Origin of the sequence: Reinekea sp. G2M2-21, assembly GCF_015687175.1 — a bacterium.
In the GTDB taxonomy this organism is placed as follows: Bacteria; Pseudomonadota; Gammaproteobacteria; order Pseudomonadales; family Natronospirillaceae; genus Reinekea.
Map to the genome: position 1 here is coordinate 403,044 of NZ_JADPQG010000001.1, position 115,343 is coordinate 518,386.

Genomic DNA, 115,343 nt, shown 5'->3' on the forward strand with positions numbered 1-115,343 from the left:
AACCCGTATTGCGATTGGACAAAACCGTTCTGGTAGGCACGTGTTGCGACGTGTCTGAGTTTGACATCTTTCGGCAATGGACCGCCAAACAACGACACGCCTTCGCCAAGCAGAATTGGCACTGTGGTGATGGTGATGTCGGTCAATAGCCCAGCGGCAATAAAATCCTGAATAACACGCGAACCGTCAACATATAGGTGGCTGTCACCTTCCGCTTCGAGCAACTGAACCACATCCTGGGCACTGCCATTGAACAACTGAACATTGTCACCCAGTGATTCCGGAATGGTTTTTAGCGTACTGGACATCACGATGGCGCGTTGTGTCTGGTAAGGCCATTCAGGAAAGGTCAGGATGCGTTGGAAGGTTTTCCGACCCATGACAACGCAGGTAACTGACGACACGAAAGCCTCATAACCGTAGTCTTCGGTTGCATCTGAACTGGCGTCTTCTAACCAGTCGATTGAGTTGTCGGCTCTGGAAATGTAACCGTCTAGTGATGTAGCAATGAATGCAGAGGCATGCATCATGGAGGACTCCTTATTATTGTTGTCAGTCCACAGAGCATAGACATGTTTTTTTCGTTTGAATATTGAGGCAGGTCAGCTGTTGAACCGACAGTGGTATTCAACTGCTGCTGTTACCTGCCTGTGAGATCTATTACTGGAACGTCTTCAATGATTCCTGGTTACTGAACACAAAGTCATTCGCCAGTGCAATGGTGTGGCACCCGGCGCAAAACTGATCATCGGTTTTGGCCTCTTTTTGATAGCCTCGGGACCAAGCCCAGTTTTCCGCCGGATTGGCAGCCGTATCGCTGACTTTTACCATGATCGTCAGGCCAGGTTTGTGTTGCTGCTCAAGCTGTTCCAGCGTTTTGTACTGCTCTTTGACCACCACTGTGCCAACAGGATAACGATAAGGAGCGTTACCCGAGCTCGCGGCTATCCCGATATCGTTGACGTATATTTGCCGAAACCCTGTCGCACCCTCGTGCAGGTTGCCAATAAATCCGGTGTGGTCGCCCGTGATCGGCTTGTTATTGATTTTGGTCCATTGCTGATAATCCGCCCAGCGAGGGTCTGCGTCAGCCGTCGAAAGTACGGCGCAACTGCTGAACAGTAAAGGCGCACAAAGCAAACCTAATTTGAATGTTTTCTGTGTGAGTGTCTTTAGTGGAGTGCTCATCCGTTTTCCTTAGCGATGTGGGTGAGCGTTAAGACCATGAGATGGCCAATAAGTTTTCGAAAGGTTAAAAAAAAGCCGCAAAAGCGGCTTTAGGGATAAATGACACTGCCTATTCAGCTGATTTCTTTCGCCGCAATTTTCGCCGCCCACTGTTTTGGACCGGTGCGATGTACAGACTCACCGTTGGTATCAACTGCAACGGTGACTGGCATTTCATCCAGTTCAAATTCGTAAATGGCTTCCATACCTAGGTCTTCAAACGCAACAACCTTGGCACTGCGAATGGCTTTAGACACCAGATAAGCGGCACCACCGACGGCCATTAAGTAGGCCGCCTTGTGTTTCTGAATGGCGTCAATTGCCACTGGGCCACGCTCTGCCTTGCCGACCATAGCAATCAGACCGGTATGCTCTAGAACGGTGTCGGTGAACTTATCCATGCGGGTGGCCGTAGTTGGTCCGGCAGGACCTACCGCTTCCTCGCGCACGGGGTCAACAGGACCGACGTAATAGATGACTTTGTTGGTTAAATCGACGGGCAGTTTTTCACCCTTATTTATCATATCGACCATGCGTTTGTGCGCGGCATCGCGACCCGTGTACATTTTGCCTGATAACAGTAGTGTTTCACCGGGTTTCCAGTCGAGCATGTCCTCTTTTTTCAGCGTGTCCAGGTTCACCTTACGGGCCGATGGGCCGGCTTCCCAGACAATGTTGGGCCAGTCGGATAATTTAGGCGTCGGTAATTCAGCAACGCCAGTTCCGTCCAGCTCAAAATGCACGTGGCGCGTGGCCGCACAATTCGGGATCACCGCAACAGGTTTGTTGGCGGCATGCGTGGGAGCTTCCATTACTTTAACGTCCAAAACGGTGGTCAGACCACCCAGTCCCTGCGCACCAATGCCCAGTTTGTTAACCTTTTCCATGATTTCCAGCCGCAACTCTTCGCCTCGGTTGGACGCGCCTCGGGCCTGAAGTTCCTGGATATTGATGGGTTCCATCAGGCTTTCTTTCGCCATAATCATGGCTTTTTCCGCTGTGCCGCCGATACCGATACCGAGCATGCCCGGTGGGCACCAACCCGCGCCCATTTCAGGAACCACTTTGAGAATCCAGTCGACAATGGAGTCACTGGGGTTCAGCATGGCAAATTTGGTTTTTGCTTCGGAACCGCCCCCTTTGGCTGCTACCTGGACATCAACCTTGTTGCCTGGGACCAAACGGGTATGAATCACCGCAGGTGTGTTGTCGCCGGTATTTTTTCTTGCGCCATCCGGGTCGGCCAAAATTGAAGCACGCAGAACATTGTCTGGATGCAGGTAAGCGCGTCGAACGCCTTCATTGATCATATCTTCAACGCTCATGGTGGCGTCACTGAACCTTACGTCCATACCAATATTGATAAATACCGTCACGATGCCGGTGTCCTGACAGATTGGCCGATGACCTTCCGCACACATGCGGCTGTTGATCAGAATCTGCGCCATGGCGTCTTTTGCTGCCGGAGATTCTTCGCGCTGGTACGCTTCGTGTACAGCGTCGATAAAGTCTTTTGGGTGGTAATAGGAAATATACTGCAAAGCGTCGGCTACACTTTGAACCAAGTCTTCCTGCTTAATGTCGGTCATTGTTCTCTCCATTTGGCCAGCAGATTGATGGACACCTGCATTGTTGTTTTATGACAATAATGGGCGCGCATTGTACATGAAAAAGGGGGACGGGCGGTCATAATCCAATGGTCGCAGTCGTGCCTGATGATAGTGAACTGCTTGCAAAATTCAAACGCTCGTTTAAATTATTCGGGCAAATAATAAAATTTAAGGTTATTCAATGTCTGAAATAGAAACCCGGCTCGACAATGGTGTTCTGGAAGTTCAGTTCAATCGCCCTGAAAAGAAAAATGCCATCACCGAACAGATGTACAAGGATCTGGCACAAGCGTTTGTCAGCGCGCGGGTGAACGATGACATACGCGTTGTACTCATATCCGGTCACAAATCCTGTTTTACAGCAGGAAACGACTTAAAAGATTTTCTTGAGAACCCGCCGGAAGACGATGACTCGCCGGTATTCCGTTTTCTGCAGACTGTCGCCGATTTCCCAAAGCCTATTGTGGCTGCTGTGAATGGTCCGGCCATTGGTATTGGAACTACCTTGCTGTTGCATTGTGATCTGGTGTTTTCCGGTGAGGGAGCAAAATTTCAGTTGCCGTTTGTGAACCTGGGGTTGGTGCCGGAATTTGCCTCCTCTTATCTACTGCCTCTGCGGGTCGGCCATGCCAAGGCCTCTGAATGGCTGTTAACTGGCAAAATGTTTGATGCCCATGAAGCCAAATCGGCAGGGCTTATCAATGAAGTCTATAAAGATGAGCAGTTCTTCAGTGCCGCTTTGCATCACGCACAGAAGCTGGCGCAATTGCCAAATGAGTCGGTCATGATCAGCAAGCGCCTGATGAAGCAGACTTATATGTCTCACACCTTGCAGATTATGGACGAAGAGGGGGCGTTGTTTCGTCGTCGTTTGGCCAGCGATGACTTCAAAAAAGCGGTCGATGCCTTTTTAAGTCGCTAACTACTGTCCTGAGTCGGAAGTTCGTATCGTTTCAGAGCTAATGGGAAGCGCTGGTAAAAGGCGCTCTGACTAGAGAATATCGAGATCTTTTCAAGAAGAGCATCGCCGTAGTAGTGTTTTCCATTAGCTCCCTTCGGGCGCGACATTCAAGCTCTCTAGCGTCGTTCTGTCTCTTGTCAATGGAATAACCATTGACTGCGAGACACGCCTGGGGCAACTCTCATTAATTCAAATCACCACAGTCCTATCAGATCGATAGGATGAGCGAGGCGTGTGTTGCAGGGAATGGCGAGTCCTTTTTAAAACACACAACAATGCTCAGTCATCGACCAGAAGGACCCGGAGGGCGGGGCTGAAATGGCAAATTTCGTTGTTAAGTCCTTTGCCAAGATGATGAATATTGCCTGCAGTACTTGCCTCGAATTTTGCGCATTTCTTCACCCGCTGAGGTAGGGAGCAATTATTCAGAGTTGCCCTAGCTTTAGAACTTGAATGGCATGCATGAATACATGCGAACTTCTAATTCAGAGCACTAATTTGTCGCGACTCGATCATCTCTGCGTTCAGGCTGTTGAAAAAGATACCAGTCTGGGCGCTTCCACGAACCAATAAACGCTTCCTTAGTCGATTGAAACGCCACGCCATCTTTCTCATTGCTGTCGATAAACATCACCAGCTCTATCTTCTGGTCGGGTGTTCCTACCGTTTCATCGTACCAACGGGCAATTTCGCTGGGGGTCAGCATCTTATTTCCCACCGCACGATAAAGCGGGAATTCCAATCCGCTTTGATTAGCACTGGGTTGGTAGGCTTTGTAAATCAGTTCACTGCAGACCAGGGCATTGTCGCTGTCGAAATCGAAATGGAAGTCATAAGGCTGCCCTGTATACAGGAAAGACGCGTAGATGGCCTTGGCCTTTTCAAGACGACTGACCATAGGGCGGAATACAGCAGCCCCGTCAGCGTCTAATGAGGTTTCAATGGAATTGAATATCACACCCGCATCAAGCGCTTCAATGACGCGGATGTCGCCACCATCGTCGTAGCCCGGGTGTTCATCGTAAATCCGGCTGGTTTGCCTGAGCAGGTCTTCATACGATTCGGCGCCCATGCTGGACACCCAAGCGTTAATCTCTGGCGTGTTAAAGTAGAGCGCACGCTCGGTCGGCGTTCCAATAAACATGGCCGAATGAGTCCAGAATCCGGGAATCCCAACGTTGGTTAAACGCCATTCTTTTCGGGTCAGGTAAAAGTCTCCAGGCTCGAAATTACGGCTGAAAGCCAATGCCTGCTCTGGGGTGATAAGGGTTTTTCCAATACGCCACACTTTTACCTTGCCCATGCCTCGCGCAATGCCTTTCTGCATCGGGTAGTAGGTGTTGTACAGCGACCGTTTTAATAAACCCGCGCTGTTGGAGGCCAACAGATGCAGCCGGTTGATCCTTGCGATTGACCTGCGGTCTTCCTCGATGAATGCGTCGATATCGTTTTGAGGGGTAGATACGTAGCTCAGGCTGAAATCGTCAAACTGATCGGTGGCAAAATCACTGAGCATCTGGTTGCTGAAACGCCGGTAAAAACTGCCCGGTAAGCCTGCTTCAGCGTGTTCGAGGTTGTACCATTTCACCAATTCAGCGTCCTGTTTTACCCGGCTGATAAATTCCAACCCAAAACGGTAGTGGGCGATAAATGCCAAGGCGTGCAACTGATTACGCAGATCAGGGTTTGACGTAACCAAGCGGGAGGTTCTAGTGTGATCTGACAGCAAGTTAAGCGTGCTCATGTAATCAAGGTACAGCTGCCAAGTATCCAGCGCGATTTGTTTTTGCTGGCGGTTCAATAAGGTATCTGTGTTTGGCTCGCGGTCAAAGATCTCTGGCGTGCGATCCATGAACTGAATCAGGTTGGTCAGCCCTTGTCGCTGCATTTGAATGGCATCCAGCGTTTGTTGGACTGCAAAGGTATTGCTGATCAGCAAAAAACAAATCATCACTAGGCGCAGCTGGGTTAAATACATAGAGAATCGTTTCACTTAAAATAAATCCAGTTGGTTGGTGAGGTCTTTTTCATCGGTTTCCGATTGTAGGTCCGTTATTGTTTCCGGTGTAGAGTTTGACCCCAAGTCCGGTAAATGGTTCTCCGTTTTGGTTGATCTGGACGTTTCAGGCGCGTTCTCAAACCAGCGTTCGAGCAGGCTGCTGAGGTACTTGCGGGTGTCACTCAAGGCGTCCGATGGTGCTTCCTTGATCAATTCGTCAATTTTCAGTAATGCTTGCTGCACAGTCAATGACTGACCGCTGTTTGTATTGGATAAAATGGCTTTTCGCTGCTGTTTCCAGGCGGATAGCTGCTCATTTGTCATAATTTCAGGAAAATTACGCGCCAGAACATTCTCGATCAGGGGCGGGAGACGGTCGTCATGTAACGCATGAGCCTCATCCAACCAACGGTCTTTTTTGATTTTATCCGCAACCATACGATTCAGGATATTCCGGTCGTGATCGTCGATAAAACCCGCGTACAGGGCATGTTCAGGATCGTCCGGTGTGGCTCGTTCGTGGCCGTCGGTAAAGACGTCCAAGGCCAGTTCGCGCAAAACAGGGTGTTGTTCAACAAATTGTTGATGTTTCAGCAAAAGCTTGCGGTCGAGATTCAGTCTTTGGGCTGTATCGTCATTGAGCAGGGCCATGGGGGCGATCATCGGGCTGCGGTTTAAGTGGATGGTTTTCAGGGGCGGTCGACGGGCTCCCTCTGGCAAATCCTCTGTTTTACTGTACAACCATTGTCGGATCGTGTCGGCGTCATGGTCCAGCAACCAGGAAGGGTCTTCACGAATATCGATGACAATGGCTTCGTTATTGCGATCAGGGTGCATCATCAACGGGACTTCGACGCCCAGGCAATGCTCAACTGCAGGTATTTTGCCGCTGAAGTGCAAATGTGGTGTTCGCTTTTCAACATCGATGTGTTTGCGGACCTCATGTTTTGAACGAAGCTTAAAAGCGTAATCAAACAGTTTGGGTTGTTTTTCTTTTATTAATTTTGCCAATGCGATGGTGGCGAGCACGTCGCTTACCGCGTCATGGGCGTTGTCATGTGATAAACCATTTGCTGCGGTAAGCTGTTCCAGTTTGAACGATGGGCTGCCGTCCTCATGGGTTGGCCACTCAATGCCTTCTGGCCGCAAGGCTTTGGTCATGCGCACGACATCCAGCAAATCCCAACGGCTGTTTCCGTTCTTCCATTCCCGCGCGTACGGGTCCAACAGGTTGCGGTAGAACAGGTAGCGAGTGCACTCATCGTCAAAGCGGATGCTGTTGTAGCCCACCGAACAAGTGCCTGCGACCGACATGTGTTGGTGAATTTGCTGTGCAAAATTCCATTCCAGAAGCCCTTGCTCGGCTAGCAAAATAGGGGATAAACCAGTAATGCGTACAGAGTCTGGATCGATCACCGTATCGATGGCTGGTTTGCACAACAGGTTAATCGGCTCGGCTATCGGGTTCAGATCCATGTCTGTACGTACCGCCGCAAACTGCGCCAGACGGTCTTTTTGAGGGTTCGCACCCCAAGTCTCATAGTCGTACCAGAGGAATGTTGTTTGGGTGGTGTCTTTGTGCCACATGACTGGTTCCGCACGCTGTCAGATCGGGGTATGCTAACGCGTCGCCGAGCAATAGGGTACCTCTGGGCTACAGGGGAGTGACCTTCGGCCTATTCCGGTGTGTCTAACACTCAGTCGCTCTGGCGCACCAGGTTTGTTATTTAAGGAATTTGGAATGCTTAAAAAACTGTTTTCCCGTAAGAAAAATGACGTCAACACCAAACCCGCAAGTGTCCCGGCGCAGCCAGTGGTCGTCACAGAACCTCAAACTGCCGAGCAATGGGCACAACAGCTGAACAACGCAACCGGCAAAGCACAAACTCAACTCTTCAACAAACTGGTGGCAGCCCTTGCAGAAAATAAATTAGCCAGCGCAGACATACAGGGCCTATTACGAGAACCTTTGACCGCGATGTTAGCAGTGCAGATAGATGCCGATACTGCGAGCATATCAGTTGAGCAGTGGAAACGGATGGTAACGGACGGATTTACCGCAAAAATCCGCAATGCAGCCGCACAACACATGACCGATGAAGCCGATATAAGTGAACTGGTTAAGCTCAGTAAAGGCAAAGACAAAGCTGTCTACCGGATCTTGCACGACAAATTAGAAACCTTGAATGCGCAGAAGAAACAGCAACAAGAATGGCGCGCTAAGAAAGGAGCTGTATTAGACAGCATGCAAAAACTTGCTGAGTCATCGCTTGAGCCTATGTATGAAGCAAAGTTCAAAGGACTGCTGGAACAATGGCGTGAATTGTCGGTGAGCGATGCCGCTGACGAGCAAAACTTCAACACCGCGAAAGACGCTGCGCAACAGAAAATAGACGCCGCGCGGACGCAGGAGCAACAGCAACGTGCACAGGCTGAATCGGTAACGATGGCGGATACCAATCGTCAACAGCTGGTCACTGCGATTGTTAGCAAAATGCGTCAACGCCTGTCAGCGCTGGACTTCAGCGACGCTGCTATTGCAGAAGATCAGCATTTTCTCTCTGATGTACAGCATCAGTGGCGAGACATCGAGCAGCACAGTAAAGCCGGTAAAGAAGAAATCCGCGCCTTCCAGAAAGCCAGTACGGCGTTTGAGTTGGGGCTGAGCCATCTGAAGAATTTGTTGGATAAATATGGCGATGTTGATGTTATCGAAAGCCAGCTAAACAACACCGAAGCGGATAACGAACAGTTACTGCACGACATAGACGACTGGATGCATGAGGTGGATTTTGTCTTGTCGGATGACATGCCGGCCCCGATTCAACGACTGCAGAAGGCGCTGAATCAATACCAGAAAAGTCTTGCAGAACATCATCAGCAGGAAATTGATCGCATTCGGTCTATCCGTGGTCAGTTGCGCCGTTGTATGAGCGCTGTTGAAGAGGGATCACTGCGGCGCGCATCAGGCTTGTACCACGGCATTGAAGAAAAGTTGGAAGGCTTTGATTTATCGCATCACGCTGGTATCCGCAAACAGTTGGAAGAAACCACCGCTGCACTGGAAAAGTTGCGCGATTGGCAAAGCTTTGCCGTATTACCGAAAAAAGAAGCACTAATCAAACGCATGTCGGCTCTTGTTGATCAGTCAATGGACCCGGAATATCGGGCACAGAGCATTCGTGATATGCAGGATGAATGGAAACTGCTCAGTCGGGGCTTGCAGAACCGACAGCAAGATTTGTGGGAGACGTTCCACGAACTGGCGCAAAAAGCCTATGAGCCGTGCCGGGAATATTTTTCTGAGCAGCGAAATCTGCGCGACATCAACCTGGACCGGCGCAAGGAAGTCGTGATGCAACTGAAGAAGTACGGTGAGATTATTGATTGGGAAAAAGCCGATATCAAAGAGATCGATCGTGTATTGCAGCTGGCCCGGAACGATTGGCGTCGCTATTCGCCAGTGGATCGGGTGCAGAACAAACCGATACAAGCCGAATTCGACCGGCTGCATAAGTCGCTCTTTGATCGGTTACGGGAAGGTCAAAACGAATTTAAACAGAACAAATTGCAGATCATCGAGCAGGCGAAAGCGCTGCTGGAGCTGGAGGATGTTAAAGACGCGACCGAGCAGGCCAAAGGTTTGCAACGAAAGTGGAAGGACGCCGGTGTTGTAGCCCGTAAAGACGAACAACAACTGTGGTCTGAATTTCGCGCTGTCTGCGATCAGCTGTTTGCCAAACGCGAGCAGCAGATTAACGAATTTAAAGCGGAATTGGATACCAATAAAGAGCAGGCAGAGCAACTGATCGGCAGCCTTGCGTCGCTCAGCATATCCTCCGACGTTTTGGCTGAACAGTCGGTTTTTGAAAATCTGAAATCGCAGTTCGAGTCATTAGGTACCTTGCCTAAAGCACATCACCAGAAGTTGATGAAGCAATATAAAGACGCTTGTTATTCATTTGAGTCTGCCTGTAAAGCCGCCAGATTAGCGGCGAAAGACCAGCATTGGGTCGATTTGATTGACTGGGTGAAACAAGTTCGCTTCTCAATTGACGAACAGGATGTCCTGAAAGCACAATGGCAGAACATGAAGGTTCCGGCGCCCGCGCAGGAGTTAATCGGCTGTTTAGACAGTTGGCGTCAGCCAGCTGATGAGTTGAATCAGGCTGCCATGCATGAAAAAACCATTGAGTTGGAAATCCTGACGGGTGTAGCGAGTCCGGAAGCCGACAGCCAAATCCGAATGAACCTGCAGGTACAGGCTTTATCAGAAGGCATTGGTGGCAGCACGAGCGATGCAGATGTTGACCAGATGGTCGTACAATGGCTGGCTCTGGGGCCGGTGGAGGCGCCGGTTTACGACGAATTTGAAGCCCGGATGAAAGCAGCCAGAAAGCATTGGATGAAATAAAAAGTCAAATAAATCAAAAAGTTAGTTGACACCTCAGTTTGGATCAGTAATATACGCATCCGTTGACAGGCACTGAGCACGAACAAGCACAGGGTCTGATCAGAACGAGTTGATGCGGGGTGGAGCAGCCTGGTAGCTCGTCGGGCTCATAACCCGAAGGTCGTCGGTTCAAATCCGGCCCCCGCTACCAAATTAAAAAAGCCAGCTAAATAGCTGGCTTTTTTATTGCGCGTAATAAAGTTTTCGTCGATCGGATTCCATCCGGTAGACCCGTCGCACCGCCGCCACCAAATTAAGAAAGCCAGCTATTTAGCTGGCTTTTTTGTTGCCTGGAATGCATCCGCTCCAATCCTTGCACCGCACCGCGACCAATTAACATTCCTATGTTGCCGACTATATTCGTCTCACCGTTGTTCCGTTCTGCATACTCCACAGTTTTGTTTAGGAGGAAAAACGAACACAGTGCTGCGATGACGATGTTGGCTGTAAAGCCAAGGTCCGGTTCTATGAAAATTCATCCCACAACCGCTCGAATTCGACACAGAACCGCTCAATAATCGACTCATCCTCGAGTATCAGTACGTTTTCATGGTTGAATTGGCTGGCGCTCCGGGTCCAGTTGAAGCTACCGGTGGCCAATCGTTTCCGGTCCGCTATGGCAAATTTATGATGCATGTGGTGCCTGGTTGTATCTTCCCGAACCGGGATGCCAGAGGCGTTAAGGTCATCGATATCGCTTCCGATGTCGTCTGTTTTGTCATTGTCAGTGATAATGCGAAGGGTAACACCGCGCCGATGCGCCTTGAATAACGCGTCTCGAAGTTGGTTGTCCGAGATTGTGAAAACACAGATATCCAGGCTTTGCACAGCGGCATCAATTAAATTCAGCAGCGCGGATAAGCATTCATCTCCTGGACTGAAGTAAACCCCGGTGTAGGTTGTTTTTGGCATGCTGTTGTCCAGGCTTTTCAAAACTTGCTCGAGCCACTTGAAGGGAGGTTCACTTTGCGCTGTACGTGAATGGCGTTTCATGATATCGAAAGCCTGATTGCGAACAAATGCGCGCTGTTCACTTGACAGTGGTTTGAATGTCTCGAAAAGGGTGGCCTTTTCCAGTGCGTCAATGCGTTGGTCCTCAAAGGTGTCGCTGAGCAACTGCGTCAGCTCTGTAGTCCAGTTCATATTTAATGAATTTCCTTATGGTTTGTCTTTTGACTCGGTTCGCTGGTTAAGCACATTTGTATTGAACATACAGCGTTTTTCTTAATTGTGCAGTGGCAATGTACTAAATCGATAGCGATCTAGGAAATCGAATATTGGTATTTGAGATATCGTGTTTGCTGACACTTTCCAGACATATCTTTCACACTTAATTGACTTATGTCATCTACGCTACTATCACTTTCTTTACATAGGGATAAACTAAAGCGGTATCGAATTTATCCGTAACTCTCTAATAACAACAGAAAATGGAGTAACTGCTATGAAGAAAAGTATTTTTCTGACTGTCTTCAGCGTGTTGCTGGCCAGTGCACTGAGTACTCTGAGCTTTGCAGAAATGCGCGACATAAAAATCCCCTTTTACGATGCTTGGGTGAACTCACCTCACGGCGATATTACCTCTGAAGCCTTTGTACATTGGGAAGAAGAAGATGACAAGATGGTTCCAGAACGTTGTGCTGCCTGTCACTCAACAACAGGTCATCTGGACTTCTTAGGTGTTGACGGTTCAGAAATGGGTAAGGTTGATGCGAAAGCACCTGGATTAGAAGGTGTTCAGTGTACCGCGTGCCATAACAAAGTGGCGGGAAATATGGTTGAAGTTACCTTCCCGTCCGGTATGGTCGTTGAACGTGAAGAAGCCGATGCCCGCTGTATGGATTGTCACCAGGGTCGAGCCTCCGGCAAAGCCGTCAATGACATGATCGCGAAAGCCGGTGTGGAAGACGATTCCGTTCATAAAGATATAAAATTCCTTAACGTGCACTATAGCGCGGCCGCTGCTACCCGTTTTGGTAGTGAAGCAGGTGGCGGTTACGAGTACGATGGATTGGACTACATGGGTCTGCACTATCATGACGACTACGCCACTCAATGTAGTGACTGTCACAACCCGCACACCACCGAAGTAAAGGTCGCGGTTTGTACCGAATGTCATGAAAATGTGAAAACAGCTGACGACTTTGCCTTTATTCGTGATGAAGACAATCAGTTCGACTTTGACGGTGATGGCAACAACAGCGAAGGTATCAAAACTGAAGTCGAAGGCTTGCACACGCTTCTTTATGCTGCCATGCAGGACTACGCGAAAACTGTGCTGAATACATCCATTTATTATGACTCACATTCTTACCCATATTTCTTTGCCGATCCAAACAACGATGGCAAGCTGGAAGAAAGTGAAGCAGTGCGAGCGAACGGTTTTGCTAACTGGACACCTCGCTTAGCACAAGCAGCCTACAACTACCAATTTGTAGCAAAAGATCACGGTGCTTGGGTTCACAATGGCAAGTACGTACTGCAGTTGCTAAATGACAGTATTCAGGACTTGGGAGAAAAGGTTAAAGTACCTGCAACCGTTCGAGCTGAAGAATAAGAGACGTCAATTCTATGAAGTCTACCCATACAAAACTGCTGCCCCTGATAGGGCGGCGGTTTTTTTTCGTTTTATGCTTGCTGGGCAATGGAGCCGCATTCGCAGCAACCACTTCGACCGCAGATCACTCGAAATTTGAGGCGCTGCAAGTTCCCTTTGAGAATATCAAAGAGGTCAATCAGGCTTGCGTCAGTTGTCACAACATGGCGGAAAGCCAGTTGCATAAAACCATTCACTGGCAATGGGATTACCCGCTGGAAGGCAAAGATAATGCTGGCAAGCTGAATGTTATTAATGGCTACCATCCCAATGTTGTCTCGAATATAGATACCTGCGATAGCTGTCACATAGGCTTTGGTCTGACAAAAAACACCATCGAATACATTCCCGAAGCGGCGGTTGATTGTCTGGCCTGTCACGACACTAGTGGCGAGTATTTCTATAACCGCTTTCATCAAAGTGGTGCTGAGTGCGCCATGTGTCATGATGATGGCGCCGAAGCAGAAAAAGCGCGGGTTAAAAAAGAAGGCGAGCGCTATACCTTGTCTTTGACTGAGATGGCGCAGCAAGCCGGAGAGACCAGTGTGCAGACCTGCGGCAGCTGTCATTTTTATGATGGCGGCGGCGACGGGGCCAAACATGGAGATCTGGACAGTGCGTTGATTAGTGCAACGTTTGAAATGGATGTGCACATGAGCAAAGATGGGGCAGGGCTTACCTGCAGCAGCTGTCACCAGTCTAATGATCATCAATTGTTTGGCAGTCGTTACGATGCCAGCCTACCTGAAAATAATACGGGCATTAGCGCGTTAGATGGCGCACAGGCGACCTGCGAGTCTTGTCACGGCGATCGGCCTATGTACGATGAGAAGCTGAACGATCACACCGATGTTGTCGCTTGCCAAACCTGTCACATCCCCTCCTATGCCCGAAATGGCGTGGCGACTAAAACGCATTGGGATTGGTCGACCGCTGGGGAGCTGGATCGGAAAAAACGACCGGACGCGAAGTACGATGACGAGGGTCGGGTTATTTATTCCAGCTTCAAAGGTGATTTGCAGTACGGTGCCGACCTGACTCCGGTATATCGATGGTACGACGGTGCGCTGTCCTATACCCAAGTGGGTGCGCAAGCCGTTGATGGTGAAACCGAACTGACCAAAACCACGGTTTCAGCGGGTGATGAAAATGCCAAAATTGCCCCATTTCATGAGTTCAAATCTCTGTTGCCGATTGACAGCGAAAGCCGTCAGTTAATGCCAATGTATCTGGCCGGTTCCAGTCGAGATGCTTACTGGAATGGGTTTGATTGGAAAAAATCATTGAGCAGAGGTGCGAAAGCGGCCGATCTGGACTTTAGCGGCGACTATGAATTCGCACAAACCAGTATGTTATGGTCCCTGAATCATACCGTCGCCCCGAAAGAGCAGGCGCTGACCTGTGTTGACTGTCACAGCAAAGGTGGCGTGTTGGCGGAAGTGACAGATGTCTATATTCCCGGGCGAGCCCAGCATACTTTACTCGACAAGATGGGATTACTGGCGCTGATCGCCGCTGTATTAGGCGTGTTAACACACGGTGCCCTGCGATGGGTGTTTAATCGTCGGAGGAGCCGTTCATGACTCAAAAAACTAAACGCCTTTATATCTTTAAAGCGTACGAACGATTCTGGCATTGGGTGCAGGCTGTACTGATGATTCTCATGGCCATAACCGGCTTTGAAATTCACGGTACTTACCAGTTAATTGGCTTTAATCTGGCCATTGATGTTCATGTTTATTCAGCTTGGTCCTTGATCGTACTGTGGATATTGACCATATTCTGGCACATCACGACAGGAGAGTTTCGGCACTATTTGCCAAGAACGGAAGGCGTGTGGAAGCAGATTGTCTACTACACCCGTGGTATCTTTCTGGGAGAAGATGCACCGTTTCATCCCAGTGATCGAGCGAAGCATAACCCCCTGCAGAGACTGGCGTATCTGTCTCTGAAGGTCTTTATGATTCCGTTGATCTGGTTTTCTGGGCTGTTGTATTTGTTCTATAACGATTGGGCCACGCTTGGTTTAACTAAGTTGGGCTTGACCTTGGAAATGATCGCCATTGTGCATGTGTTGGCCGCCTTCCTGATTCTGCTGTTTCTGGTTGCGCACCTTTATCTCATTACCACGGGGGAAACGATCATGCAGCACATGAAATCCATGATCACCGGTTGGGAAGATGTGCCGGATCACGATGAAAAAACGGAATAGCCTGCCTCGTTCAGCGTCTAAAAAGCCTCAATTCTGAGGCTTTTTTGTTGTCTGTCGTTTTATGTGTTCAGCCGGGTTAAGTTTTGGACTTAGCGTTCATGGTTGTCTTCGGTTGTCGTTGAGTGTTGATATGTTATTATCCGCCGCTCAAGGCGTATTCACGCCCCCTGTTTGTGTACGGTCCTTTGGTAAGGGTAGGCACAAGCGGGAATGATAATCTGACTGTTTATAGTCCAACACGTGGCCTTTGGTAGAGGTCACCACTGAAGGAGAGCAACATGCCTGTTATTACCCTGCCTGACGGTTCGAAACGAGAATTCGATCAACCTGTTTCCATTATGCAAATAGCCGAAGACATCGGCCCGGGTCTCGCAAGAAATACCCTTGCTGGTCGCATTAATGGTGAGCGGGTCGATGCCTGTGATCTTGTCACCGACGACGCCAACATAGAAATTATTACACCGAAGGATGACGATGGTCTGGAAATTATCCGTCACTCCTGTGCGCATTTGTTGGGTCATGCTATTAAGCAGCTGTACCCGGACGTCAAAATGGCGATTGGGCCAACCATAGAAAATGGTTTTTATTACGATCTAGATATGGAACACCGACTCACTGAGGAAGACCTGGCTGAGTTGGAAGTGCGCATGTTGCAGTTGGCGAAAACCGACTACGCCGTGGTGAAAAAGAAGGTTAGATGGCAAGAAGCTTACGACGTCTTCACCGAGCGGGATGAGCCTTACAAAAAAGAAATTCTCGAACAGAACATCACCAAAGACGATCAGCCGGGTCTGTATCATCACGAAGAATATGTGGATATGTGTCGTGGCCCGCACGTACCGAATATGAAGTTCTGCCATCATTTCAAACTGATGCGGATTTCAGGCGCCTATTGGCGTGGGGATAGCGCTAATAAGCAGTTGCAACGTGTCTATGGCACAGCCTGGGCTGACAAAAAGCAGTTGAAACAGCATTTGACCTTTTTGGAAGAAGCTGCCAAGCGTGATCACCGTAAAATCGGCAAGAAACTGGATTTGTTCCACTTGCAGGAAGAAGCGCCGGGCATGGTGTTCTGGCATCCGAATGGTTGGACCATGTATCAGGTTGTCGAACAGTACATGCGTCAGAAGCAGCGCGAGCACGGTTATCAGGAAATTAAAACGCCGATGGTTGTTGACCGTTCCTTGTGGGAGAAATCCGGTCACTGGGACAAGTTCGGCGATGATATGTTCACCACGCACAGCGAATCACGTGATAACGCCATCAAACCGATGAATTGCCCTTGTCACGTGCAGGTCTTTAATCAAGGCTTGAAGAGCTATCGTGATTTACCTTTGCGACTGGCTGAATTTGGTTCTTGCCACCGAAATGAAGCGTCTGGTGCCCTGCACGGTATCATGCGTGTGCGCGGATTTACTCAGGATGATGCCCATATTTTCTGTACAGAGTCACAGATTCAAACTGAGGTTGCTTCTTTTATTAAGATGCTGGAAGAGGTTTATCACGACTTTGGCTACGACGACTACATATTGAAGCTCTCTACCCGACCTGAAAAACGGGTAGGGTCAGATGCGGACTGGGATCGCTCGGAAAAGGCGTTAAGCGATGCGTTGGACGCGACAGGCAAAGAATGGAGCATATTGCCTGGTGAAGGTGCGTTTTATGGGCCGAAGATCGAGTTCACCTTAAAAGACAGTCTCGGTCGTATGTGGCAGTGCGGCACCATCCAGGTCGATTTCTCGATGCCAGGCCGATTAGACGCTCAATATGTTGATGAACATGGCGATCGGCAGACGCCGGTTATGTTGCATCGAGCGATTGTGGGTAGTTTTGAGCGATTTATTGGAATATTGATTGAACAGTATGCCGGTGCTATGCCACCATGGCTCGCGCCAACTCAGGTGATGATATGCAATATCACCGATGCACAGGCCGAAACAGTACAAAAAATTGCCAAAAAGCTCGAAATAGATGGTTTTAGGGCCCAAGCTGACTTGAGAAATGAGAAGATCGGCTTTAAAATCCGCGAGCACACGATTCAGCGCATTCCTTATCTTCTGGTTATTGGTGATAAAGAAGTCGAAAATGGCACCGTTGCCGTTCGGACACGCGATGGTAAGGACTTAGGTGTTATGCCTCTGGCTGAATTCAGTGAACTTTTGCGTAGCGATATCGCTCGAAAAGGTCGTATTAACGAAAATGGGGAATAAGTTATAAAACGTAACGCTAGAGCGGCTAAATCAAATAGCCGACACGTCATTAATGAACAAATTGAAGCATCAGAAGTTCGCTTAATCGCAGCAGATGGTGAGCAATTAGGAATCGTCCCTCTTGAAGAGGCCATTCAGAAAGCGCAGGAAGCGGGTCTGGAGTTGGTACAGATTTCCAATGCTGATCCCGTCGTCGCAAAGATTATGGATCTTGGTAAAAAGCTTTATGAAGAGAAAAAGCAAAAAGCGATAGCCAAGAAGAAGCAATCTCAGGTGCAGGTTAAGGAAATAAAATTCCGACCGAATACTGACATTGGTGACTATAACGTTAAGTTGCGTAACCTGATCCGTTTTCTCGAAGAAGGTAATAAGGCGAAAGTCACATTACGCTTCCGTGGCCGTGAAATGGCGCATCAGGAGCTCGGTATGGAGCTGTTGAAGCGTGTTGAAACGGATCTGCAGGAGTTGGCAACGGTCGAACAGCGTCCAAAAATGGAAGGCCGACAGTTGACCATGGTAATGGCACCTTCTAAGAAAAAGTAATTTACAGCTAAAGGTTCGCCTGGCGCTGTAAACCCGGAGAGTTTCTCCGGTTAAGTGAGCGACCAATCTGTTTGGTCGCTTTTATTTTAAGGCAACCGTCAGCTTCGTGAGTAAATGTAGGGTAACCGAAACGCTTGTTTGTACGAATGCAACGCGGTAATAGAAGTAAATCTGGAGATTGAAAATGCCAAAGATGAAGAGCAATTCTGGTGCTAAAAAGCGCTTTAAGCGCACGGCAAACGGCTTTAAACACAAGCAGTCTTTCCGTAGCCATATCCTGACCAAGAAAAGCAGCAAGCGTATTCGCCAATTGCGCGGAATGTTGCAAGTTGCAGATGCAGATAAAGCGCTTATTAAGCGTATGCTGCCTTACATCTAACCGCTTTTCTTACAGGAGATTAAATTATGGCACGTGTTAAACGCGGTGTGATTGCCCGTCGTCGTCACAAGAAGGTTCTTAAGCAAGCTAAAGGTTACTACGGTGCGCGTTCGCGCGTTTATCGTGTAGCTAAACAAGCGGTTATCAAAGCAGGCCAGTATGCCTATCGTGACCGTCGTCAGCGTAAGCGTCAATTCCGCGCACTGTGGATTGCCCGTATCAATGCTGAAGCTCGCGTAAATGGTTTGTCTTACAGCAAGTTCATCAACGGCTTGAAAAAAGCTGAAGTTGAAATTGACCGTAAAGTTCTTGCCGATATCGCTGTATACGATAAAGCAGCTTTTGCTGCCATCGCAGAACAAGCGAAAGCGTCTCTGGCTTAATTGCCAGTGTCGTTTTAGTCAAAACCCGCACTCGTGCGGGTTTTTTTATGGGGCGCTGTGAAGGTTGGTTAGCGTTCCGCGATTTGTCATGACGCTGAGGTGTCGCGACTTTAGGCAGATGCACGTGAAAAAATCATTTGCTCTGAAAACGTTTTCAAGCCTATCATACCGCTGGGTTTAAATAAGGAGAAATGAAAATGACAGTATTAGTCACAGGTGGGGCAGGCTATATTGGTAGTCATACCTGTTTGGAATTACTGCAAGCAGGCAAGGATGTATTAGTACTTGATAATTTCGCCAACAGTTCAGCCGAATCATTGAAACGGGTTCAAGAGCTTGCAGGCAAGGAATTGAAGTTTGTTGAGGGTGATATTCGGGATCGTGCTTTGCTGGATTCACTATTCAGCGAAAACGACATTGAATCAGTGGTTCATTTTGCTGGTTTAAAAGCGGTTGGTGAAAGCACGGAAATTCCGTTGGACTACTTTGATAACAATGTATCCGGTACCGTCACGTTATTGCAGGCGATGAAGGCAGCTCAAGTCTTCCGCTTTGTGTTCAGTTCGTCGGCAACCGTATACGGCGATCCGCACACCGTCCCGATCCTGGAGTCTTTTCCGCTAAGCGTTACGAATCCATACGGTCGGACCAAGCTGATGGTGGAAGATGTGTGCCGTGATTTGGCTGCCTCAGATGAACGATGGTCAATTGCCTTGTTGCGCTATTTTAATCCCGCAGGTGCGCACCCCAGTGGTCGAATTGGTGAGCAGCCCAACGGTATCCCCAATAATCTTGTTCCCTACATTACCCAGGTGGCCATTGGTCAGCGTGAAGCCCTGAACGTTTTCGGCGACGACTACGACACGCCAGATGGAACTGGTGTTCGTGATTATCTCCACGTTGTGGATTTGGCGATTGGGCATCTCTGTGCGTTGCAGAAAGTCAGCAAGCAAACAGGGTGCGTTGCTTATAATCTGGGTACCGGTACCGGATATTCCGTACTGGATATGGTGAAAGCGTTTGAAAAGGCCTCTGGAAAAGCCATTGCGTATAACATCACTGCTCGGCGACCCGGTGACATCGCTTGCTGTTACGCAGACCCAACGTTCGCAGAAGCAGAATTGGGATGGAAAGCTGAGAAAACATTGGATCAGATGATGGCCGATTCGTGGCGCTGGCAAAGTCAGAACCCGAATGGGTTTGCACCAAGCTGATTCTCATCAGCGCCGATTACGTTGCCTTTGAGCATTCTGCGCAGAGGCAGCGTAGCTCCAGCTGGGATTGTTTTAACACGAAACCTGCTTGTTCCACACTCAGTTTTAACGCCTCAAAAACTTCCTTTTTAATGCCGATTTCTTTGACCTGATGGCAGTTCTCGCAGATCAGAAACTGCGGTACCTCATGCGTGTGACTGCAGGTGCTGTGTGCACAACTGACAAATTTGTTTTCCGAGGTCAGTTTGTGGGCCAGATTGTTCTCAGTCAAAAAATCTAACATGCGATAAACTGACATGGGCGGAATCGATTGCCCATGTTCATTCTTAAATTGCTCGGCTAATTCGTAGGCCGACAGGGGTGTCTGTGACGCCAGCAACAGCGCAAAGATGCTTCTTCGCTTCGGGGTCAGCTTTATCCCGGCTTTTTGAGAGGCAGCATCGGCTTGCATGTTGGCATTGGCAATGACTGACATGAGTGAAAGTCCACAGTTGGTAATATTCCGCTTATTATCCAGATTTGTTGAATAATTGAAATGATATGATATATCATTTCCAAAAATTCAATGAGAATGGTTTAGTGTTAACGAATATCAGAAAAAATATCAGTGCATTAATTTGCGTGTTCGCTGTCCTGATCAGTGGCAGGGTGCTGGCGGACGAGCGGGTGAAAGTTGTTGCCAGTTTCAGCATTTTAGGGGATATCGTGCAGGAAGTTGGTGGAGATCTGGTTGAGGTGACGGTTTTAGTTGGCCCGGACAGCGACGCGCACGTCTACCGGGCGAAGCCAATTGACGCCCGGAAAGTACATGATGCCGATCTGCTGGTCATCAATGGGTTGGGTTTTGAAGGTTGGATGACCCGGTTAGAACAATCCTCCGGGTTTCAAGGGATTAAAGTGGTGGCCTCCGATGGTATTTCCGCAAAGCCCAGTGAAGAGCACGGTCATGAGGATGACGGCGAGGATAATGACGATCATCATGATGGTGATGTAGACCCACATGCTTGGCACAGTATTGGCAACGTTATTCAATATGCGAACAACATTAGTCGTGCTTTGGCACAGTTTCAGCCTGAAAATGCGGCTGTTTTCCAACAGCAGTTCGCGCAATACAAAGCCAAACTTGAAGCGCTAGATGCAGAACTTCGCGCCCAGGTGGCGTTGATACCGGAGCAGCGGAGAACAGTGATAACGTCCCACGATGCGTTCGCGTATCTGGAGCAGGCCTATGATTTCCACTTCTTGTCACCACAAGGGGTTAGTACCGAATCCGAGCCGTCGGCACGCGATGTTGCGCAGTTAATCCGGCAGATCCGGCAGCAAAATGTGAAAGCAGTTTTTTTGGAAAACGTCACCGATGCCAGGTTGATCCAACAGATTGCGAATGAAACCGGCGTGAAGGCCGGAGGCGTTTTGTATTCAGGGGCGTTGTCGTCACTCGAAGGCGCCGCACCGGATTATCTGACTATGATGCGGCACAATGTTGAAACATTAGTGAATGCGTTACGAGAAGAGCTTTGAAGTAGTTTATAAAGCAGTTGGTGACCAGAGATGGGGAGGGTAGGCCTCCCCTTTGTTTGTTTCAGTAACGTCAGACCAGTGCGAGTACGAGATTGTCGTTATCTATTTTGCTGATTTGCACCGTAATTTCCTGCATTAACAGGTAGTTAAAGTCTTCAAATTTCAACATCATGCGCAATGGATCATAGCTGTAATCATCCTTCTTCTTGCGCAAATCCACAAAACCGGTCGCACCATTTTCTGTGATCTGCGCGATCAGTCCGTTGGCATTAATGTGCACAATGGTCGCTTTCCAGATTTGTTTCGGCAGAGTCGCTAACCATTTCAGGCGGAGTCGATTTTCAATGGTTTGAGAAACCTGACGCGACTGATTGCCGCGCGCATTGAAATCATCAATCACTTCAGTTTCGATCACCGGTGTATCACCTGCTAACTTTGCTTTTATGGCGCGGTGAATGAGTAGGTCGCTGTATTTTCGTATGGGTGATGTGGCGTTCGTGTATTGCGTTAAACCCAGGCCGAAGTGAGGCGCAACACGATTGGACCAATAACCTCGGTCGAAGCGTTTGATCAGCACGTTCGACAACGGAAAGTTCTCGACGGTCGCGGCTTCTTTCAGGATTTTGATGAAGTCTGGCAACGAATGTCCATCAAGTTCGGCAACAGCCGGTGCGTAATCCCGTAATAATCCTTTCAGTTCACTTTCCCGATCGGGTTTGAAGCCATCATGTGCCATGAACAGCGCAGCATCGTCCATCAGGAATTTAGCAGCTTCGGCATTGGTGGCTATCATCGCTTCTTCGACGAGATCACGCGCCGAGTTGCGCGATTCCGCGTCAACGGTAGTTACGTCAAAGTTTTCGTCAACACGGATACGGTAATCAATACGATCCTGCATTTGGTTGGCGTGTGTTTTACGCCAAGTCGCCAATGCATCCGTTGCGGATTTGAGTGTCGTTAACGTGTCTGCAAATTCGGAGGGTAGTGTACCCTCGGCAAACCACTCGCTGACTTTCAAATAGTCCAACTTGCCATGGTTCTGAATGTTTGCCAGCGAAATGTCGCACCCGGTCACGTCCCCTTCACTGCTGACGGCCAGATCAAAAATCAACGCTGGACGTATTTCCTTGGCCACCAGGGAGATGGCGTCATCGGCAAGGGCCTCTGGCAACATGGGTAATGTTAGACCGGGTAAGTAGGTTGTCGTCAGGCGCAAGCGAGCCGCCTGATCCAGTAAGCTGCCGGGATTGATAAATGCAGAGGCATCGGCAATCGCAACGGATAACATCCAACCATCGTCTGTCGTCGTCGCGTACAGGGCGTCATCCATGTCTTTGGTGGTTGCCGCATCGATGGTGACAAATGGAGTGGATGTCCGGTCTGCGTATTGCGCGGTTTGTTCACGCATTCGTGCAACGGCCGAATCAACTTCATTAAGTTCCGCGTCGCTGAATGTTTCGGGAATACCTTGTTCCGCCAACGTCATGCTATACCAAGAACGATTGTTGTCAGCACTGCCCAGAGTTTTCACCACTTCGGCTTGCGCTTTACCGGTTTTCCATGGGTGCCGGGTAACTTTGGCGTGCACGATGTCGTTGTGGGCTGCATCGCAGGTCGATTTCGGTGGTACAAACAGCCAGCCGTTAAATGCGTCGTTAAACGGTTCTACACCCTGAGCCCTACCACGAACATAGAAAACCCCTTTAAACTCGGAGAATTCTGAAGCTTCTAGTGTTTCCAATTCCGCCTTCGATTTGCCGTCGTCCTGCTCTACCACGGTAAAGGTGACCCTGTCGCCCGGAAAGACCTTTGCCATTTCATCGGGCGGCAAGAAATATTCGCTACCGTCGTCGCAGACGACAAAGCCAAAGTTTTTACCAGTGCCTTTTATATGACCATTTAAAATTACTTTACTGGCCTTTATTTCGGACTTCAGCGACTGGAGGACTTCAAGTGACTTGGCATCTAACATGAAAAAGGGCTCTGCTTAGTTTGAAAGCCGCTCATTATACGCAGGTCAACTACGCAACCAATGCAAACCTCGGTTTTTTTTGTAAACTGGAGGATAAATCGGAGTACAGGATCCTTACATGAGTGATGTTCGATCACTGGACGCTTTTCGCAAAGCGAAGCAGAAAGCCAAAGCCGCCGGTAATACCTTGTGCAAGAGCGGACGGCACAAATGGCAAGCCGCAAAAGACACGGTGTTCGATTCGAAACAGGGAAAGCTGGTGACTCGCGAAGTGTGTGCGCGTTGTGGGAAAACCCGCGTGAAAGGGACTTAGGGCAACTCTGAATAATTGCTATCTACCTCAGCGGGTGAGGAAATGCGCAAAATTCGAGGCAAGTTTTGCAGGCAATATTCATTATCTTGGCAAAGGACTTAACAACGAAATTTGCCATTTCAGCCCCGCCTTTCGGGTCCTTCAGATCGATGACTGAGCTGTGTTGTGTGTTTTGAAAAGGGCTCGCCATTCCCTGTAGCACACGCCTCGCTCATCCTTCGAGCTGATAGGACTGAGGTGACTTGAATTAATCAGAGTTGCCCTAGCAGACCTTGGCGAAAATAAGGTAGCAAAGCTCGCGCCGAAGCCTTCGTTGGAAAAGTTGAATGTCGTACCAATATGTCTTCGTTTTTGACCTTGCGCTATTGTTATGGCTTTTATTTAACTCATGTCACGCACGGACCATTTGGGCGTCCATATGTGTCGTTGGACTGACCATACAACAGGGATTTGAAATAGTCAGAGTTTGCCTTGCGATTATGGGGAATCTTGCCAGCGTTCCAGATTATTCACGAAGGTTTCAGCCCGTTCCAGCTTCTGAATCACGGTAGCATTGTCCGGAGCCAGAATGAGCGCCTGCTGCCAACGATTAATCGCTTCTTGCAAATACCCCGAATTATAAAGTGTGTTGCCGCTGTTAATGAGCTGGTTTACCCGTTGAACACGGCGTTGATTCAGGTTTTCCTGTAATGCGTCAGTCGACTCAATGCCGATGGCGGTCATTTCATTCAGCACTTTTTGAGCGCCAATAAAGTCGCCAAAGTTGAGTCGTTCGTAAAAGCTTTGTTCCAATTCCGGTTGTTGCTCGCTGATTTTCCGACGCTGTTCGGAGCGGGCCAGGCTACGCTGTTCCCGTTCTGTATTAAGCAGCGTTGCCAGTAATTCGGAACTCAGTTCGTTTTCCGCAGTTTTTATCGATAAGGTTAACGCTTCCCGGGCCTGTACTAACTTGCCCGCTTGCCAATATTGATGCCCCAGTGCATAGAGTTCCCGACTTACTTTTCGTGCCTGTTCCAGAAACTGATTGAACTGTTGTTGAGCAAAAAAACGATTGTCAGCGTTGTAGAGCTTTGACTCCTGATGCGGTGCCGCAGAAATGATGTAATAGGCCTGCGCGATGAGAATAGCCGCTTCATCCATTTTCAGGCGTGCATGCCGTTTTTGTTGATAGAATTCCAGTTGCGCCAACAGTTCTGGAGCATCGGCTGTGATGTCCAAGCCATCTTGAATCGTCTGTTCGGCGTTCACCCAATCCAAGGTGGCTTCATATTGCTGTGCGTCAGACAGAACAGTCTGAATGAACTGTTGTCTCTGTTGTTCAATAATTGGCACCGAATTGTTCAGATAACTATAATCTGGGTGTTCCGGTGACATCGCCGCGATGGTATCCAGGGCGCGATCAAACTGCTGATTATCCAACCAAGCTTCGACTTGCGTTTTCACATCGGCTTGGCGGGCGTACATGGTGGCGCAACCGGTCAGAACACAGCAGAGGATAACGGGAATACAATTTAATTTTTTCAAGATTGTTTATTCTCCAGACTGACCGTTATGTCTTCCACAACCAAGGTGTCGACCGGCTGACTGAAGCCCTTCACGTCCAGTCGCTGGGTTTCATGAGTTCTCAGGTCAGCACGGGGTCCCAGCGATTTCAGAAATTCACGGTCGATCAATATCTCGCCACAGGGCGCTTTATCACACAAACGCGCTGCTAAATTGGCGGCTTCTCCGATAACCGAATAATTCATCCGCTCGGACGATCCGAGCAACCCGGCCAATACCGTACCGCCGGCTAAACCAATGCGAATGTCCAGCCACGGCATTTTGTTGATGCGCCGGTGTGCATTCAGCTCATGAATCCGGTTGCGGATGGCCAGAGCACACTCCAACGCGTGTTCGCGATGCAGCTCGTCGCTGTGAGGGCAACCAAAGACCAACATTGCACAGTCACCAATGTACTTGTCGACGTTGCCATGAAATTGATGGCAGATGACCGAAAATTCGGTGAAATACAGGTTCAGCACTTCGGCGACCGTTTCCGGTGCATGCCGTTCGCTGAAATTGGTGTAGTTCACCAGATCGACAAACATGATGCTGGCTTCAACCCGCTCACCCTGCAGAGACAATTCCGATTCGTTTTTGGACATATAGTGTTGGGCTACCGGGGAGGAAACGAAGCGGGAAATATTTTTTTCCAGCGTCAATTTGTGTTCTAAGCCTTCCGCCATGTTGTTAAAAGCTGATTTAACCTTGGCAAATTCGCCGGTTTGAGGGTTGCGAATACGGTAGGTGTATTGCCCGGACTCGATTGCCTGTGTCGCTGCAATCAATTCGTTGATGGGCTTGCTGAGATTGCGAGATAGACGGATGGCCAGCCAGATAATGGCCAGTACCAGCAACGCAACCGCAGCAATGACACCCGACAACACCAGCATTTGGCTATGGATAATGGGGGCTTTATTGAGCCCAAGCCATACCGTGCCGCCAGAAACGTCTTTAAAGCGGATTGGCTCGTAAAACCAGCTGATGTCATTAACGTCGTTAAAAATCCCGTCGCGGTTAAACGACTCATTATTTTCCATCAAGTTGAGTGGGGGGCGGGGGTACAAGGTGCCGTAGACTTGCAGGTCCTTGTTTATCAGAGTGACGGAAACAACAGACTCTTGCTCCATCGTGTTGTTCACAAAGCGTTGAATGTCGGACTCATTGTCAACGAAAAGCGGCTCTACAGCATTGTAGGCAGCCTGCTGTGCCAGCGTGCGACCCATCGTTTCAAATTGTTCTTCCACCATCGAAAACTGCCGGTATACCAGAGGATACCCGATCAGGGTGGCAGCCAATAGCACCAACGCAATCATGGTGAAGGCCAGCTTGTGGGCATAACTCAGACGCAGCACGATTAAACCCTGTTTTGAGGAGCTTACATTGTACTGTGCGTATTTTTGAAGGGATGTGAAGTAGTCAATATTTTCAATGAATTAGCGTGTATTTATCAGGTAACTTATGAAAAGGCGTAAAACGGCAATAGAGTAGGGTGTCAATTTAAATAGGACCCTAAAAGTCGCGAACCGCAGCGAACGTCTGGTTAATTATTAAAATGTCGTAATCGGAACGCTGTTAGTGTGTTTTTTTAGGTCTGGGTCACGTTTTGTGAGAGTTTTTCACTTGTTATGTGAGTGTGGCTGACGTTAAACTTCGGCCTATGTTAGATGTATCTCATATTCTCAATTATCTCGGGCCTATGCAGTGGATTGTCGCAATCCTCTTTGTGCCTCTCGTTTGCTGGCAATTTTGCAGTAAGCATTCCCTGTTGTGTCGTTGGACGGCACTCATTTCTGGTTATAGCGTTCAAATCGGTTTCTTCCTGTTGCTGGACGATGTTGGCTTTCAAACTAATCTGCTGATTTTGATCGCGTCCGTTGCCGCCTATTTCTGGATTTCAACCACGGTAGGCTTGTGGCCAAAGGCGCGGGCATCCAAACCCCGTGAGGCATCTTTGGTGGACGATAAGACCGAGGCGACTGCCTGATATCCCGGTATGGCGTGGTCGGCCATTGCCAATCACGCCGAAAATTTCTTTCCTCTTAAATAGCCTTCCGTTAGAACATGCCCAATGATGCCGACTTGGTTACTGCGACGGCGCCAATGTAAGCGAAAGTTGCGATGGACAGCCCATAGAAAAGCCATTGACGTTGCACAGACCCCTTTGTTTTTATCACCTGAGTGCCAAGCACCACATAAACGACCAGTGCGATAATTTTTGCCAGTAGCCATGAATGATGCAGTGGATTCGCGTGCAGCGTCCAGGCCAGATAAATCGCTGCCACGAGTAAGAGGGTGTCAACAATGTGTGGCGCAATGCGAATCCAGCGTTGTTTCATGTAAGGATGTTGATTAATCGCCAACACACCCCTTACCATAAAGCCGATGATTGAAATGAGCGCCAGTGTCATGTGCAGGTGTTTGATTGCTAGATACATAGTTACGTTAATTTTCCGAGGTTATTGAGAATGGATTTTATTTCCGGTTTGTCGGACGAATTCAAGAAGCTTATTGAATTTGGAACAGAATATACATGGATAATGCAGGCATTTCTTGTCGTGCTGGCAACCCTGGTGATTAATTATTTCGTCAGGAAAGTGTTCGATCGCCTCGCCAAAGCCGCTGAAGCAACTTCCACCATGTTTGACGATATTTTGATAGAAACAGCGCGGAAGCCGGTGCGGTTTTTTATTTGGATTGCCGGTGTTCTATACGCAGCAGATATTGTTAAGAACGTGTCGCAAGAGCCGATATTCGACATGATCCAACCGGCTCGTGAAGTTTCTTTTATCGCGTTGTTTGCCTGGTTTGCGGTGCGCTTTATCCGGCAGGGGGAAGTCGTTGTTCAACAGGATGGGGTGTTGGAAAACCCCATGGATGCCACAACTGCTTCCGCGTTAGGCAAGTTGCTGCGCCTGTCGGTCATCATCACCACCGCACTGGTCATTCTGCAGACACTTGGCTTCAGTGTGTCGGGTGTGTTGGCTTTTGGGGGGATCGGCGGTATCGCCGTTGGTTTTGCGGCCAAAGATCTGTTGGCCAACTTCTTCGGCGGATTGATGATTTATCTCGACCAGCCCTTCAAAGTAGGCGACTGGATTCGCTCGCCCGATAAAAACATTGAAGGCACCGTCGAACACATCGGTTGGCGGCTGACCCGTATCCGTACTTTTGACAAGCGACCGTTGTACGTGCCCAACGCAACGTTCGCTAGTATCTCAGTGGAAAACCCGTCACGTATGACCAACCGGCGAATATATGAAGCCATCGGTGTGCGCTATGATGACGCCGCTAAAGTGGAAAAAATTGTTGCCGATGTGAAGCAAATGCTGTTGGATCACCCAGAGATAGACACGACTCAAACCTTGATCGTCAATGTGAATGCGTTTGCTGCGTCATCGATAGAGTTCTTTGTTTATACCTTTACCAAAACCACGAACTGGATTGCGTTTCATGAAATCAAACAGGATGTGATGGTGAAGATTATCGACATTGTCGAGCGCAATGGCGCTGAATTCGCATTCCCAACCCAGACATTGCATGTGAAGCACGAGCCAGAAATGGCCGACGCCTGACAAACCAAACCCATAGGGTACCTAAAAGTGCAAAGGGCGTTCTACAAAGAACGCCCTTTTTTATTGGACCGCCGGTTCTTTCAAACTGACGCGTTGTGTGTCAAAGCAGACCTCAACCTGGCAACCGATTGGGACGGTCAACATTGGATGGGTATGGCAGCTGTCGAAGCCATTGACGATAGGCAGTGGTTGCCCGGCTAATACTTCCTGCAATACCGTCAAGGGTGTACGTCCAGTACCACCGTCTTTAAATAATTCGTGTTTTCCGAGCAGAACGGCACTGACTTTATCGAACACGCCGTTTATTTTCAGCAACGCAAAGAGTCGCTCTACCGTGGCAATGTCTTTCAGGCTGTCTTCAATTAACAGCACATCACCCTGTTTAATCGAAGGCATGTAAGGGCTGCCCCAGATAGCTGACATGGTATTGAGGTTACCGCCGATTAAGCGGCCACAATGAGTTCCCTCGCCGAGCCATTGCCATTGATTGACCAGCAGAGATTTAGGTCGGTCCTGTGTTTCCCAATCAACAAACTCCTCACTCCAGTGTGATGGTGGCGAATAGGTGACTGACGGCTGGATAACATGTGTCAGTGACTGGAAGGAGGCAAAGGTGTCATCGACCAACGGAGGCAGCTCACCGAACGAAGCCGTTAATGCGGGGCCGTAAAAGGTGGTCAGACCGGTTTGCGCGTAAATTCCTAATAAAATAGCGGTCACGTCCGAATAGCCGATAAAAATTTTCGGATCTTTGCGAATCGCCTCGTAATCGATATACGGCAATAATGAAGAACTGTTGGCACCGCCGATGGTGGACATAATGCAGCGCACATCCGGGTTACGAATCAATGCGTTCAGTTCATCAGCGCGGGCCTGAATCGACCCTGATCGATAATGATCGTTGTGCCCGGTCAAGTCGCCAGCCACAACCCGATAGCCTTTGCTTTCCAGAAACTTAACCGCGCGCCGAGTGCGATTTGGCGCAAACGCTGTTGCAGGGCTGGATGGGGAGTAAAAGGCGAGGGTGTCGCCCGGCTGGAGTTTGGGTGGTCTAACGCCCGTCATGCAGATTTTTTAGCGTGCCAGAATTCAAATTCGTCCTGCGTCAACGCGCGGGCTTCATCTTCGAGCATCACGGGAATTCCGTCGCGCACTGGGTAGGCCAGTTTCGCAGCGGTAGAAATCAGTTCTTCCTTTTCTTTATCCACTTGCAGTGGTGTTTTGGTAATCGGGCAAACCAGAATAGTCAGCAGTTGTTTATCGATCATCATGATCACAATCCTTATCAGTGTCGTTTTCCAGCGGAACGCCCGGCACCGGGTCAATTCCACCTGCGCAGCCTGGGTGGCAACGAGCAATGCGTTTCACCGCCAACCAGCCACCCTTTACCGCGCCATAATGTCGTAACGCGATCAACGCGTATTCAGAACAGGTAGGGTAATATCGGCAGCGCGGTCCCAACATTGGGCTGATCACCCAACGGTAGAATTGCACGATGCCGATTAGTACCCATTTCATCGCTTAACCTTCGCGGGTCCACTGCGTGCCTTCGCGCGTGTCTTTAATCTGTACACCACGTTCGGCCAGTTGGTCGCGAATGGTATCGGCCAAGGCAAAGTCTTTGTTTTTCTTCGCCGCCACGCGGTCGGCAATCAACGCTTCCACTTCTTCAGCCGAAATCGCATCAGCGCTGGAGGTTCCCTGAAACCATTCCTGCGCATCAAGGTTCAGAATATTCAGGAACTCACAGATGGTGAAAATCTCGGCCTGTGTTGCGGCTTTTTCGTCATCGCTGTCGCTTTTGAAGAACCGGTTCGTCAGTTCGTGCAGGACTGCAAACGCCTTCGGCGTGTTTAAGTCATCCAGCAACATGTCGAAAAATGGCAATTCAGTGATCGGTTTTGCTGGGGCGGCAGGTAAGTCTGCGCCGTCGCGTTTAATGGTGTACAGGCGGTCGAGTAATGAACGGCTCTGATGCAGTAATTGTTCAGACCAATTCATGTTTGATCGATAGTGTGCCGTTAACAACGCCAGACGAACCAACTCATGCGGCTGTTCTGCCAGCAGGTCACGCAAGACAATAAAATTACCTAACGACTTCGACATTTTCTCGCCTTCAATGTCGAGCATCGCGTTGTGCACCCAGTATTTCGCATAGCCACCGCTGTGGTCGGAGCAGCACACACCTTGGGCTAACTCGTTTTCATGGTGCGGGAACAACAGGTCGGTACCGCCGCCGTGAATGTCGATGGTGTCACCCAGATGTTTTTGGATCATCGCTGTACATTCAATATGCCAGCCTGGCCGACCACGCCCCCAAGGGCTGGCCCAACCGGGCAGGTCATCGGTAGAGGGTTTCCATAACACGAAATCCATCGGGTTCTTTTTGTAGCTGGCGACCTCAACGCGAGCGCCGGCGATCATGTCGTCGGTGTTGCGTTTAGACAGCTTGCCGTAGTCGGCCAGAGAGTCGACCGCAAACAGAACGTGACCATCTGATGCATAGGCGTGGCCGCGTTCAATGAGTGTTTCGATGGTGGTGATAATTTCACTGATGTGTTCGGTCGCTTTCGGTACGATCGTCGGCTCAAGGTTACCCAGATTCGCCATGTCTTCATCGTAGGCGGCAATATATTTGTCGGTAATGACTGAGATTTCTACGCCCTGTTCGGCGGCTGCGGCATTAATTTTGTCGTCAACATCGGTAAAGTTACGAGCGTAGGTAACCTTCGGATACAGTGCATTAAGGGTACGGAACATCAGGTCGTAGACTGTGGCTGAACGGCCATTGCCGATGTGAATATAGTTGTACACGGTGGGACCACAAACATACAGCGTTACGTTGCTGGCATCTTGTGGCTGAAAAGGTTCCTTTTTACCGGTCAGGCTGTTGTGCAATTGCAAAGACATTGTGATCCCATGGTTATCGTGAAAGCAGCGCGCGAGTATACCACCGAAAACAGGATCACAGAATAAGTGACGGCGGATCAAGCCGTCGCAATAGCGCCTTTTTGCACGCCTTCAAAGGCTTTTACTTTCCACTGTTCCTGCGGGTGTTCCTTGGCGAGTTGTTCAGCAATGTGCGTGGCAATCAGTTCAACCGTGGTGTCGGTGGTCATCACGTAACACTGTTCCGGTTTTAGCCAAACATCGAAACGCCCCTGTTCCGCGTCATACCCCACGTGAGTCAGGTGGCGCAGTTCAGATTCCAGCTGGTCTTCTTTGGTGATCAGGTAAATATCCGCAAAACGGGAAGCCCACTCGCGTTCGGTTTCGACATCACGTTTCCCATTGCGGAATATTTCGATCCGCGAGCGGTGGCCGTGACAAATGCGCTGGCAGTCACCCTGGTGTTTTTTCAAACCGTGGGAGTAGTGGTAGAAGTCACCGGGGATTTCTTCTGTCCGCAGATTCAGAATAACCTGACGAACATTGGCCGGAACCAGATTGTTCAGATGTTTTTCCAGCAAAGGCCGAGCCGAGTCGATACTCACTTTATCGCTGTCGACAATAAAAACCGCTTCGCGCGGGCTTTGGTAGGCAAACTGCACCACGCCGTCGGCATCGACATATTCAATCGCGATATCTTCATGAATGCCGGATTCGTTTATAGTCAAGCCGGGCAATTGCGCGGGTACCACCAGGGTATGGTCCATGCCTTCGTCGAGTGCTTTTTTCAGCAGTTTTTTCACGTGCCCAAAATCGAACACCATACCTTCATCGTTCAGTTCGCCCAGCAATTCGACGTCCACGATCCAGCTCTCGCCAACCACGCCACGGCGGGGATGAAAGAAGCTGAAATCAATAACGGTAAGGTTGTCGACAAACAAACGATTCATGGTCAGGTCAGGCTCCAAAACAGCAATTGCGCACACCGCCAGTATAGACGGGCGCCGCAGTCTACCAGAAATTTTACGCCGTGTTAGCCACTAAGCGATTAAAGCTGACCGTATGTTCCATTTTTGGCTTCAAAAACAGCCGCCAACGGCACCGCAACAGACAGGCACGCGTGCCAAGGTTGGCGCTGAGCCTGGGCCAGCAGTAAGCGGATGACCCCCGCGTGCGTGACACACACTACGGTGCCGTGGGTGTTTTGCATCTGTTCGCCTATCGCGAATACACGTTGGGCAAAGTCCTGCAAATGCTCGCCACGGGGAAAGTGAAAATCGATGGGGGTCTTCGCCCAGGCATCGAGCTGGGCGCGATCGACTTCTGACCAAGGGCGTGCTTCCCAGTCGCCAAAATTCACTTCTTTGAGTCGCTTATCCAGTGTAATGGTGTGCTGCGGGTAGAGTTCCCGGGCCAGGGTCTGGCAACGCTGGAGCGGACTGGCGAAAACATGGTCAGGGTGCGGTGGTAAGCGTGGCCGGATCCGCTCGGCGGTGTCGCAATAGGGCACAACACTGGGGAAGTCGGTTTGCCCGTAACAGAGCCCGGGTTTACCGACATCGTCGTGCCTGACCAGAAACAGCTGTCTCATCTTAAATTCGCCTCAAACGAGTGCCAACCAGACCAGCAAAAGGCCAAGTTCGTTTAACTGCTGGCTCGCACCCAACGTATCGCCGGTGTAGCCCCCCAACTGTCGTTTCAGGAACTCGTGCCAGAGAAGTGTCATGAGCAGCGACGCTGTTAAAAGGCAGGCAATGGTCAACGGCGGCAACCAAACCAACGTTGGCAGTACAAATAACGCGCTTGCCAACCAACGTCTGACAGACAACTGCGACACCACCGGTTTGGCTTTAGATGGTTCCGCACGAACGTAGTCTAACCACACCATGGCCGACATGGCGGCCCAGCGACTCAACGCATGGGTCACCAATAGCACCAGCCAACCGGCCAGTGGCAGCAACTCTATTAGCGTCACTGTTTTTAACGTGAGCATTGCCCATAACGCGAGGCTGCCGTATGTCCCCAGACGGGAATCGGTCATGATGCGAAGTTTGTCTTCTCGCCTGAAGGCACCACCAAGACCATCGGCGGTATCAGCCCAGCCGTCTTCGTGGAAGCCGCCGGTAATCAGAAAACCGACGGCCAGGGTGATGAGCACTGAAATGGACGTGGAAAAAACCAAATTGACGAGCACGAAGATCAGAGCGAGTAAGCCCCCGACGATCACGCCCACCAACGGAAAATAAATGGCCGAACGTCGCAGAGCGGCGTCCGAAAAGTTGGGGTGATTCGGCACCGGGAGTCGGGTAAAGAACCCCAATGCCAGAAAAAAGTCATGCAACATCAGGCGCTGATGCCTGCATCGGCAAAACTGGCCATGTCATTCAGCATTGCAACGGCATTTTTTACCAACGGGTAAGCCAGGGCGGCACCGGAGCCTTCTCCCAGGCGTAAACCCAGATTCAACAAGGGGGTTGCCGACAGTGCTTCGAGCATGTGCCGGTGTGCCGGTTCCGCTGACTGATGCCCAAATACCCAATTGGCTTTGCTGCCTGGCGCTATCCGCTCAGCACACAGCGCCGCAACGCTGGCGATAAAACCATCGACTAATACTGGTGTATTGAGCGATTTTGCAGCCAGTAAGACACCGGTCATTGCCGCGATTTCAAAACCACCCACTTCGGCCAATATCAGTTGCGCTGAAGCATCACTCAGGCGGGTTAGTGCTTCTTCGATCACCCGTACTTTTAATGCCTGTTGCTCAGCATTGGCGCCGGTACCCGGGCCCACCGTCTGCGACGGTGGTAAACCGGTCAGTGCGCTGAGCAGCGCCGAGGCGCTGGTGGTGTTGCCAATGCCCATTTCACCGATTAACAAAATGTTGTGACCATCCCGTACCGCCTGTTCGGCCAGCTGTTGACCGCATTGAATTGCCTGTTGGCATTGTTCGGCGGTCATAGCCGCCTGATGGCGCAAATTCTGAGTTCCGGCGGCAACCGGGCAATGCAATACGCCCGGCCAACGGGCGTCTTCGTTGACAATACCCATGTTTACAATGGTCAGTGGAATGTCATTGGTGCGACAAAAAACGCTCATCGCAGCTCCACCCGCGGCAAAGTTTGCCAGCATCTGTTCAGTCACCACCTGTGGAAATGGGTTCACACCCTCTGCGCACACGCCGTGGTCTGCACCGAAAATAAACGCGGCGGGTCGGTCAACAGCAGGGGTGGTGGTGTTTTGAATCAGTCCAATCTGTATAGCCAATGTTTCCAGAGCGCCCAGTGAGCCCGGTGGCTTGGTTTTATTGTCGATAATGTTCTGGAGTTGTTGTTGCAACGTGTCTGTCACTTCAGTGGTCATGATGGGTCCTGTGATGAATTGTCAAACTGTCCTTTTAACCACAACGGTAGGCCCGCAATAGTCATGGCAACGTGATCAGCAAGCTGGGCGATGCGCTGATTCAGTAAGCCCTGCTGATCAATAAACTGTCGGGTTAACGCGCTGGCACCAATGACGCCCAAACTGGATTCATTGGAAATAATGACGGTGTCTTGAGTGCGTGCAGCCAGCGCACTGAGTAATGCGTCGGTTCGGGTGTGCAATTGTTCTGGTTGCTCAACCAATACGTTGGTGAGCCACACACCGATGCAATCAACCAGAAGCGGGCGGTTTTGCGAGGCCAGAGTTTCCGGAAGATCGAGAGGGCACTCCAAGCAATGCCAATGATCCGGCCGGTCGGCGACATGCCGCGCTATGCGCTCGCTCATTTCTGCATCGGTATGGCGCGCGGTTGCCAGAAGCAGCGGCTGATCGGTAATAGCCTCCAAACACTGCATACCCAGGCGACTTTTGCCGCTTTTTACGCCACCGAGAACGAAGACTGTTGCGCTCATGCCTTTTCCTGCCGTTGATCGTGTGGCGGCACCTTACGAATAAATTGGCGTTCGTGCAATGCTCGCGCACAGATGTTCTATACTCAAGGCGATAATTTCTGACGAGGCCGCCCATGACGCCCCCAGAACTGATTACCAAACAGGAAGCGCGCCTCATTGCCGCAGGCAAACAGGCTCAGGAATTGCGCCGTCAATTGGCCATAACTTCGCAGGCTTCGTTGCAGATCATCGCAGCCATGCGTGCTTTGCGGGCCGGGATACCGCTGCCGAACAAACGCGCCACGAAGGCTCTGCTGGAATCCCGTTCTTCAAGCGACTAATCGCCACTTTTACCTTTCTTCTGCATTTCTCTATTATGGCGGTTTGCCCAACCCCGAGAGCAGACAGCATGCCGCGCGTTATTGAAGTGATCCCCTACCAGCCCGAATGGGTTGAACAATTTGAGCGTGAAAAAGACCGGATAATGTCCGTACTGAGTGACATAGCAATCGCGGTGCATCATATCGGCAGTACCTCGGTCCCGGGGCTTGCTGCCAAACCCATCATTGATATTCTGCTGGAATGCGAATCTCTGGCCGCCTTGGATGAACGTTCGCCCAAACTGGCGGACATCGGTTATGAAGCCAAAGGCGAATTTGGTATTCCTCGTCGGCGATATTTTCAGAAGGGAGGAGATCAGCGCAGCCACCATATGCACGCTTTCGTGTTTGACGATACAGAAGTGCACCGGCACCTGGCGTTTCGGGATTACCTGCGCGTTCATCCAGAGGTGGCGCAGCAATACGCAGACATAAAACAGCAAGCAGCCGAGTACGCCAACCATGACTCGCAACGGTATTGCGATTTTAAAGACAGCTTTGTGAAACAAACCGAGCAACAGGCCTTGCGATGGAAGGCAGACCAGCATGCTTAGCGGGTTAAACCACATCACACTGACGGTGGTAAATTTACCCCGTGCCACGGAGTTCTATCGGGCTATCGGATTTGACCTGCACGTTCATTGGGCGACGGGTGCCTACCTGACCGCTGGAACCTGTTGGCTTTGCCTGAGTGAGGGCGTCCCGAAGCCATCCATGGACTACAGCCATATCGCGTTTTCCATTTCTGAAAAGAGCATCGCTGAGTTGAAAACCGTACTCGCCCGTTTTGCCGTTTCTCTTTGGCAGGAGAACAGCAGCGAAGGTGATTCAGTCTATTTCTATGACCTGGACGGTCACAAACTGGAAGCACATGTGGGTACGTTGGCCACCCGATTAGCCTCTTTGAAAGAGAACCCCTACCAAGGGTTAACATGGCACAAGTAACTTCCTCAAAAACTCTGTTAATTACCGGCGTATCACGTGGCTTTGGTTTTGCGTTAGCGGCCGAAGCCGTTGCGCAGGGGCACCAAGTTCTCGGCATTGTGCGCAGTGAACAAAGCCGATTGGCAGTTCTTGCTCAGTTGCCAACCGTGCAATTGCTGGTGGCAGACATTACCGCACCCGCCTATGAAAGTTTGCTAACTCAGTTTGTGGCCGGCAAAACCATCGATGTACTTATTAATAACGCGGGCTCGGGCAGCAAAGGAAAAACGTTGGCGACAACCACAGCGGAGCAACTGCAACGGGAGTTCAATACTCATTGTGTGGCCGCAATGTTAAGCGCAAAAGTATGTCAACCAACACTCATCGCGACGAATGGACAGTTAATCAATATATCCAGCCGCCGCGGGTCCATGAACATGCAAGCCGACGGTGCTGCCAAAGGTGCGGGTTGTTCCAATTCGTATCGCATCGGCAAAGCAGCGCAAAATATGTTAACGCTGAGCATGGCCGATGAATTCGACGGTACCGGCGTAACCGTGTGCGCTGTGCACCCGGGACGTCTGTTGACAACACTCGGCGCAAGCGACGCACACATGAGTCCGCAAGAGGCTGCTCAGCGGTTGGTGAGAAAAATAATGAGAAATGAATTGACGCACCGCCAGTTTTGCAATTTGGAAGGCGGCGATTTGCCGTGGTAAATGTTTAAGTGGCGCGGTAAAGCTGCCGACACTTATAAATGTTAAAAATCTTTAGACGTCCATCACAATAAATTCACGCCACGCAAGAAATAAATTGTGTTCAATCCTCACCCAGTGTTTTATACAGTTTGGTTTTTAAGAAAATTCAGGAGGCAAAAAACGGAAAGAAAGTAGCGTAAAACTAAGCGCTACCCAAGAGTGCAGCAACACTCAAGGGCAGCTAACCACAACCGATATCAAGAGTATCAATTATGGCTAAGTTCAATGGTAAGCTAGAGCACCGCTCGTTCCAAGAAAAATTCTCCCCGCAAGGGAAACTAAGCGCAACTAAAAGCGACCTTCAACACCCCGTTGAAGCGAAAAAACCTTGTGACCCCGCAGTAAAACAAGCAATGGCCAACCGGCACCGAAACCCACAGATAGAAACCGACCCCGCGTATTTACGCGCCTTACACTGGTGGCGTTTTCGCATCGCCCTGGCGTTGTACACCGGAGCTTTTCCAAATTCGATGCGGCTAAAGCCGTGTTCTGTGAAATACGTGAGTTATAAACAGCTGTTACGCCTGTACAAAACGCGCGCGTTGTACCCGCGCAAAAAATAACAGCTCAATACTCATATACACAGAACACATTGCTTAGCCGCACATCTTGCCTGCGCCCGCAGGCAAGGTTTCTGATGCTTAATAATTTTTAAACAGAAAACGAATTTAAAAAGCGAGACACACCATGTACAAAAAAATCACCAACATAGACGACGAACTGCTGTTCACCCACGCCCACCAACGTGAACTGGAAAAACCCAACCCCGTATTACTGGACAGCATCGCCCGTGCCGAGCTGTACATCGCCAATACCTTCATCCATTTAAAACACGAAGCCATTCACGCACTCATGCTCAGCACCCGCAGTGTATTGATGGAAAGCAGACCGATTCTCACCGGAAAATTCTCACTCAAAGAACTCACTACCAATCTTCTCATCAGCCACATCATTCAAGCCAGTGCCACCCGGCTTATACTCATTCACCATAACCCGAAAGGAAACTTATCGATCAAAGACAAACACTTGCTGGAAGCTACAAGAATAAAAGACCGCTTATTGGAATACTCTATATGGCTAGACGACTTCTTCCTCATCACCAAGGCTGACTCCAATTCCAACCGAATGAACACCACCTCACTCGCAAGACTGGGTTTGGTGTAATCTCTTTTGTAGGAGCCTTCGGAGCAACGCGGAGAGGCGATATCTGTGTGCGTCGGGCTTTAGCCCGACATTGCTTAACCATATCGTTCGCCCAGAGCGCGTAGCAGTCGAAGGGGCTCTAAATATATAGGTCGGGCTTCAGCCCGATACATTAAAACCTCTGCCCAGTAGCCTTCGGCGCAATGCGGAGACGCACCGATCATGTTGGTTGGTCTTTAGGCCAACAATGGAATGTATTAGGAGCAGGCAGCCATGCAACCACCCCATGGTTCGCGCCTTCTCCCCAATGACAGGAAATCTTTGCCCAGTCATACTAAAAAACGCCACTTTCGCGCCAAAAAAGCCATTGCGCCGCATTTTCCGGAAAATGCCTGATTATCTGTGCGCGCGTCGCAAAACCCAGTCGATAACAGAATGTCCATTTCCCGTTTATTCAACTAGCCCCATGAATAGGGCGTTTCAGGCGCAGTAGTATTTAAAATACTTAGGCATGCGCTCATATGTAATGACAACCAAATTGACAAGGGTGTTTGAAGGCTGCAGTATGACTGGCGGAGAGCGATACTGTGGTTCTTTCAGCTAATTACATATGCGCTCAGGAGAAAATAGGCGGTAGCCTATGAAGAAACTGTTATGCATAAGGAATCACATGGAAATTTTGATTAATCCTTTCGGTGAACCTAGCAATGATTGGAGAGAGGAAGAAAGGAAAGCTAAACAATCTTTGTTACGCAGGCTTGAAGGAAACCCTGATGGAAATATCCCTGCGGAAGTAGCAATAAAGAATATTGGACGGGGTGCTGATTGGCATGTTCTTTCGCTAACAATCCTTTCAACTGCTACTGGTTTATTCTTCGTAATACCTGCTGCTCACAAGAAAGTAAGAGAATCGCTTGAGGAGTGGCGCAGAATTTATAACGAGTTTTCTAGGTTGTTAAGTTGGCTGGCGATCAACTCACCAATCTATTTCCCAGATCATTATCTATTCTTAGTAGCCCTACTTAATCTTGACGAAGATACCGAAGCTTCTGAATTAGAGTATCTTGGTTGCCATCCAATACCAGAAGACAACCCTAGTCTAGAAGGTCTAGAGGCATTGATCTTCAATTTTAAAGATGGTGATGTACTTGAAAGTATTGCAATTTCACGACAGGGAAACGTCATGTGGCACAATTCAACACCATTAGGTGCTGAAAGTGCATAATAATCACAGGCAATGGACGCGGAAAAGATCGCGCTAATGCTGTAAGCGTTATGTGTTTTGAAGAGGTCAAGGTTTTAATGGAATACCAAGCCGAGTGTAGTTGTGGGCAAGTTAAAGTTTCTATCCGCCTCCCTCAACCAATCGAGGAATATCAAGCCCGTGAATGCGACTGTGATTTTTGCGTCAGATATGGACTTGCCTATATTTCAGATGCAAATGGCACAATAAGCTTCGCCCCAATACAATCGATGAATCAACTTAAACAAGGTTCGGGGCAAGCTACATTCTGGCAATGCAGCCATTGCACAGACTTCGTTGCGGTAACACATGATTGTAATGGCGTAGAAAGAGGCGCTGTGGTTAAAGCACTTTTTGCTAATAAGCATAAACTCAAACCCTCTATAACAGTTAGCCCTAGGCAATTGCAACCTAAAGAAAAGCCTATTCGCTGGTCAGCAGTTTGGTCTAGGGTTGTTTTAGAGTAAGGTGTTACACATTACAAACAACTGTAGTCGTTCGCTGGCGCTCACTGGGACAATAACACGCAGGCTCAGTCGCTTCGCTCCAATTTTAGCCTGCGTGTTATTGCCCCTAAGTTGGGCGTAGTAGTACAACCTCATGAGTAAATGGCACATAGTTTATAATAAGGAATTAACTACTACTCCTATTAGCTTTTGGGTGCATGCGAACGTAGATAGCGATACTTGGCATGATGCAAGTAGCTACGACCCACCGTTCCCTAAACGCATTCCCATGAAGGGTTTCCCGTTGTTGGTAGTAGAAAATAAGGGATATTTACTGGAATTTGCCTCTGTATTTGAAGCGGAGCATTTTCTAGAAGTAATTGGGCAAAAAAAAATGCCTTCAACTAATGAACTATCTCGAATAAGGTCGGATGACTATGGTCCAAATAGACATTGGCTAAGTCGCTTACCGTCAAAGCTAAAACCTTGGGCTAAGAGGAAAAAACTTATTTCTGTAGTCGAGGCAGCATTGCAAGAATATAGGAAGGTTTGTCAGTAAAGTGCTACTAACAAACCTGTGAGCCGCAGGCCAGAAATTCTTGCTTAGCAAGCTGGCCTTGGACTCATTTTCGCTGGCGCTCAAAATCGCCGGTTACAGAATTGTTTTACTTCTAGTGAAGAGTTATGGAACCTTTAGACTTAAAAGAATATATATGTAAATTGCTTCGAGCTCATGAGGTACCTTTTCATACAGAAAATGAATGGATAGTCCCGTATGGCGAGCTTCCTGCTATTCGGTCTACTTGGTTTCAAAAAGAAACGAGTGGTGTATTTGAAGTAGAAGTTTTATTAGATGGTGGGCGTATTATAAATGAATGTTTTTCCGGGTTTGGTATCGGTAAAGAAGGTATCCTAAATGGCTTAGAAAATTTTTGTGTCAATTCTTTTCATGTTTTTCTATCCGCATTCTGGAAGAAACACAACCCCGAGCAAGTAGAAATAGAAAACTGGCCAATAAACGGGATAAATTATAAGGCATATATTGGTAACCTGGGAACCCGAGCCACCGAAGGTGTTGAAGCTTCAATTCCTGACGGGTTTTTCGAGGCTATAGAAAAATCGATTAAAGAAGAATCATTAGAATCTGAAGTATCTTGGTTTAGATTTTTCTTCGGCAGTGTGTCAGGTGAGTTTACTCTTGAAGCGTTAAAAGAAAACGAGGTCTGGGAAAAGGGTATTTCAATGTTAGGTGCTCAGTCGTGGGAAAAGCCAGAGGGCTATTATAGTGTTCGAAACTTTATAGTACTTCGTAAAGCATAACAAATTGCTCCATTTGACGCAGCGGTCTACGTTCCTTTTTGTGCATTCGCTGCGCTCATTGTTGCACAAAAATCCAGTACAACCGCCGCGCAAATGAACAACGCGGTAAATACCTAGAGGTAAGCATGGGAGGTAGTAAAAAGTACAAGGGTAAACTTTGTGTCTATTGTTGCAATGAAACTGCATCAACTGCTGACCATGTATTTCCGAGAGAGCTGTTCAAAATAGAAAAAAGAGATGGAATACCTAAAGTTCCTGCATGTAAAAGTTGCAACAATTCAAAGTCAAAGATTGAGCACTACCTAGCCTCAGTTTTGCCATTCGCAGGAAACCACGAGGATTCTGTAGAGACTCTATCGACAGAAGTACCTAAAAGGTTAAGGAAGAACCTTAAACTTCGTCGGGAGTTACAGAGTAAATATACTTATAAAAATATCCTCTATGAAGACGGTGATGTCGAAAATCGTATGCTAATCGAATTCGATTACGATGCTTTAGAACAGTTTATTCAGTACATAGGTAAAGCTTTGTTGTACTACCATTGGGATGTTTACCTGCCTTCTGACTATGATATTTTTGCGTTTTTGCCTGCGAAAGAAGGTATGGACTTCGTTAAGCAACTGTTTGGTCTAAGTTCTAATAAGAAAGTAACATATGCATTAGGGAATGATACAGTCAGGTACATAGGCACCATGAGCGAATCTGAGGACGGTTTATCCGTTTGGGCTATTCAAATATTTAATGGGCTTACTGTTTCAGATGGCAATGTACAGAACGTGGTTGAGCAGAGTTTCATGGTAGTAATTACTGGTCCAAAAAAAACCATTCAAGGGCTTAGGGAAACTTTCGGTACTTAACAAACTCAAGCACCGCCCGTTCCGGGCAATGGACAAAATATCGCTGGCGCTCAATTTTGCCGGTGTTGAAGAACGTTAAGCGACAAAAATGGCAGATTGGAAGTTAGCAATATCTTTTCTAATAGGTTTTCTTGGTCAGCCCCTCGGTTACATCATGGTCTGGGATACCGTCATGGATGGGCCCTGCAGTGGTGTATGGTCTCCAATTGCTTTTCATTGCCATTTAAACGTTGTCTTATGGTGTGTAGCTTGTCTTTTTTTACCAATACTAACGTTTCGAAATTTTAGGGTTGGTTTATGGGTTTGCGCAGGCTTTGGTGCTAGCGCTATTCTTATGGAGCTTTATGGTCATATTCTTGGTTATGGTACTTTCTATTTTGCAAGTAACTTTTACCGACCAGTTATCATGGAAATATGGACAGGTCTTTATAATTTTTTAGTAGTGTTCCTATTTATATTTGTTTGGGTGCTTAAAAAGGGGGCAAAGAATGTCTAACAAGACAATTTTGAGAAACTTCGTGAGCTGCCACCTTGTTTGCGAAAACACGCAAACAAGCCGCCATCTCACTACGCCGCGTAAATTGCGGCGCTATGCCCAGTAATAAGCGTACATAAAGCAATGGAACGATTAAACGACTATGCCAAGAAGTGCTCACACTTAAGAAAAGTGTGTCGAATAAAGTACACTGAGTGGGCTTGGTAGCGTTGCTATAGGCAATGACAGAAAGCCTAGAATTATCGTTAAAATTGTAATTTCTCCGGTAGGTCGAAGATCATCTCAGGAGGTTTAAATTTGTATAAACAAGTCGATAAATCAAAAGAGAATGAAAGCCAAGTCGTTTCTGCTATGGGCTCTCAAATCCAGAACGGTGGTGAGTCTTCTTTTCAGTTTATTGACAACAGACCTGAGGCTGTTGCTCAAAGCAAACTGCAAGAGATGGTGAATAATAGTTCAAAAATTTCACAGCTAAGTGCTTTTCAGGGCTTAGCCACCAATAGCCAAAAGGTGAAACAAACTGCTCAATTTAAATCCATAGATATTTCCAATACAAATAAAGTACAAAGTCAGTCAGCTGGTATTTACTCCAGCAAAGATCAGGATAGTAATGCCCAAATAGTCTTACAACCCAAATGGATTGATGATGGTGACATTCGTTTAAAATGGAGGCCTAAAATCAGCGGCTTCAATTGGTTCTTTGATCAAGGAATGAATAAGTTTATTTACACTTTAGATAGTCCTCACGGATTTGACGAGAACATTGTAAAGCATCAAAAAATACCGCTTTCGGAAGAAGAACTGGATCGATTAGGGTTTGATGAACTGGTTGGGCCAACTGTTGACACCAGTGTTGAACTTACTCCTTTTTCTGAAGGAGCATTCGAATCAGAACAAGCAAGAGCGAAAGCACATCAAGACTATCATGCAGCAAGAGAAAAAGGTGTTGAGCTCTGGATGGAATTGCAAACTGCACTTTCTAAACCGAGTGATACTTCCGCATTAGACCAAAGGTTTGAAGATCATTACTTTACTGATATGGACAGCAGTGAATTTGGTGGCCAGTTTAAAGAGCAAGACTTAAATGATGACCAGTATGTTGCTTGGAGCTGGGGATACCTCGATCCTTCCGAAAAACCCAAACCGCAAGGAGACGATGAAGAGCAAGATGCATACGATGAAAGAGTTGGAGGTCAAGGCAAGGCTCAGTATGAAAATTACTTTGACTTAGGTGAGAATGGCGAGATTGTAGCAGAATCTAACTGGCGAGACGCTGATATAAAATCTGGAGCTAAAGGAAAGTCTATTCCAAATAACATTATGTTGTGGAAACAATATGAGCGTGCTGCAAAAGACAGAGAATCAAGAGGAGGAGGTTCAGAAGCCTCAGCTTATGAAAACCTTAAATTAATTACTAGGCATAATATTGCCAATTCGGAAACCATTAATACAGTTAAAATGGCTTATGGGGCACATGCCCAATGGGACAAATCTGTTGTTCAATTTTTACCCGGCAGTGAACAGTTTTTTGCCATTCTTGGAACACCAAATTGTAAGAGTATCGTTCGTATGTTGAACGAAAGAGTATTAAAACTAAACAAGACTATTGAAGGAGTGGAAGTAATACCAGGCGATATTGGAAGTGTTAGCATTAAAATCTATTTGAAAGACTATCACTAACTCTCTTAATTATATATTTAAGTAATTAGGGCAAGAGAAAAATTAATTAGTTATATGCTGCCCATAACGAAACTAAGAAACCATTGAAACACCTTTTAGTTCAATTGTTACGAAGCTAAAAATAAACATTAAAATTTGAGTCAGACGACTCAAAAACTGGGTGTTTCGTGTGTGTCGAATACCACTGGCCGCACGCTGTTACAATGATCGGTTGAAATGTGGCGTTAGTTACCCTAAGGAAGGATTATGTCGTTTGACTTTCTGCTGACAAAATTTTCAAATTTATACGAATTAGCAGTTTTAGGTTCAACTAGTGAGAGTGGCGCTGAGGATTACTTAGTAAACCTGATAACGAGATGTAGAAAGTCAAATGTTCCTTTTGTTGCTCAAGTGAAATTGAACCGGAAATTCAAATGTGAAGTATGTGGCTTTGAGTGTGGAGACTCTATTTTCCATTTTGAAAATCCAGCTATTCCAAACGAAAGAAATGAAAAGCACTATTTGTGGGGCAACCCCGTTGGTATTTGGACCCAAGTCGAACTTAAGGAAGTTCACTTAGCGCTTGCTCACGGAATTGAGCCTAGTTCGGAGCTACTTAATGTTGTGCAAAGTGTCGACGACTAACAATAAGTACCAACACCGTCCCGTAAGATACGCTGTCGCGGAGAGCTACGATTCACTATCCTTTAAGGCAGTACAACGAGGTTATGTGTAGAGATATGAAGAAGATCTTACCAATAACTTTTGCAATATTTATGTATGGTTGCAGTGGTGTGGAGCAGCCCATGGAACCCATATCCAAAGATGGTCGTTATTCCGTTGCAACTTATAAAACTGAAAATGGCATCATTTTGTTAACAATTAAGGAAAACGGAGGGAAAATTCAATCCATAAACACGGGAGCGTCTGTCTACCAAAAGTTTGCAGTTGGTTGGTTCAAAGAAGAAGCAACATTGGTGCTCTATTCAAGTGATATTGGTGTTCTAGCCTGGTCTGCTAAATCAAATTTCAAGTCTGAGTTGGGCGGCGCAAAATATACGACCTACGGTAACGAACTTTATGAAGCTAAATACGGAAAGAAACACTTAACAAGCGAACGTGATCAATAACTAAAACGCCAATGCCCATAGTGCAGCACCATAAAGATTGCCGTTGATATGTTTACAAGTTTCAGCGCTCAAATAATCGGACTGGAAAATTATTGCCATTTTCAGCCTCAGTCATTCCGCCTTTGAGTGAAAGAACTTAACCATTTCTGATAAGCCCAGCCCCTCAATACCACCTCAAACTGTCGACTGATGCCATTGCTGGTGATAACCCTCTCACAAATTCCGACACGAGTTTCAAACGATAAGGTTTTCATAAGGTTTCAGGCGCTACGGTATGTCGGCAGGGTGGGGTATGTGCTCGCGCCCTCTCAAAGCCGCGTGCTTATTGGTCTAATCCTATGTGCGCGTTAATCGTTTGAAAGAGCAAAAGGAGAAGACTCGTGTTAAAACAAGTTCTCGTCACGGTGAGTTATGTAGCTGTATGTTTAACCACGGCGTGCATGCCGCAAGCAGACAACCTTAACCTGCTGGCGGAAGATCAAAACAGAACGATGATCGAGGATGATGGTTCCGTCATTCTTATGGCCGATGCGCTCACGGTGAAACGGGGCAGCGTCAGTAACCAGGGTTTGTCGGTTGTATCTGAACAGTCCATGTCCGGTACTCAGGATAACTGGAATGATTATCTCGAATTATCGCCAGACTCAACCCGGTTTATTGGGGACTTCACCTTCACGCTCCCGGCGGAAATTCTTTTCTCCGATGTCGAGTCCTTAGCGATCCACACCAACGCCATTGGCGAAGCTAAGTCGGAGCAGCGTTGGCTGTTCAGAATACGGGATCATCTCAACAGTCGTTGGTTCACGGTGGGCGATAACACCGAAGCCGAAAGCTGGGTCTGGCAGGCGCAATCCTTATATATCTCGCTTCCTGCGGAACACTTTATTGATAACCAGAATCAAATTACCGTTCGCGTTCAGTCGAACAATGATTACGACGTGGGTAATCTGGATTATTTGGTGGTTGAAGCGGCGCTCACGACAGGTTCGGATACCGACCCGGGCGACGGTGATGATAGCGGCGACGGCAATGGCGATGGTAATACCCAAACCTGGTGGCAACCCAGTCCGGCGGATGCGTTAACCTGGCAATGGCAATTGCAAGGTAGCATCGACCACAGCTTCAATGTGGATGTTTACGACATCGATCTATTCGATACCAGTGCGGCAGAAATCGCTCAGTTAAAAGATGAAGGCCGGGTTGTCATCTGTTATTTCAGTGCGGGTACGTATGAAGGCTGGCGGGAAGATTGGCGACAATTTTTCAGTTTCATCACGGACGATTCCTACAACGGCAATAAGCCGCCTTTCGCGGGTAAAATGGATGACTGGGATGAGCGATGGCTGGACATTCGCCGCATCGATTTACTCGGCCCTATCATGAATGCGCGTTTAGACCTGGCCAAAGAAAAGGGGTGTGACGCTGTTGAGCCAGACAACATGGACGCTTGGACACCCGATAACGCAAGCGCTGTGAATCTATCGCCTGCACTGACTGGTGAGGACCAAATTCGCTATAACCAATGGTTGGCCGATGAAGCCCACGCACGTGGACTGTCTATCGGTTTGAAGAACGATGTCGACCAGTTGGATGCCTTAGTTGCTCATTACGATTGGGCACTGAATGAACAATGTTTCCAGTACAACGAATGCGAGGGCTATTCAGTGTTTACGCAGGCAAATAAGGCTGTATTCGGTGTTGAGTACCAAGGCGACATCAATACGATATGCACCAAGGCAGATCAGCTCTCGTTGTTCTGGATGAAGAAGAAGTTGTCCTTGCAGGCATGGCGTCAAGGCTGTGAAGACTATTAAGGGCATCTCTAGAAAGTCCTTCTGACTCTGGATTTAAGAATGGGCTTAAGGCGAGGCGAAAATTTGCAAACCTAGCGGGCTAAGTTAAGAATTTTCAACAATGCCATAAGTTCGTTCTTAACTCCCCGCAGGGCGCGGGCTAACAACGCACAACACATCGTTAAACACTTTGAAAAGGACTCGTCATTCCCTTCAGTGTTTGTCTCGTTTTGCACGTTGTTAGTACACGCGCAGAGATTGACGGACTTTTTAGAGATGCCCTTAAGTAAGGGTGCAGCGAAGGGTGTGCGCGTCCGTCAATGAAAAGCGAAGGGATAAGTTCATTAACTGGCTGGCTTCACTCACCAACGCTAAGCCTAAACCGACATGGTCCCGCTGATGGCGGGACTCTCCCTTTCGCCAAAATGGCTGAGTGAAGTGTTCTAAATCGTCCGGTTCTATGTTTTCTACCTTATTTTCAAGCGTGAAGACGAAACCATTTTCAGTTGATGCGAGTGCTATTCGAATGGTGGTGCCTCCGGGTGCGTAGGCTGTTGCATTGCTGATCAGATTCGAAAAAATTATGTGGCATAAGTCAGTATCGAGCATTCGCGTCAATGGAGGTGCAGATTCAAACAGGACCCGCTGATTTCTTTGTGAGATGAACGGCATGTATTGGTCGAGAACGGTTTGAATGAATTGCGGCATGTCGATGCTGACGTCGGTTAGTGGGGGGTGATGACGACCTGACTGGAAACGAGCCAGATGCAGCATGGCATTCACCATGTTTGCCATGGAATGGGAAAGCTGGTTCGCTTGCTGAACGGCGTCGCGCATGCGCTCGTTATTGTCGGGCGTCCGTAACGCCACATCGGTCACCAACCGTAATTCGGCCAACGGCGTTCGCAGTTCATGGGCGGCATCTGCGGTAAAGCGGCGCATGCGTTGAACAGACGCATCAATGCGGGCGAGCAACTGGTTGAGCGTAGTCACTACGGGTTGTATCTCGTCTGGCCAGTCATCCTCCGGTATGGATTCTTCAGTCGTCGCAATTTTCTCTATCTTGTTCGACATGAGCGCGAACGTTTTCATCCCTCGTGTCACGAGGTGATTAACAATGGCCCAACTCAACGCCACCAAGGTTAACCCGATGAGTGCAGTCCAGACGCCCAATTCAAATAATGCATTGTTTAATGAGTCCCGATCTCGCCCCACCATGAGCACGAGTGAGAAGTCCTGTATGTCGTCGGCAACCTCCAAGTCAGGTTGTTGTTCTGCCCAACCCCATTGGGCATCGATGGTTTGTATCACAACGCGGACGGTTTTTTCGCCGACAGTCATATTCGAGAACACCGGTTCTGATGTAACCGTTGGGGTGGGCAGCGGCCATTGCGAATCGGTGCTTTCTATAAACGGAGAGCGATCGATGACGTCTGTTAATTCAATATTCCACGCCTGAAAGTATCGGCTGCCTCCTGCGTTGTACTGGGTGGCAACGTCAAAGTCTAAGTCAATGTAGAAATCGCCATCCGGCCAGATTCGCGCAACACTGCTGATGCTCTGGAATTCCAGCAGTAAGTCTTCATCAAAGTTATGAACCAGAATAGCGCGATTCACCCAATAACTGGCAACACAAAACAGAGTTGTGAGTACGCTGATGCTGGCGACCACAGCCCAAGTGGTTTGCTGACGAATGGAGTAGCTCAAGAAAAATCCTATTGAATTTGGTAACCATGACCACGACGAGTCACGATTCGGGAGGGTTTTTTGGGTTGGTCGATTAATTTTCGCAAACTGGATATGGCAGAGTCGACGACATTGCTTTTCAGTTCAATCGCGTCATCGTAAATTTTCTGTTCAATCATCTCGCGTGAAACAACAGTGCCTTTATGCAGCATCAGGCACTCCAGCAAACAATATTCTCGCGGTGGAATACGCACAATGGTGTTGTCGATCCGCACTTCTTTGGTATTCAGATTCAGTGCAATGCCATTCAGTTCAATGATGTTGCTGGCAAAGCCAGCACGGCGGCGTAACAGTGCTTCGACGCGCGCCAGCAGCTCATCGAAATTAAATGGCTTCGTCAGGTAATCATTGGCGCCGGAACGCAGGCCGAGAACGCGGTCATCCACATCGTCCCGCGCGGTTAGCATCAACACCAGGCTGGAACGAGCGTTGTTGCGTAGCTGTTCCAGCAATTCAAAGCCGTTAAGCTGAGGCAACATGATGTCTAAGATGATGAGATCAAACTCGAACTCCAGCGCGGTCCACAAACCAACCTTGCCATCGGCGGCACCCTGTACCGAGTAACCGGCATCATTCAGTCCGTTGATTAAACTGCTCCGTAGAATGTCTGAATCTTCTATCACCAGTATTTGCATGTGAAAAACTCGATGGGTTAGGGCGATTCGCTGATTCTAACCCCGCTACAGTGGACAAACGTAGACCTGTCTGCAAAATGAGGCAGGTCAAAACATCAGATTGTGACCCGTGTCGAATACTGTTGTGCACAGAACATCACGTTTGCCTCATTGCATGCAGAAAAACCGTTACTATCTCACTGGCTAGTCGCTGAGTTTCGCCAACCAACTCAGAATAGCTTGGGTGGTTTCCTGCGGTTTTTCCTGTTGAATCCAGTGGCCGCAGGCCAAGCTGACAACGTCAACATTGGGGACAAATTCCGGCAGTTGTTCAAAAGGAGGGATCAAGTCGTTTGCGCCGTAAATCATCAACGCAGGTGTATAGATAACCGGGTCGGTATTGGCCAGCAAATGCCAATTGCGGTCGAGGTTGCGGTACCAGTTGATACTGCTGGTGAAGCCGGTGCGCTCAAACGAAGACACAAAAACAGCCAGTTCCGCGTCGCTCATGATTGGCTCACCTTGAGGTGTGTCAGATTCAGCGAGGTTGATCATCATCATGCCGGGTTCTGGGGGCGTTGGAGCAAGGTTTTTGCGGAACAGGTTACGCAGGAATTGCCCGGTGCGTTGGTCCAGAATGGCATCGGCTACACCGGGTTGCTTGTTAAAGTGCACGAAGTAATTATCGTCCCCGAGAAACTGTTCCATCATGGCGAGCCATGGTTGTTCACCCCGAACCTGGTAAGGCAACGCCAGCGCGATAAGACCCTTCATTCGGTTCGGGTGCAACAGCGCCATTGACCACACTATATTCGCGCCCCAGTCGTGGCCAACAAATACCGCATCTGCGTAACCAAAATGGTCCAGCAGGGCGACCAGATCACCGGTTAAATGCTCAATGTCGTAATCGTTGACGTCAGTGGGTTGAGAAGAATGGCCGTAGCCTCGTTGATTGGGCACGATGACATGGTAACCAGCTGCGACAAGCGCCGGTACTTGGTGGCGCCACGAAAACGCATGCTCTGGCCAGCCATGGCACAGCACGATTGGGTTACCTTTATTGTGTTGACCGGCTTCAAACACTTCCAATTCTATTCCGTTCACAGATATCTGTGATGGCGAAGGGAAATCTTGGGTTGCGATTATTGTGTCATTCATGGCTGTATTCACGGTTGTCTCCTTCAAGGTTTCAATGTTGCTTAAACGACGCTCCGCCGTTCTTGCGACGGGGTTGAGTAGACAATAACGCCTATTTAGGACAGTATTCGCCCTAAATGAAATTCCGGGAAAGAAACGTGTATTCTCCAACATTGCGCCAGTTGGCGGTGCTTGAATTGTTGCAAACCTATGGTGCCATGCCTGGGAAAGAATTGGCGGAACGGCTCGAGGTTGATGTGCGTACGGTCCGCCGCTACATCACCGCGCTTCAGGATATGGGCATTCCAGTGGCCGCCGAAAGAGGCCCTTTTGGCGCTTACCGGTTGAAACGAGGCGCGCGTTTGCCACCGCTTATTTATAACGACTCTGAAGCCAGCGCAATCGTGTTGGGGTTAACCGCCATGCGGCAAATGAATTTCCCCATGGACGCTGTTGCCATCGAATCCGCGTTGGCAAAAACGAAACGCGTGTTGCCGGACCGAGTGTTCGACTACGTTAACGAGCTGGAAGACCTGATCAAAGTTCATAACCCTGCCTATCAATCAATCACGCAACTGATGCATAGCGATTTTGTCATGTTGCTGGACCACGCTATCCGCAAACGCAAAACAGCGGTACTCCGCTACGCCTCGAAAGATGGCCAGCAAACCGAGCGGGAAGTGGATCTCTATGGTCTGGTGTTAATCACCGGGCAATGGTATGCCGCTGGTTACTGCCACTTACGCAAGGGCTTGCGAACGTTCCGGTTGGACCGCTTAGTGGCCATTACAATCACCGATCGTCATTTTGAACGCCCACAAAATTTCGACGTTTTAAATTACGTGCTGGAATCGCGAACCCAAGTTCAAAAAAGTTTCGATGTTGAAATAGTGCTGGATATTTCCATTGAGAAAGCACGCAGCCTGCTGCCGTCGGAAATGCACTCTCTGATACCGCTCGACGAAGGGGTGTTGTATCGCCAGTCCACATCTCGGTTGGATTGGCTCGCGTTCACTTTACTGAATTTAAATGTCCCTTTTAGAATTGAAAAGCCGACAGAGCTTTACGGTGTTTTTCAGGACCTGGCGGAAAAAGCAGGCCGCGTTAAGCCTGGGAAGAATAGTTAAGGCAAGGGACGTGATGGGCGGTTAAGTAAAACAGGGTTGCTTAAACTAACCGGTTTGGTACAGGGTTAAATCGTCTCACCATCCAACACCTTAATCGGTAATTCAAACACGTTCTTTTCCATTGGCTCGCCGTTAAAGCGAGCCAGCAATTCTGTGGCGGTTAAACGACTTATCTCTTCCTGGGGCGTGGCGACAGTGGCCAGTTTAGGTACGATCACCTGAGAAAAGTTATGCCCTGGGAAACCAGCAATGGCAACGTTGCCGGGCACCGGTATGTTCTGCCGTTGGCATTCGTAGAGTGCACCAATGGCGATGTTGTCGTTGGCGCACGCAACACTATACAGTCTTTCAATGCTAAAGATCAGCGGTAAGGGTATTTGTTATCAGCATGCCAATCATTCTTGTTGCTGGAACAGACGTTAATTACGCGCCCTGTGGTGTTTTAATAATATTAATAGTTTGAAGGACGGCGTTTGGCGCGCTGAAAACATAGGTAATGTCGCGGATCTAACTGCTGCGATTGAAGGGCAGATAGGCGCTGCTTTTTGTGGGTTTGAGAACATTCCTTCGCATGAGCAGGGGCAGCTGGTATTCAAGGATGAAATACTGAAAATGGCTATGAAGCTACCGAGTGCTGGCATAAACTAAGACTCATGTGTTCAGGGTTCTCAACTAAAATCCGTTGAGCGCCCAACTGGATAGGAGAATTTAGATGTCAGATTGTGGATGTGGGGCAGAACAGGCGGAGAGTTTGGAAAGAAAAACGCTTCTTGTTCTCTTGGCAATTAATGCGTTTATGTTTGTTACTGAGTTTGTGCTGGGTTGGTTCGCTCAATCGACAGGGTTAATCGCAGATTCACTCGATATGTTGGCTGACGCCACCGTTTACGGATTGTCGTTATACGCCGTTGGAAAAGGCATTACCAAGCAGGTTAACGCCGCCCGGTTGAGTGGTTACCTGCAAATTTTATTGGGCGTCGGCGTACTGTTGGAGGTGCTGCGGCGGTTGCTGTTTGGTAGTGAACCCCAAAGTACGCTCATCATGGTTGTTGGAGCCCTCGCACTGGTAGCCAATATTGTATGTCTCGCTCTGATCTCCAAGCATAAAGATGGAGGAGTGCACATGAGGGCTTCCTGGATATTCTCTACTAACGATGTCATTGCCAATATCGGGGTCGTTGTATCGGGTGCTCTTGTTGCGGTTATCGGTAGTCGTTACCCAGACCTGATTGTTGGCACCTTAATATCGGTCGTGGTTATCCGCGGTGGTTTAAAAATATTGCGTGATGCTAAGGAAACTCAAGAGAGCGCTAAGTGCAGCGCATAGTGTGTTTTAAATTGTCTCACCATCCAACACCTTAAACGGTAATTCAAACACGTTCCTTTCCATCGGCTCGCCGTTAAAGCGAGCCAGCAATTCTGTGGCGGCTAAACGACCTATCTCTTCTCGGGGCGTGGCGACAGTGGCCAGTTTAGGTACGATCACCTGAGAAAAGTTATGCCCATGGAAACCTGCAATGGCAATTTTGCCGGGCACCGGTATGTTCTGCCGTTGGCATTCGTAGAGGGCACCAATGGCGATGTCGTCGTTGGTGCACACAACGCCGTCCATGTTTGGGTGTTCTTTCAAGGCTTGGCACAACAGCTCACTGCCAATAGTGAAAGACGAAGGCAATTCGGTGTGTATAACGCGGGCCGTTAATTTGGCGGCATTTATGGCGTATTTGTAGCCCTGAATTTTTTGTTGTGTACGTTCGTCCATGCGTGCAGCCAGGTACACAAGGTTGCGGTAGCCTTTATCAATCATGCGTTGGGTCATGGCGGTTGACGCAGCGGCATTGTCTATACCGACGGCTTGGCTGATCGGTTTGGCAACACTGTCCATTATTTCCACGACGGGGATATCAGCCATATCGAGCATTTTTCGGGTGCGCTCGGTGTGGACACTTTCGGAGAGAATAACGCCGTCTATGTTGTACGAAAGTAGTTTTGCCAGCCGGGCTTCTTCGGCGCTTTTGCTGTAACCGTAATGAGCCAGCATGGTTTGGTAACCTGCGGGGTCGATGACCTCTTCAATACCACGGATCACTTCAGCAAACACCTGGTTGGTCAACGAGGGCACCAACACACCAATGGCGTGGCTTTTCGCGTTGGAAAGTAAGTTGGGCGCTTGGTTGTGAATGTAACCGATGTCTTCCAGTGCTTTGGCGATGCGGGTTTGCAAAGAGGCTGACACGCTTTCCGGGTTACGCAGGAAGCGACTCACGGTCATTTTGGTGATGCCCACTTCATCGGCAACGTGCTGTAGGGTGGGTCGGTTTTTCTTTTTTGCCATGGTGTGTTAACTGCTGAATTGTTGCGTGTAACATACCACGATTCGGGCGCATGTTAATGCGCTAACGTTCCTGTGCACTGCGGTTACTCGCCTGGGAGTTCTCATCATGCAACCTATTGCGCGGTAATTTCACATTACCGGCATTGTTCGAGTGCCGCGCGGGTTAATTCGGTAATGGCAGTCCAATCGCGTTGGCGGATCAAATCTGGGGGCAGCATCCAGGTGCCACCGACACAGGTGACGCAATCCAACGCCAGGTAATCTTTCAGGTTATCGGCTGTCACACCGCCGGTCGGGCATACGGTCACCTGACTGATCGGAGCGGTGAGGGCTTTCAACGCTTTCGCACCGCCGTTTATTTCAGCAGGGAAGAACTTCAAATGGCTGTAACCCGCTTCCAGCGCTTGCATCATGTTCGAGGCATTAGCAACGCCGGGGATTAACGGTACGGGTTTATGGGCGGCGTGTTCGAGTAATGCTGTGGTCAGTCCGGGGCTGATGACAAACGAAGCACCGGCGGCTACGGCATCGTCGTACTGTGCCGTGTTCAGTACGGTACCGGCTCCGACTTTGACTTGCGGAAAGGCATTGGCCAACCGATGCAAAGCCTCCAGTGCGCACGGTGTACGCAGCGTAATTTCGAAAACGGTTAGCCCGCCTTCGAACAAGGCTTGGCCCAGGGGTAAGGCGTCTTCCAGATGCTCTATCACCATGACCGGGATAATCGGTCCGGCGGTGAAGACAGGTTCAACATTAAGTTGCGCGATCATTCGTCGCCTCCCTGAAAAAAGACGCTGGCCCCGGTGTCGGCGGAAGAAACCTGGTTGCGGAACATCTGAAACAGTTCACGCCCTAAACCTTCGTGGTAACTCAATTCGGGTGTTGGCGCGCACGGTCGGTTATCGAGGTCGGCGAAGACCTGCAACTCACCGGTTTCTCCGTTCAGTTCGACATCGTCTTCGTCCTGTATTTTGGCGATTGCACCGCCGGTTTTGGCTTCCGGTGTCACATGAATAACGGCGGGTACTTTGCCGGATGCGCCAGACAATCGTCCGTCGGTCACCAACGCCACCTTAAGACCATCGCTCATCAACTTACCGAGTATGGGCATCAATTTGTGCAGTTCAGGCATGCCGTTCATCGCGGGTCCGTTAAACCGTAACACCACCACGACGTCTCTGTTTAATTCTCCTCGTTCAAAGGCCGTTTGAACCTCCTCTTGGGTGGCAAACACACGCACGGGAGCACGAACAATTTTATTTTCTGGCGCCAGAGCAGAGACCTTCATAATGCCTTTGCCCAGATTACCGTGCATAACTTTGATGCCACCGTTGGTGCTGAATGGCGTTGCGGATCGTGCGATCACCACCGAGGTGTCTGGCACTTTGGCCGGTGTGTAAACCAGTTCGCCGTGGGTATCGAGGGACGGAATGTTTAAATAATCGTGCATCGTGCCATACATAGGTGTGGCGTCCATGTGCAGTAAATCCAGTTCGTGTAAGCGCGTGAGAAAAGCAGGTACGCCACCACTGGCTTGAAACTCGTTTATATCGTCGGGACCATTCGGGTAGATGTTAACGATTAACGGTACTGCGTCGCTGAGCGCGTCGATGTCTTCCCAGGTTACGGTAAATCCGGCTGCTTGTGCGACCGCGAGTAAGTGCAGGGTGTGGTTCGTACTGCCACCTGAGGCCAAAAGGGCCACCAAACCATTGACGATGGCATTTTCGTCCATCACTTGGCTGAGCGGGCGGTACTGGGCACCTTGTCGAGTAATGGTCGTCAGGTGCAGGCTGATTTTGTCCGTCAGTTTTTGGCGCAATTCACTGTTGGGTGGTACAAACGCTGAGCCAGGTAGCATCAGCCCCATGGCTTCAAAAACCAATTGATTGGTATTCGCCGTGCCATAAAACGTGCAGGTACCGGCGCTGTGATACGCGCCGCATTCCATGTTCAGCAACTCAGTTTTACCCGTGCGACCCGCCGCGAACTCTTGGCGCACGCGCGCTTTTTCGGAATTACTGACGCCGGTGCCCATTGGGCCGGAAGGTACAAACGCCGTTGGCAAATGGCCGAACGACAGCGCGCCTATTAGCTGGCCTGGGGCTATTTTGTCGCAAATGCCCAACAAAAGGGTGCCATCGAAGGTGTTATGGCTTAACGATAACGCGGTCGCCATGGCGATGAGGTCGCGTGAAAACAGCGACAATTCCATGCCGTCTTGCCCCTGTGTGATGCCGTCACACATGGCCGGTACACCGCCTGCAACTTGCGCACTGTGCCCGTGCGCAAACAAGAGTTGACGAATCTGTTCAGGGTAGTGTTGATACGGTTGGTGCGCGCTGAGCATGTCGTTATACGCGGTGACGATGCCGATATTGGCGCGTTGTGTGTCAAGCAAAGACTGCTTTTCAGAAGCCGCAAACGGTGCGACCGCGTGAGCGAGATTGCTGCAGCTTAAGTTGCCACGGCTGATGCCCTTGTCCGCTTGCGCTTGCATGCGAGCCAAGTAGGCTTGGCGCCTCTTTGTGCTGCGAGCCACAATGTCCTGTGTCACGCGTTCGATAATGGTGTGCACGGTGTTGTTCCTTCTGTTGCTTAAGAGCGCTACTCTGACAAGGTTCGTTCGTGTTAACAGGCCGTAATTTTCAACGCCGCTGGTTGCTTAAGCGCGTCGACGGCTGTGGCTAACACCTGCGCCACAGGTGCGTTAATGTCGATCACAATCGCTTCGTTGTCTGTCGGTTCAATCAGTGTGGCAAACTGGCTTTTCAACATGGTTTGGCCGTTGAAATAATGGTCTTTGCGCTCGCGCAGTCGGGACCAGATCAGATCGTAATTGCCTTTTAAATAAACAAATTGCAGGTCGTTGATGCCTTCGTGCAGTATCGCCCGGTACGCAGGGGTTAAGGCAGAACAGGCCAACACCATATTTTTGTTGTCTCGCAACAGGGTGTTGAGTGTCAGCAACCAGGTCAGCCGGTCTTCGTCGGTTAACGGAATGCCGGTTTGCATTTTCTGTATGTTAACCGGTGGGTGAAAGTCGTCACCGTCGTAAAACCGGAACCCGAAATGCTGCGCGATTCCCTGGCCGATTAATGACTTTCCGCATCCCGATACACCCATCACGATGACTTTTCTAAACATTGGCGGTACCTGTGTCCTTTTTCGTGACTATTGAGCTGGCATAGCCTAAAAACGGCCATTTAGGCGCGTTCTAGTGCGATGTTACCCGTAACATTGGAGGGGTATGGTAGGAGGAAGCGATGAGTAACTCAACTACTTTTCGCGAACGGGCAGGATGCTACGCTTTTCGGGAGGATCTCCGTTGCTCTGATACCGGCTCTGGTGTAGCTTTGCTGGCTTTCTTGCTGCGCTGTGACGCGCGCTTGTTCCCCTGGAGAGATTTCATGAGTCAACAACAAAAAGCCAAATGGCTCGACCAATTACCGGAAGCGTTTCAGGTGTATCGTGATGGTCGGAAAATCGACGAGGTCGAAAGTATCGTGCCGGACCTCAACGGAATGTCACGGGGCAAGGCGATGCCGTTTAACAAGTTTTCGCCGGAGACTCCGCTGTTTTTGCCGGTGTCCATTTTTTACCAGACGGTTACCGGTGAAGATGTGGATATGGATATCGACAATCAATGGGCTGAAGGCGATATGGTGCTTAAGCCGGATATGTCGACGGCCATGGCGGTGCCATGGGCGAAAACCGCAACTTTGCAGGTAATTAACGACCTGTTCGACTATCAGGGAAATCCGATTCCCTACGCCCCGCGCAATGTTTTAAAACGCGTGATCGAGACCTACCGTGCGCAGGGCTGGCAACCTGTGGTCGCCCCGGAATTGGAATTTTATCTGATCAAGCCCAATGTCGACCCGAACGAACCGATTCTGCCCCCGGTAGGACGAACTGGGCGCCGGGGCTCTAGCCGTCAATCCTATTCCATGGCTGCGGTGGATGATTATGGCCCAGTGATCGACACCATTTATGACTACGCCGAAGACTCCGGTTTGAAAATAGACACCGTGATTCATGAGGACGGCGCCGGACAACTGGAGATTAACCTCAGTCACGGTGACCCGTTATTGCTGGCCGACCAAGTGTTTTATTTCAAACGCATTATTCGCGAAGCGGCGTTAGAGCACGGCATGTTTGCCACTTTTATGGCGAAACCGATGCGCGACGAGCCCGGCAGTGCCATGCACATTCATCAAAGTGTGCTGGACATTAACACCGGTAAAAACATTTTCTCCGATGCAAACGGAGAGGCGACGGATCTGTTCCGTTGGTTTATCGGCGGAACTCAAAAATATTTGTTGGATGTGATGCCGTTCTTTGCCCCGCACGTAAATTCATACAAGCGGTTTGAATCGGACACCAATTCCAGTGCGCCCACCAACATGGCCTGGGGGTACGACAATCGCGCTACCGGGTTGCGCGTACCCAACTCCGGCAGTGCTGACCGACGTCTGGAAAACCGCGTGGTGGGTATTGACTGTAATCCGTACCTGGCACTTGCCGCCAGTTTGGTATGTGGATATTTGGGCATGAAAAATCAGGTGCCGCCCGGCGAGCCCTGTGCGGGTGAATTGGATGAAGATGAAGCCAGTTTACCGACGACGCTCGATCAAGCCTTGGCGATCTTCGATGAAGCCGACGAAGTTAAGGATGTACTGGGGCGTGACTTCTGTGAATTGTACGCTGAAATTAAACGCCAGGAATTGCGGGAGTTTCATCGGGAAATTACCCCTTGGGAACGTCAACACTTATTGTTGAGTGTGTGATTAGTGTGGAGTGAGAACTGATAAGCGATTTGGTGTGGATTTTAGTTGATGTGTTCTCAGATATCTCACCGTTCCTTCGTTCTTCGTTCTTCGGTCATGAAGGGGAATGAAGGAACCCCACTTGTAATAACAGCGCTCTGCAACATACAGGTAAATAAAGAAAAGCAGTAGACGTCACGCAATGAGTATGACAGGCAATTCACTGAACCAACTTTAGAAATGAGTTTTATCTAGGGCGTGTATATAAGCCCTAGGATTTTTTCCAGAGGCTTATTAAACCGTCTGTTGTTATATGTCGACATGACGAAAAACTTCGAAATATGTGTTGGTGGAATTCTGAAAAGATTTGGCTAACCTTTTTAAGGCCATGAACTGAATTGCTGGAGAATAGAAATGAGTCGCATTCTTATTGTCAGTCTGTTAGGCGCTGTAGTGATTTCTGGTTGCGAAACGGCTGGAGACGGTAAAGGAGATGTCACCTTGAATCTGGAAGCCACCCAAGGTGCGCGTTCGTTTTTGAGGACCGCCATCACGGGAGTACCGGTCACGGATTCGAATGGGTTGTCGGCAGGAACAATCGATCTGACGGATGCTTGGGTAGTAGTCAAGGAGATCGAATTCGAACATGAAGATGACGAAGAAACCGCAGACAGTGATCAAAGTAAGCTGGAGTTTATCGGCCCTTACGCGGTCGATCTTCTCACGGGTACAACTTACCCTGCGCTGCCTCAGATAAGCATCGATACGGGTTTATACACTGATATTGAGATAGATATTGAGAAACTTTCAGCGAGTGATGTCGCTGGTATGACTGGATTAGACAGTGCTATTGCAACCAAGTTGGAGAACTACTCTATATATCTTGACGGGACCTATAATGACGGTGTTAATACTATCGACTTTACATTGATGTATGACCAAACCGATGAGTTTGAGTTTTCACCAGCAGGGGTGTCTTCAAATGGTTTCAACATCGATGACGAAGGTATCAATGATATCCTCGTAGCGTTCCGTCTTAATGAATGGTTCCGTTTTGATAATGCAGAAACAAATAATGGTTTAAGCGTTGATTTTTCCGATGCAGTGAGCGGTACTGATCCAATTGTTTTGGATGCAAATACAAACAGTGATGTCATGGACGTTATTGAAGATAATATTGAGGATTCAGCGGAATATGGCGAAGACGACAATGATGATGGAGTCTTGTCGGATGACGAAGATGACAATGATGACTGACTTGTAATGTTTGTTATGATTTGAATTTTCGGTTTGTGAGTGCCGACCGAGGGCTACAGGTATGACTGTGAATGTCGAACCCTCTTAAACGAAAAAAAGTAGCCCTCATCCTGAATCTACTTATGTGTATTGGACCCGATCTCATCTGACACTGCTTCTTCGTTCGCTATATTCCCCAGCATTGTTGCTTGCAAAGCATTCTAAAAACTAGGGCAGGTCTAAAAAATAGCTCAATTTGGGTGATAATAGCCAAATAGTATTTTGATGGGTAGATCCATATGAAGCAGCTCAGTTTCTCAGATGCCGAAGGCCAGGCAAAACGAAAGCAAACACGGCGTGAAATATTTCTTTCTCAAATGAATGAGCTTCTGCCGTGGAAGGAGCTTGGAAAACCGATTGCCCGCTATTATTCAAAATCCCTTCGTGGCCGAAAACCGTATCCATTATCCAGCATGCTTCGTATTCACTGCATGCAATTATTTTATAACCTGAGCGATCCTGCCATGGAAGACAGTTTATACGAAATTGAGTCCATGCGAAGGTTCGCAGGCATCACCATAGATACTGTACCTGATGAAACCACTATCTTGAACTTTCGTCATCTGTTGGAAGAGCACAATCTCGGTGAAAAGCTATTTAACAAGATTAATCGCTATTTGGAAATGAAAGGCTTGTCTTTCAAGGAAGGCACTATCATGGACGCGTCGATCATTGCAGCACCGACATCCACAAAAAATAAAGATGGTAAGCGTGACCCTTAGATGTGTCAGACCAAGAAAGGAAATGAATGGCACTTCGGCATGAAAATGCACATTGGTGTTGATGATGCATTTGGACTCATCCACAGCGTAAAAACGACCTCCGCAAACGTGCATGACATTGTAATGAGTGGACAGCTACTTCACGGCAAGGAAAAACGCGTCAGTGGCGATGCGGGTTACCTTGGGATGGAAAAGCGAAAAGAGCATGAGCGCCGCAAAGTAGACTGGCTAATCAATCAGAGACCGGGCAAGCGAAAAGCCATGTCGAAAGATGAATTAGAGACAGAGACAATTAAGTCGTCATTGAGTACGCAAGTTGAACATAGCTTCGCCAGAATCAAGCAGCAGTTTGGTTACAGCAAAGTTCGCTATCGAGGGTTGAATAAAAACACCAATCGATTGTATTTACTGGCAGCGTTTTGCAATCTATTGAGGGTGAAAACGTTGCTGGCCTAGGGCCAGAGTGCCTGAATTTTGGGTTAATCCCCAAAATCAGGCAAAACAGAGCGGCCAAGTAGGCCGAATGACTAAAAAAGGCGACTTCTTTATAACTTGGAAGTGGCAGCAATCAAAATCAAGTAAAAATCAGAGCTGCCCTAGGTTTATACCTTGTTGGTTTAGACAATGTTAAGAATCATTGGATGGTCCTTTACGATTTCGAAGGCTGGGGTTGGATGATCGGAGGTGATATGGATAAAAAAGCCTGTGACTACTTTGACGATGTCGAATCTGGTGAAGAAGAGTATTTAGAATGGGCGGCAAACCTTCCGTCAGGTAATGCTCTGAGTGTATTTAGGGACGATTTCTTTGAATAAGTTCGCATAATAATGAATTGTTGGTCAAGTCCGCACAAAAACCGTTAAGATGGCGGGCTTTGAAATCGTTTACACTCGCCGCCAATTACAGACTCTAAGGTTTTGTTTATGGATATTTCCGGAATAGAATTTAAGTTTGATGATTTTTTCTGGATGGGATCTGTGGATCTACCATCTTGGCATGGTTATAGGAGCTTCAATGAAAGCTCGGAGCTACTTTCAAGTGACTATCCCCTGATGCTTAGATACGAAGAATGCGAGACTCCACCCGTCCCTAGTAGATTCAGTGAAACTATCGACTGGCTGATTAATAATGCAGAATACCTTCACAACCAGATTTTGGAAAAGATACTTCAGGAATTTGGCAATGAGTCACGCATGTGTGGTTATTCTGCAAAGCTAGATGGTTTAAAAACTCTAAATAATGCTACCGATATTAAGCAATTTGTCATTCCTAATATTGTTTATATCCATGAGGCAAATAATGGTAGTGTTGGGAAAATTGGAATTCGATTTTCTTGTAGATGGGACACAGATCATGAGCTTGGACTGGTTATTGTTGATGGGGAAGTTTCAGCATTTGGCTATGGCAGTCGGGCTTTTGAAGGTTAATCCTAACAATACAATGAACTGTGCGCGTAAACACCGCTATGCGGTACGCGCTGGACTAAGACACGCTGGTTCGCATTTTCGCCAGTTATTTTTGGGTTATGTGTAAATGGATATCGCATTAGGAGTTTTCATGATCTTTCCGGTTGGTGCTGTACTAGTAGGGCTGCTATTCATTCGTCTATTTGTGAAGCTCAAGCAGTTAATCTGTGTGCTTACCGGTATAGCATGGATTGGCTATGCGGTTTATGAGTATCTAATGTATGCGCGAGTATTGTGTACAGGTGAATGTAATATCAGGGTTGATCTTTTGTTTATCTATCCTGCACTCCTGATTCTTTCGGTGTTGTCTTTGATTTTGTATTTCTTTAAGAGCCGAAAAGTGAGGAGTAAAGTGTGAGTTTTCATATCACACTGTTATGGTGTTTATGAATACTGAAGCGCAGATAATTGAACTGGAAAAGCATAGCTTACTTTCGAGGTAGGGCACTCTGAGTTTAAGGTGAGAAAAAGGATTGCACCTGGTTATAAGGAGATTGGAGCTTCTTGGGCATATTTTAGACTTGATAGTATCCTAGAAAGTCTTCCTACAGAGCAATCATGGAATGCTATGATACAGGACTTCAATTTTACACAGCACAGTGAAGAAATCTGCCAGCTGGTCTTTAGAGCCTTTTTTAAGGGTAATGATACAGACGGAGGTACTTTTTCTCTTCGCAGCAGCTTATGGCAAAAATTTGATGAAGGGTGGAAAATTAATAATTCATCAAGGAATGAAGGTGAGCCTTTTGAACTATCACCTTAACAAATGCAGGCTTTTCGATGCGAAAAAGCCTGCGCAACAGCTCCAAAAGTTAGTTTTATGGGTGAAATATTGTGGAAATGTGGAAGTTATTTTTCTTTATACCTGCGTGTTTTGCGCTCAATATGACTCCAGGCCCAAACAATCTACTGTCTATGAACAATGCTCGTTGTTATGGCTTTAATACCGCTTTCATTGCTGGTCTTGGTCGACTTTCAGCATTCGCTATATTGATTGCTTTGGCTGCTTCAGGTTTAGCTGTTATTCTCTATGCATCTGAGACTCTATTTCTAACCATTAAAATTGTAGGTGCAGCTTATTTGTTGTGGATTGCCTTTAATCTTTGGCGTTCGGAAACATATCCCGTCTCTGAATTAAAAAACACTTGCAACCGACTGGGTTTAGCTAAACAAGAATTTTTGTTAGCCGCTGGTAATCCAAAGGCGATCTTAATTTTCACTGCCTTTCTACCACAGTTCGTCGATATTTCGGCTAATGTAGATGAACAGTTCTTCGTTTTAGGGGCTACATTCCTGATATTAGAAATGGGTGCAATATCGATTTATGCCATATTAGGAATATATTTAAGGCAGTGGTTCGCGCAGCCGAAAATGGCAAAGCGCTTCAATAGGGGAGGCGCAACCTTTTTAGCTATGTCTGGAGCAAGCCTGTTATTGAGTCGCCAGCATTAAAACTAACAAACTGGTCAATCGGGATTAGCAACGCGTGGCATTTTCACTATGCGTTGCTTATAGTTTTTCGCTTGATCCCTTATAAACCATCAAACCGTCCGCTTAGTGATGTTTGCAGTCACTTTCATGGTAACCTCAATAGCCGTTTGTTCGCGAGAAAACCGCTTTCAATCGTTTTTTAAGGTCTGTTTTCAAACGTGCATACTTACCCAGTTGTTCAATTCCATTTTGGGGTCTTAACAAATTTTCAGGTTCGCCGTTAATTGCTTGTGCGAAAACGCTCAAGCGTTTTTCACAGCGTGATCATCGGCACGATGGACAGCGCCAGAATGCTGCCCATGCTGATATTGAAGAACCGTTGCTGACGCTGGTTTTTCAATAATTTCTGTAACTGGCTGCCTGCAAACAGCCAGCTCCCAACGCAGACCAAACCAATCACCATGAACGTTAGCGCGATGATCATTACCTGCGGCAACATGGGTTGCTCTTGTACGGTAAAGGCCGGGATCGCGCTCAGGCACATAACCCAGGCTTTCGGGTTAATCCATTGAAACAACGCGCCCTGAACATAGTTCATGGGTTGACTGCGTGAGGCCGTTTCTCCGCTGACTGTGGTACGGGCGATTTTAATGGCCAGGTACAACAGGTACAGGGCACCTAACACTTTCATGATCATAAATGACGCTGGAAATGCGACAAATACCTGCTCTAAACCCAAACCGAGGGTAATCAGCATCACTGGTACACCGGTACAGATACCCAGCCAATGGGGGATTGAACGGCTGATACCAAAGTTTAAACCAGACGATAAGATCATGATGTTATTGGGCCCGGGCGTCCCGGTGGACGCCAGAGCAAACAGGATTAGAGCCAGATTAAGTGTCATGTTCATTACCACAGTTGACGGTTTAACGTGCTGGCAAGGGTTCGCTGATCGCGGTACAGGCCAATGTCTTTCAGCTGTTCGCTTGACAAACTTGCCAGTGCGTTGCGCGTTTGACGTTGTTTGACCCAGGCTTGCACAGCAGCAATCCATGCCAATCCTGGTACACGAATAGTGGGAAGGGTCAGGTTGGTTTGCATGGTTGTCATATCGTGTCCTCGCATCAACAAAAATTAGGGAGCGTTAGCACCACCGGAGGTTGCGCTCAACGTGGACATAGCATAGGCTGCTCATCTGTAGCGGTACAGATCCAGAAAATATGAATGTTGATAGATACAGTTCAAATCTGTACCGCATTTTACATGAAAAACGCGAACAAACTGTGATGGTGGCTTATGGAATCTCTTCTCTACGCGCAATTGGCCGATAATTTAATCGAGCATATTCAAGCCGGGGTGTACAAAGTGGGTGAAAAAATGCCATCGGTTCGGGCCCTGGCCAAGGCGGAGCAGGTGAGTATCGCAACCGTGAATTCCGCCTACGCCATTCTCGAAGATCGGGGTTGGGCCGAAGCGCGGCCTAAATCCGGTTACTTTGTGAAGCGTTCCAGCCAATCGTCGATTGGCTTGCCCTCGCAGATTAAAGTCAAAACAAGGCCGCGCGCGGTCACGACGAAGGAACTCGCGCTCGAAGTGCAACGCGAAGCCTCATCGGTTAAAAACCGGAACTTCAGTTGCGCTATTCCGGATTTGAAATTGTCCATCGCCTCGGTAATTCAGAAAACCTTTACCCGGTTGTCGCGCGCTGGGTCGAATCTCGGGGAGGGTTACGATGCGACAGAAGGGCTGTTTGACCTTCGTCAGCAGGTTGCGCGCCGGGGTATCGACGGCGGTGTGCACATTTCCCCGGAATCGATCATCACCACCGTGGGTGCTCAGAATGCCATATCGCTGGCATTACGAGCGATTACGCAACCGGGCGATATCATCGCGGTTGAATCGCCTTGCTATTTCGGTTTGCTGCAAATGATTGAAGCGTTTGGCTTAAAAGCTATAGAGATTCCCGCGGACTCAGAAACCGGGATGAGCGTTGAAGCGTTAAAGCTGGCGTTACAGCAGTGGCCGATTAAAACCATCCTGTGTATTTCGACGTTCTCGAACCCGCTGGGTTGCACCATTCCGGATGAACACAAAAAAGAAATTCTGGATCTGGTGGTGGAGCACGATATCTGCCTGATCGAAGACGATATTTATGGTGAGCTGCAGTTTGAAGGGCGGCGACCGAAAACCTTTAAGGCATTCGACCCGGATGGGCGGGTACTTTGGTGCTCCTCAGTGTCGAAAACAATGGATCCACAATTGCGGGTGGGTTGGATCGCGCCAGGCCGATACTACGATGAAGTCTTGCGACAGAAGTACACCAACTATTTGGCATCACCAAGTTTACCGCAGGCCGTGACGGCGGATGTCATGTCCAAAGGTCTATATGACCGACATTTGCGACAGGCTCGACTGTTATACAAACAGCGCAGCGAACAACTGCGCGACTTTGCCCGTCTGTATTTTCCGGAAGAAACCCGGGCCAGCTCCCCGAAGGGTGGCTTAGTAACTTGGTTTGAGATGCCAAAGAAAGTCGATGCGACGGCTTTGTATCACCAATGTCGTGAACTGGATATTCGCATCGCACCGGGTGAATTGTTTTCAATTTCTGGGTTGTACAAAAATTATTTTCGTTTGAATTTTGCCAATGAGTGGTCTTCAGAACGTGAAGCCGCGCTGAAAACCATCGGCGAACACTTGAAGCAGGCGATTCATCAAGCGTGAATTATCAGCGTTATCTTAAACCTTATTGTCCGTCAAACACGACGACAGATCCGCGTCCTTCATCGGAAACCATCAGTAAATTGTCATGCACGAATATACCAGTGACATTATCGAAACGATTATCGGCAGGCTCTTCAAGATCATCGGCATCGATGGTCGAGGTGAAATCCGGTTGCCCCAATACGCTGTCTGCTGCAACGCCATTTTCGGTTGGCCAATCATTCCATACCAAAACACGATTATTATCGCTGTCGGCGACAAAGATCTGCCGACCATTGGAGAAAATGCCTTCGTAGTTATCGCATAATGATTCAGCGTTAGCGGCGTCTGAACCCAGGTTACATTCATTACTTGTGAAGTCAGCTTGACCCAGAACGAAATCTGCCGGTTGGTTGTTACTGGTAGGAAAGCTGTTCCAACCCAGTACTCGGTTATTGGAGCCATCCGTTACCAGTAATTTGGTGCCATCGGACCACACGCCAGAAGGATTGTTCATGGCGAATTCGCTTACGCCATCGGCGCAGCTGTCAAAACTCGATTGGCCCAAAACGAGGTCTGGAAGGGTGCCAGACGCCGTTGGAATTGTGTTCCAAATTAACACCCGGTTGTTGGTACTATCTGCTACCAGTAGGCGACCATCGACTGCCATAACGGCTTCTGGCTCATCCATGCGACTGGCCGAGCAGGCGTCTTCTTCGCTGCTCAAGGAGAAATCGGGGTACCCGAGTACAATGCCAAAATTGAGTTGATCGGACGTCGGTATGCTGTCGAAAATATACACAGCACCATCATCGTAGTCTGCGACAAAAAGGCGACTTTTATATACAAATGGCGTCTGGGGTCCATCGAAAACTCTTTGTTCCGGTTCTAGTGTTTCAGTGTTTAAGTAGTCTATGGCCGTAATCACATGGTCCGGTTCGGCATCTCGGCTTTGCGGTAATTCGTTATAAAAGTACAGGGCTTCGGCGCTGTAATCGGCTAGCCAGATGCCATTTTCGTCCATAAATAAATTGCCGTAGTAAGAGCGCTCGGCATCGACGAGTTCACCAAAGACGGTAGACGCTTGTTGATCTATCTCCAGGGTCAGGTTGACGCGAATCGTAATGGGCTCGCTGATCAGGGTATTGCCAGCTTTATCGGCTACTTCAAGTACGATGCTATTGTCACCGCCCGCCCAGCGAGGAGCCGGAGAAATGACGACTTCTGTCTCATTGGCATTCCACTCGGTGGTGAAGTTGGTGATGGCGTCCCCATTCTGATTCAGTTTTAAGGAGTCAATCGCGATTGCTTCGGAGAAGCTCACCGTAACCGATTCGTTGGCGAGCAGCACGGTTCCTTCGACCGGCACCGACACCAGGCTAGGTGGCGTGGTGTCAGTTTCATTAGGGTTAGGGGTTTTGTTGTCCGGATTACACCCGGAAATCGCCAATGCGGTAGCGAGTGTTAATGTGCTTTTGTTCAGAGTGACCATGTGGTGTTCTTTTCCTTGTTCGGCTGAATTGTCGTTTTGTGCGCTATTGTCTTAACCTCGGTCTTTCATCGTGAGAGGTCGGCACAGGCTATCTAAGTTGGTAACGTTTGAAACATCGATTTGGATGCAGAGAGAGACATTTTCTTCAAATATGACTGCTCTCGACTCACTGAGAAAGGGTGATACACTTTGGCGCGACTAAAAAAATGAAGTAGGAAGCCCGAAAATTGAAAACCCCATTAATCACCCGCCGTGGTATGGACGATTTGAAAAAAGAACTGGACGATCTGTGGCGGAAGGAACGTCCGGAAGTGACCAAAAAAGTTCAGTGGGCGGCCAGTCTGGGTGATCGAAGTGAAAACGCCGACTATCAATACAATAAGAAACGCTTACGCGAGATTGATCGTCGCGTGCGCTATCTGCGCAAATGTGTGGAAACGCTAAAAGTAGTGGATTACCACGAAGATCAGGAAGGCAAAGTATTTTTTGGTGCCTGGGTTGAGGTGGAAAGTGAGCAGGGTGACACGCTGAAATTCCGCATTGTTGGTTACGATGAAATATTTAACCGCAAAGACTACATTTCTATCGACTCGCCTATGGCACGCGCACTGTTAAAAAAAGAAGTCGGTGACGAAGCCGAAGTCCGCACTCAGGTCGAAACCAAGTTCTGGTATATCAATTCCATCGAATACGAGAAATAATGGCACTTCCGGAAAAAGTCGCCAGCTTACTTGTTTGTCTGTCCGCCCTTACCAATCTTCTGTCTCTTTTCCCGTAACAACGCTCGTACCACAAAACGATTCGGGTTCAATGCCTGTACCAGGGACACCTGTAAGGGCAGTGGCTCTCCATGAATCATCGCAGCTAAGAGCTTTGCGCTCAGGTGCGATGAGCACAGGCCTTTCGATCCATGCGCAAGATTAACCCATAACCCCGGCAAATGTTTTGCCGCCGGTTCTTTGTGGGCAAGGTTGCGTTGCAGGGGGATACGAAACTGTTCAGCCAGTTCGCTTGCCGGTGAGATCGGTCCTAACAAAGGCAAATAATCGGGTGCGTTGCAGCGCACCGCAGCGCGCCCTGAGACGACCACTTCATCGTCGCTGAGTAAACCCGGAATACGCTGTCGCAGATTGCGGATGTTCTCCTGATGGTCGGCATCGGTGACGGTGGTGTCTGTCGACTTCATCCGGAAGGTGCTACCGACGGTTAATGTTTCGTTGTGTACCGGCATGACATAGCGGTCAGTGCAGATAACCGCCTTAAGTTGGTGATGCTGCCCGTGTGCTGACAGTTGCGTGATCTGGCCTGCGATCGTATTCAGGGGCAGATGGGCGGTGTCATTAAAGTGCAGAGCATCAAAGGCGGTGCACAGAACCACCTGGTCAAACAACCACTCGCGTTGATCCGAACTGAGCAAATACCAGCCAGATTCCTGCTGATTTATTGAGATGATCTGGGTAGAAAATTCGCAGGTTACCTTGTGCGATTCTGTCAGGTAGTGAACCCATTGCGCGGGAGAGACCCAGCCACCTTGCGGAAACCACATTCCTGCATCTTGAACGGTGACGCCCGTTAAAGCGCTGAGTTCTGCCGCGGATTTGATCGTCGCAAGTTCGGCGGGAATATAGCTGGATTCAGCGTGCTTTTGTAACCGATCAACTTCCGTTTGATTGTGAACCAGCTGCACGAGGCCCGTGGTTCCGTGCGCAACGTCGTTGGGCAACGCCGACATTTGCCGTTGCGCGACAATCAGTGCTTGGGCATAAAATTGCGTAGCTACGGTGTAGTGCGCCGACAGTTTGGCGTACACCGCGCCCTGACTGTTTCCGGACCCGCCTTGAGCGGCCTCCGGGTGTTGATCAAACAGCGTGATCTCATAACCACGCTTCTTTAACTCAATCGCGCTGGTCACACCGGCCAGGCCAGCACCAATGACCGCAATTCGTTTTCGTCGGTTTGGTTTGGCGATGGGTAACTCGGAGCTGGGCCAATGCGAATAGGGGATGGGTCCGCAAAGCCCCCTGTACTCGCCCTTCAGCATGTCGCGTTTTTTACCGAAGCCTTTGACTTTTGTCAGCGCAAAGCCAGCGCCGCTAAGACCATCGCGCACCAGACGTGCCGCAGTAAAGGTGGCGACGGTGGTTTTCTTGTGACTCAGACGCTGCATCTGCTGAAACAGTGCCGGTTGCCACATGTCTGGATTTTTACTGGGGGCAAAGCCATCCAGAAACCAAGCATCCACGGAAGCACTGAGTTCGGCAAAGGCGTTGGATGCGTCGTCAAACATGAGCAGCAAGTTGACTCGATCAAATTCCAGCAGGTGAAAACCGCTCAATGCAGGAGGGTAAGCGGCTTGTAAGACTTGAGTTTGTTCCGCGAATGCGGGCCACTGTTGATAGATGCGGACAAGGTCTTCCCGACGCAGTGGAAACTTCTCACAACTGACAAAGGTTAGCCGCGCCGATGTCGGTGCGAATTGAAGAAACTGTTGCCAGGCAACGAGAAAGTTAAGACCGGTACCAAAACCCGTTTCGGCTATGGTGAAATGTGCCTTGTCTTCCAGAGCTGCGAATCGTTCAGGCAGGTGGTTTTGTTCAATAAATACATAGTGTGTTTCCGCAGCCCCCTGGCCCTTGGAAAAATAAATATCATCGAAACGGACCGACGTCGGCGTGCCATCGTCGGCAAAGGCAAGATCAGCGTATTCCATTAGTGTTGAGTCGGCAGCGCCAGAACCTGATTAAGCCATTGTTCGAAATAGCTTTTGGGTAAAACAACATCGGCCAGCGTGAACTTGTGCAGGTCGTCCAAGGTGTATTGTGTTGCCAGGAACAATTCCCACTGTACAACAACGTCATCGGCTAATGCGATGGCGGCTGTGGGGGTCAGTGGCAGTTCAGAGTCGGGGCTCATATCGTACTCGTCCACAAAGTGACTACACCACTCGACAATCTGAAAATGGGAAAAACGGGACATTGAACCCAGCAGCCCCTGGCTCAGTAAATCGGCCAGGTTCCGCAACGTATAGGGTTTTTCAATGGGAGTATCCAACCACGCCATAGCGGTTAATCCAAAAAAGTGTCATTAGCAAAAAGTGTATCACGAAAGGACAATAGTTCGTCTGCTGTCCGTAAAACATAAAAAAAGCCGGATGAATATCCGGCTTGAGAGATTCATGATGTTGCTTATTGCCAACCATCTTTGCGCTTGCGGCCAGTCAGCCGGGGCAGGACAACCCCCAGGATAATACCGATAATGATCAAAATACCACCAACGTAGAGCATCTGTGTATCGTTGTACTCTTTTAGCGAACTGTTCTCAGCTTTCAACACATCCAGCTCGTTTTTAACGCGAGCATTTTCTTCGGCCAGGTCCTGATATTCGGCATCCAGGTTGATTGCGTCGCCACTGATGGCTTTAATGCGGTTAAGTTCCTTGCTTAACTCCGCATTATTAGTGCGTAATGTTTCCAACTCACCGTTAACATCCCCCTTATCCGCAAGCAGCGCTGTATATTTCGCTTCCAGCGTGTCGTATTGCTGTTGCAGTTGTTGTTTCTCAGCGGCCATGTTTTCTGCCTGAATGCGACCAGTGGGTTCGTCAAAGGTGTAACGTTTCGGAATCCAGCCTTCCAAGCCATCTTCAGTGCGTACGCGGATGAAGTCGCTGTCTTCCAGCTCTTCAAGAACTTCCATGCGAGTGCCTGACGTGATGGTCTTTAAACTTCGGTATTCAGAGCCTGGTCCAGTTCGAACGTTGACCCATAGAACGTCACTTAACCAAAGTGTTTCGGCATAGGCCGTGAAGGGAGCAGCTGAAAAAAGCGTTAATGCAAGCAGCAGTTTAAAAACGCGTGGCAGAGGCATGATAATTTCCTGTTGTGTCTTTTAATGTTCTGGTGACTGATTTTTGAAATAGATTATGAGGTCATTTTATTAAGAAGGCAGTACTTTTTTAAAGGGTTTCACCACGACCTTCGCGTAAACGCCGCCACTAACATAAGGGTCGGCCTCTGCCCAGGCTTGTGCCGAGGCTAGGTCATTGAATTCCGCGACCACCAGTGAACCGGAAAACCCTGCCTTGCCGGGGTCTTCGGTGTCGATCATCGGGTGCGGTCCGGCCAGCAATAAACGACCTTCATTTTGCAGTTGCTGCAGCCGCTCCAGATGCGCCGGGCGCGCAGCGAGTCGATTTTCAAGGCTATTTGGCTGATCTTCTGAGATAATGGCGTACCACATAGCGTTAATCCATAGTTATCTGATTGAATGTTGGTGGGTAAGTTACAAGGCGGAGGCTGTATTTTGCAACCGCCTTCCTGCAAATATGTTAACTGTTTCGACACAAATGTCCCGTGTGTACTGGGCTAACCCATGGGTGAACAGCACGTAAAGGCATTCATTTGAACGGGTTTGGTATTAATGACCCAGCATGAGACAACCAGAGATTTACTTTTTTTATGATTCTGAATCGACAACATTCCTGGGAGCTGCATTGTCACAGCCACTACTCCGATGGGCAGCTCAGTTGCGCCGATCTGCTCAGTCACGCCGCAGAAAGGGGTGTGACCGACCTGGCGTTGACCGACCACGATACGGCCGCCGGTTACCGGGACGCGCTTACCCTGGGGTGGGTACCCGCGGGGATGAACCTGTACCCGGCGACTGAGTTGTCCTGTGTGTGGCTGGGGCGCACCATCCATGTCGTCGGGCTGGGCATGGATGTGCATTCCAAGGCTTGGTTGGCTGTCGAACAAGATTATATCGAACGGCGGTTAACGCGTTTTCAGCGCATTTGTCATCTGCTGGAAAAAGCGGGTTTTACGCTGGATGTCGCTCGAATCGAAGCCTTGGCCGGCCCTGCAACACCGGCGAGGCCGCATATTGCTCAATATCTGGTGGAGTCTGAACAGGTTAAGACCACAGGCCACGCCTACAAGCGCTGGCTCGGCCAAGGCAAGCCCGGCGATGTGAAGCAACAGTGGCCGGAGCTGGCCGAAGCGGTAAATACCATCACCGCACATGGCGGCATGGCTGTGTTGGCGCACCCGCATCGGTATTCATTGACTTGGACAAAATGCCGCGAGTTACTGGACGATTTCAATGAAGCCGGCGGTGTTGGGGTGGAAGTGGCCTGTGTGGGCATGCACCCGGAAAAGCGTAAATTTCTGACCAATCAAGCCCAACAGCGCCACATGTGGGTCAGTGGCGGCAGTGATTTTCATAGCCCAAAAACCAGCTGGTTGAAGCTGGGAGCCTTCCCCGATTGGCCAAGAGATGTGCCTTTGGCGAAAGATTGGTTACAGCAGCGAATGAATTCCATTTCTGTTTCTACCGTGAGTGAGTAATTGGCTGGAATCGGGTAAAAAGTCAGGGTAAAGTAGCGGTCAAATTTCCTTGGCGGGAGCCAATATGAGCCAATTCTTTGTGATACACCCTGAAAATCCGCAAGCGCGGTTGATTAATCAGGCCGTTGACATCGTCCGCAACGGTGGCGTTATTGCGTATCCGACGGATTCCGCCTATGCCCTGGGCTGCCTGATGGGGAATAAGAACGGTATTGATACCATTCGTCGCATTCGTCAGATCGACGATAAGCATAACTTAACGCTGGTCTGTCGTGACTTGGCTGATCTCGCCATGTTTGCCAAAGTGGATAATGTCGCTTATCGACTGATCAAAAATAATACCCCTGGGCCGTACACCTTTATTCTGCAGGCTACCCGGGAAGTTCCCCGTAAATTACTGCACCCAAAGCGACGTACCATTGGTTTACGTGTGCTCGGTAATAAGATCGCTTCAGCTTTGCTCGACGCCTTGGGTGAACCGATGCTCAGTACCACACTAATATTGCCCAACGAAGAACAGCCATTGGGCGACCCTTATGAGATTCGTGAAACCCTGGAACACGAACTGGACCTGGTGATTGACGGTGGTTTCTGCGGTTACGATGAATCCACGATCGTCAGTCTACTAGAAGGCGTTCCAGAAGTGCTGCGCGAAGGCGCTGGTGATCCTGCTCCTTTCTTGTGACAACAGGTAACGCATGAATTCAGAATTGGATAAGCCATCAGACTTGCCACAGCAACCCAATGACGATACCGCAGAAGCTGCGGTGTTGGAGGGAGCGTCTCAAGAGGTTACTGAGCAACCGGCACAGGTATTGACCGATGCCGAAGCAGACAGCGCAGATCTGCCTGCCGCGGAATCTAGCGTCGGTGTAACGTCTGAAGCTTCTGCAGAAGCGGATGAAAACTCCGACGTCGCAAAGTCTGTGGAACCAGAAAGCTCGGATTCTGCTGTAGCCGCTCCGGTCCCGGAACCGCTGTTTCCAGCCGCGGAAGTACCCGTACCCGAAAATCCGTTAACGCCTAAACAGCGCGCCCTCAAATCATTACGTGAGCGGGCCCGGGCAGAGCAGGCCGAAATGCCGTTCGCTGTGGTCGATGGCGAAGCCATGACGCAAATTCCGATTGATTTGTATATTCCACCGGATGCGTTGGAAGTTTTCCTGGATGCGTTTGAAGGTCCGCTCGACTTATTGCTGTACCTTATTCGCAAACAAAATCTCGATATTCTTAACATCAACGTGTTCGAGATTACTCGTCAGTACATGGAATACATTGAACTGATGCAAGGTATGCAACTTGAGCTCGCGGCCGAATATCTGGTGATGGCCTCCATGCTGGCGGAAATTAAAAGCCGCATGCTACTGCCGCGCAGTCGCGAAGAAGGTGAGGTCGAGGAGGAAGATCCTCGAGCTGAATTGATTCGTCGTTTGCAGGAATACGAGCAGTTTAAAGAAGCTGCGGAAAATATGGATAGCATGCCCCGCGTGGGACGCGAGATCTTTCTGGCCGATGAATTGCGGCCGGACTACGAGCGACCCAAGTTGCATCCAGACGTGGATATGCGTGAAATTCTGTTGGCGTTTAAAGAAGTGATGAGTCGCGCCGAAATGTTTGAAGGCCATGAAGTGCAGCGGGAAAGCCTGTCGACCCGGCAACGCATGGGTGAAGTGTTGGATCGCCTGCAGGGCAAAGCGTTTGTACCTTTTATCACCTTGTTTGACCCGTCAGAAGGACGCATGGGTGTGCTGGTTACCTTCCTGGCCATTCTCGAATTGTCTAAAGAATCTCTTATTGATTTGGTGCAGAACGATGTGTTTGCCCCCATTCACGTGAAAGCGAAATCGGAATAAGTATGTCGGACCAGAAATCAGAAAACGAAACTCTTCAGCCCGGCGAATTACCGCCGCACATTGAATTAGACAACGTCGACACATCGGATGTGGCAGCCGCTGATGTACCTGCCGAGGACGACACTGAACGCCCCTTGTTGGACGCCGATGAAGGTCTTTACGATCAAGAGGAACTGCAAGCCTCAGACGCGCTGGATTCAGATCAAAAGACGGACGATGCGGACGTAGCGGATGGTTTGCTCGACAGCGCCGACCCAGCTGCGCACGACGAGGTGGATCTGGGTGACAGCGAACCGGATGAAGACCCGGAGGACGTTGAAAAAGGTGACCCTTATGGTGGGCATCAACATGAAGTTCTCACTGGGATTCTGGAATCGGCACTGTTTGCTTCCGGAGCAACTTTGTCGGTCAGCCATTTACGGGACATTTTTGAACCGCATGAACGACCCCATGGCCGGATTGTCCGTCAGATTATGGCGGAACTGATCGCCTCCTATGAGAATAAAGGGGTACATCTGGTCGAAGTGGCCAGTGGCTACCGGTTCCAAACCGACCCTGGCACAGCGCAATGGATATCCCGCCTGTGGGAAGAAAAGCCGCAGCGTTATTCGCGTGCGCTGATGGAAACCATTGCGCTCATCGCCTATCGTCAACCCATTACCCGCGGTGAAATTGAAGATGTGCGGGGCGTTGCGGTCAGCTCAAACATCATCCGTACCTTGCTGGAGCGCGAATGGGTGCGCGTTGTGGGGCATCGTGATGTACCGGGGCGACCGGCCATGTACGCTACCACGAGGCAGTTTCTTGACTACTTCAGTTTGAAATCGCTCGATCAGTTGCCGAACCTCAGCGAAATCCGTGACATGGATGAACTGAATCCGCAAATGAATCTCGACAGTGGTGAGGCGGGTGAAGGCACGGAAGGGAAAGACGATTCTCAGTCCGAAATTACCTTTGATGCCATCGCCAATCGCTTTGCACTGCATGTGGAAGGCAAAACCGGCAGCGAGTTTATCGACGAACAGCTTGATGATGAATTGGCGGCCATGGACGATGTGAACACTCGCTTTGAGTCGGCGTTGGAACAGCAACGGGCAGAACATGAGCACCCGGCACTTGATCTGGATGACGATGAAGAGGGTGATGAAGCCACTCAGACAATTGAGCCGGAGGCTGCCTCCGAATGGAACCCGGCAGAGACCGATGAACCGGAAAGTTCAGAACCAGAAGATGCAATAGAAACGTCGGACGAGGACTTATCGCAACCGAAGTCGTTGGCCGAAATAGCAAAGAACACCCCATCAGCTGAATTATCGGAAGAAGAGCAGTGGAAGATAATTCAGGAAAAATTAGCGGAACAACAAGCGCTGCTGGACAATCGTGAGAATGACTCGCCGCGTGAGGAAGATGACAATGAGTGAAGAACGCATACAGAAAGTACTGGCCAAAGCAGGTCTGGGATCGCGTCGCGAAATGGAGCGCGCGATTGAAGAAGGTCGGGTAATCGTCAATGGGGAAAAAGCGACCCTGGGCGACAAGGTGACTGCCAGCGATGATCTGCGTTTAGACGGCAAACCCGTAAAAGTTGAGAACGAAAAAGTTCGTCGGGTATTGGTGTACAACAAACCGGAAGGTGAAATCTGTACCCGGAAAGACCCGGAAGGGCGTCACACCGTTTTTGACCGATTACCAAAACTGCCCGGTGAACGTTGGGTGGCCATTGGCCGTCTGGATATCAATACCTCCGGCCTGTTGTTGTTTACGAACGACGGGGAAATGGCCAATCGGCTCATGCATCCATCTCGGCAGATTGAGCGTGAATACGCCGTTCGGGTGTTAGGGGAAGTCTCTCAAGACAATATCGACGCCATGTGCGCCGGTGTTGAACTGGAAGACGGGCCTGCGCGGTTTACCGATGTGCAGTTTTTCAACGGTAAAGGCTCCAATCAGTGGTTCCATGTCGTGATAATGGAAGGGCGCAATCGTGAAGTCCGTCGTTTGTGGGAAAGCCAGGGTTTGCAGGTATCTCGTCTGAAGCGAGTGCGCTATGGCTCCGTCTTTCTGGAGTCGACTGTCCGCGCCGGTACCTGGCAGGAATTGCCGAAAAAAGAAATCGACCGTTTGGCAGCCTCGGTTGAACTCCCTTCAGCACCCTGGAAGTCAATCATTAAACACAAGCGCGATCCAATGAAACGGAAAATGGAAAAACAACGCACCCGCCGTTCTGTCGAAAACAAAGGTCGGGTTTAACGCACCATGGCTCAGCATGTTGATGTCGTGGTGATCGGGGCCGGCGCTGCCGGTCTTTTTTGTGGTATCGAAACCGCCAAACGCGGCCGTTCGGTTCTGGTGATCGACCATGCGAATAAGGCGGGAAAAAAAATCCTGATGTCTGGCGGCGGGCGCTGTAACTTCACCAATATGGATGTTACCCCTGCCCATTTTCTGAGTCAGAACCCGCATTTTGTGCGCAGTGCATTGAGCCGATATACCCAATGGGACTTTATTGGTTTGGTGGCTTCACACGGAATCGACTACCACGAAAAAGAACTCGGCCAGTTGTTCTGCGACCACAGTGCGAAAGACATTCAGCAGATGTTGCTGACTGAATTGGCGCAAGCCGATGGCCAGTTGTCGCTGGATACTCACATTCAAGCCATTGCTTACGAAAATCAAAAATACCAGTTGCAAACCAGTGTCGGACTCGTGACGAGCGGGTCTCTCGTGGTCGCGACCGGTGGTTTGTCCATTCCGACAATGGGCGCAAGCGACTTTGGTTTTAAAATTGCGAAGCAATTTGGGCATTCGGTGTTGAACTATCGGGCGTCGCTGGTGCCTTTTACCTGGAATAATGCCGACAAATCAACCTGGTCCGCATTGTCAGGTTTATCCGTGGATGTGCAGGTGAGTGCCGTGAATGGTGAGACTTTTGGGTTACCGCTGCTCATTACGCACCGTGGTCTCAGTGGGCCTGCCATGTTACAGATTTCCAACTATTGGCAACCCGGTGAACACCTTATTGTCAATTGGTTGCCCACTCTCGATGTGGCGGAAAAAGTTGCCGAAGATCGGCATCATTCGGGTAAAAAACAGTTAAAAACCTGGTTGGGGCAGTATTTGCCCGCTCGTCTGGCGGAACATTTTTGCCAATGGCTTGCGTTAAACAAAACTCTGGCTGAATTGTCGAAGGGTGATGTGGCAATACTGTCTGAGGCTTTGAATTGCTGGACCTTTAAGCCTGGTGGCACTGAAGGATACCGTACGGCGGAAGTCACCCTGGGCGGCGTCGATACTCAGCACATTTCGTCCAAAACGATGATGAGTCAGTTGCAGCCGCAGTTGTTTTTTGTGGGTGAAGTTCTGGATGTGACAGGTTGGTTAGGGGGTTACAACTTCCAGTGGGCTTGGTCGAGTGGTTGGGCTGCCGGGCAAGTCTGTTAACGGGAGCATGTGCATGATGGTTAAAGACCAGATTATTGAACTGGAAGTGCAATGGCCGGAAGCTTTGCAGTTATCTCAGGATCAGCGCCGACGCGTTTGGGTTTGGTTGCCGCCAGATTATCACACCTCGCAACACGTCTACCCGGTTTTGTTCATGCATGACGGACAAAACGTGTTCCGGGACCAAGACGCTACCTACGGCACCTGTTGGCAGATGATTCAAACGCAGCTGCAGTTGAGCGAGCCGATGATCGTGGTGGCCATAGAAGGCCAAAACGATGCAGCAAAACGTTTTAATGAGTTCAGCCCTTGGCCTTGCCCAAGATTGAGCTATTGGAAGGGACAACCTGGTTTGGAAGCCGGTGGCTTGGCCGATCTGTATCTGGAATTTCTCGTCAACGCTATTCGGCCACAGGTGCATCGCTCGTTCCGTTGCCACTCAAGTGCGCAGCATAATTATTTGGGTGGCAGTTCGATGGGTGGTTTCGTCACTCTGTTTGCGGCGACTCGATATGAGCAGGCGTTTTCCAAATACATGGCGATGTCTACTGCGACATGGTTTGCACATGACGAGTTGCTGGGCGCGCTAACCGCCCACAAGTTCTCGCCTTCCACGGCGATATACGTCGATGTCGGCACGCAAGAAACCAGTAATGCACTGTTAAGTGAGTTTCCGCAGGTGTACCTGCAAGGCAATATCGCGCTGTTTGAATTGCTTCAAGCCACGTTAGCTCCAAGTCACTGTTTCTCTCATATCGCGGATGACGCTGTACACAACGAGGCAGCCTGGGCACTGCGCTTACTGCCAGCCTTACAGTGGTTGAGTGAAAAATAAACAATAAAGTGTGAACTTCGTCACATAGGTAGCGGGAATTTCACGCCGATGAGCTGACTTTAATGTCGCTATCGGTAGAATGCTGCCCCATAGTGTCACTGCTGATGGAATGTAGTAGTGAGTCGACATTATCGACAATAAAAAAGGAAGTTCTATGCTGCGCTCGTTTTCGATCAGAATTTTTGTGCTGGTACTGACCATCTTGGCAGTCGCAACCGTCGGTTTTATTACGGTTCGGCAATTGTCGCAAAACCTGGCGATGGCCAGTTTGACCGCCGTTTTTATTGGCAGTCATCTCGGGTTGTTTTGTCTGCTGACCAAAGTCTGGCTCATCGACAAGTTTCCTGCCTATAAAGCTTTTCTTGAAAAAATTCCCGGCGTTGATTTCGGCGTGCCAGTTCCAGATACCATTCGCAAACAGGTGGTGGTCCCCAGAAATGATAAAGTGAAGCGATCCGTTGTTGCTGAGGAGGAGCCGACATGGATGGTGGATAATACGGACAGAACCGAACCATTCACGTTGGGAACGCTCGCCTTTGAACCACCAGAACCGCTGGGCAAATCGGCTGTACCGCAAACCAAACCAAAGGTGAAACGGCCAGCAATCGACGAAAAACAGTTCATTCAAGGTGCCAACATCGGTTCGGTGCCAACCCTGGATAGGGTGGTGAAGTCTCAAACGCCACCGAGTGTGGAAAATGCGTTTCGTAAATCAAAATCCGTGGAACGTCAGCACCGGACAAATGTGTTGCTGGATCGGTTTCATTTTATTTGTCGCATATTGAAACAAACCAACCAGGAAGTGGCGGTCTGGACAGAAGGTGAATTGGCAACACTGGCCAACACCATGTTAACGCCTCAGTCCGAAGACAAGGACATGATTGCCATTTTGCTGCCGCAGCGGGTCGTTCGGGTAAATTGTCAGCGTACCTTTGAATTCGAGCATCATGCTCAGGTGCTGCACAACATCTTGTTGGCAACAGGCGAATCACTGGGTGTGACCTTTGTGAATTCATCGAAAGATGAAATCACCGGTCAGTGCGTGGTTAACTTTGAATATCAAGGTAAACCGGTAACCTGGCGATTCAGTGAAAAGGGCAATCGCCTATCTGATAAATTCTTGAAAAGCACGCTACTGTGGGTGGCCAAAAGGGCTCAAGGTAAGTTCTTAGCTTTGGACAGTGGCGATTACCAAAAGTCGTTTGTGTTCATACCGGAACAGATTACCAACGCGCTTGTTGAGGAAAGAATCTCCGCGTGACAAGTCACCAAGTCACTTTTGCCATTCGCTTTTAAGCAGGCTGTAAATTTCGAGATCGTGGTATTCACCGTATTGATACCCTGCCTGACGCGCGCACCCTTCATGGGTAAAGCCAAGACGTTCCGCAACGGCGCGGCTGGGGCGGTTTCCGGTTGCCGCTCTGATAACCTGCCTGTTCAAACCATATTCCTGGAAACCCAAGGTAATAAGCGTTCTAACAGCTTCGGTCATGAAGCCACGTCCGGTTGCATCTTCGCTCATCCAATAACCGATTTCGGCGTCATGATTGGCGTGATTGATCGTGTTGTAGCCAACTGTGCCGATCAAATCTTCCTGAAAAAAGATAAGTGTATTTAAGGCGCTCTGCGAAGCGAAGCTGGACTGACAGCCGCGCAGGAAATGTTCAGAATCGTCAACCTGAGTGTTGTGATCCAGCCACGGCAGCCACTGTCGCAGGTAAGTTCGATTGCGGTCGACCAGTTGGAAAAGGGCGTCTGCGTGTTGCACATTTGCCAATACCAGGCTGAGGCCCGGTACCGCTGTGTCAGTTTTAAACATGGGGTCTCCAGCGCAAAGCTTTAGGATAAAGGCACCCGCAGTAAAGGGCGGGTGCCAGTGACCTGGTGTCCTGAGTCAGAAGTTCGCTTGAATGGCCCGCCCGAGGGGAGCGAATGGAAAACACTATTACGGAGTTGCTCTTCTTGAAAAGATCTCGATATTCTCTACGAAGAGCGCCTTGTACTAGCACTTCCCATTCGCTCTGAAGCTATACGAACTTCCGACTCGGGACACTAGTTATGGCTGTGTAATTCTGAGTTCAGTTCGACAGCCGATTTATTGGTCAGGCATTCGATGCGTCCGGTTTGAGCATTGCGCCAGAACAACAGGTCTGATTTGCCCGCCAGATCTCTGGCCTTAACAGTCTCAATAGCCTGCTTATTGTTGTCCAGTAACGTGACTTTGGTACCTGCCGTAATATACAAGCCTGCCTCAATAGTACACCGATCGCCTAACGGAATTCCGGTGCCGGCATTGGCGCCCAGTAAGCAGTTTTCTCCCAGTGAAACGACTTCTTTGCCGCCGCCCGAGAGCGTGCCCATGATAGAAGCTCCGCCACCAATGTCCGATCCATTGCCGACGAAAACTCCGGCGGAAATGCGGCCTTCAACCATCGATACCGCCTCGGTACCGGCATTAAAATTGACGAAGCCTTCGTGCATGACGGTAGTGCCCTCACCCAAATGTGCGCCCAATCGGACACGGGCGGTATCGCCAATGCGGATGCCGCTGGGTACTACATAGTCGGCCATTTTCGGAAACTTATCGATGCAGTTAACTTCCAGCACGCGGCCACTTAAGCGTGCTTGAATTTGACGTTCCGGTAACTCGGGCAGGTCGATCGGCCCTTCATTGGTCCAGGCAATGTTATGCAATATGCCAAATATCCCATCCAATACGACCTGTTGAGGTTTAACCAGACGGTGTGACAGTAATTGCAATTTCAGATAGCCTTCCGCTACGGAAGCGGGAGCGCTGTCTGTTTCCAGCATGGTTAGGATCAAGGTTTGATCACTGTCTTTGGCGGCTTCCAGCAATTTCACATTTAACTGCAATCCGGCTGTGTTAAAGACGGTTTGCACGGCTGAGTATTGCTCTTTCTCCAGCACATGAACGGCATTGCCAGCGTCGTGTTTAACCACGGCTTTAATATCGCTGATCAGCGTGGCGTCAACGTTGACGACCGGTTGTGGATACCAGGCTTCAATAATTTTTTCGTCGCGGTTGCGAGTCGCTGTGCCGAGTGCTAGGGCAAAAAAAGACATGTTGTTCTCCATTAAATAAACTGCTCAAACTGTGCTTCATCGTACCCGACCCAAAGTTGTCCGTCTTTTTCGACGATGGGTCGTTTAATGATGGAAGGTTGTTCTTGAATTAGCGCGATGGCCCGTGTCTGGTCCATTTCGGTTTTCGTCTGTTCATCAAGTTTACGCCAGGTGGTGCCGCGTTTATTGATGATGGTTTCCCAGTGATGGGCATCTAAAAAGGTGGATGCCAGCTCGGCCGTTGGCGGCTCTTTTTTATAATCAATGAAGGTGTACGGCAGCTTATGTGTATCAAACCATTTCAGGGTTTTCTTGATGGTGTCACAGTTTTTAATGCCATAGATCTTAATCATGCTGTTACCTTACAATATTGCTTTCAAGCGCATAGCTGCTTCGACACATTCATCCAGGGTCGCGACCAGCGCAATACGCACATGTCCATAACCGGGGTTGATGCCATTATTCATTCGCGACAGATATTGTCCGGGAAGCACGCGAATATTCGCTTTTTCCAGCCAGTCTAATGCGGTTTTTTCATCGTCCGTTTCCAGGTTTGGCCACAAATAAAAACTGGCTGGTGGTATGGAAACTGGCAGTACTGACTGCAGTTCGCCAACCACTGCCTGGTATTTTTCATTGTAGAGTCGACGGTTTTCGATAACGTGCGTTTCGTCGTTCCAGGCAGCAATGGAAACTTGCTGATGCGGAAAAGGCATGGCGCAACCATGGTAGGTTCGATACTGCAAAAATTGCGCGAGCCGATGCTCATCACCAGCCACAAAACCGCTGCGCAGTCCCGGCAAATTGGAGCGTTTGCTCAGGCTATGAAACACCAGACATTGATCATAATGACCATCGAGACTGTCACAGGCTTGTAATAGGCCTGCAGGTGGATTTGACTCGTCTCGATAGAGTTCGCTGTAACACTCATCGCTGATCAGCAAAAAACCATATTGACGGGCTTTGTTGACTAAAAACGTTAGGGTATCCAGTGACAACGTTGTGCCACTTGGGTTGCCTGGCGTGCAGATAAACAGAATCTGACACTGCTGCCATTGTTCATCTGTAATTGCCTGGTAGTCAGGCTGATATGCCTGCTCAGGCAGACAATTCAAAAATTTAACTTCACCGCCGGCAAGCAGAGTTGCACCTTCATATATCTGGTAAAACGGATTCGGCATCCAGACCTGTCGAGCAGGCAAGGTCGGGTCATAAAGCGCTTGTACGACAGAAAATAATGCTTCACGCGTACCGGTGACGGGCAAGGTGTGTTTGTCGTCTGAAAATTTGTTTGGGTGTTGAGACAAAAAACGACGTCGAACCCATTGCCCGATGGCTTGTTTTAGCTCAGGCATGCCCGCTGTAGCCGGGTACTTTGAATAGCCATCGAGGTTGGATAAAAGAACGTCCTTCAGGAAATCTGGTGCTTCGTGTTTGGGTTCCCCAATGGACCAGGCAATGGGCGACAGGTCCGCAATGTTGGCATTGGCAGTCAGACACTTCAGCTTTTCAAAAGGGTAGGGTTGCAGCGTCGATAGAAAAGGGTTCATCGTTCCATGGCCTCAGAAATAGTTTCTTTGAGTTCGCGTTGCAGGCGTTCAACATCATCAGACTTCATCAACGGCAAGTTACTTTCATCGACCACGAAGAAGACGTCTTCTACATGTTCGCCAAGCGTTGAAATCCGTGCGTTCAGTAAATTCAGTTTCAATCTGCGGAAACAACGACCGATGTCTGCCAGCAGGCCGGGCCGGTCTGAGGCTACTACTTCGACCACAGTGCGGTGGTTTACCATGTCATTACTGACGGTGATTTCCGCAGGAATCTGAAAATGTTTCTGCTGGCGACTGATGCGCCGTGTCGGCAGTGGCGCGTCGTGCGGATTTTGAATTTCCAACAACAGTTTGTGCTGAATTTCAAACAACCGATCCGGATTGTCGCCAATGCTGGTGCCATCCTGTTCGAGAACAATGAAAGTATCCAAACTGAAATCTGACGCCGAAGAGGTCATGATCCGAGCGTCCTGAATGTCGAGATTCAAGCCATCCAAGGTGGCGGCAATATCTGCAAACAGATGTGGCCGGTCGGGAGCATAAATAAAAATCTGCGTACCGCCCGCGTAATTTCGATCATCCGTTTCTTTGATCAGGACCAGAGGCACATTCAGTCCATGGTTCGCAATAGCACGGGCATGCCAGGCAATATTTTCCGGAGATTCGCGCAAAAAATAATCATCTCCCGGGTTGTCCCATAAACGGATAACTTCATCGCGCTGAAAGCCATCGGCAAGCAGAAGAGCCATGGCGGCCTGTTGCGATTCGAGAATGCGTTCTTCTTTGTTTATCGGGTTTTCCAAACCGCGGCGTAACGCGCGTTTGGTTTCGTGGTACAGGCGCTCCATCAGCGATGCGCGCCAACTGTTCCAAAGGTTGGGGTTAGTCGCATAAATATCAGCCACCGTCAGCACGTATAAATAGTTGAGTCGATGAGAGTCGCCGACTAACTGCGCAAATCGATTGATGACGGCTGGGTCTGAAATGTCCTGACGTTGCGCTGTCATGGACATCAACAGGTGGTGTCGAACTAACCAGGTCACCATGTCTGTTTCCCACGTCGACAAACGATGACGTTCGGCGAAACGCTGAACTTCAAAGGCGCCTTCTTGTGAATGGTCCGAATTTCGCCCTTTGCCAATGTCATGATACAGCGCGGCAATATAAACCAATTCAATTTTGGGCAGGTCGTGAATAATCTTTGTCGCGATAGGGAATCGTTTGGTGTTGCTGGCGTGTCGGAAAGAGCGGAGGTTGCGGATTGTCAGTAAGGTGTGTGCATCGACGGTATAGACATGAAACAGGTCGAACTGCATCTGACCGACTATTTTGCCAAACTCGGGCAGATACAATCCGAGAATGCCGTATTGGTTCATGCGCAGCAGGCCGTGATAAACCCCTTGGGGGCTGCGTAACAATTCCATGAAAAAGGTAATGTTGCGCAAATCTTGCCGGAAGGCGCCATCAATCAACTGACGGCTGGCAAAGAGTAGCCGCATGGTGCTGGCCCGAATGCCTTTCACGTTTTCAGTTTGTGCGCACAGCACAAAAATCTCGAGAAGTGCCGACGGCGTGCGGTTAAATACTTTGTCGCTCGTGACTTCAATATACCTGTTACGCATTTGAAACCGGGCATTAATCTGCGTAACTTCATCGGTTTCGTCGTCTTTTAGAATGGCTTCATCAAACAGCTGCAATAAAATGATGTTTAATGTGCGCAGTTTGAAAACCTGGCGGAAGTAATCCTGCATCAGGTGCTCGACGGCCAACTGACCTTCTCGATCGCTGTAACCGAACATTTCGGCAACCTGTTCCTGCAGGTTGAACAATAAGCGGTCTTCTTCGCGATTGGTGATCATATGTAGCGCATAACGAACGCGCCATAGAAAATCCTGGCCGTCTCGTAATGTCTGAAATTCGGCATCGGTCAGAAAGTTTCTTTCAACCAGGTCGATAAGTTCAGAATCGCCGAAATGACGTTTGGCGACCCAGCCAATGTTCTGGATATCGCGCAAAGCGCCGGGTCCGCCTTTGACGTTAGGCTCCAGGTTATACTCAGTTTCATTGAACTTCTGGTAACGATTGGCCTGTTCGTTCATTTTAGCTTTGTAAAAATCACGGCTTGGCCAGATTTTGTCCGGACCGACATTGTCGTTGAGTTGTTGGCGCAAGTTGTTATCGCCAACCAGCGTACGCGACTCCATCAGGTTGGTCGTGATGGTGACGTCTCCAGCGGCTTCTGTAATGCAGGCTTCGAGAGTCCTGACACTGTGACCAACTTCCAGTTTGATGTCCCAGAGCAACGTCAAGAAAGACTGTAAAGACTCGACGTTGTCATTGATACAGCCTTCGTCTGTAAACAGCAACAGTAGGTCGATATCGGAGTGTGGCAGTAATTCTCCCCGGCCATAACCGCCGACGGCGATCAGGGCAATAGACTCAGGTCGCTTCCATTCAAAAAGCTGCCACACACAGTCCAGCAACTCATCCATCGCGTAGGCGCGACCGAACACCAGATTGCGGATAGATTCACCCTGAATAAACCGCTGATCCAATGTTTCCCTGAGCTGCTTCAGTGCTTTTTTCAGCACGGGGATCGGGGCTTCTGATCTTAATTGCTGCGACAGCGTTTCTTTGTCGAACAGACTGCTATCTGAATAACGAGCAAGATCCAAGGTCTAATCCTTTCAAAATTATGAGCAACGTATTGGGCAATGACTTACGAGTTGAATGACTCTTCTTTTCTGGCGGTCAGCACCTCAACCCCGGTCGCGGTAACCAGCAGCGTGTGTTCCCATTGCGCAGACGCTTTGCGATCTTTGGTAACTACGGTCCATTGATCGCCCAGGATTTTGCACTGTGGTTTGCCCTGATTGATCATCGGCTCAATAGTAAAAGTCATACCTTCCTGCAATGCCATGCCAACGCCGGGTTTGCCGTAGTGCAATACCTGGGGTTCTTCGTGGAACACGGCGCCAATACCGTGGCCACAGAATTCCCGCACCACCGAGTAATGGTTGGCCTCTGCATGTTTTTGAATGATATTCCCTATATCCCCCAAGGTTGTGCCGGGTTTGACGATGTCGATAGCCTTGTACAGGCATTCTTGTGTGACTTTGCACAGACGATCAATGTGTGCTGGTACTTCGCCGACATAGTACATTTTACTGGTGTCACCGTGATAACCATCTTTGATGACGGTCACATCAATATTGACGACATCTCCCTTCTTTAACACTTTGTCGTCACTAGGAATGCCGTGACAGATGACATGGTTGACCGAGGTGCAAATTGACTTGGGAAAAGGTGGGTTGCCGTAATTCAATGGTGCGGGGGTGCCTTTCTGTACATCAACAATATAGTCATGGCAAATACGGTCCAATTCGCCCGTTGTGACACCGGGAACCACATGCGGTTCAATCATTTCCAATACTTCTGCGGCAAGACGACCAGCGACTCGCATTTTTTCAATTTCTTCAGCACTCTTGATGGTGACAGCCATAAAATGTCCAGGTTGTTGGCGAACTATCTGGCAATTCTAACGGTTTTGACAAATAGATACACCCCATCGAAATTACGGTTTTTACCTCTTCCCGGAACAGTAGTGGCTTTCGCGGGCGGAATTCGGTTGCTGTTTGAAGTGGTTTTGCTTGCGTGGGAAGGTCTATTTTGGTATAAAGCGCGCCGCTCCGCGAGGAGTTAACTTAATTCTCACATATCCCGACACGTGATCCTGGGTGCCCGAAAGGGGTTGGATTATGGGGGGTGTGGAGGCCTAACCCGAATATTGAGAGGATAATATGGCAACTGTTTCAATGCGTGACCTGCTTAAAGCAGGCGTTCACTTTGGTCACCAAACTCGTTACTGGAACCCTAAAATGGGTAAGTACATCTTTGGTGCCCGCAATAAGATTCATATCATCAACTTGGAGCACACTGTGCCTGCGATCAATGACGCGCTGTCATTCGTTGGTGCTTTAGCGGCTAAAAAGAACAAGTTGTTGTTTGTTGGTACTAAGCGTTCTGCCAGCAATATCATTCGTGAAGAAGCAACTCGTGCTGGCATGCCTTATGTGGCACACCGTTGGTTGGGTGGCATGTTGACGAACTACAAAACCATTCGTCAATCAATCAAGCGTTTACGTGAACTGACAACTCAACAAGCTGACGGTACCTTCGATCAGTTGACCAAGAAAGAGCGACTGATGGCGACTCGCGAGATCGAGAAGCTGGAAAAATCTATCGGTGGTATCAAAGATATGGGCGGTTTGCCTGACGCGCTGTTCGTTATCGACGTTGATCACGAGCGCATCGCGATTCAGGAAGCCAATAAGCTGGGTATCCCTGTTATTGGTGTTGTCGATTCAAACTCTAACCCAGACGGCGTTGACTATGTCATTCCGGGTAACGACGACGCAATCCGTGCTATCGAAATCTACGCGCAAGCGATGGCGGACGCGATTCTGGAAGCTAAGACTGCAGAAGTTGATGAGTTTGTTGAAGTTGCTGAAGCTCAAGAGCCGGCAGCTGAGTAATTTCCCTGACTCAAGTGTTGAAGGGGCCTAGAGCCCCTTTTGTAATTTGAGTTACTCAGGTTAACGACTGTTTTAGCGTAACTAATTAATTTATTGAGGACGAATATCATGGCAATTACTGCAAGCCTGGTGAAAGAACTTCGTGAGCGTACTGGTCTGGGTATGATGGAGTGTAAGAAAGCACTTGTCGAAACAGATGGTGATATCGAAGCGGCAATTGATAACCTGCGAAAAGCTTCTGGCTTGAAGGCAGCTAAGAAGGCAGGTCGTACGGCGGCTGAAGGTATTATCGTTACCCGTACTTCTGCGGATAACACACTGGTTATGTTGCTGGAAATCAATAGCGAAACTGACTTTGTGGCGCGTGATGACAATTTCCTGGGCTTTGCTAACAAAGTCGCTGATATTGCTTTTGAGAAGAAGCAAGCCGATGTTGCCACTTTGATGGCTGATGGTCTGGAAGCTGAGCGTGAAGCGCTGGTTCAGAAAATCGGTGAAAATATTTCTGTTCGTCGCATTGAGTTTGTTGGCGGTGAAGGCAAGACTGTTGAAGCCTATGTTCACGGTGGCCGTATTGCTGCTGCTGTTGAGCTGGTCGGCGGTACTGCCGAATTGGCGAAAGACATCGCTATGCACGTTGCCGCTATTAACCCTCAATTCGTAAGCCCGGCGTCTATTCCGGCTGAAGTGCTTGAGCGTGAAAAAGAAGTTGTGCGTGCTCAGTCTGAAGGATCCGGTAAGCCTGCTGAAATTATCGAGAAGATGATGGTTGGTCGAATCAAGAAGTTCGAAGCTGAGATTTCTTTGCTGGAGCAGCCTTTTGTTAAGGACGCCGATATCAAAGTTGGTGCTTTAGCCAAGAAAGCTGGTGCAGAAGTAGTGAGCTTTACCCGATTTGAAGTGGGTGAAGGTATCGAGAAAGAAGAAGTTGACTTTGCAGCAGAAGTTGCAGCGGCAGCTAAAGGTAACTGAGTATTCAGTGGCTGAGAAGAAGGCGCTAATCGCGCCTTTTTTTGTGCCCGCAAAAGCTGTCGCCGCAGCCATATACGCCCACATGTAACGCAGGCGTGGCTGGTTTGAGGACGATCCGGTTGGTGGTAGTGTAGGTCCTTGATTGCTCTGAAAGTAGACAAAGTCTGCAGGGCAGAGGCCAAAAGGGTGGCTAAGCTAATGATTTTGCACATAAAGCCTTATTTTTTTCGCAGCAAAGCAGTAGATGGGTGTGTATAATGACCCACCGAAATTTTGACTGATTTGTTGGCTTTTTGGTGATCTATGTGTCTGGTGCCAGTCTTTTCAGGCGGTGTCAGTTAGAGGCTGACCAGCAAATCATCCATTCCAGAGGTCGGTAGGCCGAGTATGGTTAAGGAATAGAGCAATGATTGACGAAATTAAGCAGGAAACGCAGACTCATAACCGCAAAGCAATTGCAGCGTTGGATGATGCATTCAATAAGATTCGTACCGGACGGGCAAACCCTTCGATTTTGGACAATGTTCAGGTCGACTATTACGGCACTATGACGCCGTTGAAGCAGGTAGCCAATATTATTATTGAAGATGGTCGAACGCTGTCTATTGTACCTTGGGAACAAAAAATGGTTCCGGACATTGAACGAGCGATCATGAAAAGCGATCTCGGCTTGAATCCAGCCACCGCGGGTACCAATATCCGTATCGTGATGCCAATGTTGACGGAAGAAACTCGTCGAGACTTGATCAAAGTTGCTCGTGCGGAAGCTGAAAAAGCCCGCGTATCCATTCGTAATGGTCGCCGTGACGCAAATTCTTCGATCAAAGAACTGGTCAAAGAAAAAGAGATTTCTGAAGACGATGGTAAAAAAGCAGAAGACGATATTCAGAAGATCACGGATGCAGCAGTCGCAGAAGTCGACCAGCATTTGACCAATAAAGAAGCCGATTTGATGAAAGTTTGAAATCAGTCGGGACTAAACAAAGGCGGCATAGTGACTATGCAGCCTTTTTTTGTTGTTAGAACCTGGGCATTGCCCTGAAATATGGATGTTTGACGGTAAGAACAAGATATGACAAATCAATGGGCAGATATTTCAATACCAAAGCACGTCGCCATCATTATGGATGGTAATAACCGGTGGGCGAAAAAACGCTTATTAGGTGGTATTGCTGGTCATAAAGCCGCCGTCAAAAACGTTCGTATGGTTGTCGAAGAAAGTGCCCGGGCAGGCGTTGAAGTACTCACCCTTTACGCTTTTTCGTCAGAGAACTGGCGGCGACCAAAAGACGAAGTCAATGCGCTGATGGATTTGTTTTTGCTGGCGCTGAATCGCGAAGTTAAGAAACTAGCTAGGAATAACCTGCGGTTACGTATCGTTGGTGACGTGACTGGTTTTAGTCCGGCCATTCAAAAAGCTATTGCGAAAGCGGAAGCTGAAACGGCGGGCAATACCGGGATGATGTTGGCTGTTGCAGCTAATTATGGTGGTCACTGGGATATAACGCAGGCTATGCGGAAACTGGCAAAGCGTGTTCAGCAAGGTGACTTGCAGCCAGATGACATTAGCGAAGAAATGATTGGCCACGAAGTGATGTTGGGCGATATGCCACCCCCGGACCTGTGTATCCGGACGGCAGGTGAGCAACGTATTTCCAACTTCCTGTTGTGGCAAATGGCCTACACAGAGTTTTACTTTACCTCTGAATTTTGGCCTGACTTTGATCGGGAATCATTGCGCAAAGCCTTCGAATCGTTTTCCAGTCGCGTCCGGCGTTTCGGTCGGACCGACGACCAGTTAGATCAAGAGACCTGAATAGATGTTATTACAACGAGTGTTGACCGCCGCCATACTTGCCCCATTAATGCTGGCCGGCATTTTTTTATTGCCAGATGTCGGTTTCCGGGTGTTTATCGGCTTGATCGTCGCTCTCGGCGCTTGGGAATGGGCGAATATCTCTGGCGTTAAGACTCAGGGTGGCCGTATAGGTGTAGCTGTAGTGTCAGTGTTGTTGTTGTTCGCTATTCATTTTGCAATTCCGGTTGCCAGCACACTTTGGTCTGCGTTGATCCTGATGACCTTGGTCTGGTGGTTAATCGCATCTGTCACTGTGTTTCTGTACCCGAAAAAAGCGACATGGTTGAGTTCTGTGGTTTTGCGTATCGCCGTTGCTGTCCCGGTGTTAGGTGCGTTTTGGATGGGATTGGTCTGGCTGAAAAATCAGCCGCAAAGTGTCCTGTTGTTAACCTGGTTAATGTTGTTGGTTTGGGGGGCTGATATTGGTGCCTACTTTGCGGGTCGATTATTCGGTAATCGCAAGTTGGCCCCTAAGGTTAGCCCTGGTAAGACCTGGGCCGGGGTATACGGTGGCATGTTAACCAGCGTTCTGGTTTCAGTCATCATTGCTTATTTTTTTCTGCCAGATCATGACCTAAAAGGCTGGGCTTGGCTGGTTTTATTATCTTCTGCCGTAGTGGCAATCTCTGTGATGGGTGATCTCTTTGAGTCTTTGCTTAAACGTAACCGAGGTATAAAGGACAGTTCTGCGTTACTGCCAGGGCATGGCGGTATTCTCGATCGGATAGACAGTTTGTGCGCTGCGACTCCGATGTTTGTTTTACTTTGGTTTGTGTTGTCCGTGGCATGAGCAGTTTGGCTTCTCCTGTACAGGTCTCCATTCTCGGTGCGACCGGCTCTATTGGTCAGAGTACGCTGGACGTTATCGCCCGGTATCCTGATCGTTTCCAGGTATTCGCGCTGAGCGGGCATTCAAATATGGCGCAATTGGCGAGAGACATTAAAGCGTTTTCGCCGCGATTTGTGGTGGTGCCGAACAATGAACGCAGGCTTGAATTGCAGCGTCTGACGGATGCTGCAGAGACAGAGATCTTGGTCGGCGAGCAAGCGCTTTCTGACGTGGCCAGTGCACCAGAAGTCGATGCGGTGATGGCATCGATAGTGGGGGCTGCCGGTCTCGACTCTTCGCTATCTGCAGCAAAAGCAGGCAAGAAATTGCTGTTGGCGAATAAAGAGAGTCTGGTCGTTGCTGGTGCATTGCTCATGGATGCGGTAGCTCACTCAGGCGCTCAGTTAATGCCCATTGACAGCGAACATAATGCGATTTTTCAATGCTTGCCGAATGGGCAAACTAATCAAGGTGTCGAATCTGTGCTATTGACTGCATCGGGCGGTCCCTTTCGGGAGTTCAGCCTGGAACAGCTGGCACATGTGACGCCGGAACAAGCAGTAGCGCACCCCAACTGGTCTATGGGTCGCAAGATATCCGTTGACTCAGCGACCTTGATGAACAAAGGGCTGGAGTTGATTGAAGCCTGTTGGCTATTTGATCTGACACCGGCCGATATTGAAGTGGTAGTGCATCCGCAGAGCGTTATACATTCGATGGTTCGCTATGTGGACGGCTCCGTTATTTCACAGATGGGGGCGCCTGATATGCGTACGCCCATAGCTTATGGCCTGGCGTACCCTGAGCGTATAGTCAGTGGATCTGATCGGTTGCAGTTCACCAGTGCTTTGCAACTATCATTTGACCAGCCGGATAGAGTACGTTTTCCCTGTTTGCGTTTGGCGGAAGACGCCATGCGACTCGGGGGGACTGCCCCAGCTATTCTTAATGCGGCAAATGAAATTACCGTCGCTGCGTTTCTTAACCGACGGATTGGATTTACGGAAATCGCCCGTATAAACGAACAGGTCTTGACTGATAGCAACATTGAAACGGTTGAATCTGTTGAACAGCTGCGGGATGTAGACCAGCGTGCACGGCAATTGGCTGCGGCAGCGGTGGAGGTATAAGGCATGATTAATTCCATTATAGGATTGTTGCTGGCACTCGGCATTTTGGTGACGGTGCATGAATTCGGTCACTTCTGGGTTGCCCGTAAATGTGGCGTGAAGGTACTCCGTTTTTCAGTTGGCTTTGGTGCGCCCATATGGCGTCGCATGGACAAACACGGCACGGAATTTGTAGTCGCCTGGATCCCCTTGGGTGGGTACGTGAAAATGCTCGATGAGCGCGAAGGCGATGTCCCTGACGATCAGTTGTCGCAAGCGTTTACTCGTAAAGCACCCTGGCAGAAAATTGCCATTGCCCTGGCCGGACCCTTGGCTAATTTTCTGTTCGCGATTACCGCATTCAGTTTGATGCATATGGTCGGTACAACCACGCTGGCTCCGATAGTGGATCAGCCTGAAGCAGGCTCTGTCGCTGCCGCAGAAGGCATTCAGCGCGGCGATCGAATTTTATCTGTCGATGGTGAGGCTATACAGAGCTTTTCCGACCTCGGTTTGGCGTTGGCCGCTCGGGTCGGCGACAGTGGGGTTATCGGAATCGAATTCGACAGAAACGGTTTACGTCAATCGGTTCAGTTGCCGGTCGACAGCTGGCTGTCTTCGGCTCAGTCGCCCAATCCGATCGGCGATCTTGGTTTGTACCCCAAGCTGCCCCCCGTTATGGCCGCAATTGGCGGCTTAGAATCGGAAGGTGCCGCAGCTCAATCCGGAATGAAGGTGGGTGATTTGGTTACTCGTGCAGGCGGGCAATCCGTATCCGCTTGGGAGCAATGGGTTGACTTTGTGCGGGCTCATCCCGATATGCCTCTTGATATTGTTGTGCTGCGCGATCAGCAGACGTTGAATCTTACATTGACGCCGGCCGCAAAAACGCTCGAAGACGGATCTGTTATCGGTTATGTGGGCGCCGCAGCACAGCAGCCCTCCTGGCCTGAGGAACAACTCACGACGATTCGTTACTGGCCCTTACAGGCCATCGTCAAAGGTGTCGATGATACGCGCAACATGGTGGTGCTCAGCTACCAGATGTTGTGGAAAATGGTGTCAGGGAAAGTATCTCTGAAGCAGATCGGCGGTCCGATATCGATGGCCCAGATGGCTGGTGTATCTGTCGAATCCGGTTTTGAATCCTTTGTCGGTTTTCTGGCCCTGATCAGTATCAGTTTAGGTATCGTCAATCTGTTACCGGTACCTGTATTGGATGGAGGGCATGTTGTCATTCACAGTGTGGAATGGATTCTCCGCCGCCCACTGTCAGAGCGTATGCAATTGATCGGCATGCAAGTTGGCATGGCGTTTATTATCACATTGATGTGTCTGGCCTTTTTTAATGATATTGGCCGTTTAATGTAAATTGGGTTTTCTGACTGAACATTAGTCGACAAAATGCCTGCTATTTTTTGAGTATCAGCAAGAAGGTAAATTCGCTTGGGAGTTTTTCGTAAGGTCGCCCTGCTGGGGTTTGTTTTCAATGTAGCCGCTTTGGCGGCGGCTGAGTCATTTACCGTCGATGATATCGTTGTTAACGGGCTGCAGCGAGTTTCGTTAGGCAGCGTGCTCACGGAGCTGTCCGTCAGCAAAGGCGATATCGCCGATGAGGCGGATGCCAGTAACTGGTTGCATCAAGTCTATCAAACCGGATATTTCTATTCGGTCAATATTGAACGTTTGGACAACGACTTGGTGATTAATGTTGTTGAACGTCCGGCTATTGAGTCTATAGAGTTCGATGGTAATTCCACGATACCGACCGAAACCTTGAAAATGGTGTTTGAGGATGTTGGCCTTGCCAAGGGTGAGATCTACAGTCAATCGCTGTTAGAGAGCATTCAACTGGAACTTGAAAAACAATATGGTACTCAGGGGCGATACAATGCTCAGGTGACGGCTGATATTACCGCTCTGACTCGAAACCGGGTTAGCGTGAAGCTGAACATCAGCGAAGGGCCAGTTGCAAAAATCAAGCACATTCAATTGGTCGGAAACCGTGTCTTCGAGCGCGACGAACTGCAGGACGTCATTCAGTTGCAGGAAACCCGACCTGCGTCTTTCTGGCAAGGGTTGGGAAAACGGAATCATTTTTCCAGCGCCGCCCTAACCGGGGATTTACAGCGACTGGAAGATTTTTATTTCGATCGCGGCTACCTGGATTTTTCCGTGGTATCGAAACAGGTATCCATATCCGAAAATAAAGCGGATATCGCGATTGCATTGAATGTCGTTGAGGGCGAGCCCTATACCATTTCTAAGATCGATATCACGGGTGATCTGAAACACCTGTCTGATGAGATTGGTGAATTAGTGACGGTACAGGCTGGGGAAGTATATTCGCGTGCAGATGTTACGGCGGTGGTTGCTGACATTAAAGAGCTTCTCGGTGAGCATGGTTATGCTTTCGCGCAGGTGCGGGATTTCCGGCAGCCAACTCCAGAAACCAATGAAGTGGACGTCATTATTCAGGTCAATCCTGGGTACCCGGTGTACGTCAATCGCATCATTATTCAGGGCAATGTAGCAACCAACGATGAAGTTATCCGTCGCGAACTTCGTCAATTGGAAAGGGCTCTTGTTGTCAATAAAAACATTCGAACCTCCAAAGCCCGCTTGGAACGGTTGGGATATTTCTCCTCTGTTAACATCAAAACACAGGCCATTGCCACTCGAAATGATCTAGTGGATTTAATCGTTACTGTCGAAGAAGCAAAAGATTCGCAGATTAATATCAGTGGTGGTTATTCAGATGGTTCAGGCTTTTTCGGAGAGTTTTCTGTCAAACAAAGCAATTTCATGGGCGCTGGTGTAGATTTTTCTGCGTCTGTCAACGTGAATGAATCAACCCAGAATTACCAGTTATCGGTTGACAACCCGTTCTTTACACTGGATGGCGTCAGCCTTGGGACTGACCTGTACTACCGACACTCAAAGTTCAGTGAAATAACCTTCAGCACCTACCGCACCAATACTTATGGGGGGCGTTTGAAGTTGGGTTACCCACTCAGTGAAAATCAACGTATTAGCTATGGCTTCGGTTTAAGTCATGATGAGCTGTTTTTGAATGAATCGAACGCGACGCTAGAGATGACGGATTTCCGTGACCAAAACGGCAGCGAATACGATATTGCCACGGCTCAGATTGGATGGTCGTACAACACCCTGAATGGTACGTTAAAAGCTGACGACGGCGCCCAAGCATCATTGAATGTTGAGTTGGCGACATTACCCGGTGATCTGAACTACTATCGAACCACGCTGGCGGCGCAGAAATATTTTAATTTTGCGGACAATCTGGCGTTCCGACTGCATACGGATCTGGGCTATGGCGCGGGCTACGGTGATGAATCGACTTTGCCGTTTTATAAAAATTTCTACGCCGGCGGTGCCCGCTCAGTGCGCGGCTACCAAAGTGGTTCATTAGGCCCTCTGGGAACGCCCGCATCGTCTTCTGTAACGGCGTCGCCCATCGGGGGCAACATTAAAATTGAGTACGGTGCGGAATTGTTAATCCCAACTCCGATAGTTAAGGATCAGCGGTCGTATCGTACGTCGCTGTTTGTCGACGCGGGTAACGTCTTTACGGATCAATGTCGAGACGATAACCTCAGTTGTACAAATGGTGTTCAGTTGGACGAAATCCGCTATTCAGCTGGCGTCGACTTTACCTGGATAACACCTATAGCACCGTTAAGCTTCAGTTATGCTTGGCCATTAAATGCTCAGGAAGACGACTACACCACGAATTTTTCTTTCAATATTGGTATTTCATATTAAGAACAACGAGGGAGTAAAGAATGATGACTCGACTGCGAACGCTAAAATTGTGTGTCACCTTATTGGCAAGTCTGATCATGATGCCGGTAATGGCAGAATCCAAAATCGCCGTTATGAATTACGAGGCCGTTTTGTTTAACAGTCAGGCCGCGAATGATGCCACACTGGAGTTGCGCACTTCGTTGGCGCCTGAGCAAAAACGGTTACAGGACATTAAATTGCAGTTCGAAACCCGGCAAAGTCGGTTAACAACCGACCGCGATATTTTGACCGAAGAAGAAGTGGCTCAGTTTCAAAAAGAGCTGCAAACGCTGGCGGGTGAACAGCAGCAGATTTCCGCCCGAATGCAACAGGTACAGCAGGAAAGTCGTAACGCTTTTGTTCAGCAGTACCAGCCGGTGGTTCGCGAATTAGTGTCGGCGTTGGTAAAATCTGAAGGGTATACCATGGTGATTGATTCCAAAGCCGTGCTTTGGAATGAAAATGAGCCGGATTTGACGGAACAGATTCTCGAAAAGTTTGACGCTCAGTATGCGAAACAACAGTCCGCAACTACGACCAACCCTTAAGCAGCGAGTTCGCTATGGTGACCATTGCCACACTCATCGCGGAATGCGGTTTGACCGGTGTATTCAGCAAAGAGCAAGAAGCGCTTGTCTTGTCTTCCGTTGCGCCATTAGACAAGGCCACGACTGGGCAACTGTCGTTTCTGTCCTCCGTAAAATTTCGACGGCATTTAGAAACGACGCATGCCAGCGCTGTTTTTGTGACAGAGAAAGCCAAAGATATGTGCCCAGAGGGTACCTTGGCCCTAGTCTGTGATGATCCTTATCTGGCTTATGCCAAAGCCTCCGTTCATTTCGATCAGACTCCGGTTGTCCCGGAAGGCGTCCATGAAACGGCTGTTTTAGGCGAGGGTGTCCGGCTAGGTGCAGGTGTTCGTATCGGACCGAATGTTGTCATTGGTGCTCATACCGTGCTGGCCGACGGCGTGCAGATCGGCGCTAACTCTGTCATCCAGGAGCGTGTGGTCATTGGTCAGTTCACTCGGCTTGCGGCCAATGTCACAGTGCATCATCAATGTGAGCTGGGTGAGTATTGTGTTATCCAGAGCGGAACGGTTATCGGCTCCGATGGTTTTGGTTATGCGCCAACCGATAGCGGATGGCAGGCTATTGCCCAGGTTGGGCGGGTCATTATCGGAAATCGCGTTGCCATTGGCGCCAATTGCGCAGTCGATCGCGGCGCTATTGACGATACCGTGATCGAAGACGACGTAATTATCGATAATCTCTGCCAAGTTGCGCATAACGTCCGCATTGGCCATCGAACTGCTTTGGCTGGTCAGGTGGGTATAGCCGGGAGTACCGTCATCGGTGCCAGCTGTACGATAGGTGGGCAGGCTGGTTTCGCCGGTCATATCAATATCGCGGATAACAGTCATTTTACCGGTCAGGCTATGGTGACCAAGGGCACCACCGAACCGGGTCTGTATTCATCTGGTATCCCTGCTCAGAGTAACCGGGAGTGGCGCAAGATGGTGGCGCGGGTTCGTCAGTTAGAGTCTATTATTGAGCGCATTGCCGCCTTAGAAGCAGTGCAAGGAAAAGAGGAATCGTAATGAGCACAGAAATGCCATTGAACATCGAGCAAATCAAGGAGCTGCTGCCTCACCGGTATCCGTTTCTGTTGTTGGATCGAGTCACGGACTACGACGCAGGTGTCAGTATTCGCGGCTTCAAAAATGTTTCCGCGAATGAGGCTCTGTTTCAAGGGCATTTTCCGGATAAATCGATATTTCCTGGCGTGCTTATTTGTGAGGCTCTGGCCCAACTGACCGCCGTATATGGCTTCCTAACGACGGGTCATCGCCCTGCCGATGGTTATCTCTATTTGTTTGCCGGACTGGACAACGTTAAATTCAAGCGACAGGTGGTTCCCGGTGATCAATTGGAGCTGGTGGTCGAATTTGGCAGCGAACGGCGTGGTATGTATAAGGTTCACGGTAAAGCTTTTGTCGACGGGCAATTGGCTGCGAGTGCCGATATTCTGTGTGCTGAACGAAAGGTCTGAATGTGATTCACGCAACGGCGATTATCGATCCCAGTGCACGCATTGGTGCTAATGTTTCCATTGGTCCTTACAGCGTCATAGGTGCGCATGTAGAGATCGGTGAGGGCACCTGGGTTGGACCCCATGTTGTCATTAACGGTCCCACCATCATTGGCAAATTCAATAAGATTTTTCAGTTTGCCAGTGTCGGCGAGGAATGCCAGGATCTCAAATACAAAGGCGAGCCGACGCGTCTGGTCATCGGTGACCACAACGTAATTCGTGAATTTACCACGTTGCAACGTGGCACTATTCAAGATGAAGAAGAAACCAGGATCGGTAGTCATTGCCTTTTTATGGCCTACTCCCACGTTGCTCATGATTGCGTCATCGGAGACCACGTTATTCTGGCCAATAGCGCACAGGTGGCTGGCCATTGTGAAGTCGGGGATTACGCCATTTTGGGTGGCAATACCGGCGTGCATCAGTTTTGCCAGATCGGTCCTCATGCCTTTGTCGGCGCAGGGTCTATGGTGTTAAAAGATATACCGGCGTACGTCACAGTTCAGGGGTATCCGGCCGCCCCGCACGGTATGAATTTCGAAGGGTTGAAGCGCCGCGGTTTCAGTAAGGACGCACTGCGCGCCCTACGTAAAGCCTACAAAGTGGTGTACCGAGAGGGTAAAACCGTTAAGGAAGCCATCGCCGAGTTAACGGATGTGCAACCTGTTTTACCTGAACTGGCTGTTTTCATTGACAGTATTGAACGTTCTCAACGGGGTATCGCCCGCTGATGTCCCGACCGCTTCGTATTGCTTTAATTGCCGGTGAGAGCAGCGGTGACACGCTGGGTGCAGGGCTTATCCGAGAAGTCAAGAAGCGTCATCCTGACGCCGAATTTCAAGGTATCGGCGGAGAAAAAATGATCGCTGAAGGACTGCACACCCGCGTCTCCATGGAACGCTTGTCGGTTATGGGCATTTCTGAAGTGCTTGGCCGTTTATCAGAATTATTGAAGATTCGCAGCGACTTTTATCGTTGGTGCGTCGACTGGCAGCCCGATGTGTTTGTGGGCATTGATGCACCGGACTTTAATCTGGGTCTGGAAATTAAACTGAAAACGCAAGGCATAAAAACCGTGCACTATGTGTCGCCCTCCGTTTGGGCTTGGCGGAAAGGCCGGATAAAAAAAATTCGCAAAGCCGTCGACCATATGTTGACGTTGTTACCCTTTGAAGCTGAGTTTTATCAGCGTGAGAATATACCGGTTACCTTTGTGGGTCATACGCTGGCCGATCAACTGCCTATGTCCAGTCAACCTGAGCAACATCGCAGTATCTTAGGTATTGATGTTGAGGTCCCACTGTTAGCGGTATTGCCGGGCTCACGAGGCAGTGAAGTAAAGGAGCTGTTGCCTTTGTTTTTAGCAACTGTTGGTGAACTGCAACACAGTATACCAGGCCTGCACGTGGTGATACCTGCAGCCAACAGCCTTCGTCGTGAGCAGATTGAGCAACTTCTGGAACCCTATCGTGGAAAACTGCCTGTGACCGTTCTGGATCAACAGGCTGATTTGGCAATTGCCGCCAGTGATGCCGTGTTGGTTGCGTCAGGCACGGCGACACTGCAAACCCTGCTTTGGAAAAAACCGATGGTCGTGGCCTATCGAATGAGTGCCTTTTCCTACTGGTTGATTTCGTCTCTGGCAACAACGCGCTGGGTATCTTTACCGAATATTCTCGAGCAGCGAGATTGGGTACCTGAGCGATTGCAAGAAGCGGCGACCGTTGAGCAACTGGTCAGTGATTTAAGGACCGCCTTGGCTGATCAATCGTACCGCCAGGCGTTTGTGGACCGTGCCAACTACTGGCATCGTGAACTGGCATTGAATGCCGATGAACAGGCCGCTAAAGCGGTATTGTCTCTGGTAAAGTAACGTGAGTCAGGCTGGGTTTGATTTTATCGGTGCGCATGATTTGGTTGCGGGTGTTGATGAGGTGGGGCGGGGTCCACTGGTGGGTGATGTGGTCACCGCTGCCGTGATTCTCGATCCGGCCAGGCCCGTACTGGGTTTGCACGATTCCAAGCAACTGAACGCAGCGACGCGAGAGCAACTGGCCGAAGAGATCTGGCAAAACGCACTTAGCGTGTCAGTTGGCCGGGCCAGTGTGGCTGAGATTGATTCCTTGAATATTCTGCAGGCAACCTTGCTGGCCATGACCAGAGCTGTGATGGGTTTGAAAATCAAGCCGGATTTCTGTCAAATAGACGGAAATAAAATCCCCAAAGGTCTGCCTTGTCCGGCCGAAGCCATCGTCAAAGGCGATGGTAAAATTGCGGCGATCTCTGCGGCGTCAATTATTGCTAAAGTGCAGCGTGATGCAGAAATGGCGGCACTGCATGAGCGTTATCCCGAATATGGGTTTATTCGACATAAAGGGTATGGCACCAAAGAACACTTGGCGGCACTGCACAAATATGGTGTGTTGGTCGAGCATCGACGATCCTTTGCCCCAGTTCGCCATCAACTAGAACGAGAAAATATACGTGACAACTAATTTTGTACATTTACGGGTCCATACTGAGTTCTCGCTGTTAGACGGCATTGTGCGCATAAAAGAACTCATTGGTGCGGTTGCCGACCAACAAATGCCAGCGGTTGCCGTAACAGACATTGCCAATTTTTTTGGTTTGGTAAAATTCTATAACGGTGCAATAGGCTCAGGTATTAAACCGATATTAGGTGCGGATCTGTGGTTGGAAAATCCAAACGACCCGAAAAGTCCGTTCTTGTTCACCGTTCTGGTCAATAATGAAAAAGGCTATCGTAACCTTACCGAGATCATTTCGGATGGTTATCAACTGAATCAACACGATGATCGGGCGATCGTCAAACGCGCTTGGCTTGTCGAAAAAAATGAAGGGTTAATTGTGTTGTCCGGCGCCCGCAGTGGCGATGTTGGTCAGGCCATTCTGCGTGGGAATCCTCAGCTGGCCGACGAACTGGCGGAACAATGGCAGCAAGTCTTCGGCGATCGGTATTATCTGGAGTTGCAGCGAACCAAGCGCGAACATGATGAGGTTGTGGTGCAAGGTTCGTTGGTTTTGGCGCGCAAACATGGTATCCCCGTTGTTGCAACGAATGACGTGATGTTCCTGCAACGGGACGATTTTGAAGCCCATGAAACTCGGGTCTGTATTAACGATGGCGTTACAATTGATGACCCGAAACGTCCAAAGAAGTATTCCGAAGAACAGTATTTGAAATCCGACGAAGAAATGCGTCAGCTGTTTCATGATATTCCTGAGGCTATCGACAATTCGGTGTTAATCGCAGCACGTTGCAGTGCCACCGTTGAGTTGGGTAAATATTACTTGCCCGACTATCCGGTTCCGGAAGGACTGACGATGGATGACTACTTCCGTCAGCTTTCTGCTGAAGGTCTTGAGCGACGTCTCAAAGTGGCGTTGCGCGAAGACCAGGAAGATTATGAGGAACGTCGGCAAGAATACTACGACCGCCTTAAGTTTGAGCTCGATATCATTATTCAGATGGGCTTCCCAGGCTACTTCCTGATCGTAATGGACTTTATTCGTTGGGGTAAGGAAAACGGTGTGCCAGTCGGACCAGGACGGGGCTCCGGTGCAGGGTCTCTGGTGGCGTGGGTGTTGGATATTACCGACCTCGATCCTCTGGAATACGACCTGCTGTTTGAACGTTTTTTGAATCCTGAACGGGTCTCTATGCCGGACTTCGATGTCGACTTTTGTATGGATGGCCGTGAAAGGGTTATTCAGTATGTGGCTGATACCTACGGGCGACAGGCGGTATCGCAGATCGTTACGTTCGGCACCATGGCGGCCAAAGCGGTCGTTCGCGACGTGGCACGTGTGCAAGGCAAACCTTTTGGTTTGGCTGACAAGTTATCGAAATTGATTCCACCCGACCCGGGCATGAAACTGGCAAAAGCGATTGACGAAGTCGGTGAGCTAAAAGAATTTATTGCCGAGGATGAAGAAGCTGCCGAAATCTGGGAAATGGCCTTGAAGTTGGAAGGTATCACCCGGCAGACCGGTAAACACGCTGGTGGTGTGGTGATTGCCCCCACCAAACTGACCGATTTTGCGCCGTTGCTGTGTGAAGAGGACGGCACCGGATTGGTCACACAATACGATAAAAATGATGTCGAAGCCGCCGGTTTAGTGAAATTCGACTTCCTCGGGTTGCGGACGCTGACGATCATTGATTGGGCGTTAAAAATTATCAACCCGCGATTGCAGGCAGAAGGCAAAGAGCCCATCGACATCGCCCATATACCGTTGGATGATCAAGCCTCTTTCGATTTGCTGCAGCAAGCGAAGACCACAGCTGTGTTCCAGCTGGAATCCCGAGGGATGAAAGATCTGGTGATGCGCCTGCAGCCGGACTGTCTGGAAGATATGATTGCCTTGGTGGCGTTATTTCGCCCGGGGCCTCTGCAATCAGGCATGGTAGATAACTTCATTAATCGAAAACACGGTCGTGAAGAACTGTCCTATCCGGATGTGCAATGGCAGCATGAATGGTTGAAACCTATTCTGGCACCGACCTATGGGATCATTCTGTATCAGGAACAGGTGATGCAAATCGCCCAAGTTCTCGCGGGTTATACCCTCGGTGGCGCGGACATGTTGCGCCGGGCTATGGGTAAGAAAAAGCCAGAGGAAATGGCCAAGCAGCGTGAAGTGTTCGAAAAGGGCGCGATCTCCCAGGGTGTTGATGGCGAGTTGGCCATGAAAATCTTCGACTTGGTGGAAAAATTTGCCGGTTACGGTTTCAACAAATCGCACTCAGCAGCTTATGCACTGGTGTCTTATCAGACGCTGTGGTTAAAAACGCATTACCCGGCCGCATTTATGGCGGCGACCATGTCCTCGGAATTGCAAAATACCGAGAAAGTGGTGATTTTTGTTGAAGAATGCCGACAGATTGACATTGAGGTTTTGCCACCAGACGTCAACGCCGGTGACTACCTGTTCACGGTGAATGAAAATAACCAGATTATCTACGGCCTTGGCGCCATCAAGGGCGTTGGTGAGGGGCCGGTCGAAGCCATCGTAGATGCGCGCAAGAAGGGCGGTCCGTTTCTGAACCTATTCGACTTCTGCGAGCGGATTGACTCGCGTAAGGTGAATAAACGCGCCATCGAAGCGTTAATTAAGGCGGGTGCGCTGGATACGATCGGTCCGCACCGCCAAATCATGCTGGCAGCCATGGGTGATGCGGTTAAAAAAGCTGAGCAAAGTGCGCAGAACGAAGCGGCCGGCATGATTGACCTGTTTGGTGCTATTGAAGCAGAGGTGGAAGAAGACGTCTACGAGCCTTATCGTTCGGTGCCTGATTCCACGTTAAAAGTTCGATTGGCGGGGGAGAAAGATACGCTCGGGCTCTACTTAACCGGGCACCCTATTGATGAATTCGAGGCTGAGGTAAAACAGGTTGTGACCCTGCGCTTGGGGGATCTGGATGCGTCCGCAGAAGAACTCAAACGCGCACGTCGGGGTAATGTAAAAACCATCGCGGGTTTGGTGATGGGTGTTCGTACCCGTCAAACACAACGCGGCGATACGATGGCGATTGTGACGCTCGACGATCGCACCGGGCGCCTGGAAATGACTTTGTTCGGTGAAGCGTACAGTGAATTCAAAGATCTGATCGTGCCAGATACGGTTATCGTGGTGGAAGCGGAAGCCGGTTGGGATGACTACAACGATCGACCGCGTATCCGCGCTCAGCGAGTCTACACCTTGGTGGAAGCGCGACAGAAACTTATAAAAGGGGTTGAATTTACGGTAACGCAGGAACAGCAGCAGTCTTTTATCGCGCGGCTTCGCACATTAGTTCGCGCTGATTTGGCTGATGATCAGGGTTGTCGTGTGTGGATTCATTACACCAATGACAAGGCGAATGGATTGGTTGAGTTGGATTCGCACTATCGTATTCCATTGGAAGATGAAGTGCTGCATACCCTGAAAACGTCATTTGATAACGGAGCGTTTAAATTCCGATACTGAGTTGAATATCCTGTGTCGGCCTTGTGTTTGTGCCCTCAAGCCAATTTGTTTGGCAGAGGGCGCAATCTGCAATAAAGGCGGTATTATTTACTTTTGTTCATAGCTCAATCTTCTGCCAAACACTTGTTAGCCCTGACGCAAGACTTTAACCTGTCAGCTACTCTACGAATTTATATGGCCTTAAATTGAAGTTTTGGCTTCAAGCCTCATCCGATAGGTGGTTTTATGATCAGTTTAATGGGCAGGAACCATGATGAACCCGGATTATTTAGAATTTGAACAACCAATTGCCGAATTAATTTCAAAGATTGATGAGCTGCGTTTAGTTGGTCACCGAAATGATCTGAATATTTCGGGCGAAATTGAGAAGCTGTCCGCACAATCGAAAAAATTAACCGAGCAGATTTTCGGCAAACTGACTGCTTGGCAAGTCTCTCAATTGGCGCGACACCCGAAACGCCCATATACCCTGGATTATATTTCGCGCGTTTTTACAGATTTCGATGAGTTGCACGGTGACCGTCATTACGCCGACGATGCTGCCATTGTCGGTGGTATCGGGCGTTTTAACGAAAAGCCGGTCATGATTATTGGTCATCAGAAAGGGCGTGAAGTGGCGGAAAATGTTCGCCGTAACTTCGCCATGCCGAAACCAGAAGGGTATCGGAAAGCGTTGCGACTGATGCAGATGGCAGAGCGTTTTAAAATGCCAATTTTTACCTTTATCAATACCATGGGCGCGTATCCGGGTATTGGAGCGGAAGAGCGCGGACAGTCTGAAGCCATTGCCTATAATTTGCTTAAAATGTCGTCTCTGCGTGTGCCAATTATTGCCACGGTTATCGGCGAAGGCGGCTCCGGTGGTGCGTTAGCGATTGGTGTGGGTGATCAGGTTAATATGTTGCAATACAGCACTTACTCAGTCATTTCACCGGAAGGATGCGCCTCAATTCTCTGGAAAACAGCGGAAAGAGCGGCTGATGCTGCCGAAGCCATGGGTATCACGGCGCCGCGTTTGAAAGAACTTGGTCTGATCGATCACGTTATTCCTGAACCTTTGGGTGGAGCACATCGAGACTATCAGGGAATAGCCGACACGGTGAAAGAAACCTTCGCGGAGCAGTTGGCTGCGTTGTCGGACTTGCCGATGGACGATTTGCTGGAACGACGTTATCAACGATTAATGTCTTACGGCGCTATTGCTTAACGTCAAAAAAGGCTGACACCGTCAGCCTTTTTCATAGCCAGCGCTTGCGACCTTCGATAAAGTGCCTAAATTAACTAAAGGTTTGTCTTTAAGGCTGGTCTGAGTGTCCCGGGTGTTCATGTCTAAATTTAACGCGTCTGAACCGATCGTTGGCGATTCCATTGCGCTTATGCTGAATCGTGTCTTGACAGAAAATGAGGCATTGGAGCATATCCCAGCGTATCTCTATGACATCGTTTATCTGGACGGAACCCGAATCGGACAAATCGATTTACGAATCGGCAAATCCGAATCTTTGATGATGTATGGCGGCCAGATTGGTTACGGTATTGATAAGCCGTTCAGAGGTCATGGCTACGCCGCGGAGGCGTGTCAGTTGCTGAAACCCGTCGCTCTTGAATTGGGTTTTAAAGAACTTTGGATAACCTGTAATCCGGAGAACGCCGCGTCAGTTCGCACCTGTGAAAAAATTGGTGCGGTTTACGTTGAGCGGGTCGATGTACCAGAAGGTTCTGAATTGTGGCATCGGGGTGATCGTGAGAAACTGCGATTCCTTTGGCGGTTGCAATAAGGTTTAGTTTCGTGACAACTCCTTCCTGGATGGCAGACATCCAAAAAGATATTCAGCAAGATATTCTACAACAGGCATCCGATCTTAATTACGTTGGTTTTAGCGGTGGTTTGGATTCCACCTTTCTCCTGTGTCAGGCCGTTCAGGCTCTCGGACCGCAACGAGTTATTGCCGTACATGTTAATCATGGCATATCTCCTCACGCGGCACAGTGGCAGCAGCACTGCGAAACCATTTGCACAGGTTTAGGTTGCCGATTCGAAACGGCCAACGTCAATGTATTGAACCAAGGGCAGGGTATTGAAGCCGCGGCACGTCAGTCCCGTTACGAATGCTTTGCCAAGAGCCTGCCAGACAACGGTCTGTTGATGCTTGGCCATCATTTGGATGATCAGGTTGAAACTTTTTTCCTTCGTTTGATGCGCGGTGCGGGACCAACAGGGCTCACCGCAATGCCAACCCGGACGGCTCGGGAACACTATTGGATAGCCCGACCCTTACTGGCCATTACTCGCCAGCAGATCGAATCCATTGCGCAGAATTTGGGTTTGGTGTGGATTGAAGATGACTCGAATAAGGATACTCGCTTCGACCGGAATTTTTTACGCCAACAGGTTCTGCCGTTGCTTGAGACCCGGTGGCCAGCTTACCGCGACAAAATTCAACAAACTATGAGTCTGTTGCAGCCGCAACAGCTTCAGGAAAACGACAGTTTTGAGGTTCAAGCCGAATTGCAACACCGGCTCAGTCATGATCAGGGCTTGAAATTAGTTCAAACGGATACCTTCACGGATGCACAACTACAAACATTATTGCATGCTTGGCTGGCGAGCATCGGCCAGCAAACGCCTTCGCAAGCTCGGTTAAAAGCGATTGTCGATCACGTCATCCGGGCGCGACCGGATGCACAACCCGTTGTTGAATTGGGTGATGGTGATATCCGTCGACATGGTCCCGCCCTGTATTGGGTAGCAAAGCAGCGACTGCCGGGTGATGCACCGGAATTTAATGTCGACATCGAACAGCATTGGCCTGGTGTCGGTAACATTACTGTCGCACTAACTGTAGACGGGACGCCCTGCTTGAGAAGGGATTTACCCAACTTGCATTGGCGCTTGCGCAGCGGTGATGAAATGATGCGTCCATTCGGTCGATCCAAGTCCCGAGACCTGAAAAGACTGTTACAAGAATACCGGGTGAAACCGTGGTTGCGGGATCGGATTCCTTTGCTATTCAGCGGGGACTCACTGGTCGCCGTCGGCGATCTGCTGGTGTCGGCCGATCATTTGGCCGTTCCTTCAGAGCTCGGGCTGCGGATAATTTGGCAAAATTCAGATTGAGTAAAAGCACTTATTTTGCTACTCTGATCTCCCATCTTAAACAGCACAATCACCCTTTCTAACCATTCCCCGTGAAGCACTGGCGTCACAGGGATAGTTTTGTTTTTTTGATGGGATCTTATATGACTCGTTACATCTTTGTTACCGGCGGCGTAGTTTCTTCTTTAGGGAAAGGCATCGCTTCTGCTTCTCTGGCCGCTATCCTCGAAGCTCGTGGCTTAAAAGTTACGCTGCTGAAACTTGATCCCTATATCAATGTCGATCCCGGAACCATGAGTCCGTTTCAGCACGGTGAAGTCTTTGTGACCGAAGACGGCGCTGAAACCGATCTCGACCTGGGGCATTACGAGCGATTCGTCAACGCGACGATGACCCGCCGCAATAATTTTACCACCGGTCGGATTTATCAGGACGTATTAAAAAAAGAGCGCCGTGGTGATTATCTGGGTGGTACCGTTCAGGTCATCCCGCATATTACCGATGAAATCAAACGTCGCGTCATCGAAGGTGCCGGAGATGCCGATGTCGCGCTGGTCGAAGTGGGCGGAACTGTGGGTGATATTGAGTCTCTGCCATTCCTGGAAGCTATTCGCCAATTGAAAGTTGAGTTGGGCAGTCGTCGTGCATTGAACATGCACCTTACCTTAGTGCCTTACATCGCGACAGCCGGTGAAGTGAAAACCAAGCCAACACAGCATTCAGTGAAAGAGCTGCGTACCATTGGTTTGCAGCCAGATGTCTTGCTGTGCCGTTCAGAACGCCCCATCGGCAAAACAGAATTGCGGAAAATCGCGTTGTTTACCAATGTCGAAGAACGTGCCGTGATCCCATTGTTGGACGCCGACACCATTTACCGGATTCCCGGTATGCTGGCCAAAGCCGGTCTGGACTCTTTTGTGGTCGAGCGTTTCGGGCTGGAATGCGAACCCGCGGACCTGTCTGATTGGGAAGATGTAACCGACCGTAAACTAAACCCTGAGCGTGAAGTGACGATCGCGATGGTTGGCAAATATATGGATCTGCTGGATGCTTATAAGTCCTTGATTGAGGCCATTGATCACGCTGGCATCCGTTCCCGCACCAAAGTCAAAATCCGTTATATCGATTCGGAAGATATTGAAAAGAACGGTATCGATGTGTTGACCGACGTTTCCGGCATCCTTGTTCCCGGTGGATTTGGACACCGTGGGGTTGAAGGCAAGATTATGGCCGCACGCTACGCGCGCGAGAACAAAGTGCCGTATCTTGGGATCTGTTTGGGCATGCAAGTCGCTGTGATTGAATACGCTCGTAATGTTTGCGGCCTGGAAGGCGCGCACTCTACCGAGTTCGATCGTCAATCCCGGCATCCGGTCATCGGCCTGATCACCGAATGGATTGAAGCCGACGGCAAAGTTGTCGAGCGGGATGAAAGCACCGATTTAGGTGGCACCATGCGTTTGGGTGGCCAGGAATGTCAACTGGCGGAAGGCTCCTTGTCTCGTGAAGCCTATGGCGAAGATCGTATTGTTGAACGTCACCGTCATCGCTATGAAGTGAATAACCACTATGTGCGGGATCTGGAAAAGTCAGGACTGCGCATTGCGGGTCGTTCGGTCGATGGCGCTTTGGTGGAAATCGTTGAAAATCCAGATCACCCCTGGTTTGTGGCGTGTCAGTTCCACCCTGAATTTACTTCGACACCACGTAAGGGTCATGGTCTTTTTAGTGGTTTTATTTCAGCCGTGATTGATCAATCGCAAGGATAAACGGCTTTGGGCTCGCATTTTTCGTTAATTTACCTATAATCGCGGGCCTGATTTGTAAGAAAATTACATTTTGATTGACCCTGAACAAGATTTTGTTCCGCCAAATCCGAACAATAAGCTCCGATTTGGTTTTAATACTCAGGAGAGTTAAGAAATGGCTAAAATTGTAGAAATTAAAGCTCGTGAAATTATTGATAGCCGTGGTAACCCTACGGTTGAAGCGGATGTCCTGTTAGAAGGTGGCGCAAAGGGTCGTGCAGCAGCGCCATCTGGTGCCTCAACCGGATCCCGTGAAGCATTGGAACTGCGTGATGGCGACAAGAGCCGTTTCCTGGGTAAAGGCGTTTTAAAAGCAGTTGCTGCGATCAATGGTCCAATCCGTGACGCGTTGTTAGGTAAAGACGCTCTGGCGCAAGCGGAAATCGACCAGATCATGATTGACCTGGACGGAACTGAAAACAAATCAAACTTTGGTGCCAACGCGATTCTGGCCGTTTCTCTGGCGACGGCTAAAGCAGCAGCCATCTCAAAAAGCGTTGAACTGTACGCACACATTGCTGATCTGAACGGCACTCCTGGGGTTTACTCTATGCCTCTGCCAATGATGAACATCATCAACGGTGGTGAGCACGCGGACAACAACGTTGATATTCAGGAATTCATGATTCAACCTGTTGGTGCAAAGACGTTGAAAGAAGGTCTGCGTATCGGTGCTGAAGTTTTCCACAACCTGGCGAAAGTATTGAAGGCAAAAGGTCTGAGCACTGCTGTTGGTGACGAAGGTGGTTTTGCACCTAACCTGGAAAGCAACGCTGCTGCCCTGGCGGCAATTAAAGAAGCCGTTGAAGCTGCTGGTTACGTTCTGGGTAAAGACGTCACCTTGGCGATGGACTGTGCGGCTTCTGAGTTCTACGACAAAGAAGCCGGCAACTACAACATGAAGGGCGAGGGCAAAATCTTCACCTCTGAAGAGTTCAATCTGTACCTGCAAGATTTGGCGAACCAGTACCCAATCGTCTCTATCGAAGACGGTTTGGACGAATCTGACTGGGATGGCTTCAAACACCAGACTGAATTGCTGGGCAACAAATTGCAATTGGTTGGTGACGACCTGTTCGTAACCAATACTAAGATCTTGAAAGAAGGTATAGAGAAAGGCATAGCCAACTCTATTCTGATCAAGTTCAACCAGATCGGCTCCTTGACCGAAACTCTGGCGGCGATCAAGATGGCAAAAGACGCGGGTTACACGGCGGTAATTTCACATCGTTCCGGCGAAACGGAAGACGCAACCATTGCAGACCTGGCAGTAGGTACTGCGGCGGGTCAGATCAAGACAGGTTCTATGAGCCGCTCCGACCGCGTTGCTAAGTACAACCAATTGATTCGTATTGAAGAAGAATTGGGCGAAAAGGCACCTTACCGTGGTTTGGCCGAAGTAAAAGGTCAAGCTTAAGGTGACATGAGCGGTTATTTGAACAAATAACCGCTGACATTGCTGAAAAAATGAAAAGGGGGCTTGGCTCCCTTTTTTTTATGCGTGAAAATGGCGCATCGTTTTCCCAGAGGTTACTCCATGAGATTGGTTCAGCTGACGCTGCTGTTACTTATAGTTATGCTGCAATACCGTTATTGGTTTGCTGAAAACGGGTATTTCGACAACAAACGTCTTGAACAGTCTATCGTTGCTCAGCAATTGGAGTTAGCTGGACAGCAGGCCAAAAACGCCAATCTGCAGGCCAAAGTAGATGATCTAAAGTCGGGCAACGATGCGATTGAAGAACTTGCACGTCAAAACCTGGGTCTTATCAAACCCGGTGAAACGTTCGTAATCATGATAGATAACTAAGCCATGGTCCATGTACATGTTGTCTTCCCTGCGGCCGGAGTTGGAAAACGTTTCGGTTCTGCGGAACCGAAACAATACGCCACAATTCACGACCGGACGGTTATGGAATGGACGCTCGATGCCCTTGCCGCAGTGGATGGGCTGTCGAAGACGATTATCGCTCTGCAGCCAGATGATTTTAAGGGGCGTGAGATTGCAAGCCGCGCAGGTGTAACTGACGTTTGTGTTGGTGGTAATGAGCGAGCTGATTCTGTCTTAAATGCCCTGACATTATTAGCGGTAACCGAATCTGCCGATGACTGGGTACTGGTTCACGACATTGCTCGCCCTTGCGTTCGCGCGACTGACGTTCAAGCCCTGATTCAAGAATGTGAACAGCTGGGCCAAGGTGGGGTTTTGGCCCGTCCCATCACCGATACCGTGAAGCAAGTCAGTTCGGTGCCTGGGCAATGCAAAACCTTGGATCGCTCTGAGCTCTGGACGGTGCAAACCCCCCAGTGTTTTCGGTTGGGCGAACTGCTCACGGCGATGCGTTACTGTGCGGCAAACAATATTCCGGTGACCGATGAATCGTCTGCCATCGAGGCAATGGGCGGCGCGGTGCATCTGGTGAAGGGGTCTGCCGATAACATAAAACTCACTCACGCTGAGGATGCGTCGTTAGTTGCGCATTATTTGGCACAGCAGGAAAGAATTAAATGATGCGAATTGGGCATGGTTATGACGTACACCGTTTCGATTTATCCAGTGGTCCGTGTGACATTAAGCTCGCCGGCGTCAGCGTACCGGCTGAGCATCCGTTAGAAGCGCACTCAGATGGCGATGTCGCCCTTCATGCACTGTGCGATGCGTTACTGGGTGCATTAGCCCTGGGTGATATAGGCGAACATTTTCCCGATACCTCAGCGGAATGGAAAGACGTCGATTCGCGGGATTTGCTGCGCCGTGTTTATCTCAGTATTCAGCAAAAGGGCTATCGAGTCGGTAATGTCGACATCACTATAGCCGCTCAAACCCCTCGCTTGAGTCACTACAAAAAAGCGATGCAGCAAACGATTGCTACCGATCTGAACGTCGCAATTGACCAAGTAAACGTAAAGGCAACGACAACGGAAAAGCTGGGTTTCGTCGGGCGAAAAGAAGGCATTGCTGTTGATGCCGTCTGTTTGCTGGTGAGGGATAACTGATGTCGCTGATCTTTGATTGGCCAAGAAGTCATTCGTTCGAGACGGCCACGGGTGTGATAAAAGAGCAGAATGATGACTTTGTGGTTATCGAAAAGTTGCCGGAAACACCCAGTGGTGAAGGTGAACACCTTTGGGTTACTTTAGAGAAGAACGGTCAGAATACCGCTTGGGTTGCTAGGCAGCTCGCCAACTGGGCCGGTTTAAAGCCGCGTGATGTCAGTTATGCAGGCCTGAAAGACCGTCACGCCGTTACCCAGCAAACCTTCTCGGTGCATTTACCAGGTAAAGTTACGCCATCGCCTCATTTAATTCATATCGACGGAGTTAAACTGATTTCTTACGCTCGGCACAACCGTAAATTGAAAACCGGGCAGTTAATCGGAAATCAATTCAGAATTCGGGTTCGCCACAGTAATATAGCGCCCGATGTCTTGCAAACTAATTGGTCTCAAGTCTGTGCGATGGGGGTGCCAAACTATTTTGGTCCGCAGCGCTTTGGTCACCATGGTCAAAACGTACAGCAAGGCATGGACTGGCTATTGGGTAAAACGAAAGCACCAAGACACCACCAATCCATTTACCTTTCCGCGGTCCGTTCTTATCTGTTTAATCATTTACTGGCGGCGCGGGTACAACAAGGTACCTGGAATCAATTAATGCCAGCGGATTTTGTGCAGTTCAGTGAAGGCAAAACAGGTTTTTATTGCGAACAGCCCGATGACAATGATCTGAGACGGTGTCTTGCGGGTCAATTGTCACCCTGCGCGAGTCTGCCCGGTGAGTCCAAAGAGTCATTCTCGGATTTGGATCAGCGTGAAGATACCTTACTCAGTGAGTTTTCACCCATACTGACCGCTTTGCGTGAAAAGCGGGTTATGCGACATTTCCGCAAACTCAGGGTCATTCCAGAGCAAACCTCATTCGACATTATAGACGGTGACCCGGTGTTTTCGTTTTTCCTGCCGGCGGGTAGTTACGCAACTTCCGTATTAAAAGAGCTGGTCGCCGTGCAGGATAACCAGGAGGCTAAAGACTGGCATGAGTAAGTCGAACCCCGAGTTGCGCGGCATTGGGATGACGTCTGCTCGTACCCGTGCCCGTTTGATTGAGCGACTGCTAGACCAGGGAATCAGTCACCCCAAGGTGCTAGCTTGTTTTGAAGCCGTGCCACGACATCTGTTTGTTGATGAAGCCCTTGGGCACAAAGCTTACGAAGACATTTCAGTTCCTATCGGCTATGCCCAAACGCTTTCTCAGCCTTATATCGTGGCTAAAATGTCGGAGTTGGTTATGGCGGCTCCGCATCATGAACGGATATTGGAGATCGGAACCGGTTCTGGTTTTCAGACCTGCGTTCTTGCCAACCTTGTCGATGAGGTATTCAGTGTCGAGCGCATCAAGCCTCTGCAGGAAAAAGCCAAAGCCCGGCTGAAAACGCTGAGGTTAAACAATGTTCATTTGAAAATGGCGGATGGTTTCCTTGGATGGCCAGATCAGGCGCCTTTCGATGTCATCATCGGAACGGCAGCACCGAAAGAACCACCGCCAGAACTTGTTGATCAGCTCATTCCGGATGGCGGACGGCTGATCATGCCCATTGGTGAAGAAAAACAATATTTGACAGTTATTGATAAAGTTGACGATGAATTGATCATCCAGAAAATTGAACCGGTAC

Annotated in this window: 115 protein-coding genes, 1 tRNA gene and 1 pseudogene (2 of these 117 cut by a window edge); 76 read left to right on the forward strand and 41 right to left on the reverse strand. The window is 49.2% G+C overall.

Annotated features, from left to right (window positions below):
- The 3 genes from IYN85_RS01795 to IYN85_RS01805 form a co-directional block, all read right to left on the reverse strand.
- A protein-coding gene (locus tag IYN85_RS01795; RefSeq protein ID WP_230390428.1) for a dihydrofolate reductase family protein crosses the window boundary here: on the reverse strand, window positions 1–530 show its 5' portion. Its footprint begins 13 nt before the window's first position; 530 of the gene's 543 nt are visible here — the first part of the coding sequence; its start codon is at window positions 528–530; the stop codon falls past the left edge of the window.
- Between the two features lie 130 nt (window positions 531–660).
- Window positions 661–1,188, reverse strand: a complete 528-nt coding sequence (locus IYN85_RS01800; RefSeq protein WP_196157141.1) for a cytochrome P460 family protein — start codon at window positions 1,186–1,188, stop codon at window positions 661–663.
- A 113-nt stretch (window positions 1,189–1,301) separates the two neighbouring features.
- Entirely contained in the window at window positions 1,302–2,816 is a 1,515-nt protein-coding gene (locus IYN85_RS01805) for a fumarate hydratase (protein WP_196157142.1), read from the reverse strand.
- A 202-nt stretch (window positions 2,817–3,018) separates the two neighbouring features.
- Here IYN85_RS01805 and IYN85_RS01810 point away from each other — a divergent pair, with 202 nt between their 5' ends.
- Window positions 3,019–3,759: an enoyl-CoA hydratase gene (locus IYN85_RS01810; RefSeq protein WP_196157143.1), complete on the forward strand. Its 741-nt coding sequence runs from the start codon at window positions 3,019–3,021 to the stop codon at window positions 3,757–3,759.
- 532 nt (window positions 3,760–4,291) lie between these two features.
- Here the strand turns inward: IYN85_RS01810 and IYN85_RS26305 are convergent.
- Window positions 4,292–5,791 (reverse strand): YiiX/YebB-like N1pC/P60 family cysteine hydrolase, encoded by a 1,500-nt coding sequence (locus IYN85_RS26305; RefSeq protein WP_196157144.1) that lies wholly within the window; start codon window positions 5,789–5,791, stop codon window positions 4,292–4,294.
- Entirely contained in the window at window positions 5,792–7,384 is a 1,593-nt protein-coding gene (gene sbcB / locus IYN85_RS01820) for an exodeoxyribonuclease I (protein ID WP_196157145.1), read from the reverse strand.
- Window positions 7,385–7,538: 154 nt separating this feature from the next.
- Between sbcB and IYN85_RS01825 the strand changes: the two genes are divergently transcribed.
- Complete coding sequence (locus tag IYN85_RS01825) at window positions 7,539–10,211, forward strand: DUF349 domain-containing protein (RefSeq protein ID WP_196157146.1); 2,673 nt, start codon at window positions 7,539–7,541, stop codon at window positions 10,209–10,211.
- Between the two features lie 113 nt (window positions 10,212–10,324).
- A tRNA-Met gene (locus IYN85_RS01830) sits at window positions 10,325–10,401 on the forward strand.
- 314 nt (window positions 10,402–10,715) lie between these two features.
- Here the strand turns inward: IYN85_RS01830 and IYN85_RS01835 are convergent.
- Window positions 10,716–11,393 carry a phospholipase D-like domain-containing protein gene (locus IYN85_RS01835; protein ID WP_196157147.1) on the reverse strand — a complete coding sequence of 226 codons (678 nt, stop codon included), beginning with the start codon at window positions 11,391–11,393 and terminating at the stop codon, window positions 10,716–10,718.
- A 301-nt stretch (window positions 11,394–11,694) separates the two neighbouring features.
- Here IYN85_RS01835 and IYN85_RS01840 point away from each other — a divergent pair, with 301 nt between their 5' ends.
- The 8 genes from IYN85_RS01840 (at window position 11,695) to galE (ending at window position 19,787) form a co-directional block, all read left to right on the forward strand.
- Window positions 11,695–12,807 (forward strand): multiheme c-type cytochrome, encoded by a 1,113-nt coding sequence (locus IYN85_RS01840; protein ID WP_230390429.1) that lies wholly within the window; start codon window positions 11,695–11,697, stop codon window positions 12,805–12,807.
- Between the two features lie 14 nt (window positions 12,808–12,821).
- Complete coding sequence (locus tag IYN85_RS01845) at window positions 12,822–14,429, forward strand: tetrathionate reductase family octaheme c-type cytochrome (RefSeq protein WP_196157148.1); 1,608 nt, start codon at window positions 12,822–12,824, stop codon at window positions 14,427–14,429.
- The gene (locus IYN85_RS01850) at window positions 14,426–15,058 is read left to right on the forward strand and encodes a cytochrome b/b6 domain-containing protein (protein WP_196157149.1); all 633 of its coding nucleotides are present in this window, start codon (window positions 14,426–14,428) and stop codon (window positions 15,056–15,058) included. The genes IYN85_RS01845 and IYN85_RS01850 overlap by 4 nt, the downstream gene beginning before the upstream one ends.
- Before the next feature lie 278 nt (window positions 15,059–15,336).
- Complete coding sequence (gene thrS / locus IYN85_RS01855) at window positions 15,337–17,268, forward strand: threonine--tRNA ligase (protein WP_196157150.1); 1,932 nt, start codon at window positions 15,337–15,339, stop codon at window positions 17,266–17,268.
- 3 nt (window positions 17,269–17,271) lie between these two features.
- The gene (gene infC, locus IYN85_RS01860) at window positions 17,272–17,811 is read left to right on the forward strand and encodes a translation initiation factor IF-3 (protein ID WP_196158458.1); all 540 of its coding nucleotides are present in this window, start codon (window positions 17,272–17,274) and stop codon (window positions 17,809–17,811) included.
- 184 nt (window positions 17,812–17,995) lie between these two features.
- On the forward strand, window positions 17,996–18,190 hold the full coding sequence (gene rpmI, locus IYN85_RS01865; RefSeq protein ID WP_196157151.1) for a 50S ribosomal protein L35: 195 nt from the start codon (window positions 17,996–17,998) through the stop codon (window positions 18,188–18,190).
- A 26-nt stretch (window positions 18,191–18,216) separates the two neighbouring features.
- Complete coding sequence (rplT, locus tag IYN85_RS01870) at window positions 18,217–18,573, forward strand: 50S ribosomal protein L20 (RefSeq protein WP_196157152.1); 357 nt, start codon at window positions 18,217–18,219, stop codon at window positions 18,571–18,573.
- 197 nt (window positions 18,574–18,770) lie between these two features.
- Window positions 18,771–19,787 carry a UDP-glucose 4-epimerase GalE gene (galE, locus tag IYN85_RS01875; protein WP_196157153.1) on the forward strand — a complete coding sequence of 339 codons (1,017 nt, stop codon included), beginning with the start codon at window positions 18,771–18,773 and terminating at the stop codon, window positions 19,785–19,787.
- Window positions 19,788–19,803: 16 nt separating this feature from the next.
- On the opposite strand, the gene IYN85_RS01880 is transcribed toward galE, so the two are convergent.
- The gene (locus tag IYN85_RS01880; protein WP_196157154.1) at window positions 19,804–20,262 is read right to left on the reverse strand and encodes a Fur family transcriptional regulator; all 459 of its coding nucleotides are present in this window, start codon (window positions 20,260–20,262) and stop codon (window positions 19,804–19,806) included.
- Window positions 20,263–20,366: 104 nt separating this feature from the next.
- Between IYN85_RS01880 and IYN85_RS01885 the strand changes: the two genes are divergently transcribed.
- Window positions 20,367–21,308: a metal ABC transporter substrate-binding protein gene (locus IYN85_RS01885; RefSeq protein WP_370592142.1), complete on the forward strand. Its 942-nt coding sequence runs from the start codon at window positions 20,367–20,369 to the stop codon at window positions 21,306–21,308.
- A gap of 70 nt (window positions 21,309–21,378) precedes the next feature.
- Here IYN85_RS01885 and IYN85_RS01890 read toward each other — a convergent pair whose 3' ends face one another.
- Window positions 21,379–23,280 carry an RNB domain-containing ribonuclease gene (locus tag IYN85_RS01890; protein ID WP_196157156.1) on the reverse strand — a complete coding sequence of 634 codons (1,902 nt, stop codon included), beginning with the start codon at window positions 23,278–23,280 and terminating at the stop codon, window positions 21,379–21,381.
- Between the two features lie 118 nt (window positions 23,281–23,398).
- On the opposite strand from IYN85_RS01890, the gene IYN85_RS01895 reads away from it, so the two are divergent.
- On the forward strand, window positions 23,399–23,593 hold the full coding sequence (locus IYN85_RS01895) for a hypothetical protein (protein WP_196157157.1): 195 nt from the start codon (window positions 23,399–23,401) through the stop codon (window positions 23,591–23,593).
- Between the two features lie 477 nt (window positions 23,594–24,070).
- Here the strand turns inward: IYN85_RS01895 and IYN85_RS01900 are convergent, their stop codons facing one another.
- Entirely contained in the window at window positions 24,071–25,117 is a 1,047-nt protein-coding gene (locus tag IYN85_RS01900; RefSeq protein ID WP_196157158.1) for a hypothetical protein, read from the reverse strand.
- Window positions 25,114–26,490 (reverse strand): adenylate/guanylate cyclase domain-containing protein, encoded by a 1,377-nt coding sequence (locus tag IYN85_RS01905; RefSeq protein ID WP_196157159.1) that lies wholly within the window; start codon window positions 26,488–26,490, stop codon window positions 25,114–25,116. Before IYN85_RS01905 ends, IYN85_RS01900 begins: the two co-directional genes overlap by 4 nt.
- Window positions 26,491–26,795: 305 nt before the next feature.
- Between IYN85_RS01905 and IYN85_RS01910 the strand changes: the two genes are divergently transcribed.
- The gene (locus IYN85_RS01910; protein WP_196157160.1) at window positions 26,796–27,122 is read left to right on the forward strand and encodes a hypothetical protein; all 327 of its coding nucleotides are present in this window, start codon (window positions 26,796–26,798) and stop codon (window positions 27,120–27,122) included.
- Between the two features lie 70 nt (window positions 27,123–27,192).
- Here IYN85_RS01910 and IYN85_RS01915 read toward each other — a convergent pair whose 3' ends face one another.
- Window positions 27,193–27,573: a SirB2 family protein gene (locus IYN85_RS01915; RefSeq protein WP_196157161.1), complete on the reverse strand. Its 381-nt coding sequence runs from the start codon at window positions 27,571–27,573 to the stop codon at window positions 27,193–27,195.
- Window positions 27,574–27,603: 30 nt separating this feature from the next.
- On the opposite strand from IYN85_RS01915, the gene IYN85_RS01920 reads away from it, so the two are divergent.
- A complete protein-coding gene (locus IYN85_RS01920) occupies window positions 27,604–28,710 on the forward strand; it encodes a mechanosensitive ion channel family protein (protein WP_196157162.1) in 1,107 nt (368 codons plus the stop codon).
- Window positions 28,711–28,770: 60 nt separating this feature from the next.
- Here the strand turns inward: IYN85_RS01920 and IYN85_RS01925 are convergent, their stop codons facing one another.
- The 9 genes from IYN85_RS01925 to IYN85_RS01965 all read right to left on the reverse strand — a co-directional run bounded on the left by IYN85_RS01925 (window position 28,771) and on the right by IYN85_RS01965 (window position 35,492).
- Complete coding sequence (locus IYN85_RS01925; RefSeq protein ID WP_196157163.1) at window positions 28,771–29,775, reverse strand: S66 peptidase family protein; 1,005 nt, start codon at window positions 29,773–29,775, stop codon at window positions 28,771–28,773.
- The gene (locus IYN85_RS01930; RefSeq protein ID WP_196158459.1) at window positions 29,772–29,975 is read right to left on the reverse strand and encodes a Trm112 family protein; all 204 of its coding nucleotides are present in this window, start codon (window positions 29,973–29,975) and stop codon (window positions 29,772–29,774) included. Before IYN85_RS01930 ends, IYN85_RS01925 begins: the two co-directional genes overlap by 4 nt.
- The gene (gene yidD, locus IYN85_RS01935; RefSeq protein ID WP_196157164.1) at window positions 29,968–30,228 is read right to left on the reverse strand and encodes a membrane protein insertion efficiency factor YidD; all 261 of its coding nucleotides are present in this window, start codon (window positions 30,226–30,228) and stop codon (window positions 29,968–29,970) included. Before yidD ends, IYN85_RS01930 begins: the two co-directional genes overlap by 8 nt.
- A 3-nt stretch (window positions 30,229–30,231) precedes the next feature.
- Window positions 30,232–31,620, reverse strand: coding sequence for a cysteine--tRNA ligase (gene cysS, locus IYN85_RS01940; protein WP_196157165.1), 1,389 nt, complete (start codon window positions 31,618–31,620; stop codon window positions 30,232–30,234).
- Window positions 31,621–31,697: 77 nt separating this feature from the next.
- Complete coding sequence (locus IYN85_RS01945; RefSeq protein WP_196157166.1) at window positions 31,698–32,549, reverse strand: 6-carboxytetrahydropterin synthase; 852 nt, start codon at window positions 32,547–32,549, stop codon at window positions 31,698–31,700.
- Window positions 32,550–32,647: 98 nt separating this feature from the next.
- Window positions 32,648–33,190, reverse strand: a complete 543-nt coding sequence (locus IYN85_RS01950) for a histidine phosphatase family protein (protein ID WP_196157167.1) — start codon at window positions 33,188–33,190, stop codon at window positions 32,648–32,650.
- A gap of 12 nt (window positions 33,191–33,202) precedes the next feature.
- A complete protein-coding gene (locus tag IYN85_RS01955) occupies window positions 33,203–33,943 on the reverse strand; it encodes an adenosylcobinamide-GDP ribazoletransferase (protein WP_196157168.1) in 741 nt (246 codons plus the stop codon).
- On the reverse strand, window positions 33,943–34,959 hold the full coding sequence (gene cobT / locus IYN85_RS01960) for a nicotinate-nucleotide--dimethylbenzimidazole phosphoribosyltransferase (protein ID WP_196157169.1): 1,017 nt from the start codon (window positions 34,957–34,959) through the stop codon (window positions 33,943–33,945). The genes IYN85_RS01955 and cobT overlap by 1 nt, the downstream gene beginning before the upstream one ends.
- Entirely contained in the window at window positions 34,956–35,492 is a 537-nt protein-coding gene (locus IYN85_RS01965; RefSeq protein WP_196157170.1) for a bifunctional adenosylcobinamide kinase/adenosylcobinamide-phosphate guanylyltransferase, read from the reverse strand. The genes cobT and IYN85_RS01965 overlap by 4 nt, the downstream gene beginning before the upstream one ends.
- 113 nt (window positions 35,493–35,605) lie before the next feature.
- Between IYN85_RS01965 and IYN85_RS01970 the strand changes: the two genes are divergently transcribed.
- The 16 genes from IYN85_RS01970 to IYN85_RS02045 all read left to right on the forward strand — a co-directional run bounded on the left by IYN85_RS01970 (window position 35,606) and on the right by IYN85_RS02045 (window position 47,641).
- Window positions 35,606–35,812, forward strand: a complete 207-nt coding sequence (locus tag IYN85_RS01970) for a hypothetical protein (protein ID WP_196157171.1) — start codon at window positions 35,606–35,608, stop codon at window positions 35,810–35,812.
- A gap of 68 nt (window positions 35,813–35,880) precedes the next feature.
- Window positions 35,881–36,405 (forward strand): GrpB family protein, encoded by a 525-nt coding sequence (locus IYN85_RS01975; protein WP_196157172.1) that lies wholly within the window; start codon window positions 35,881–35,883, stop codon window positions 36,403–36,405.
- Window positions 36,398–36,796: a VOC family protein gene (locus tag IYN85_RS01980; protein ID WP_196157173.1), complete on the forward strand. Its 399-nt coding sequence runs from the start codon at window positions 36,398–36,400 to the stop codon at window positions 36,794–36,796. Before IYN85_RS01975 ends, IYN85_RS01980 begins: the two co-directional genes overlap by 8 nt.
- Complete coding sequence (locus tag IYN85_RS01985; RefSeq protein WP_196157174.1) at window positions 36,784–37,494, forward strand: SDR family NAD(P)-dependent oxidoreductase; 711 nt, start codon at window positions 36,784–36,786, stop codon at window positions 37,492–37,494. The genes IYN85_RS01980 and IYN85_RS01985 overlap by 13 nt, the downstream gene beginning before the upstream one ends.
- Before the next feature lie 251 nt (window positions 37,495–37,745).
- Window positions 37,746–38,096 (forward strand): hypothetical protein, encoded by a 351-nt coding sequence (locus IYN85_RS01990; protein ID WP_196157175.1) that lies wholly within the window; start codon window positions 37,746–37,748, stop codon window positions 38,094–38,096.
- Window positions 38,097–38,220: 124 nt separating this feature from the next.
- A complete protein-coding gene (locus IYN85_RS01995; protein ID WP_196157176.1) occupies window positions 38,221–38,697 on the forward strand; it encodes a JAB domain-containing protein in 477 nt (158 codons plus the stop codon).
- A 649-nt stretch (window positions 38,698–39,346) separates the two neighbouring features.
- A complete protein-coding gene (locus IYN85_RS02000) occupies window positions 39,347–39,901 on the forward strand; it encodes a hypothetical protein (RefSeq protein ID WP_196157177.1) in 555 nt (184 codons plus the stop codon).
- 77 nt (window positions 39,902–39,978) lie between these two features.
- Window positions 39,979–40,386, forward strand: coding sequence for an aldehyde-activating protein (locus tag IYN85_RS02005; RefSeq protein ID WP_196157178.1), 408 nt, complete (start codon window positions 39,979–39,981; stop codon window positions 40,384–40,386).
- A 133-nt stretch (window positions 40,387–40,519) separates the two neighbouring features.
- On the forward strand, window positions 40,520–40,924 hold the full coding sequence (locus IYN85_RS02010) for a hypothetical protein (RefSeq protein WP_196157179.1): 405 nt from the start codon (window positions 40,520–40,522) through the stop codon (window positions 40,922–40,924).
- A gap of 125 nt (window positions 40,925–41,049) precedes the next feature.
- Window positions 41,050–41,685: a DUF6348 family protein gene (locus IYN85_RS02015; RefSeq protein WP_196157180.1), complete on the forward strand. Its 636-nt coding sequence runs from the start codon at window positions 41,050–41,052 to the stop codon at window positions 41,683–41,685.
- A 125-nt stretch (window positions 41,686–41,810) separates the two neighbouring features.
- Window positions 41,811–42,542 (forward strand): HNH endonuclease, encoded by a 732-nt coding sequence (locus IYN85_RS02020; RefSeq protein WP_196157181.1) that lies wholly within the window; start codon window positions 41,811–41,813, stop codon window positions 42,540–42,542.
- Window positions 42,543–42,630: 88 nt separating this feature from the next.
- On the forward strand, window positions 42,631–43,038 hold the full coding sequence (locus IYN85_RS02025; protein WP_196157182.1) for a hypothetical protein: 408 nt from the start codon (window positions 42,631–42,633) through the stop codon (window positions 43,036–43,038).
- Between the two features lie 297 nt (window positions 43,039–43,335).
- Window positions 43,336–44,718, forward strand: coding sequence for a hypothetical protein (locus tag IYN85_RS02030; protein WP_196157183.1), 1,383 nt, complete (start codon window positions 43,336–43,338; stop codon window positions 44,716–44,718).
- 246 nt (window positions 44,719–44,964) lie between these two features.
- Entirely contained in the window at window positions 44,965–45,342 is a 378-nt protein-coding gene (locus IYN85_RS02035; RefSeq protein WP_196157184.1) for a hypothetical protein, read from the forward strand.
- Between the two features lie 95 nt (window positions 45,343–45,437).
- Complete coding sequence (locus IYN85_RS02040; RefSeq protein ID WP_196157185.1) at window positions 45,438–45,827, forward strand: hypothetical protein; 390 nt, start codon at window positions 45,438–45,440, stop codon at window positions 45,825–45,827.
- A 380-nt stretch (window positions 45,828–46,207) separates the two neighbouring features.
- Window positions 46,208–47,641: an endo alpha-1,4 polygalactosaminidase gene (locus tag IYN85_RS02045; RefSeq protein WP_196157186.1), complete on the forward strand. Its 1,434-nt coding sequence runs from the start codon at window positions 46,208–46,210 to the stop codon at window positions 47,639–47,641.
- A gap of 261 nt (window positions 47,642–47,902) precedes the next feature.
- Here IYN85_RS02045 and IYN85_RS02050 read toward each other — a convergent pair whose 3' ends face one another.
- The 3 genes from IYN85_RS02050 to IYN85_RS02060 form a co-directional block, all read right to left on the reverse strand.
- The gene (locus tag IYN85_RS02050) at window positions 47,903–49,327 is read right to left on the reverse strand and encodes a HAMP domain-containing sensor histidine kinase (RefSeq protein ID WP_196157187.1); all 1,425 of its coding nucleotides are present in this window, start codon (window positions 49,325–49,327) and stop codon (window positions 47,903–47,905) included.
- Between the two features lie 8 nt (window positions 49,328–49,335).
- Entirely contained in the window at window positions 49,336–50,001 is a 666-nt protein-coding gene (locus tag IYN85_RS02055) for a response regulator transcription factor (protein WP_196157188.1), read from the reverse strand.
- A 183-nt stretch (window positions 50,002–50,184) separates the two neighbouring features.
- Window positions 50,185–51,150: an alpha/beta fold hydrolase gene (locus IYN85_RS02060; RefSeq protein WP_370592143.1), complete on the reverse strand. Its 966-nt coding sequence runs from the start codon at window positions 51,148–51,150 to the stop codon at window positions 50,185–50,187.
- 125 nt (window positions 51,151–51,275) lie between these two features.
- On the opposite strand from IYN85_RS02060, the gene IYN85_RS02065 reads away from it, so the two are divergent.
- Window positions 51,276–52,244, forward strand: a complete 969-nt coding sequence (locus IYN85_RS02065; RefSeq protein WP_196157189.1) for a YafY family protein — start codon at window positions 51,276–51,278, stop codon at window positions 52,242–52,244.
- 65 nt (window positions 52,245–52,309) lie between these two features.
- Here IYN85_RS02065 and IYN85_RS02070 read toward each other — a convergent pair whose 3' ends face one another.
- Window positions 52,310–52,621, reverse strand: coding sequence for a substrate-binding domain-containing protein (locus IYN85_RS02070; protein ID WP_196158461.1), 312 nt, complete (start codon window positions 52,619–52,621; stop codon window positions 52,310–52,312).
- A 55-nt stretch (window positions 52,622–52,676) separates the two neighbouring features.
- Here IYN85_RS02070 and IYN85_RS26310 point away from each other — a divergent pair, with 55 nt between their 5' ends.
- Window positions 52,677–52,892: an ADP-ribosylglycohydrolase family protein gene (locus IYN85_RS26310; RefSeq protein WP_370592174.1), complete on the forward strand. Its 216-nt coding sequence runs from the start codon at window positions 52,677–52,679 to the stop codon at window positions 52,890–52,892.
- Window positions 52,893–52,956: 64 nt separating this feature from the next.
- Window positions 52,957–53,571 (forward strand): cation transporter, encoded by a 615-nt coding sequence (locus tag IYN85_RS02075; RefSeq protein ID WP_196157190.1) that lies wholly within the window; start codon window positions 52,957–52,959, stop codon window positions 53,569–53,571.
- 6 nt (window positions 53,572–53,577) lie between these two features.
- On the opposite strand, the gene IYN85_RS02080 is transcribed toward IYN85_RS02075, so the two are convergent.
- The 4 genes from IYN85_RS02080 to IYN85_RS02095 form a co-directional block, all read right to left on the reverse strand.
- Window positions 53,578–54,579, reverse strand: coding sequence for a substrate-binding domain-containing protein (locus IYN85_RS02080; RefSeq protein WP_196157191.1), 1,002 nt, complete (start codon window positions 54,577–54,579; stop codon window positions 53,578–53,580).
- A gap of 134 nt (window positions 54,580–54,713) precedes the next feature.
- On the reverse strand, window positions 54,714–55,349 hold the full coding sequence (locus IYN85_RS02085; protein ID WP_196157192.1) for a bifunctional 4-hydroxy-2-oxoglutarate aldolase/2-dehydro-3-deoxy-phosphogluconate aldolase: 636 nt from the start codon (window positions 55,347–55,349) through the stop codon (window positions 54,714–54,716).
- Entirely contained in the window at window positions 55,346–57,157 is a 1,812-nt protein-coding gene (edd, locus tag IYN85_RS02090; RefSeq protein WP_196157193.1) for a phosphogluconate dehydratase, read from the reverse strand. The genes IYN85_RS02085 and edd overlap by 4 nt, the downstream gene beginning before the upstream one ends.
- Window positions 57,158–57,210: 53 nt before the next feature.
- Window positions 57,211–57,726 carry a gluconokinase gene (locus tag IYN85_RS02095; RefSeq protein ID WP_196157194.1) on the reverse strand — a complete coding sequence of 172 codons (516 nt, stop codon included), beginning with the start codon at window positions 57,724–57,726 and terminating at the stop codon, window positions 57,211–57,213.
- Between the two features lie 263 nt (window positions 57,727–57,989).
- Between IYN85_RS02095 and IYN85_RS02100 the strand changes: the two genes are divergently transcribed.
- The 7 genes and pseudogenes from IYN85_RS02100 (at window position 57,990) to IYN85_RS02130 (ending at window position 64,284) form a co-directional block, all read left to right on the forward strand.
- Complete coding sequence (locus IYN85_RS02100) at window positions 57,990–59,369, forward strand: glutamine synthetase family protein (RefSeq protein WP_196157195.1); 1,380 nt, start codon at window positions 57,990–57,992, stop codon at window positions 59,367–59,369.
- Window positions 59,370–59,762: 393 nt separating this feature from the next.
- Window positions 59,763–60,605 (forward strand): hypothetical protein, encoded by an 843-nt coding sequence (locus IYN85_RS02105; protein WP_196157196.1) that lies wholly within the window; start codon window positions 59,763–59,765, stop codon window positions 60,603–60,605.
- 278 nt (window positions 60,606–60,883) lie between these two features.
- Window positions 60,884–61,822, forward strand: a pseudogene (locus IYN85_RS02110) (IS5 family transposase).
- A gap of 185 nt (window positions 61,823–62,007) precedes the next feature.
- On the forward strand, window positions 62,008–62,181 hold the full coding sequence (locus IYN85_RS02115) for a hypothetical protein (RefSeq protein ID WP_196157197.1): 174 nt from the start codon (window positions 62,008–62,010) through the stop codon (window positions 62,179–62,181).
- 108 nt (window positions 62,182–62,289) lie between these two features.
- On the forward strand, window positions 62,290–62,793 hold the full coding sequence (locus IYN85_RS02120; protein WP_196157198.1) for a hypothetical protein: 504 nt from the start codon (window positions 62,290–62,292) through the stop codon (window positions 62,791–62,793).
- A 499-nt stretch (window positions 62,794–63,292) separates the two neighbouring features.
- Window positions 63,293–63,595 carry a hypothetical protein gene (locus tag IYN85_RS02125; protein ID WP_196157199.1) on the forward strand — a complete coding sequence of 101 codons (303 nt, stop codon included), beginning with the start codon at window positions 63,293–63,295 and terminating at the stop codon, window positions 63,593–63,595.
- Window positions 63,596–63,666: 71 nt separating this feature from the next.
- Window positions 63,667–64,284: a LysE family translocator gene (locus IYN85_RS02130; RefSeq protein WP_196157200.1), complete on the forward strand. Its 618-nt coding sequence runs from the start codon at window positions 63,667–63,669 to the stop codon at window positions 64,282–64,284.
- A gap of 292 nt (window positions 64,285–64,576) precedes the next feature.
- Here IYN85_RS02130 and IYN85_RS02135 read toward each other — a convergent pair whose 3' ends face one another.
- Together IYN85_RS02135 and IYN85_RS02140 are read right to left on the reverse strand one after the other, a co-directional pair.
- Window positions 64,577–65,170 (reverse strand): LysE family translocator, encoded by a 594-nt coding sequence (locus IYN85_RS02135; protein WP_196157201.1) that lies wholly within the window; start codon window positions 65,168–65,170, stop codon window positions 64,577–64,579.
- Window positions 65,171–65,175: 5 nt separating this feature from the next.
- Complete coding sequence (locus IYN85_RS02140; protein ID WP_304627140.1) at window positions 65,176–65,376, reverse strand: DUF1127 domain-containing protein; 201 nt, start codon at window positions 65,374–65,376, stop codon at window positions 65,176–65,178.
- Between the two features lie 186 nt (window positions 65,377–65,562).
- On the opposite strand from IYN85_RS02140, the gene IYN85_RS02145 reads away from it, so the two are divergent.
- The gene (locus IYN85_RS02145; protein WP_196157202.1) at window positions 65,563–66,990 is read left to right on the forward strand and encodes a PLP-dependent aminotransferase family protein; all 1,428 of its coding nucleotides are present in this window, start codon (window positions 65,563–65,565) and stop codon (window positions 66,988–66,990) included.
- Between the two features lie 22 nt (window positions 66,991–67,012).
- On the opposite strand, the gene IYN85_RS02150 is transcribed toward IYN85_RS02145, so the two are convergent.
- Window positions 67,013–68,461 (reverse strand): hypothetical protein, encoded by a 1,449-nt coding sequence (locus tag IYN85_RS02150; protein WP_196157203.1) that lies wholly within the window; start codon window positions 68,459–68,461, stop codon window positions 67,013–67,015.
- 227 nt (window positions 68,462–68,688) lie between these two features.
- Here IYN85_RS02150 and greB point away from each other — a divergent pair, with 227 nt between their 5' ends.
- Complete coding sequence (gene greB, locus IYN85_RS02155) at window positions 68,689–69,162, forward strand: transcription elongation factor GreB (protein WP_196157204.1); 474 nt, start codon at window positions 68,689–68,691, stop codon at window positions 69,160–69,162.
- A gap of 26 nt (window positions 69,163–69,188) precedes the next feature.
- On the opposite strand, the gene mnmC is transcribed toward greB, so the two are convergent.
- From mnmC to IYN85_RS02175, 4 genes are all read right to left on the reverse strand, one after another.
- On the reverse strand, window positions 69,189–71,171 hold the full coding sequence (gene mnmC / locus IYN85_RS02160) for a bifunctional tRNA (5-methylaminomethyl-2-thiouridine)(34)-methyltransferase MnmD/FAD-dependent 5-carboxymethylaminomethyl-2-thiouridine(34) oxidoreductase MnmC (RefSeq protein WP_196157205.1): 1,983 nt from the start codon (window positions 71,169–71,171) through the stop codon (window positions 69,189–69,191).
- On the reverse strand, window positions 71,171–71,521 hold the full coding sequence (locus tag IYN85_RS02165; RefSeq protein WP_196157206.1) for a hypothetical protein: 351 nt from the start codon (window positions 71,519–71,521) through the stop codon (window positions 71,171–71,173). The genes mnmC and IYN85_RS02165 overlap by 1 nt, the downstream gene beginning before the upstream one ends.
- Window positions 71,522–71,646: 125 nt before the next feature.
- Window positions 71,647–72,327 carry a TIGR04211 family SH3 domain-containing protein gene (locus tag IYN85_RS02170; protein WP_196157207.1) on the reverse strand — a complete coding sequence of 227 codons (681 nt, stop codon included), beginning with the start codon at window positions 72,325–72,327 and terminating at the stop codon, window positions 71,647–71,649.
- Between the two features lie 69 nt (window positions 72,328–72,396).
- A complete protein-coding gene (locus IYN85_RS02175) occupies window positions 72,397–72,699 on the reverse strand; it encodes a YciI family protein (protein WP_196157208.1) in 303 nt (100 codons plus the stop codon).
- Between the two features lie 218 nt (window positions 72,700–72,917).
- Between IYN85_RS02175 and IYN85_RS02180 the strand changes: the two genes are divergently transcribed.
- The 8 genes from IYN85_RS02180 to IYN85_RS02215 all read left to right on the forward strand — a co-directional run bounded on the left by IYN85_RS02180 (window position 72,918) and on the right by IYN85_RS02215 (window position 81,195).
- Window positions 72,918–73,805, forward strand: a complete 888-nt coding sequence (locus IYN85_RS02180; protein WP_196157209.1) for a PHP domain-containing protein — start codon at window positions 72,918–72,920, stop codon at window positions 73,803–73,805.
- 64 nt (window positions 73,806–73,869) lie between these two features.
- Window positions 73,870–74,490 (forward strand): L-threonylcarbamoyladenylate synthase, encoded by a 621-nt coding sequence (locus IYN85_RS02185; protein ID WP_196157210.1) that lies wholly within the window; start codon window positions 73,870–73,872, stop codon window positions 74,488–74,490.
- A 13-nt stretch (window positions 74,491–74,503) separates the two neighbouring features.
- Window positions 74,504–75,658 carry a segregation/condensation protein A gene (locus IYN85_RS02190; RefSeq protein ID WP_370592144.1) on the forward strand — a complete coding sequence of 385 codons (1,155 nt, stop codon included), beginning with the start codon at window positions 74,504–74,506 and terminating at the stop codon, window positions 75,656–75,658.
- A 2-nt stretch (window positions 75,659–75,660) separates the two neighbouring features.
- On the forward strand, window positions 75,661–77,079 hold the full coding sequence (gene scpB / locus IYN85_RS02195) for an SMC-Scp complex subunit ScpB (protein WP_196157211.1): 1,419 nt from the start codon (window positions 75,661–75,663) through the stop codon (window positions 77,077–77,079).
- Window positions 77,066–77,908, forward strand: coding sequence for a 23S rRNA pseudouridine(2605) synthase RluB (rluB, locus tag IYN85_RS02200; RefSeq protein WP_196157212.1), 843 nt, complete (start codon window positions 77,066–77,068; stop codon window positions 77,906–77,908). The genes scpB and rluB overlap by 14 nt, the downstream gene beginning before the upstream one ends.
- A 6-nt stretch (window positions 77,909–77,914) precedes the next feature.
- Entirely contained in the window at window positions 77,915–79,099 is a 1,185-nt protein-coding gene (locus IYN85_RS02205; protein WP_196157213.1) for an NAD(P)/FAD-dependent oxidoreductase, read from the forward strand.
- Between the two features lie 13 nt (window positions 79,100–79,112).
- Entirely contained in the window at window positions 79,113–79,934 is an 822-nt protein-coding gene (locus IYN85_RS02210) for an alpha/beta hydrolase (RefSeq protein ID WP_196157214.1), read from the forward strand.
- Window positions 79,935–80,088: 154 nt separating this feature from the next.
- Window positions 80,089–81,195: a hypothetical protein gene (locus tag IYN85_RS02215; RefSeq protein ID WP_196157215.1), complete on the forward strand. Its 1,107-nt coding sequence runs from the start codon at window positions 80,089–80,091 to the stop codon at window positions 81,193–81,195.
- A gap of 12 nt (window positions 81,196–81,207) precedes the next feature.
- Here IYN85_RS02215 and IYN85_RS02220 read toward each other — a convergent pair whose 3' ends face one another.
- The 6 genes from IYN85_RS02220 to map form a co-directional block, all read right to left on the reverse strand.
- Entirely contained in the window at window positions 81,208–81,753 is a 546-nt protein-coding gene (locus IYN85_RS02220; RefSeq protein WP_196157216.1) for a GNAT family N-acetyltransferase, read from the reverse strand.
- A gap of 233 nt (window positions 81,754–81,986) precedes the next feature.
- Window positions 81,987–83,018 (reverse strand): 2,3,4,5-tetrahydropyridine-2,6-dicarboxylate N-succinyltransferase, encoded by a 1,032-nt coding sequence (gene dapD / locus IYN85_RS02225; RefSeq protein WP_196157217.1) that lies wholly within the window; start codon window positions 83,016–83,018, stop codon window positions 81,987–81,989.
- Between the two features lie 11 nt (window positions 83,019–83,029).
- Window positions 83,030–83,371, reverse strand: a complete 342-nt coding sequence (locus IYN85_RS02230; protein WP_196157218.1) for an arsenate reductase — start codon at window positions 83,369–83,371, stop codon at window positions 83,030–83,032.
- 9 nt (window positions 83,372–83,380) lie between these two features.
- On the reverse strand, window positions 83,381–84,568 hold the full coding sequence (dapC, locus tag IYN85_RS02235; protein WP_196157219.1) for a succinyldiaminopimelate transaminase: 1,188 nt from the start codon (window positions 84,566–84,568) through the stop codon (window positions 83,381–83,383).
- Window positions 84,565–87,246, reverse strand: a complete 2,682-nt coding sequence (glnD, locus tag IYN85_RS02240) for a [protein-PII] uridylyltransferase (protein WP_196157220.1) — start codon at window positions 87,244–87,246, stop codon at window positions 84,565–84,567. The genes dapC and glnD overlap by 4 nt, the downstream gene beginning before the upstream one ends.
- A gap of 44 nt (window positions 87,247–87,290) precedes the next feature.
- Window positions 87,291–88,073, reverse strand: coding sequence for a type I methionyl aminopeptidase (map, locus tag IYN85_RS02245; RefSeq protein WP_196157221.1), 783 nt, complete (start codon window positions 88,071–88,073; stop codon window positions 87,291–87,293).
- Window positions 88,074–88,371: 298 nt separating this feature from the next.
- Here map and rpsB point away from each other — a divergent pair, with 298 nt between their 5' ends.
- The 25 genes from rpsB to IYN85_RS02370 all read left to right on the forward strand — a co-directional run.
- Window positions 88,372–89,106 carry a 30S ribosomal protein S2 gene (gene rpsB / locus IYN85_RS02250; RefSeq protein ID WP_196157222.1) on the forward strand — a complete coding sequence of 245 codons (735 nt, stop codon included), beginning with the start codon at window positions 88,372–88,374 and terminating at the stop codon, window positions 89,104–89,106.
- A gap of 105 nt (window positions 89,107–89,211) precedes the next feature.
- Window positions 89,212–90,078, forward strand: a complete 867-nt coding sequence (gene tsf, locus IYN85_RS02255) for a translation elongation factor Ts (RefSeq protein ID WP_370592175.1) — start codon at window positions 89,212–89,214, stop codon at window positions 90,076–90,078.
- 406 nt (window positions 90,079–90,484) lie between these two features.
- Window positions 90,485–91,042, forward strand: coding sequence for a ribosome recycling factor (gene frr / locus IYN85_RS02260; protein ID WP_196157224.1), 558 nt, complete (start codon window positions 90,485–90,487; stop codon window positions 91,040–91,042).
- Between the two features lie 108 nt (window positions 91,043–91,150).
- Complete coding sequence (locus IYN85_RS02265) at window positions 91,151–91,894, forward strand: isoprenyl transferase (RefSeq protein WP_196157225.1); 744 nt, start codon at window positions 91,151–91,153, stop codon at window positions 91,892–91,894.
- A 4-nt stretch (window positions 91,895–91,898) separates the two neighbouring features.
- Window positions 91,899–92,726 (forward strand): phosphatidate cytidylyltransferase, encoded by an 828-nt coding sequence (locus IYN85_RS02270; protein WP_196157226.1) that lies wholly within the window; start codon window positions 91,899–91,901, stop codon window positions 92,724–92,726.
- Window positions 92,723–93,895 carry a 1-deoxy-D-xylulose-5-phosphate reductoisomerase gene (gene ispC / locus IYN85_RS02275; protein WP_230390438.1) on the forward strand — a complete coding sequence of 391 codons (1,173 nt, stop codon included), beginning with the start codon at window positions 92,723–92,725 and terminating at the stop codon, window positions 93,893–93,895. Before IYN85_RS02270 ends, ispC begins: the two co-directional genes overlap by 4 nt.
- A 3-nt stretch (window positions 93,896–93,898) precedes the next feature.
- Window positions 93,899–95,245, forward strand: coding sequence for an RIP metalloprotease RseP (rseP, locus tag IYN85_RS02280; protein ID WP_196157227.1), 1,347 nt, complete (start codon window positions 93,899–93,901; stop codon window positions 95,243–95,245).
- Between the two features lie 75 nt (window positions 95,246–95,320).
- On the forward strand, window positions 95,321–97,660 hold the full coding sequence (bamA, locus tag IYN85_RS02285; protein WP_196157228.1) for an outer membrane protein assembly factor BamA: 2,340 nt from the start codon (window positions 95,321–95,323) through the stop codon (window positions 97,658–97,660).
- Between the two features lie 20 nt (window positions 97,661–97,680).
- Window positions 97,681–98,229: an OmpH family outer membrane protein gene (locus IYN85_RS02290; protein WP_196157229.1), complete on the forward strand. Its 549-nt coding sequence runs from the start codon at window positions 97,681–97,683 to the stop codon at window positions 98,227–98,229.
- Window positions 98,230–98,243: 14 nt separating this feature from the next.
- Complete coding sequence (lpxD, locus tag IYN85_RS02295) at window positions 98,244–99,281, forward strand: UDP-3-O-(3-hydroxymyristoyl)glucosamine N-acyltransferase (protein ID WP_196157230.1); 1,038 nt, start codon at window positions 98,244–98,246, stop codon at window positions 99,279–99,281.
- 11 nt (window positions 99,282–99,292) lie between these two features.
- A complete protein-coding gene (gene fabZ / locus IYN85_RS02300; protein WP_370592176.1) occupies window positions 99,293–99,733 on the forward strand; it encodes a 3-hydroxyacyl-ACP dehydratase FabZ in 441 nt (146 codons plus the stop codon).
- Window positions 99,730–100,506 carry an acyl-ACP--UDP-N-acetylglucosamine O-acyltransferase gene (gene lpxA / locus IYN85_RS02305; RefSeq protein WP_196158465.1) on the forward strand — a complete coding sequence of 259 codons (777 nt, stop codon included), beginning with the start codon at window positions 99,730–99,732 and terminating at the stop codon, window positions 100,504–100,506. Before fabZ ends, lpxA begins: the two co-directional genes overlap by 4 nt.
- Window positions 100,506–101,648, forward strand: a complete 1,143-nt coding sequence (gene lpxB / locus IYN85_RS02310; protein WP_196157232.1) for a lipid-A-disaccharide synthase — start codon at window positions 100,506–100,508, stop codon at window positions 101,646–101,648. Before lpxA ends, lpxB begins: the two co-directional genes overlap by 1 nt.
- Before the next feature lies 1 nt (window position 101,649).
- Complete coding sequence (gene rnhB / locus IYN85_RS02315) at window positions 101,650–102,270, forward strand: ribonuclease HII (RefSeq protein ID WP_196157233.1); 621 nt, start codon at window positions 101,650–101,652, stop codon at window positions 102,268–102,270.
- Entirely contained in the window at window positions 102,260–105,766 is a 3,507-nt protein-coding gene (gene dnaE / locus IYN85_RS02320; protein WP_196157234.1) for a DNA polymerase III subunit alpha, read from the forward strand. The genes rnhB and dnaE overlap by 11 nt, the downstream gene beginning before the upstream one ends.
- A 253-nt stretch (window positions 105,767–106,019) precedes the next feature.
- Entirely contained in the window at window positions 106,020–106,973 is a 954-nt protein-coding gene (gene accA / locus IYN85_RS02325; protein WP_196158466.1) for an acetyl-CoA carboxylase carboxyl transferase subunit alpha, read from the forward strand.
- A gap of 118 nt (window positions 106,974–107,091) precedes the next feature.
- Window positions 107,092–107,544: a GNAT family N-acetyltransferase gene (locus tag IYN85_RS02330; protein WP_196157235.1), complete on the forward strand. Its 453-nt coding sequence runs from the start codon at window positions 107,092–107,094 to the stop codon at window positions 107,542–107,544.
- An 11-nt stretch (window positions 107,545–107,555) separates the two neighbouring features.
- The gene (gene tilS, locus IYN85_RS02335; RefSeq protein WP_196157236.1) at window positions 107,556–108,884 is read left to right on the forward strand and encodes a tRNA lysidine(34) synthetase TilS; all 1,329 of its coding nucleotides are present in this window, start codon (window positions 107,556–107,558) and stop codon (window positions 108,882–108,884) included.
- 122 nt (window positions 108,885–109,006) lie between these two features.
- On the forward strand, window positions 109,007–110,632 hold the full coding sequence (locus IYN85_RS02340; protein WP_196157237.1) for a CTP synthase: 1,626 nt from the start codon (window positions 109,007–109,009) through the stop codon (window positions 110,630–110,632).
- Window positions 110,633–110,786: 154 nt separating this feature from the next.
- The gene (gene eno / locus IYN85_RS02345) at window positions 110,787–112,088 is read left to right on the forward strand and encodes a phosphopyruvate hydratase (RefSeq protein WP_196157238.1); all 1,302 of its coding nucleotides are present in this window, start codon (window positions 110,787–110,789) and stop codon (window positions 112,086–112,088) included.
- Window positions 112,089–112,208: 120 nt separating this feature from the next.
- Window positions 112,209–112,481, forward strand: coding sequence for a septum formation initiator family protein (locus IYN85_RS02350; protein WP_196157239.1), 273 nt, complete (start codon window positions 112,209–112,211; stop codon window positions 112,479–112,481).
- Window positions 112,482–112,484: 3 nt separating this feature from the next.
- On the forward strand, window positions 112,485–113,183 hold the full coding sequence (ispD, locus tag IYN85_RS02355; protein ID WP_196157240.1) for a 2-C-methyl-D-erythritol 4-phosphate cytidylyltransferase: 699 nt from the start codon (window positions 112,485–112,487) through the stop codon (window positions 113,181–113,183).
- On the forward strand, window positions 113,180–113,668 hold the full coding sequence (gene ispF / locus IYN85_RS02360; protein WP_196157241.1) for a 2-C-methyl-D-erythritol 2,4-cyclodiphosphate synthase: 489 nt from the start codon (window positions 113,180–113,182) through the stop codon (window positions 113,666–113,668). The genes ispD and ispF overlap by 4 nt, the downstream gene beginning before the upstream one ends.
- Window positions 113,668–114,714 (forward strand): tRNA pseudouridine(13) synthase TruD, encoded by a 1,047-nt coding sequence (truD, locus tag IYN85_RS02365; RefSeq protein ID WP_196157242.1) that lies wholly within the window; start codon window positions 113,668–113,670, stop codon window positions 114,712–114,714. The genes ispF and truD overlap by 1 nt, the downstream gene beginning before the upstream one ends.
- Window positions 114,707–115,343, forward strand: partial view of a protein-L-isoaspartate(D-aspartate) O-methyltransferase gene (locus tag IYN85_RS02370; RefSeq protein WP_196157243.1) — the 5' portion only. Its footprint extends 38 nt past the window's final position; 637 of the gene's 675 nt are visible here — the first part of the coding sequence; its start codon is at window positions 114,707–114,709; its stop codon lies beyond the right edge, outside the window. The genes truD and IYN85_RS02370 overlap by 8 nt, the downstream gene beginning before the upstream one ends.

Excerpts from the sequence above, each read along its gene's own strand:
- eno (WP_196157238.1), top strand. The coding sequence starts at position 110,787 with ATGGCTAAAATTGTAGAAATTAAAGCTCGTGAAATTATTGATAGCCGT.
- map (WP_196157221.1), bottom strand. The coding sequence starts at position 88,073 with ATGGCTGTCACCATCAAGAGTGCTGAAGAAATTGAAAAAATGCGAGTC.
- IYN85_RS02290 (WP_196157229.1), top strand. The coding sequence starts at position 97,681 with ATGATGACTCGACTGCGAACGCTAAAATTGTGTGTCACCTTATTGGCA.
- IYN85_RS01895 (WP_196157157.1), top strand. The coding sequence starts at position 23,399 with ATGAGTGATGTTCGATCACTGGACGCTTTTCGCAAAGCGAAGCAGAAA.
- IYN85_RS02005 (WP_196157178.1), top strand. The coding sequence starts at position 39,979 with ATGGAATACCAAGCCGAGTGTAGTTGTGGGCAAGTTAAAGTTTCTATC.
- IYN85_RS01965 (WP_196157170.1), bottom strand. The coding sequence starts at position 35,492 with ATGAGCGCAACAGTCTTCGTTCTCGGTGGCGTAAAAAGCGGCAAAAGT.
- IYN85_RS02140 (WP_304627140.1), bottom strand. The coding sequence starts at position 65,376 with ATGACAACCATGCAAACCAACCTGACCCTTCCCACTATTCGTGTACCA.
- IYN85_RS01850 (WP_196157149.1), top strand. The coding sequence starts at position 14,426 with ATGACTCAAAAAACTAAACGCCTTTATATCTTTAAAGCGTACGAACGA.
- IYN85_RS02145 (WP_196157202.1), top strand. The coding sequence starts at position 65,563 with ATGGAATCTCTTCTCTACGCGCAATTGGCCGATAATTTAATCGAGCAT.
- ispD (WP_196157240.1), top strand. The coding sequence starts at position 112,485 with ATGGTCCATGTACATGTTGTCTTCCCTGCGGCCGGAGTTGGAAAACGT.
- dapC (WP_196157219.1), bottom strand. The coding sequence starts at position 84,568 with ATGAACCCTTTTCTATCGACGCTGCAACCCTACCCTTTTGAAAAGCTG.
- IYN85_RS02135 (WP_196157201.1), bottom strand. The coding sequence starts at position 65,170 with ATGACACTTAATCTGGCTCTAATCCTGTTTGCTCTGGCGTCCACCGGG.
- IYN85_RS02015 (WP_196157180.1), top strand. The coding sequence starts at position 41,050 with ATGGAACCTTTAGACTTAAAAGAATATATATGTAAATTGCTTCGAGCT.
- accA (WP_196158466.1), top strand. The coding sequence starts at position 106,020 with ATGAACCCGGATTATTTAGAATTTGAACAACCAATTGCCGAATTAATT.
- IYN85_RS02350 (WP_196157239.1), top strand. The coding sequence starts at position 112,209 with ATGAGATTGGTTCAGCTGACGCTGCTGTTACTTATAGTTATGCTGCAA.
- IYN85_RS02165 (WP_196157206.1), bottom strand. The coding sequence starts at position 71,521 with ATGGCGTGGTTGGATACTCCCATTGAAAAACCCTATACGTTGCGGAAC.
- yidD (WP_196157164.1), bottom strand. The coding sequence starts at position 30,228 with ATGAAATGGGTACTAATCGGCATCGTGCAATTCTACCGTTGGGTGATC.
- IYN85_RS01945 (WP_196157166.1), bottom strand. The coding sequence starts at position 32,549 with ATGAATCGTTTGTTTGTCGACAACCTTACCGTTATTGATTTCAGCTTC.
- IYN85_RS02210 (WP_196157214.1), top strand. The coding sequence starts at position 79,113 with ATGATGGTTAAAGACCAGATTATTGAACTGGAAGTGCAATGGCCGGAA.
- IYN85_RS02115 (WP_196157197.1), top strand. The coding sequence starts at position 62,008 with ATGGTCCTTTACGATTTCGAAGGCTGGGGTTGGATGATCGGAGGTGAT.
- IYN85_RS01990 (WP_196157175.1), top strand. The coding sequence starts at position 37,746 with ATGGCTAAGTTCAATGGTAAGCTAGAGCACCGCTCGTTCCAAGAAAAA.
- rpsB (WP_196157222.1), top strand. The coding sequence starts at position 88,372 with ATGGCAACTGTTTCAATGCGTGACCTGCTTAAAGCAGGCGTTCACTTT.
- IYN85_RS01955 (WP_196157168.1), bottom strand. The coding sequence starts at position 33,943 with ATGTTGCATGACTTTTTTCTGGCATTGGGGTTCTTTACCCGACTCCCG.
- IYN85_RS01995 (WP_196157176.1), top strand. The coding sequence starts at position 38,221 with ATGTACAAAAAAATCACCAACATAGACGACGAACTGCTGTTCACCCAC.
- ispF (WP_196157241.1), top strand. The coding sequence starts at position 113,180 with ATGATGCGAATTGGGCATGGTTATGACGTACACCGTTTCGATTTATCC.
- thrS (WP_196157150.1), top strand. The coding sequence starts at position 15,337 with ATGCCTGTTATTACCCTGCCTGACGGTTCGAAACGAGAATTCGATCAA.
- IYN85_RS02205 (WP_196157213.1), top strand. The coding sequence starts at position 77,915 with ATGGCTCAGCATGTTGATGTCGTGGTGATCGGGGCCGGCGCTGCCGGT.
- IYN85_RS02085 (WP_196157192.1), bottom strand. The coding sequence starts at position 55,349 with ATGATCGCGCAACTTAATGTTGAACCTGTCTTCACCGCCGGACCGATT.
- IYN85_RS02190 (WP_370592144.1), top strand. The coding sequence starts at position 74,504 with ATGAATTCAGAATTGGATAAGCCATCAGACTTGCCACAGCAACCCAAT.
- IYN85_RS01985 (WP_196157174.1), top strand. The coding sequence starts at position 36,784 with ATGGCACAAGTAACTTCCTCAAAAACTCTGTTAATTACCGGCGTATCA.
- IYN85_RS02170 (WP_196157207.1), bottom strand. The coding sequence starts at position 72,327 with ATGCCTCTGCCACGCGTTTTTAAACTGCTGCTTGCATTAACGCTTTTT.
- IYN85_RS01805 (WP_196157142.1), bottom strand. The coding sequence starts at position 2,816 with ATGACCGACATTAAGCAGGAAGACTTGGTTCAAAGTGTAGCCGACGCT.
- IYN85_RS02340 (WP_196157237.1), top strand. The coding sequence starts at position 109,007 with ATGACTCGTTACATCTTTGTTACCGGCGGCGTAGTTTCTTCTTTAGGG.
- IYN85_RS02075 (WP_196157190.1), top strand. The coding sequence starts at position 52,957 with ATGTCAGATTGTGGATGTGGGGCAGAACAGGCGGAGAGTTTGGAAAGA.
- IYN85_RS01910 (WP_196157160.1), top strand. The coding sequence starts at position 26,796 with ATGTTAGATGTATCTCATATTCTCAATTATCTCGGGCCTATGCAGTGG.
- IYN85_RS01920 (WP_196157162.1), top strand. The coding sequence starts at position 27,604 with ATGGATTTTATTTCCGGTTTGTCGGACGAATTCAAGAAGCTTATTGAA.
- IYN85_RS02010 (WP_196157179.1), top strand. The coding sequence starts at position 40,520 with ATGAGTAAATGGCACATAGTTTATAATAAGGAATTAACTACTACTCCT.
- IYN85_RS01975 (WP_196157172.1), top strand. The coding sequence starts at position 35,881 with ATGCCGCGCGTTATTGAAGTGATCCCCTACCAGCCCGAATGGGTTGAA.
- lpxD (WP_196157230.1), top strand. The coding sequence starts at position 98,244 with ATGGTGACCATTGCCACACTCATCGCGGAATGCGGTTTGACCGGTGTA.
- IYN85_RS01880 (WP_196157154.1), bottom strand. The coding sequence starts at position 20,262 with ATGTCAGTCATTGCCAATGCCAACATGCAAGCCGATGCTGCCTCTCAA.
- IYN85_RS02020 (WP_196157181.1), top strand. The coding sequence starts at position 41,811 with ATGGGAGGTAGTAAAAAGTACAAGGGTAAACTTTGTGTCTATTGTTGC.
- IYN85_RS02040 (WP_196157185.1), top strand. The coding sequence starts at position 45,438 with ATGAAGAAGATCTTACCAATAACTTTTGCAATATTTATGTATGGTTGC.
- cysS (WP_196157165.1), bottom strand. The coding sequence starts at position 31,620 with ATGTCTTTGCAATTGCACAACAGCCTGACCGGTAAAAAGGAACCTTTT.
- IYN85_RS01800 (WP_196157141.1), bottom strand. The coding sequence starts at position 1,188 with ATGAGCACTCCACTAAAGACACTCACACAGAAAACATTCAAATTAGGT.
- IYN85_RS02080 (WP_196157191.1), bottom strand. The coding sequence starts at position 54,579 with ATGGCAAAAAAGAAAAACCGACCCACCCTACAGCACGTTGCCGATGAA.
- rplT (WP_196157152.1), top strand. The coding sequence starts at position 18,217 with ATGGCACGTGTTAAACGCGGTGTGATTGCCCGTCGTCGTCACAAGAAG.
- IYN85_RS01925 (WP_196157163.1), bottom strand. The coding sequence starts at position 29,775 with ATGACGGGCGTTAGACCACCCAAACTCCAGCCGGGCGACACCCTCGCC.
- galE (WP_196157153.1), top strand. The coding sequence starts at position 18,771 with ATGACAGTATTAGTCACAGGTGGGGCAGGCTATATTGGTAGTCATACC.
- IYN85_RS02150 (WP_196157203.1), bottom strand. The coding sequence starts at position 68,461 with ATGGTCACTCTGAACAAAAGCACATTAACACTCGCTACCGCATTGGCG.
- IYN85_RS02270 (WP_196157226.1), top strand. The coding sequence starts at position 91,899 with ATGTTATTACAACGAGTGTTGACCGCCGCCATACTTGCCCCATTAATG.
- IYN85_RS02185 (WP_196157210.1), top strand. The coding sequence starts at position 73,870 with ATGAGCCAATTCTTTGTGATACACCCTGAAAATCCGCAAGCGCGGTTG.
- IYN85_RS02230 (WP_196157218.1), bottom strand. The coding sequence starts at position 83,371 with ATGATTAAGATCTATGGCATTAAAAACTGTGACACCATCAAGAAAACC.
- IYN85_RS02000 (WP_196157177.1), top strand. The coding sequence starts at position 39,347 with ATGGAAATTTTGATTAATCCTTTCGGTGAACCTAGCAATGATTGGAGA.
- IYN85_RS02105 (WP_196157196.1), top strand. The coding sequence starts at position 59,763 with ATGAGTCGCATTCTTATTGTCAGTCTGTTAGGCGCTGTAGTGATTTCT.
- IYN85_RS02095 (WP_196157194.1), bottom strand. The coding sequence starts at position 57,726 with ATGTTTAGAAAAGTCATCGTGATGGGTGTATCGGGATGCGGAAAGTCA.
- IYN85_RS02265 (WP_196157225.1), top strand. The coding sequence starts at position 91,151 with ATGACAAATCAATGGGCAGATATTTCAATACCAAAGCACGTCGCCATC.
- frr (WP_196157224.1), top strand. The coding sequence starts at position 90,485 with ATGATTGACGAAATTAAGCAGGAAACGCAGACTCATAACCGCAAAGCA.
- IYN85_RS02100 (WP_196157195.1), top strand. The coding sequence starts at position 57,990 with ATGAGTCAACAACAAAAAGCCAAATGGCTCGACCAATTACCGGAAGCG.
- sbcB (WP_196157145.1), bottom strand. The coding sequence starts at position 7,384 with ATGTGGCACAAAGACACCACCCAAACAACATTCCTCTGGTACGACTAT.
- rseP (WP_196157227.1), top strand. The coding sequence starts at position 93,899 with ATGATTAATTCCATTATAGGATTGTTGCTGGCACTCGGCATTTTGGTG.
- IYN85_RS01840 (WP_230390429.1), top strand. The coding sequence starts at position 11,695 with ATGAAGAAAAGTATTTTTCTGACTGTCTTCAGCGTGTTGCTGGCCAGT.
- IYN85_RS02035 (WP_196157184.1), top strand. The coding sequence starts at position 44,965 with ATGTCGTTTGACTTTCTGCTGACAAAATTTTCAAATTTATACGAATTA.
- IYN85_RS02025 (WP_196157182.1), top strand. The coding sequence starts at position 42,631 with ATGGCAGATTGGAAGTTAGCAATATCTTTTCTAATAGGTTTTCTTGGT.
- IYN85_RS01950 (WP_196157167.1), bottom strand. The coding sequence starts at position 33,190 with ATGAGACAGCTGTTTCTGGTCAGGCACGACGATGTCGGTAAACCCGGG.
- IYN85_RS01970 (WP_196157171.1), top strand. The coding sequence starts at position 35,606 with ATGACGCCCCCAGAACTGATTACCAAACAGGAAGCGCGCCTCATTGCC.
- IYN85_RS01890 (WP_196157156.1), bottom strand. The coding sequence starts at position 23,280 with ATGTTAGATGCCAAGTCACTTGAAGTCCTCCAGTCGCTGAAGTCCGAA.
- fabZ (WP_370592176.1), top strand. The coding sequence starts at position 99,293 with ATGCCATTGAACATCGAGCAAATCAAGGAGCTGCTGCCTCACCGGTAT.
- rluB (WP_196157212.1), top strand. The coding sequence starts at position 77,066 with ATGACAATGAGTGAAGAACGCATACAGAAAGTACTGGCCAAAGCAGGT.
- ispC (WP_230390438.1), top strand. The coding sequence starts at position 92,723 with ATGAGCAGTTTGGCTTCTCCTGTACAGGTCTCCATTCTCGGTGCGACC.
- rpmI (WP_196157151.1), top strand. The coding sequence starts at position 17,996 with ATGCCAAAGATGAAGAGCAATTCTGGTGCTAAAAAGCGCTTTAAGCGC.
- cobT (WP_196157169.1), bottom strand. The coding sequence starts at position 34,959 with ATGACCACTGAAGTGACAGACACGTTGCAACAACAACTCCAGAACATT.
- lpxB (WP_196157232.1), top strand. The coding sequence starts at position 100,506 with ATGTCCCGACCGCTTCGTATTGCTTTAATTGCCGGTGAGAGCAGCGGT.
- mnmC (WP_196157205.1), bottom strand. The coding sequence starts at position 71,171 with ATGGAATACGCTGATCTTGCCTTTGCCGACGATGGCACGCCGACGTCG.
- IYN85_RS02215 (WP_196157215.1), top strand. The coding sequence starts at position 80,089 with ATGCTGCGCTCGTTTTCGATCAGAATTTTTGTGCTGGTACTGACCATC.
- IYN85_RS01980 (WP_196157173.1), top strand. The coding sequence starts at position 36,398 with ATGCTTAGCGGGTTAAACCACATCACACTGACGGTGGTAAATTTACCC.
- IYN85_RS01825 (WP_196157146.1), top strand. The coding sequence starts at position 7,539 with ATGCTTAAAAAACTGTTTTCCCGTAAGAAAAATGACGTCAACACCAAA.
- IYN85_RS02220 (WP_196157216.1), bottom strand. The coding sequence starts at position 81,753 with ATGTTTAAAACTGACACAGCGGTACCGGGCCTCAGCCTGGTATTGGCA.
- IYN85_RS02180 (WP_196157209.1), top strand. The coding sequence starts at position 72,918 with ATGATTCTGAATCGACAACATTCCTGGGAGCTGCATTGTCACAGCCAC.
- IYN85_RS01835 (WP_196157147.1), bottom strand. The coding sequence starts at position 11,393 with ATGAACTGGACTACAGAGCTGACGCAGTTGCTCAGCGACACCTTTGAG.
- IYN85_RS02055 (WP_196157188.1), bottom strand. The coding sequence starts at position 50,001 with ATGCAAATACTGGTGATAGAAGATTCAGACATTCTACGGAGCAGTTTA.
- scpB (WP_196157211.1), top strand. The coding sequence starts at position 75,661 with ATGTCGGACCAGAAATCAGAAAACGAAACTCTTCAGCCCGGCGAATTA.
- IYN85_RS02120 (WP_196157198.1), top strand. The coding sequence starts at position 62,290 with ATGGATATTTCCGGAATAGAATTTAAGTTTGATGATTTTTTCTGGATG.
- truD (WP_196157242.1), top strand. The coding sequence starts at position 113,668 with ATGTCGCTGATCTTTGATTGGCCAAGAAGTCATTCGTTCGAGACGGCC.
- IYN85_RS01915 (WP_196157161.1), bottom strand. The coding sequence starts at position 27,573 with ATGTATCTAGCAATCAAACACCTGCACATGACACTGGCGCTCATTTCA.
- IYN85_RS01810 (WP_196157143.1), top strand. The coding sequence starts at position 3,019 with ATGTCTGAAATAGAAACCCGGCTCGACAATGGTGTTCTGGAAGTTCAG.
- IYN85_RS01845 (WP_196157148.1), top strand. The coding sequence starts at position 12,822 with ATGAAGTCTACCCATACAAAACTGCTGCCCCTGATAGGGCGGCGGTTT.
- IYN85_RS02330 (WP_196157235.1), top strand. The coding sequence starts at position 107,092 with ATGTCTAAATTTAACGCGTCTGAACCGATCGTTGGCGATTCCATTGCG.
- IYN85_RS02175 (WP_196157208.1), bottom strand. The coding sequence starts at position 72,699 with ATGTGGTACGCCATTATCTCAGAAGATCAGCCAAATAGCCTTGAAAAT.
- dapD (WP_196157217.1), bottom strand. The coding sequence starts at position 83,018 with ATGTCTTTTTTTGCCCTAGCACTCGGCACAGCGACTCGCAACCGCGAC.